This is a genomic window from Dietzia sp. IBK-p2-15D (assembly GCF_057773105.1).
Window position 1 is genome coordinate 1 of the sequence record NZ_JBYMTK010000014.1, and the last position, 93,072, is coordinate 93,072.

Here is a 93,072-nt window from a genome sequence, read left to right on the forward strand (position 1 = left end):
GGGTGTAGACCGGCCATCTTTCGCTGAGCGGGGTATCCACGATCCATGGACGCGAGATGTCTACCATGCGTTCTTCCTCCTCGTAAATGTGACCTACGCCTCAAAGTAAACTCTATAAGGCGACTATTTTGCAATAGATCATCGGCCGGAGTGTCCGTAGAGTCCGTTGAGGCCGGTTCGGACCACGGCCGCTGGCTCACTACTTGTGTAATTCACACGACTGGAGAACTCATGGCTGAGCGGTACCCGCACGTCTTCCGGCCGCTGGACATCGGGAAGCTCACCCTGGTGAATCGCATTGTCCGGACGGCGCACACCACCCACCAGCCGTTCGCCGGCGGCGAATCGAACCTCACGGATTACCACCTGGCACGAGCGCGGGGCGGTGTAGCGTTGTCTATCCTCGGAGCCTCGTCTGTACATCCGTCGGCGCCGATGGAGATCGCGTCACATCTCGACAGCGTGATTCCGCAGTACCACGCACTCATGTCGGCGTTGGAACCGTATCCGATGAAGGTGATGCAGCAACTCTGGCACGGCGGTTCAGCCGGGCGTCAGAATGCTCAAGGGGGACCACCCTGGGCTGCGAGCGCCATTCCGAATCCGATGCGGGGGACGACTCCGATCCCGATGACGCAGATGATGATCGACGAGATGGTGGCAGGGTTCGCCGCCGCGGCCGGTAGGGCGAAACGGGGTGGACTCCACGGTGTGGAGTTGCATGCCGGCCACAACTATCTGATCGCGCAGTTCCTGTCCCCATTGACGAATCGACGGTCCGACGACTACGGCGGGAGTGTGGAGAACCGGGTGCGCTTCCTGCGCGAGATCCTGACCGCGGTGAGGGCGGAAGTCGGTGACGACTTCGCCGTGGGCGTCCGCATCTCCGGGGACGAAGCGGTCCCCGGTGGAATGGATCCCGCGGCCGCCGGTGATGTGGCCCTGGCTGTCCAGGAGCACGTCGATTTCGTCGATGTCGCCTACGGCGGCTACTACCGTTTCGACCAGATGATGGCGACCGGGGACGGGGCGCCACTCGGATACGAACTGGAGTCGTCGACTGCGGTGACTCGTCGGCTTTCCGTTCCCACGATCGTGACCGGGCGGATCATGACGCTCGACCACGCGGACCGGATTCTGCGTGAGGGGGGTGCCGAGATGGTCAGCATGGTTCGTGCCCTCATCGCGGACCCCGACCTCATTGCCAAGAGCAGAGAAGGTCTGGAGGGGCAGGTCCGGCCGTGTATCGGCACGAACGAGGGGTGCGTGGCATCCCGACGCGGGGACTTCGGCTGCGTGGTGAACCCGGAGGCGGGGAGGGAAGGGGCGCCTGCGGCCGTGATCCGACCAGCGGATGAGGCACGTCGCATTCTCATCGGTGGCGGTGGGCCGGCAGGGCTCGAGACCGCTCGGATGGCCGCACTGCGCGGGCACTCGGTCACGCTGCTCGAGCTGACCGGTCGGTTGGGCGGTCAGGTCGCGATCGCGGCCAGCGCCCCCCATCGCGCGGACTTCGGAACCCACGTCCACTGGCTCGAGTCCGAGGTGCGCCGGCTCGGGGTGGACGTCCGGCTCAAGACGCCGTTGGAACCGGACATCGTCGCCGAACTGGCTCCCGACGACATCGTGGTGGCGACAGGGTCGTCGCCTCGCGGCGACGGCTTCTCGATGGCCAGGCCGCTCCGGGAGTTCTCTCCGGCCAAGCAGCGACTGTTGCGTACGTCATGGGAGGTGTTCGGCTTCGGTGGCAACCTGGGGCACCGCGCCTCCGTGGTCGTCGTCGACGACGTCGGTGACTTCGAAGCGGTCTCTGTGGTCGAAGCGTTGGTGGAAAGGGGCACCGACGTCACCCTGGTCTCTCGACAGGACACGTTCGGAGTGGCCGTGCCCGAACCCGTGTCCACCGTGCAGGCGGCGCGGGATCGTCTGGCCGGTCATCCACGTCTGACTCATCACGCCAACGCGGTACTCAGGGATGTGGACGCACGCGAATGCGAGATCGAGTTCCTCGGATCGGGGCGAACCCTTGCGATCGCCACCGACGCGGTGGTCGTGGTGAGCGTGAACCTTCCGAACTCCGACGTCACCGAGGTGGTGCGAGAAGACTTCGCCGGCGGTCTCCACGTCGTGGGCGATGCACTCGTCCCGGTGAGGCTTCGTGAAGCGATAGCGCAGGGCAGCAGCGTGGGGCGGACGCTGTAGGCGTGGTGCCCGCGATCGTCGGAATGCTGCCGTTGTCGACGCCGCACCTCTTTCTCGGTCACGTGACCCCGGAGCGCGCCGATACATTGACTTTAGATAGTTGATAATGCGATTATCTAGGTGCGACACATATCCCACATCGGCCCGCTGCCACCGGGTGTTGTGTACCCACCGGATCGAAGAGGACTGTCTCATGGTCACCAACTCCACGTCGTTGAGACTTCGCGTAGTCGAAGTCCGCGAGATCGCCGACCGCATCGTCGAGATCTCCTTGAGTGATCCCGACGGCGCCGATCTGCCGGATTGGGATCCGGGGGCGCACATCGACGTCCAGCTCCCCTCTGGACTCGCGCGGCAGTACTCGCTCTGCGGCGACACCACCGACCACACTCGCTACACCATCGCGGTCCTGAACGAAGAGAACGGGCGGGGCGGATCGAAGGAACTCCACGAGACTGCGGTCGAGGGGATCACGTTTGAACTCAAGCCTCCGAAAAACAACTTCGGACTCGCGGACGCCGAGCACTACCTCTTCATCGGCGGAGGGATCGGCATCACGCCGATGATTCCCATGATCGACGAGGTCCGTCGCCGTGGTGCGGACTGGCAACTTGTCTACGGGGGGCGGACCGAGTCCTCGATGGCGTACCGCGACCTGCTCGCCGCGCACGGTGACGCCGTCGATTTCTGGGTGGAGACCGCCCGCGGCTACCCCGATCTAGCGGCGATCATGGCGGCCGCGCCCGCGGGCGCCGAGGTGTACACCTGTGGGCCGGGGCCGATGATCGACGCTGTGGCCGCCGAGTTCACCCGGCACGACCATCTCGGTGGACTGCACTTCGAGCGCTTCGCTGCGAGCGGTCCACTGGACACCTCCGGGGCATCCTTCGAGGTAGAGCTTCGTGAGACCGGGGTCACCCTCACCGTCGACGCGGGCTCGACGATCCTCGCCGAGGTGAAGAAGATCCTCCCGGACCAGCCCTTCTCGTGCGAGGAGGGCTACTGCGGAGAGTGTGAGACCCGCGTTCTCGAGGGCATCCCCGATCACCGCGACGACTACCTGACCGAGAGCGAGCAGGAGGCCAACGACGTCATGATGATCTGCTGCAGTCGCTCCAAGGGCGAGCGGTTAGTGCTGGAGCTCTGAGCCCGAGCACATAGTACCCCCCCGGGGGTCGTGCAATTCGATGGCCGAGATCGTGCGACATCCGTGGCGACAACGGATGTAGGGCAGGCACCGCGTGATCCTTTGAGGAATCTCCTACGACTCACTCGAACCGGGCCTTCACGATCACCGCTCCTCTGGTCCCCCGCATGGCCGAATCCGTCGACGAGTAGGTCGCCGCGTTCCGTAACCGCCACCGTCGTGCGCCTGTAGTTCGACCGACGGCTGTAGTACCCCGACGGCCGCCCTTACCGGGTTCCCGGCAGCGTCTGACGCCAGATCCGGTCCGACAACTCAACAGAACGGCTCAACCGCCAACTCCGGCGACGCACCGGCGTCGTGGTCACCTTCCGCAGGCCGGGACGCCATCGGCCTGGAAGTCTTCAGCCGATGCCGCCTCACCCTGGCCACCAAGCCTGGCACCAGATCGACGACGAAGGTGACCACCGATCCACTGATGCAGGTTCCCGCTCCACCACTACCGGGGGGTGTGATCCCCGAACACAACCGGAGACGAGCGGGGATCTTCCCCGCCCGTCTCCGGTCGTGTGTCGAGCCGTCTAGTGGACAGTGACCGTTCCGGTGGTGCCGTCAACCGTGATCAACGTGCCGGACTTGATGCGCTTGGTGGCCTGTTCCACGGCGAGCACCGCCGGGATTCCGAGTTCCCGGCTGACGATCGCCGCGTGACTCAGCGGGGAACCCACGTTGACGACGACGCCCGAGCACGTGGTGAACAGCGGCATCCAACCCGGGTCCGTCTCCGGTGCGACGAGGATCTCGCCCGGCCCGAGTTCATCGGCGTCATCAGGGGACATGACGACCCGGGCGACTCCAGTGGCCGAACCGGGGCAGGCGCCCAGTCCGGAGAGCATGTCACCGGCGACGACGACAGGCAGTACCGGGGGATCGGTCCGCTTCTCCCAGCTCGACGGGCTCGGGACCTGTCCTGTGACGGCGATGAAGGGCGGCTCCAGCTGTTCCAGTTGTGCGGCCCATTCCTTACGCTCGGGGATGACCGATGCGACCGACGGGTCGTCGATGAATCGCACCACCTCGTCGAGGCGCAGCAGGGCGAGGTCCTCGTAGCTGTCAAGCAGCCCGCGCTCCTCGAAGCGTCGGCCGAGCTCGCGCAGCGGGAGCCGCACCTCGTGGAGCGCCTTGATGAAGTTGGTCTTGCTCAATTCGCGTGCAGGCATCCACACCGAGAGCGAGTTGACGGCCGCCTGGATTGTGCCCCAGGCCTCCGAGTCCTCTCCGAGTCGCCGGCGAAGGTCGTCGAGGAGAGCTTCGCGCTCGCGGACGACGCGCTCCCCCGTGGTTGCCGGGGACGCACCGTCGGACAGCTTCCGGTACTTGTTGATCATCGAGGTGACCATCTCCGGGTTCGACTCCCAGTCCGGGGGGAAGATGTCCCACTCTTGGGTCGAGCGCGAACCGTATTCGGAGATGAAGGCGTCGAACTTCTCGACGAACTCACCCGCGCTCGCGTCGTCGCTGGATCGGAGCCGGTCGACGGCGCCCTGGACACCCGCGTCGAACTCGGCGGTGACCGCCGCGGAGCCGGCCGCGTCCCGGCCGAGAATCCACAACGCCATGGCCGGTGCCGCAGAGGCGACTCCGCCCCACCCGCCCATCAGTCGGACGCTGAGGGTCGGATCTTCCAGCGACTTGACCGCCTCGTCGAGGAACCCGGTGACGATGGAGGACTCGTACATCATGAGCATGTGCCGGCGCAGAAGCTCCGCGACGTGCTCCTCATGGACCTTGTTCGAGTAGTCGACCAGCTCGTGGTCCGACATCGCCGAGTAGTCGGGCCGTGCCCGGCGCAGTGCGAGCACCGTCTTCGCATCCTCGTCCAGATCGGGTCGCGACGTGGTGCCGATGACACGAGCGATACTGGCGCCGATGCGTTCGACGTACTGCGGGGCGTCATCGCCCGGCCTGGGCTCGTAGGCGGGGGCTCCGCTACTGGGGCCGAGGTACGTGCGATCCATGAGCTCGGGGCTCGCACCGGGCATCCTGACGCCGAAGATCCGCTGGATCGACAGGTTCATGTAGATGTACCCGTGGATGATCCCGAGGATGTCGAGTGAGTCCGTGCTGAACTCGTGCTCGTCGAAGGCGCCGAAATCGATCAGTGCTTGACGCCAGGCGGTCTCCGAGCGCCATCCGCTGATGACCGTCTGCTGGAGGGGAGAGGCCACCATTCCGGCCACCTCGCCTGCATTGCCTCTGGTGTACACGGGGTAGTGCTCGCTGAGCGTGCTGTCCACGACCCACGGGCTGTTGATGTCGACCATGAGAGGTCACCGACTTTCGTTGATGGAGAGATGGGATGGGAGGAGGGGGATCGTGTGCCCGGCGTGGTCACACCGGGTGGGTGATCGAGCCCCTAGGTCCGGGTGAGTGCCCTGACTCGCGGAAGGACGGAGTCTGCGAGGAGTTCGAGGCTGCGCCACGAGAGCTCAGGCGGGAGTCCGCCCAGCAGGGGGTGGAGCCGGAGCTCGTAGTCGTCGTCGAGGGCGGCGATCCGGTCCACCGCTTCATCCGGACTGAGGATCCAGATGTTCGGATCCTCGCGGATCGAGTCGAGCCCCTCCTTTTCCTGCCAGTAGCCGTTGACCTTCATGTTCGATCGTTCACCCGCCCACGATGCGTACATGTTGCTGGCGTGGAGGACGTGGGGCGCGACGTCGTGCAATGCCTTCTCCGGGTCCTCGGCGACATAGACGAACGCCGGCCCGTGTCTCGGGAACGGTTCGGGCCGTGGCTGGCCCTCTTTGGCGCACTGCTCGATGTAGAAGTCGTAGAGCTCCTCGGTGGCGGGGCGGAACCCCAGTCCCATCCGGGCCGCCCGTCGGGCCGAGGGCTTGGCATTTCCACCGATGTAAAGTGTCGGCCCACCCGGGGTTCCGGGTACAGGGGTGACCCTGACACGAGTGCCGTTGTGCTCGAACTCCTCGCCGGTCCACGCGGTGCTGATGGTCTCGAGCTTCTCTTCGAACACCTTCCCGCGGTTCTCGAAGTCGACACCGAACATCTCGAACTCGTGGGGGCGGTATCCGATGCCTGCCGTCACGAGTACGCGGCCGGGCCCGGCGATGAGGTCGAGGACCGCCAGGTCCTCGGCCGCCCGGAGTGGGTCGTGCATCGTGATGCACAGGGCCGAGAAGTGGATCTCGATCTGCGTGGTCGCTCCGGCGATGGCGGCCGCGAGGATCATCGGCGACGGGCAGTAGTTGTCCTCGGCGCCGTGGTGTTCCGCCAGATAGACGGTATCGAATCCACGGTCATCAGCCCAGGAGCACTGCTCCACTGCCGCCTTGTACAGCTCACGCGGGGTAGGCGAACCCGGGCCGAGGTCCGGGGCGCGCATGTCGTAGCGCAGTCCGATCTTCATCAGTTCTCCTTAGATCCTGGGGTCGAGGACGATCTTCACGTCCTCGGTGAGCGGGTCGGCGAGGTCTGCGAGGCTGTCGGACAGCCCGTCCAGTGCGATCGTTCGCGTATGGAGGGCGGTCGGGTCGAGCCTGCCGTCGGCCATCAGCTGAAGGACCTCGACGATCTCCGACCGGGAGTAGCCCGCCGCCGAGATGACGGTGACCTCCTTGGCGAGCCACAGTCGGGGTGCGATGGTTGCAGTCGCGGCGTCACCGACCAACACGACCCGGCCGCCTTGGCGCACCGCGTCGACTGCCTGCTGGAGCATGTCCGGATCGCCGGTGCACTCGAAGACCACGTCGTGACCGGTGCCTCCGGCACCGGTTGTGGAGAGGACCGGTTGCGCCCCGAGCTTCTGGGCAGCGGCCCTACGCGGAGTGTTGCGGTCTACTACCGAGACGTGCCGGGCCCCGGCGACCTGCACGCACGCGAGGACGAGCAGGCCGATCGGGCCGGCGCCGAGGACGAGGACCTTCTCGCCCGGGTCGACAGCCCCGCGACGAACCGCGTGCCACGCCACAGCGGCCGGCTCGACCATCACCGCCGAGGTCTCCGCCACCGAGTCGGGAACGGGCAGAACACGATAGGCGGGTACCGTGAGCCACTGGGCGTACCCGCCATGTGGCTGCGCGGGGGAGACGTCGCGGCCCCTCGCAACTGCCATGACGAACGAACAGAACTCCGGGCGGTGTGCCGCACACGAAGCACAGTCACCGCAAGGATCGGGAACGGCCACCACCACACGCAGCCCCTCGGGAAAGCCTTCGACGCCCGAGCCGACCCGATCGATCCGACCGGTCCACTCGTGGCCGCACAGGGTGGGGCCGTGGCCGGTGCCCGTCACATACGCGCGCACCTCCGCAGCACATACCCCACACAGGTCGATCGCGACGGTCACCTCGCCCGGCCCGGGCATAGGCTCCACGAGATCGATCAGCTCGACCGTCGAGATCGCGGTCACCAGCGCGACACTCTGTCGGCGGTCAGCGTCGTCTGCCCCTCCGGCATTCCCGACTGTCATTCAACTCACCTCTCCTCGTCCGATTCGCTCGCGCCGGCCGGCCAGTCCACTCACGCGTGCTGATCACTGCCGCGTCAGAGCATGCTGTGCTGCCACCCGGCCGAAGAAGGAGCCTCCTCCGAGTATCATTCCGCTGCCGTATCCTTTGGCGGTCTGGATGATGCTGGCCGCGCAGGCCCCCGCCGCGTACAGGCCGGGGACGGGCTCACCACCGCCCCCGAGCACCCGGGCCTCCTCGTCGACCCTCAGGCCACCGAGCGAGTGGTAGTGGTACTTGACCGTGTCAGGGGAGAGGTCCAAGGCGGCGTAGGGCCCGTCGGCGAGCGGAACCAGCCAGTCGGGATGCTTGCCGAACTGCGGATCGCGGCCCGCAGCGGCGAACTCGTTATAGGTGGTCAGTGTCGACTGTAGGACGCCGTCCGGCATGTCCAGCGCGGCCTCCATCTCCTCGACGGTCTCCCAGCCGTCCACCACGGCGTAGCCGAACAGCTCGGCGAAATCCGGATAGGCGAAGATCTGTGAATCGACGATGAGGTAGGCCTTCCTGTCGGGCTGGTCGAATATGAATGCGGAGGTGCGGCCGTGGTAGCTGTCCTCGGCGACGAAGCGCACGCCGAGCTTGTTCACGATCACGCCGCGCACGAGTTCCCCCGGCGGATAGAGGCTGGCGGTCGCATGGATCGCGCCGGGCGATTCGGTGTCCGCGCCGATGCCCTGCGCCATCGTGATGCCGGCGCCGTCGCTGGAGTCCTCGCCGATGGGCACGCCGTTCTCGAGCAGGAACGGATAGTCACGGGCGACCATCTCCTCGCTCATCTGGAAGCCACCGGTCGCCAACACGACCCCCCTGCGGGTGGTCGCGGTGTGGTCCTCTCCGTGTCGGCGGAAGCGGGCTCCCGTCACGTGGCCGGTGGCGTCGGCCACAAGGTCCTGCACCCGTGCATCACCGACCACACGGACACCTTCTTCCTCGCAGCGGGCGAGGAGGACCTCCATCATCTTCGACCCGGCGTTGCCCGACGGCCCGTTGACGAGGTGCCCGCGATAAGTCGGTGCCGCGAACTCTCGGTACGGCCATACCTTTTCGTTACCACTGCTGTAGAGTCCGGGCCCCTGGGGAGGGCAAATGTGCTTCTCGGTGTAGAGCTCGCGAGAGAAGGGGACGCCCTGGGACTCGAGCCAGTCGAAGTGATCGGGGCTGCCGTCGCAGTAGCGTCGTAGCACCGCCTTGTTGGACACGCCGCAGATGGCGTCCATGAAGCGGTACATGTCCTCCGGGGAGTCCTCGACGCCCAGATCTCGCTGGAGGCGTGTGCCGCCGCCGAGGTAGATGACACCCTCGGTCAGCGCACTGGTCCCCCCGCCGGCGGTCGCCCGTTCGAGCACCAGCACGTCGGCACCCTTCGATCGAGCTTCCAGCGCCGCGCATGCACCTGTCATCCCCAGGCCGATGATCAACAGATCACAATCGAGGGACGTGTCGACGTTCGAAGTCATGGGCACTCTGCTTTCGTGTGATCCGGTGCGGTTCAGGCAGAGGCGATACACGTCGCTAGCCCGCCGCATCGCGTCCGAGCCGGCGCGAGGATGTGGTGGCGATCACAGTTTTGACCGCGAACTCAATAGTAGAGTATGCGATGATCTATGTCACGACTTAATTTGCGCATCGGCCATCGTCGCAGTTCGAGGCCCTCAAGGGGCGCGCGGTCGCACCGGGCCTGCGGGCCGGGTTGGGAAGACTCGCTAGACAGTGTGGCGTAGCTCACGCTAAAGTGATCTAGGCATCAGCAATTGAGGTCTAGATGATTACCGGTCATCGACGGCCCGAACGCGACCAGGAGGGCCGCCACTTGTCTACGACCGCCGATCCCGAACGGGACGTCCTCGCCAGCTTCGATCTCTTCGACGACGCGTGCTTCGCGAAAATGCCCGGGGCGATGAAGTACGCCCGCGAGAAGTGTCCGGTCGCCCACACGTCCGCCTACGGCGGCATGTACATGGTGACGACGTTCCCCCTGGCGAAGCAGGTCCTCTCGGATCCGGAGACCTTCTCGTCGAAGGAGTCCTCACCACTGCCGAGCCCGGTGCGCCTGCCACCTCTCGACGTCGACCCCCCGCTGCACGAGGACTTCCGTGCCTTCCTGCAGCCGTTCTTCACGCGCCCTCACCTCAAGCAGTACGAACCGGTACTCCGAGAGCTCGCCAGGGACGCGATTCAGACGTTCATCGACAAGGACGAGTTCGACTTCATCCAGGATTTCGCGATCCCGTACACCTCGGCGGCAGCGGCGAAGGTCATCTTCGACGAGGATGATCCGTCGAGGTTGGCGACCGCGGTCACCGCTGTGGAGCGCATCGTGCGGGAGAACAGTCCCGAGTCCTACCAAGGCCTCGCGATACTCGCTGCGGAGTATCTTGCCGAGCGGTCGACGGCGGGGTCCGCGGACGACATCATCGCCGCCGTGGCGAAAGCCACCGTGGAGGGCGGGCGTCCGCTGACGATGGAGGAGCAGGTCGGTGTGGTCACCGTCCTGTTCATCGGCGGCCTCGACACCACCCGCGGCGCCATCTCCAACATCACCGCCACGCTCGCACACGATCCGGCGCTCGAGGAGCGGCTGCGTGGGAGGAACTGGGTCCGAGAGGACCTGGACGAACTCCTGCGGTTCCAGTCGCCGGTCATCGCGCTACGCAGGCTGGTCACCCGGGACACGGTCCTCGGCGATCAGAAGCTCAAGTCGGGCGACATCGTCATGATCATGTTCGCCTCGGCGAACCATGACGACGAGCACTTCCCCCACGCGGAGGAACTCGACTTCGACCGCGGTGACTCCCGACATCTCGCGTTCGGTCACGGCGAGCACAACTGCCTGGGCGCAACGTTCGCGAGGCTGCAGATCGAGGTCGCGTTCGACGAACTGCTCAGCCGGATCACCAACATCCGCCCGGCCGGACCCGATGCTGGGCCGATCTACCAGGCGGGCGCGGTCCAGGCGCCGGTCAAGCTCCAGCTCACCTTCGATCGTCTCGAGCGATGACCGTGGGCGCTCTCGAATCACACCCGACAGAATTCTCAGAACCAGAGGAGATCAGATCGTGAACACTCGCGCCGGCAACATCATCCGCGGCACGCTCGGCCTAGCCACCGAGGAGGGGATCAAGGGCGAGCTCACCGACGCGAGCGTCGACGGCCAGTCCGATCCCTTCCACGAGGACATCGTCGTCCGCGAAGCCCTCGAGCTCCCCTACGGCGGGGAGTGGAAGGGTAAGGAAGGGTTGCGTGCCCTCATGAACAAGATCAATTCGCTCGCCACCCTCACCGTGTCCGACATCGACATCTTCGAGGTCGACGAGGAGAACGTCATCACCCGGCAGAAGGCCACCTTCTCGCGCGAAGGCGTGGAGAACTCACTGACCATCCCCATGGTCGAGGTCTACCGTCTGGACGACGGTCAGATCACCGAGATCGACGTCTACTACAAGGACACCAAGGCGATGGTCGACTTCCTCGCCTGAACTGCGCGCTGCCGCGCGGTCGTGACAGACGAACGGCACCGTCGGGGGATGGCCTGGCACCACCTCGCGGCCATCACCGTCCCCGAGATGAATCACGTCAGCGGTGCCGAGACAGTATTCCCACGTTGACACCATCCCCACGCTCAGAAAGCCGGGGAGTTAAGGAACATACGATGACGCCGAAGGTCTCCTGGCCCACCACCATCCCGGACGGAACAGGGCTCGACGAGCTGGTCGCCGTCGAGCCCGAAGCCCGCAAGTGCCCGTTCCCCATCTACGAGACGCTCCAGAAGGAGTACCCAATCGCGTGGAGTGGGGCGCTGAACGCGTGGGTGGTGACGAGGTACGACGAGGTGCTCGAGATCCTCAGGCAGCCTGAGCTGTTCTCCAGCCGGTTCAACAGCGGACCGGGGTCGGTGACCTCGCTCGCCGGACGAATCGTGGAGGACGAGAGCTATCCCGAGGAGACGCGCCGGCACGCCGCGCGCCGCCTCGGCCTCGCCGAATCACCAGTGCTCGTGAACTGCGACCCGCCCGAGCACAAGCGACAGCGGCGGCTCGTCACGGCGGCGTTCTCCCCGAAGAGCGTCGAGAAGATGGTCCCGACCATCACCAAGGTCGCCGAGCGTCTCGCCGATGAGGTCGTCGCCAAGGGGACGGTCGACTTCGTCCAGGAGTTCACCTTCCCGTTGCCGATGACCATCATCGCCTCGATCCTGGGAGTGCCCACCTCGCGAATGGAGGACTTCAAGCAATGGACCATAGCGTTCACCCAGGGTGTGGGCGCGTTCAACCTCACCCGCGAACAGATCATCAACCTCTTCCAGCGGGTCAACGACTTCTACGACTACTTCGACGAGCAGATCGACGACCGGATAGCCAACCCTGGTGATGACTTGCTGTCCGACCTCATCGTTTCGCGCATCGACGGCGATCGGCCTCTGACCCGTGATGAGCTGCTCCAGATGCTGGTCCAGTTCCTCGTCGCGGGCAACGAGACCACGACGAATCTCATGGGCACCTGCCTGTTGACCCTCACCGAGAGGCCCGAGCTCTTCGCCGAGATCAAGCACGACCGTAGCCTGATCCCGAACTTCATCGAGGAGATGCTGCGCCTCGAGGCCCCGACGCAAGGGATGTTCCGGACCGTCAACGAGGACTACACACTGGGCGGAGTCGAGATCACAGCGGGACAGATGGTCTACATGATCTACGCCGCCGCGAACCGGGACCCCGAGGTGTTCGCGTGTCCAGCCGAGATCTCCGATAAGAACGAGAAGAGCCGCCACCTGTCGTTCGGCCGCGGCGAGCACTTGTGCCTGGGCATGCACCTGGCACGGCGCGAGACCGTCATCGCTTTGGAGCTGCTGCTCGACCGCATCGACAAGATGGTCCCGCAGGGAGAGCTCTCCGACATCGATTATCACCCCAGCTTCATGCTGCGTGGAATCGCCTCGCTCCCGGTCGTTCTCACACCGGAATCCTGAGCGGCCGGACCCTGGTCCGGAAGTGCACCGCGTTCGTCCGAACGTAGCCGGCCCTCCTCGGCAGTGAGCCTGCCGGGGAGGGTCTCCGGCTCCCGCGCGACGATCGCGGCCCTGCTCAGGGGCGAACCGACGAGACCGATGTGCTCGATCCCGTCCGGTGCTCAACTGCGAGGTGTCGGGTTCTTTCGGGTGTCCGTGCGCAAGGGAACTCAGAGAAGGGCCCGCTTGAGTCGGGTCAAGCGCGTCCGGGAGCACAGCCGCCGACCGTCTTTCCGGGGTGGCTGGTCGACTCCTCGAAATCGATGACGAGATCCTCGGTGAAGATACTGGCGAAACAGACCCAGTCCTTCGTGTCCACGCATCGGCAGTACTTGGCCTTCAGAGCTCGGATCGTCTCGATCGACTCGAGTCGGTCGAGACGCTGTTCGACGCTGAAGTGTGCTGCAGAAACGAACGACTCCCTCAGTGGGTGACCAGATCGTGGTCGCGGAGATGGGTGCATTCGTTGACCGTCTGCACGGCCCACCGGCCGTCGCGGAAGCGGACTCGCGTGACCGAGGCGTGGGTGGCGAAGAAGAAGATGTCCTGCTGGATTCCTAGGATCGAGGCGAGAAAGGTGCTGATCGCTCCGCCGTGACTGACCACTGCGACTGTGCTACCCGGATGGGCCTCGGCGATCCCTGTCAGCACAGAGGTCAGCCGATCGCGGACCGCGGCGCTGTCCTCGCGTCCGCCCCCTCCTGCCTCGATCTCGCGTAGTTCGGGGCGGATCTCCACGGTCAGGGTCTCGCTCGAATGGCGCGAGAGGGCGCCAGCTGTCAACGATGCCCGGGTCAGGTGGCTCGAGTAGACCGCCGCGAGCGGTTCGGCGGCGAGATGTTTGCCGGTGAGATCGGCTTGGCGGGCACCGGTGTCGGAAAGGCGGGGGCCGGATGCTCCGCCCGCCGCCAGGTCCTCATCGCTGAAAGACTGCTGGGCGTGACGAACCAGAATGACCTCAGTCCACGGAGGGTCGAGGAGCATCTCCTGACGAAGGTTGGCTCGGGACTCGTGGAGCAGGTTGGTATCGAATTCCAGTCCTGCGGTTCCGGTCATATCCTGTCCCCTCCTGCGGTTCCCAGTTCGGTCTTCTCTCCGTCGGAGAGCGCCCGGAGCACACGATGGTGCTCGCCAGCGTAGATGTGCTCGCCTTCGATGAGTCCCTCGGAGTTGATCGGCCACAGCACCAGTGCACGGTGGCTGACCAGATAGCGACCGTCAGGATGGACCTCCTCACCTGACTCCGCCTGTGTGACAGCGAGTTCGCTTCCGGCGAAGGCGTAGTGGAAGTCGCCTTCGGTCACGACGGTCTCCTCGTCGACGACGACCCGGTGCAGCACGTAGTCAAGTCGGTTGCGTCCACTCCGGACCAGGGCCTGGTACCAGGCGAGGACCTCGTCATGGCCGTTCGGGCCGGTGCTGTCTGAGGCGCCCCAGATCGTGTAGGTCGGGTCCGGGACGAGTGTGGCCATGAGTGCCTCCATGTTGCCGGCGACTTCCTCGACCACGTGTCTGCCGACGACCTCGAGGTTTCGTCGGCGGATCGGATCCTGCTCGCTGGTGAGCCGGTCGAGTAGTGGCTGCCAACCCGGGGTGCTCATGCCCGCCCCACGGTGGTCGCCCGTCGGCTGGCGAATCGCCACCCGTCCTCGTCGCGTCGGTACCCGTCGCGGTAGTGGCCCCACTCGACCAGGCCGCCCGATCCGAGCATGTGAACGTAGGCCGTGCCCCGCGCGTGGTCGCGGTCGACGACGTCGATAACGTGCGTTCCCACGCTGTGGAACACCGGGCTAGGCCGATCCGAGCCGGAGCTCAGACGTGCGGCGTATCTCTCCAGGAACTCGAGGATCCGATCACAGCCGACGTACTGCTGGCGATCGCCGTGCTCGACGTACTCCAGCACGCCGTCGGTGCCGAAGAGCGCTGCCATCTCTCTCAGTCGCCCGGTGTCGCCATAGAGGTTGTATCGGGCGACGAGATCCCGTATGGATTCCCTGGCCAGCAGTACGTTCTGGTCCATTACTGCTCGCACCCTCAGCTGAGCCTGGCCGTGCCGCTGCTCAGGACCACTTTGTCGTCGCGGCCCCTGACCCGGAACCGGACGGTCCGGTCCCCCGACTGCCACACGTCGACGTGCAACGTGTCGCCCGGCCACACTGGCGAGGCGAAACGCGCCCCGATCGAGGCGATCCGGGTCGGGTCCCCGCCTGCCGCGTCGAGTACCGCGCGCCCGGCGAAACCGAAGGTGCATAGGCCGTGGAGGATCGGGGAGTCCATGCCGGCGCGTGCCGCGAACGACGGATCGGAGTGGAGCGGGTTGTAGTCCCCCGAGAGGCGATAGATCAGGGCCTGATTGTCGGCCACCGTGTATGACGTGGTCGTAGTGGGCGGCCCTGCCGGTTCCGGGGTGGTCGAGGACGGGCCGCGCTCGCCGCCCCAGCCGCCGGCACCCTTGATGAAGAGTGACGCTCGACTCCTCCACAGGGGTGTGCCGTCGGCGGTACGGCCCTCGGTCTCGGCCACGACGAGCGCGGCCTTCTCCTTGTCCCACATCTCCGCGATCCGCGTCGTGGCCACAGCCTCACCGTCAACCGGGAGTTCCCCGAGAAGGTGGATCTCCTGCTCGGCATGAAGCAGGCGGGTCCAGTCGATCTTGCCCGCCTGCTTGAGAACGCTGAAGTCGACGCCCAGGGTCACCGGCATCGTCGGCAACATCTGCTGGGGGACGTCTCGGGTGTTGTTGGTGGTAAAGGCCAAGTCCTCGGTGCCCGCGCCGACCCCGAGTGCATACAACATGCAGTCACGGGCGTTCCACGTGACACGGGTGGGTTCGGAGGTGGCGCCGATGGCGGCTGGATCCAGGGGCATGGGAATCCCTCTCCCGATAGTCGTGTACTAAACTATCTAAGACTCTAACACTTCAACTCGCCCCAGCGTGGGGCATTCCAACGTGAGAGCGGTGCCCGCCCCGTGGGGGATCGACGAGAGGCTCCGGTGACTACTACGTAGTGGCGTTCTCGCGCGCCGCCCGATCGGGGGTGGAGTCTCGCGTCGGGTCGGGATCGTGGGGTCCCGGCCCGTGATCGATCATCGGAAACCACTGTCCGGTGAGATCCATCGGCCCGAGGTAGGCGATATCCACATGACGGCGTGCGAAGCGCCACGCTCCCTCCTCGAACGTGAACGTATTGTGGTACACCCCTTTCAGCAGTACCGGCGGGCCCTCCATGGAGATGAGGTGCTCGACGAGGTAGAGGCGCGCCGCGGGCGTCTCGCCGTCGAGCGCGAAGGCGATATTGTGCGACTCCTGCCAGACGCGCTGGTATCTCGACATCGACTTCTGCCAACGGGCGACGATGGCTTCGCGACCGCGCGTCCTTTCGCCCATCATGTTCCATTCGCCCTCGCGGGCCCAGCAGCTGGCGTAACTGCTGGCGTCCTGACGCCACACCGCATCGCTGGAGCGTGCGATCAGATTCCGCAGTTGGAACTCGGTCTCGGCGGTCATGCCGTTCCTCTCGGTCGGGGCTTGGTGTGGTGCCGGACTCCGGGCAAGTCTGGGCGCGGGTCCGTCGCGGATCGATGCGCCGGTCACACTTCACCGTAGTTCAGGTGGGCGTGGACGGCCCCGCACGCAAATCATCTAGGTGTCACTTGTCGAAAGCTAGACTATATGGAGCGCTACCAGGCGCGCGCCTGGTCCGTCTTGTGGGCCGAGCGCCACAAGTACGAGGGAGACGATCATGTCCACATCCGAACTCGAGGAGCTTCGGGGGTTGACCCGGCGGCTCGCCGACGTCGAGGAGATCAAGAAGCTCAAGGCGCGCTACTTCCGCTATGTGGATCTGCACTGGTGGCCCGAGCTCCGGAGCCTTTTCGTCGAGGATGCGGTGTTCGAGATCGGCGAGTCGACGACCTCGCCCGGTTCGGTCGATGAATTCATCGCTGCCATCGAAGCGCACCTGGGCCGCGCGATGAGTGTCCATCACGGACACATGCCGGAGATCGACATCGTCGGCGACGGGCGTGCGCACGGCATCTGGGCGATGTACGACCGGGTCGAGCCGGGCGAGGGCAGTGGCTACCCATTCCTGACCGGGTTTGGCCACTACACGGAGGAGTACCGCAAGGTCGACGGCGAATGGCGCATCGCCCGGCTCCGACTGACCAGGCTCAAGCGCTCTGTCGACGGCGAGGTTGTCCTCGGCGGGGATGTCGATGGCCGGCGGGAGCTCTCCTGAGGTGCGCCCCGGAGCGATCTCGCAAGAAGCCTCGACTTGTCAATAGTCGTGCAATAGACTATCTATAAATCAAGGAATAGTCGGACAAACTCCGGGAGGGCTCATGCCTGACACGATCCCCGCGGTGGACTACCTGGCACTGACGCCGGAGCCCCACCTCATATCCAACGAGTGCGCTGCCTGTGGCGCGCTCTATTTCGATCGCCGCAACGCCTGTGCGAGGTGCTCCGCCACCGAGTTCCGGGTCAGGGAGCTCGCGACGGTGGGCGTGTTGACGGCCTACACGATCGTGCACCGCGCCGCCAAGGGCCTGGACGCGCCCTATACGTCCTGTGTGGTCGAGCTGGACGGAGGAGGGGTGGTCAAAGCCAACCTGCGCGGGGTCACCGATCCCGAGCTCATCACGCCAGGTCTCAAGGTCCGGCTTGTCACCTTCCCCGCGGGTCAGGACGACGACGAGACCACCGCAATCGCCTTCGGGTTCGAACCGATCGGAGACAACTGACATGGGCGCAGAAGACATCTGGATCATCGGCACCTCGATGACCAAGTTCGGTCGGTTCGCCGACCAGGACCTCCTCGACCTCGCGTCGACGGCCTCGCTCGATGCCCTTGCCGATGCGGGTCAGACGATGGCGAACATCGGACTTCTCGCGATGGGCAACGTCTATGAGGCGAACTCCCACAATGGGCAGAGGCTGCAGAAGCAGATCGGCCAGACCGGGATCCCGGTGTACAACGTGGTGAACGCGTGTGCCACCGGCGCGACCGCCGTCCGCGTCGCCATGATGGCGATCAAGGCCGGAGAGTGCGATACCGCACTCGCGGTGGGCGTGGAGAAGATGGGCAAGATGGGCATGCTCGGCGGCGCGGCCAAGGCCCGGGGCGAGAAGAAGATCTTCACGCCGAAGGGCCGCTACGGGTCAGTAGTCAAGACCGAGGGTCTGCTGGGGACCGGCATGATGCCCGGGGTGTTCGCCCAGGCTGGGACGGACTACGCCCTCAAGCACGGGGTCACCGCGGAACAGTTCGCCAAGGTCGCAGTCAAGAACCACGCGCATTCCGTCCTGAACCCCCTGGCGCAGTACCGCAAGGAGTTCACGCTCGATGAGGTCATGTCCGCCGAGGTGATCGCCTACCCCAACACGCTCCCCATGTGCTGCCCGACCGGAGACGGCGCGGCCGCGGTCGTCCTGGTCTCCGACTCCCGTCTGCGGACGCTCGATCCGGATGTGCGGAAGCGGGCCGTCAAGATCTCCGCGTCCGTCCTGACCTCCGACCCGTGGACCGAGGGCGGTCAGGTGCAGCCCGACGTCAACACTCTCACCCGGATGGCGGCGGACGCCGCGTACGAGCAGGCGGGTATCGGTCCGGATGACCTCGACCTGGTCGAGCTGCACGATTGTTTCGCCACTGCCGAACTACTGCACTACGACAACCTCCGTCTGTGTGAACCGGGCGGCGCTGGCGACTTCATCGATTCCGGCAAGCCGACACGTGACGGGAGCACGCCGGTCAACGTGTCGGGTGGCCTCCTTTCGAAGGGGCATCCGATCGGGGCGACCGGTATCGCAAACCTCTTCGAGGTCGCCACACACCTCCGCGGCGAGGCTGGCGACCGGCAGATCGAGGGCGCACGAGTCGGAATGACACACGTGATCGGCCTGGCGTCCGCATGCGCCGTTCATATTCTCGAAGCAGGGGCGACATCATGAGTGCTGGGCCGCTCGCGGGCCTCCGGGTCCTCGAGATGGCCGGCACCGCCCCGGCACCCTTCGCCTGCATGATGTTGGCGGATCAGGGAGCCGAGGTCCTCCGCATCGACCGTGCAGACAAGGTCAGGCCCGGCCGTAGCGCGCCGCTCGACCCCCTGGCGCGCGGCCGCCGTTCTGTTGCCGTCGACATCAAGACTCCGGAGGGCGTCGCCCTGGTCAAGCAGCTGGCGGCTCAGGCAGACGTCATCGTCGAAGGGTTCCGTCCGGGGGTGATGGAGCGATCCGGCCTGGGCCCGGATGACCTCCTGGCGGTGAACCCCCGGTTGATCTTCGGGCGGATGACGGGGTTCGGTCAGGAAGGCCCGCTCGCACCGCGAGCCGGCCACGACATCAACTACATCGCTGTGTCCGGCGCGCTCGAGCCGATGGGCCGACGCGGAGAGCGTCCGATGGTGCCGCTCAACGTCGTCGGCGACTTCGGAGGAGGTGGGATGCTGCTCGCCTTCGGAATCATGACGGCCCTGCACGAGAGGAACGTGTCGGGCCGGGGGCAGGTCGTCGACACCGCGATGGTCGACGGCGCCGCCCTGCTGACGGCGTTCGTGCACGGGCTCAACGCCGAGGGCAACTGGTCAGCGGAACGAGGCACGAACCTCCTCGACGGAGGCGCCCCCTTCTACGACACCTATGAGACGGCCGACGGAAAATTCATGGCCGTGGGCGCCCTGGAGACACGGTTCTACGTTCACCTGCTCGCGGGACTGGGACTCGACCCGGCCGATCTCCCCGACCGGATGGCACGGCGGACCTGGCCCCAGTTGCGGGAACGCTTCGAGGCCGCCTTCAAGGAGCGCACTCGTGACGAGTGGTCCGAAGTGTTCGCCGACCTCGACGCATGCGTGAGTCCGGTCCTCGCGCCGGCCGAGGTGGCAGCGTCCGCACACGCACGTGCCAGGGACGGGTTCATCGACGTAGGCGGCGTCTCGCAACCCGCTCCCGCCCCACGGTTCAGCCGCACTCCCGCGGTGACGCCGACCGCGCCTCGCTGCCCCGGAGAGGACACCGAGGAGGCACTTCTGGACTGGGGCGTCTCCGTGGCGGAGATCTGCAGGTTGCAACAGAGCGGAGTGATCGCGTCCTCCACCATGGAGGACCGAGTGGAGGAGCAGTCGGCGTGAGCAGTCAACTCCGAGTACCAGAGACCGTCGAGGAGTGCCGGGAGGCCTTCCGCCGCTGGATGGGGGACCATCGTGCAGAACTGGAGGAGTTCAGGGATCCGGGCACGGAGATCTCGGACATCTTCACCGGTCTGCGGCAGCTGCAGCGGATCATGTACGACGCCGGGTGGATCAGGCTCGGCTGGGACGAGGCCATCGGTGGCCTCGGCGGTCAACCCATCATGCGCAGCATCGTCAGTGAGGAACTGGCGTCGGCGGGTTACCCTCCCCCGTTCTCGTTCGCCACCCAGGAGGTGCTCGGGCCCGCGGTCGCCGAATTCGCGTCCAGGGAGCTCGCCTCCGAGATGATGCCGCGCCTCCTGCGCGGAGACGAGTCGTGGTGCCAGGGGTTCTCCGAACCCGGCGCGGGAAGCGACCTGGCGTCACTGCGCCTGCGCGCGACTCGGGACGGTGATGCGTGGGTGGTGTCAGGGGAGAAGGTCTGGACGAGCTGGGCACAATACGCTGACCGGTGCGTGCTGCTGGCCCGTACCGGTTCCCCCGATTCCGGACACAAGGGGATCACCGCGTTCTTCCTGGACATGGATACCCCCGGGATCGAGATCGCACCGCTGCGGAGCATGAACGGCGACGACGAGTTCTGTTCGCTGTACTTCGATAACGTCCGCATTCCCGAGAGCAGGGTCCTGGGTGAGGTCAACGGCGGCTGGGCTGTCGCGATGTATGTGCTCAGCGGCGAACGCGGGGCTGCCGCCTGGCAGCGACAGACCTGGCTGCGCTCCCGACTGGACGAACTCGCGGCTGACCCCGGCGACACGCCGGATGCGACGCTCGGGGAATCTCTCGAGCTCATCCACGCCATGCGGTTGCTGTCCCGGCGGACGGTCCGCACCCTCTCGGAGGGTGACTCGCCGGGTGTGTCGCCCTCGTTGGACAAGCTCGCCATGTCGACAGCCGAGAAGTTCCTCTTCGGTGCGGCGCTCAACGGAATGGGCAACCAGGTTCTCTTCGGAACCGACGCTGCCTCGCACGGCTGGCGCAACGACTATCTGTACAGCAGGGCCTCCTCGATCTACGGGGGAGCCGCAGAGATCCAGCGCAACATCATCGCCGAACGAATCCTCGGGTTGCCCCGTGGATGACGCCGCACCGCGCGTCGCAAGCTGAGGAGTGGGAATGGAAGCACACGAACTGGCCCAGGTGTCTGACAGTCTGCGGAAGGCGGTCCGGAGCGGAGGGGCCGCCGACGTCCGCCGTGCCGTCGAGGAGTTTGGCTGGCACGAACTCCTCGAGGAGGAAGCACAGGCTGCAGTGACGACGTTGTTCTCCCTGCAGGGGGAGCTCTTGCTCCCCGCGACCTTCCTCGACGACATCCTCAGGGCGATGTCCGGTCTGGGACTGTCCGAAGGGACGCGTGTGGTGCTCCCGGGACGAGGAAGCGCGGAGCCCGCCAGTAGATTGCTCGATGCCGAGGTAGACGTCGACGGCGTGGTCCAGGCAGGGTCGGGGCCGGTGCTCGTGCCCTGTTTCCGGGGGGATTCCGAGTGTGCTCTCGTCACGGTGGAGATGAATTCTCCCTCGGACGCCTCCGGCACCATCGACCCGGAATCCGGATGGGTCACCGTTGCCGGTAGGTACTCGGTCTCCGAACGGGTGGTCTCCGGCGATGAGGCGGTGGCGGCGTGGGCGCGGATGGCGGCCGCCGGGAAGCGTGCGCTCGCACATGAACTCGTCGCGATCGGGGGGGAGATGTTGCGGATGACCGTGGAGCACGTCACCTCCCGCGAGCAGTTCGGCCGGGCACTCGGGTCGTTTCAGGCGGTCAAGCACAAGCTGGCCGATGTCCGGCTGTGGCAGGAGGTGGCGCTTCTGTCTGCCGAGGCGTCCTGGGAGGACCAGAGCACGGAGAGCGCAGCCCTGGCCAAGGCGGCAGCCTGCCGGTTCACCGGAACGGCCCGAGAACACTGCCAGCAATTCCTGGGAGGAATGGGCTTCACGTGGGAACACTCGTTCCACACCTACCTGCGTCGCGCGCTGGTTCTGGAGACCCTGCTCGGGTCGGCGACCGCCCAGCACCGGCTGTTGGGGAACGCTCTGCGCGAGGGAACACTGTCGCGGGAGCTCGCGGGCCTCTGAGCGCCGTGAGGCTCCGGGCGGACGGCCGGTCCACCCGGAGTCGTTACTACGTGACCGTTGCCGAGCCCACACGACCACGGGCGAAGTCCACGGCCTCCGACCAGCTGGTCCGCTCGGCGAGGAGGCGGCGAAGTTTGTTCGTCTCGCCGGGTAGGCCGACCGTGAGCGCACCCCAGAGCGCATCTCCCTTGCGGTAGAGCGCGACGAAAGTGAAGCCTTTGGGGGCGCCGATGACCATGCTGTCATCACCGTCCGTGCGGCCCACCATCTGGATCTTGACGCCGTACCACTCGGACCAGAAATAGGGGATCGCAGAGTAGGGGACCGTATCCCGGGGACTGAGTACCGTGCGCGCCGCATGGGCGCCCTGCTCCGAGGCCGTGGTCCAGTGCTCCAACCGCGAGCGGATGCCCCACCGTGGGTCCACCCAACTGCAGACGTCACCGGCGGCGGCCACCTCGGGCCGGCCGATGGAGAGGTCCGGGGCACAGAGGAGGCCGTTGCCCAGGGGGAGTGCGGCGCCCAGCCATTCGATGTTGGGTTGCGCTCCGATGCCGACCACGATGAGGTCCGCGGTCAACTCTGAACCGTCGCCGAGCGCCAGGGTGGCCCCGTTTCCCGATTCGACGACACCGGCCACCCCGGTTTCCAGCCGGAGGTCGGTACCGTGCCGATCGTGGAGAGTGCCCAACAACGCGCCGACGGACGGGCCCACCGCATGGGACAGGGGGGCTGGAGCGGCCTCGAGAACGGTGACCGCGATACCGCGCGATCTGGCCGTCGACGCGATCTCGGCTCCGATGAAGCCGGCCCCGACAACCGCCACGGACCGCGCCTCGGATAGAGCAGCGCGCAGTCGGACAGCGTCGTGGTCGTCGCGCACCGTGTGCACTCTGGTCATGTGCTGTGTTCCCGGGAGGTGGCGAGCCCTGCTCCCGGTCGCGATCACCAGCGCGTCGAAGGCAAGGTCTCCGCTGTCGGTGGCCACTACGCGCGACTCGATGTCCAGGCCGGTGGCACTGACGCCGAGGTGCAAGGTCGTCTGCGGATCCTCGGTCAGGCGCGCGGCTGTCTTGAAGGGCGGCACCTCGGCGGGGGCCGTGGCGGACAGCACGGCCTTGGTCAGCTGGGGTCGGTCGTAGGGGAGCCGCGGCTCCCCTCCCACCAGGGCGATCTCGCCGTCGAAGCCTGACTTCCGCGCTGCTTCGACAGCCCTCAGGCCGGCAAGGGAGCCACCCACGACGACCAGGCGCCGTGGGTCAGTCACCGATCTCGATCGCCTCGGTCGGGCAGTCGTCTGCCGCCTGACGGACGGCCTGCTCGAGTTCGGGCGGAACGATGTCGATGAGAACCTTGGCCACGCCCTCGGGCGTGACCTCGAAGACGTCGGGAGCGGTCGCCTCACAGATGCCGCAGCCCTGACAGTCGGAGCTGATCGAAACTCGCACGGTTCCTCCTTGATGGTGTGCGTGACCGTAGCAGCAGAGCCACTAAATGTCCATAGCTAAATAGTCGCAGAATGGACCAAATGAAGCGTCGTGCCGACCTGTCGGCGACCCCGCCGATGCGCTATGGTCAAGTCGTAGACAATCGCGTTAACGACTAAATCGGATGCATCGGTTACCGGGGTGCATCGGCCATGGAGAGGTGCGACATGCGCGAGGCCTGGATCATCGACGGAACCCGCAGCCCACGAGGCAAGGGCAAGGCCACGGGAGGCCTGCACGGAGTGCACCCGCAGGAACTGCTCGGCGGTGTCCTCCGGGCGCTGGCGGAACGGAATCAGGTCGACCTCGCCCGGGTCGACGACGTCGTGATGGGCAACGGTGAACACGGCGGCGAGCACGCCAACGACATCGCCCGATCAGCGCTGCTGACCGCGGGATGGCCGGTGACGGTACCGGGACTCACCCTCAACCGCTTCTGCGGAGGCGGGCAGCAGGCGATCACGGTCGCGGCCATGGGCGTGCTCTCCGGGTGGCAGGACCTCGTGGTCGCGGGTGGTGTCGAATCGATGTCACGGCACTCCTACGGGATGCCGCTCGACGCCGGCAACCCCAGGCTTCGTGAGCGGTATCCCCTGGTTCCACAGGGCATCTCGGCGGATCTGATCGCCAGCCTCGAGGGTTTCGACCGCAGCGCGGTGGACTCCTTCGCGGTGCGGAGCCAGGAGAAGACGGCCGTGGCCGTAGCCGAGGGCCGTTTCGCCAGGTCGATCGTGCCCGTCGTCGGTGACGACGGCTCGGTCCTGCTCGACGAGGACGAGCACCCCCGAGCGGGGACCACCCTCGAGTCGCTGGCCACGCTGCCGCCGTCGTTCGAACGGTCCGGCGTCAAACCCCGCGAGGGCGGGATGTCCTACGACGACATGGCGCGGGCCACCTACCCCGATGTCGGGGCGATCGACCACGTCCACCATGCCGGGAACTCCTCCGGCGTCGTCGACGGAGCCGCCGCGGTGATGGTGGCCTCCAGCGACTTCGCCCGGGCCCGGGGGCTGACGCCGCGCGCACGCATCGTCTCCACGGCGACCGCGGGAGCCGAACCGGTCATCATGCTCACCGCGCCGGGGCCGGCTGCGGAGATCGCTCTGCGCAAGGCTGGGATGTCCGTGGGCGACGTCGACCTCTGGGAGATCAACGAAGCCTTCGCCGCGGTCCCGATGAAGGTGATGCGAGACCTCGACATCGAGGAGGACAGGGTGAACGTGAACGGCGGGGCGATCGCACTCGGGCATCCGATCGGCGCCACCGGTGCGATGCTGATCCAGACCGTCCTCGACGAACTCGAGCGTCGGGATCTCATCACCGGTCTGGTGACGATGTGCACCGGCGGCGGAATGGGCACCGCCACGATCATCGAGAGAATCTGAGGAGCGATCGGATGACCCACTACGAGAGCGTGCTCGTCGAGCGCACCGGCTTCGTCGCCGAGTTGCGCCTCAACCGCCCCGACATCCTCAACGCGTTCGACGACCAGCTGATCAACGAAATGCCCGAGGTGCTGATAGATCTCGCCCGGGACCCGGAGGTGCGTGCGGTCGTCCTCACCTCCACGGGGAGACATTTCTCGGCTGGGGGAGACATGGACACGATCGTGGCGGGTCACGAGAACCTCGACATTCTGATGCGCGGCGTGGACGACGGCCGCCGGCTGTTCCGCGCCTTCACCGACTTTCCCAAGCCGATCGTCGTCGCGGTCCAGGGCAGTTGCTTCGGCGTCGCGACGAGTCTGGTCCTCTCGGCGGACGCGGTGGTGACCACGCCGAACGCGACGCTGTCGGACCCGCACGTGCACGTCGGGCTCGTGGCCGGAGACGGTGGAGTGGTCGCATGGCCCCTCAGCGCCGGCCTGGCCAGGGCCAGGCGGCAGCTGCTCTGGGGCGAACCGATCAGCGGCGCGCAGGCGCACGAGTACGGCCTGGTCTCCGACCTGGCGGACGACGACGAATCCGCGCGCGCCACGGCCTTCGCGCTCGCCGAGAGGGTGGCGGCGTTGCCGCCGGTCGCCGTGCAGCTGACCAAGCGCAGCCTCAACCGGGTGGTCGCCTCCCGCACCCACGACGTCCTCGACACGAGCTTCTATCTGGAAGCACTGAGCAACAGGAGCGCCGACGCCCTCGAGGCGGTCACCGCGTTCCGCGAGAAGCGGGAGGGCCGATGGACCGGCGCGTGAACGAGAGACTGTGGGGGGACAGCGTCGTCGAGGGCGAGTACGCCGGGCACCCGGGGTTGCTCTACGACCCCTCTCCGGGATCGATCGTGGCGATGCTCGAGCACACCGGGCGATGGGCGGGGCGCGACTACCTCGTGCAGGGAGACCGGCGGATCCGCCATGACGAGTTCGTCCGGGCCCTACCCGCCGCCGCGAGGCTCCTGGCCGAACAGGGCGTGTTGCAGGGCGACCGCGTGATGCTGCTGTCGTACAACTCCCCCCACTTCGTCCTCGCGACCTGGGCGGCATGGTGGTTGGGTGCGGTTCCGGTCTACGCGAACCGCTGGTGGAGCGATCGCGAGCTCGATCACGGCCTGTCACTCACCGCGCCCGCGGTCGTGCTCACCGACGACGCCGACCTCGTGGCCACAGGCCGGGGTGTCGATATCGCGGTGCTCGCGCCCGCACTCGAGCAGGACGGCGGCCCCCCGCCGGCTCCGACCGCCGACCTCGACTCCGCGGCGCTGATCCTCTTCACCTCGGGCAGCTCCGGGGCTCCGAAAGCGGTAGAGCTCTCGCACCGGTCCGTCATCGTCAACCAACACAATCTCCTCGCCCGCTCACGGCGCCTTCCGCACCAATTGGAGGACGCCGCCCCGCAGCCGGTCACTCTCGTGGCAACGCCCCTGTTCCACATCGGGGGAGTGTCGAACATCCTCACCAACCTGATCATCGGTGGCCGACTGGTTCTCACGCCGGGTCGGTTCGATGCCGGCGGGATCCTCGAACTGATCCAGCGCGAGAAGGTGCAGAGCTGGGGCGGCGTGCCCACGATGGCGATCCGGGTCCTCGAACACCCGGAGTTCGACAGCTTCGACCTGTCATCGCTGCGCTCCTTCCCTCTGGGCGGTGCCCCGCTTCCGGCGACGCTGTTGGAGAGGATGAGCGAGAAACTGCCCCAGCTGACGAAGCGGGGGCTCGCCAACACCTGGGGGATGACGGAGTCCGGCGGATTCGTCACCGTCGCCGGCAACGCCGACCTGGAGCGCCACCCCGGCACGGTCGGACGTCCCTACCCGGTCGTCGAGCTGCGCATCAGCAGCCCGGATGAGAACGGGTCCGGGGAGATCCTCGTGCGATCCCCCACGGTCATGCGTGGCTACCTCGGGATGGACGACGGGACGGTCACCGACGACGGCTGGCTGCACACCGGCGACCTGGGTCACCTGAACGACGAGGGATATCTCTTCCTGGACGGCCGGAGCAAGGACATCGTCATCCGAGGGGGGGAGAACATCGCCGCAGCTCACGTCGAGAAGGCGCTGCTCGCCCACCCCGGCGTCGTGGAGGCCGCCGTCTTCGGCGTCCCGCACGAGGATCTCGGCGAGGAACTCGCTGCTGCGGTCGTGCACCGCACCGGTTCGCCGGTGTCCGAGACGGACCTGGTCGAGCACTGCCGGAACACTCTCGCGTACTTCGAGGTGCCCACACTCTGGGCCATCGACCATCAGCCCCTGCCCACTCTGGCGGGGGAGAAGATCAACAAGAAGGCCATCCGCGAGGGGTTCCTCGCCAGCCGTGAGGGAGTCTGAACGATGCATCTGAGTGCTGCCGACGAGTTCTTCACCCATCAGACCTCGCTACCCCATTCCATGGTCGCCACGAGCGATCCGTCGTGGCGTGAGCGGTACTGGGTGAGTTTCCAAGACGCGGGTACCGGCCACACGGTCCTGACGCTGGGCCTGGGGAAGTATCCCAACCAGGACGTGTTCGAGGCCTTCGTGGCCTTCTCGCACAAGGGCGAGCAGACCAACCTGCGCCTGTCGCGAACGCTCCTCCCGGATGCCACCATGGGTGTCGGTCCCCTGTCGGTCGAGATCGTCGAACCGCTCCGCGAGCTGCGGTTCCGACTTGGCGAGAACGAGTCGGGCATCACCTTCGACGTGACATTCGAGGCGACCATGGACCCGCTGCTCGAGGGGCGGTTCTTCCAGGTCAGTCGCGCGCGCACGACGTACGACGCCATCCGATACGTGCAGCACGGCCGGGGTCGGGGGACCATCACGACCGCCGAGGGCACCCTGGAACTGACCCCGGACACCTGGTGGGCCGAACGGGATCACTCCTGGGGGACCCGGCCGCTCCCACGGGCCGAGGGGCAGCCGCCCGGCAGCCGGCCCGAGTGGAAGATGCTGTTGTTCGCGCCGCTGCAGTTGCCGGATTTCGCTCTCCACGTCTACCTCCAGGAGTCCGCTCCGGGCCAGCCTGTGCATCTCAGCGCGGGGATGGTCGGGCCGGTCGGCTCCGACAAGGAGTTCCCCCCGATAGTCGGCGTCCAGCACGACCTGGTGTGGGACGAGAACGCCGCGGCTCCCACCCTGGTGGGAGGGACCCTCGTCCTCACCCTCCTCGGTGGTGAGCGGATCGAACTCGGGATCGAGGCGCTCCCGGGCCGCGCACATCTCCGAGGAGGTGGGTACGAGGGGTGGAACGGCTGGAAACAGGGGATGTGGCGTGGTGACGACACGAGCGAGACCGACACGTGGGACCTCGAGGACACATCGCAGTTCTATCGGTACGCCAAGGCCGGTAGCGACCACTTCGTCAAGGTCACCCACGGACAGGACATCGGGTACGGAGTCATCGAATACATGGTGCTGCCCGGGTACGGTCGGTACGACGAGGCGATCCCGCCGAGGCGAGCATGAGCCCTCTGCGCACGACGCTGCGGGAGTACATCGCGAAGCAGGTGCCGGACCGCTCGGGACTCGACGTCACAGAGCCGCGCCGACTCGGCGGAGGGAGCTCTCAGGAGAACTGGGCCTTCGACCTCGTGTGGGTCGGCCCTGACGGTTCACGCGAGAGTGCGCCGATGCTCCTGCGTCGGGAACCCGGGTCGGGCGTCGTCGACACCGAACGGGACACCGAATTCACCCTGATCCACACACTGGCGGGGACCGACGTGCCCGTCCCGGCCGTCTACTGGACCGACGACGGCGCGGTGTTCGGCCGGCCCGCGATGATCGTGGAGCGCCGGCGGGGCAGAGCGGATCGGGCAGTGCTGCGCGACAAGGACCCCCTGGGGCTGGGACCGGACTCCCGTCTCAGGCTGGCGGCGGGGATGGCTGACCTTCTCGCATCCGTGCACCGCGTGGACGTGGCGGACCTCGGCCTGGACTCGGTGCTCCCGGACCCCGGAGCCGACCCGGCGTGCGCCGAACTGGAGCGCTGGGTGGCGGAGCTCGACCGAGCCGAGCGGGAACCGCAGCCGGCGCTCCGGCTCACCGCGCGCTGGCTTCGGGACCACCTTCCCGCCCCGCCCGAGCGACTGTCTCTGGTGCACGGCGACTTCCGGCCGGCCAACGTCCTGGTCCACGACGGGGAGATCGAAGTACTCCTCGACTGGGAACTCGCCCATCTCGGTGATCCGGTCGACGACCTCGGCTGGTACACCTGCTCGGTCTACCGGGGCGAACATTTTCTCCCCGGGCAGTGGGACACCGGTGACTTCGTCGATCGCTATCGCTCGGCAACCGGTGTCGCCGAGGTGGACCCGGCCCGCCTCCACTTCTGGCAGGTGATGTCGACGTTCCGTCTGGCGGTGATGGCCCTGACCGGGATAGCCGCGTTCCTGGACGGCAAGACGGACCGGCCCGCCGGCCCCGCCGACCGGGTGGTCCGCCAGGCTCTGGCGGACACCCGGATGACCGGCACGACCCGAGACAGGACGGTGCCCTGATGAAACCGATCCCCTCCGATGTGATCGCCGGCGTGCGGCAGATCCTCAAGGAGACGATCGAGCCCGAACTCCAGTCCGAGCACGCGCGGTCCAGACTCCAGGAGATCAGGGCGGTCCTCGCCCAGGTCGACTGGGACGACGCGGCGTTCGTGTTGACCGAGCGGAACCGGGTGTTGTTCGATGCGCTCCAGCGGATCGCGCGCTGGCGGGAGGGAACTCCCGCCCGTGCCGCCCGGGTCCCGGAATTCGACCTGCCCGCGTGTTCGGACGGCCGGCTGTCCCAGCAGCAGCTGCACCACGAGGCACTGACCGCGGTCGCGGTCTCGCTGGTCGATCCGTTGTTCGACTGGGTGCATGCGAATCCCCACGACGAGTCGGGGATCGCGGTATGGGACGGGTTGGTCGACGCGGTCTGATCCTCGGAAGCGGACGGGATCAGAGGTGGCGCGAAGACCGGCCATGAAGTACTCTAGGATAAAATAGTCGTAAACTAGAGTAATTAGGAGGTGGCCATGTCGTCACGAGGCGCATCGCTGGACGAGTTCCTCGAGGGTGCTCGCCGATTCCTGGACCAACACTCCGTGACCGTCACGGACGCCCGGGGCGAGGACGACGGCGACCGGGATCGCATCGCACTCTTCTCCGGCTCGAGCGAGTCCGAGGTGCAGGCCGCCGTCGACTATCAGCGCGCGCTGTTCGATGCGGGCTACGGATGGATCAGCGGCCCGGAGTCGGACGGAGGTGGCGGTCATCCGGTCGCCTTCGAGAAGGCGTTCGCCACTCTCCAGCGCGGATACTCGATCCCGTCCAAGGCCCCGCTGTCCGTGAGTCTGGGGATGGTGGCCCCGACTCTGGCGCAGTTCGGCGGTCCGACCACCAAGAAGCGCTGGCTGGACGCACTGTGGCGCGCCGACGCGATCGGGTGCCAGCTGTTCAGCGAACCGGTCGCAGGATCGGACCTGGCCGCCGTGCAGACCAGGGCTGTCCGCGACGGTGACGAGTGGGTGATCAACGGGCAGAAGGTCTGGACCTCGGGAGCGCACTACTCCGATGTCGGAATCGCCATGACCCGTACCTCCGACGGACCGAGGCACCGCAACATCACCGTGTTCGCCATCGACATGCACGCGCCGGGGGTCGACGTCCGCCCACTGCGTCAGATGACCGGCGGCGCCGATTTCAACGAGGTCTTCCTCACCGACGTCCGGGTCCCGGACAGCGATCGACTGGGAGAGGTCGACGGTGGCTGGAAGGTCGCCATGGGCATGCTCATGCATGAGCGCGGCGCCATCGGCGGGTCCTCGTCGGGTGGCAGCGGCATCTTCAAGATGGATGAACTGGCCCGATGGCTGCGCGACATCGACCGGGCCGATGACCCGGCTGTCGCCCAGGCCTTCGCGAAGGTCTACTGCGGGGTCAGTGCTGCCAAGGCCATGCGCGCCCGCGCAGACGCGAACCTCAAGCACAACGGGGTTCCCGGGCCGGAGATGTCGCTGGGCAAGCTCGCGCTGACCGCCAATCTGACCAGGCTCAGCGGCCTGGTCCGGCTCGCCCTGGGGCCCCGGATCCTCGCGGACACCGGTGCTGAGCGGACCTACGCCTGGTCGGAGTTCGTGCTGGGCGTTCCCGGCATGCGCATCGGTGGCGGGACCGACGAGATCCACCGCAACACGATCGCCGAGCGTGTGCTCGGCCTCCCCAAGGAGCCCTCGGCGCGAGCCGTGGGATCCCACACCAACGCAGAGAAGGAAGCCTGATGGGACACCTCGAAGGAAAGACTGTCATCGTTACCGGCGCCGGTCGCGGCATCGGTCGGGAGCACGCACTCCTGTTCGCCCGAGAGGGTGCGAACGTCGTCGTCAACGACCTGGGTGGAGCCGAGGACGGCAGTGGGGCCGCGGCCGGCCCCGCCGAGCAGGTGGCCCAGGAGATCCGTGACGCCGGTGGTAACGCGGTCGCCAACGGCGACGACGTAGCCGACGAGAAGGGTTCGGAGAGGATCGTCGCACAGGCGATCGAGACGTACGGCGACCTGCACGGGCTGGTCAACAACGCCGGGATCCTCCGCGACCGGGTCCTGGTGAACATCTCGCCAGAGGACTGGGACCTCGTCGTCAACGTCAACCTGCGTGGCACCTTCCTCATGACCAAGGCGGCGGGAAACTACTGGCGCGCGCAGAGCAAGGCCGGACACGAGGTCTCCGGATCCGTGGTCAACACATCGAGCGAGTCCGGTGTATTCGGCAACCCGGGCCAGGCCAACTACGCCGCGGCCAAGGCCGGCATCGCCTCGCTCACCCAGGTCTCATCGAAGGAGCTGCAGCGCTACGGCGTCCGCGCCAACGCGATCCTGCCGCAGGCTCGGACGCGTCTCACGGAGGGTGCGTTCGGCGATGCACTCGCGGCGAAGGAAGGGCAGTTCGACCGGTGGGATCCCGCGAACGTCTCGCCCTTCGTCGCCTACCTCGTCTCGTCCCTGTCGGACCTGACCGGCGAGGTCTTCCTGGTCGGCGGCTCCCGGGTCCAGCGCGTCAAGCCCTGGGAGAAGGACCCCGAGTGGAAACTCCTGACCGACGGTCGCTGGAGCCTGGACGCGCTCGACAAGGCGGTCACGGACGCAGGATCGCCGTCCGGCGGGAACACCTGGACCGCCAACCCGAGCGGCGGCACCAAGTGACCGCCGTCGAGCAGGACCGCGACTCCGGAGCGTTAATGCCCGAGGCGGTGATCGATGACGAGATGATCGCGTCGATGCAGGCCAAGGCCGGTGTTGACCTGCGCATCGACCACTCGGTGAACAACGAGGAGGCGACACGCATCGCGGTGACCAAGTTCGCCGGCGGTATCGGGGACATCAACCCGCTGTGGACCGACGCCGCCAGGGGGACCGCCTCCGACTTCGGGGGCCCCGTTGCACCTCCGTCGTTCGTGATCGGTTGCTTCTCCGGCATCCAGTTTGGCTGGCCGGGTCTGGGAGCCTTCCACAACGCCACCCAGGCGCGGTTCTTCACGCCGGTCTACTGGGGTGACAAGATCACCGCGACCTGTAGATACGAGGGCTTCACCGGACCCAAACCCAGCAACTTCGCAGGCCAGACGGTGACCGACCACTTCCTCAACACGTACACCAACCAGCACGGCGACGTGGTCGCCGAGATCAACTGGCAGGTGATGAACTTCGAGCGGGCCTCCGCCCGGGGTCGCACCAAGGACAAGCGCGAGACCAAGAAGGACGAACTCGTCTTGCCCCACCCGTGGACCATCGAGGAGATCGAGGAGGTCGAGGCCCGGGTCCTGGCCGAGAAACCCCGGGGCGGAGAGCCCCGCTACTGGGAGGACGTCCGGGTGGGTGACGCCGTCGACCACCTCACCAAGGGGCCCATCGGTCTGACGGACGAGGTGGCGTTCATCGCCGGCGGCGGTACGCCGATCCCCCGGCTCAAGGCCCACGCGGCGTCGTTGGCGGACTACGCGGACCACCCTGCGTGGACCTTCCGGGATCCGGTCCTCGGTTCCTCCGAGCCGATCTATGCGGTGCACTACAACCAGGCCGCCGCGAACGCGATGGGTGTGGCGTTCCAATACGACGTCGGCTTCCAGCGCCAGTGCTGGCAGACCCAGGTGCTCACCCACTGGATGGGCGACGACGGGTGGATCGTCGACTGCGACGCCCAGTACCGGGGTTTCGTATACCTCTCCGACGTCGTCGAACTCGGGGGGGAGGTCCTGGAGAAGATCGTCCTGGACTCCGGAGAACACGCCGTCAAGGTCAGGACCTACGCCCGCAACCAGCGCGGTGGCGACGTGATGCCCGGCCACGCCACCATCGCGCTCCCGACCAAGTCGGGGGTTTCGCCGGCCGCCGCCAGGGCCCGGTCATGACGGCCACCTCGACGGAGGACCGCGCCGCGCTCGCGGAAGCGGTGCGGTCCGCAGCCGCCAGGTCCGACGTGAGGCACTTCCTCTCGGACGACGACGGCCCGACCACCGACACGTCCCTGTGGACGGCTCTCGTCGAACAGATCGGGATCACCGGGTTGCTGGTCCCGGAAGATCTCGGCGGCGCCGGCGCCGGGGTCTCGGAGGCGGTCACCGTTCTCGGGGAACTGGCCGCGCAGCTCTCGCCGGTGCCGGCGCTGGCCAGTCTCGGCATGGCCGGTGCCGTGCTCTCGGCAGCAGGAGAAGGGGAGACGGCCGACGAACTGCGGGGTCGTCTGGCCGATGGCACTCCGGCGACCGTCGCGTGGCCGAATCCGGGCACCTGTGATCTGAGTCCGGTTCTGCGGGTCGAGGACGGGCGCGTGCACGGAGATGCCTCGTTCGTCCTGGACGGGATGGTTGCCGAGGTGATCCTCGCTCCGGCCCGAGGTCCCGAAGGAGTGGTGCTGGTGGCGGTGGACGCGGGCGGCGAGGGCGTACGCCGGTCACCGATGTCCGCGATGGACCTGACCCGGGGGCTCACCTCGGTCGTGTTCGACGGAGCTCCGGCGACGGTCCTCACACGTCCGGCGGAGGTGGCGCACTCCCTCGAGTCAGGATTCGACATCGCGCTCACCTGTCTCGCTGCGGAACAGGTGGCGATCGCGTCCCGGTGCCACGCGGACGCGGTCGCGTGGGCTCGTGAGCGCGTCCAGTTCGACCGGGTGATCGGTTCCTTCCAAGCGATCAAGCACACGCTGGTCGACCTTCTCCAGGATCTGGAGCTGGCCAGGTCGTCTCTCGACGTGGCGGTAGCCGCATCGGATGCGTATCTCGATGCCCCGGATGTGGAGAGTGCCAGGGCCTTGCGTGTGGCCGCGAGCGCGGCCAAGGCCATGTGTGGCGACGCGGCTACCCGGCTCACCGACGAGACCCTCCACGTGTTCGGCGGTATCGGATTCACCTGGGAACACGACGCCCATCTCTACTTCCGTCGTGCCCGCACACTCGAGTTGCTGCTCGGCTCTCCCGACGAACACCGCGCGCGGCTCTCCGCGACGCTGGGGGTGGGGTCATGAGCGGCGAACCAACTGTGCTTGTGGATAACGTCGACGGGGTCGTCACTTTGACGCTCAACCGCCCGGACCGCAAGAACGGCCTTAACAAGGCCATGCTCGACGAGGCCGTCCGGGCACTGGAGCAGATCTGGGACGACCCTGCCAGCCGGGTGGTTGTCCTCACCGGTGCTGGTGACGCTTTCTGCTCGGGCATGGATCTCTCCGAGCCGATCCTCCCGGACGAACTCACGTTCATGCGCCGCGCCGGCCACCTGTGTTCCCTGATCCACGACCTCCCCCTGCCGGTGGTCTCGCGCGTGCAGGGGGGCGCGGTCGGGTTCGGGGCGAACCTCGCGCTGTGTGCCGATCTGGTCGTGGCCGGCGAGTCGGCCGTGTTCGGTGAGATCTTCGCCGACCGCGGTCTCAGCGTGGATGGAGGCGGTTCGTGGACCCTGCCGCGCCTGGTCGGCCTGGGCAGGGCCAAGGAGATCCTCTTCCTGGCCGGGCGACTGTCCGGTCGGGAGGCCGGTGACCTGGGGTTGGTCAACAAGTGCGTTGCCGACGACGACCTGGATGATGTCGTGGCGGACTGGGCGGGGCGACTTGCGGACGGGCCCAGGCGTGCGCTCTCGGTGATCAAATCCCAGCTGAACCAGTCCTTCGAGTCGTCGTTCGCCACGTCCGTCGAGTCGGAGGCGATGGGACAGGCCCTGGCGTTCCGCTCGAAGGAGTCGAGGGAGGGCGTGAAGGCGTTCTTCGAGAAACGCGACCCGGATTTTCGATCCTGCTGAGCGATGGAAGGCAACCGTGCTACCCGAGATCATCGAAGAGTTCTTGGTCGGAGTAGAGGCGCTCGACGCCGCTCGTGTGGCACGCTGCTTCACCGAGGACGGGACCTATCACTTCCTGGTGCCCCAGCCGCCGGTTCAGGGACGCGCGGCCATCGAGGCGGCCTTCTCGCGCGTGCTCGGCGAGGTGAGCAGGATCAGATGGGACGTGGTCACCACCGGAGTGTCCGAGAACCGTGTCTACCTCGAACGCATCGACCGCTTCTGGTACGGCGAGCACGAGGCCGCGATGCAGTGCCTCGGGGTGGTGGAACTGCGCGGGGAGCACATCGAATCGGTCCGCGACTACGCGGATCATGAGACCTGGACCCGCTTGAAGACGCAGGCCCTCGGCGGAAACCCCTGAGGTCGCCGGCGATGTGGAGGGGTAACCCAGCATTCGGGATCTCACTGTTGCGGGCCAGGCCGGACGCGTGGCCCGAGATCGTGCAGGCTGCGGAGGAGCTCGGTTTCGAATCGGTCTGGATCTCCGATCACCTGGTCATGCCGCTTGCCCTGGATCGGGATTCGTATCCGGACGGCGAGCTGCCCATCGATCCGGCCACACCGATGTACGACGTCATGGTGCGTCTGGCCGACTTCGCCGCGGTGACGACGACCCTCCGGTTGGGCACCTACGTCTATCAGGCCGCCCTGCGACCCCCGCTGGTCGTGGCGAGAGCGCTGGCGACGCTGGACATCGTTTCCGGTGGTCGCGTCGAGTGGGGGGTCGGCACCGGCTGGTCTCGTGCCGAGTGGGACGCGGCCGGTGTCCCGTGGGATCGTCGGGGAGTGAGGCTGGACGAGACCCTCGACGTCGTTCGCGGCCTCTTCACCCAGCCGTCGTTCGCCCACAGCGGCGAGTTCTATGAGTTCCCGGAGGTGGCGTTCGAACCCAAGCCGGCCCAGCGGCCGGGCCCGCCGGTACTCATCGGCGGTGAGTCGGGAGCCGCGCTGCGCAGAGCGGTCGCCCGGGGCGACGGATGGATCGGGATGCACCATTCCCCGGAGTCCGCGCGGGAGCCGCTGACCCGATTGGCGGCGGAGCGCGAGCGGGTGGACCGCACGCGGCCACTGGGCACCACAGTTGCCGCCCACCCCGGAGAGGTGGACGTTGACGGGTGGCGCCGGAGCGGTGTCGATCGGGTGATCGTCGCTCCCTGGCGCACCACCAGGGACGCTGTGGACGGAATGCGGCGGTTCTCCGAGCGCCATTTCAGGCAGAAGTGAACGAGCCCGCTCGGCTTCTGTTGATCGTGGACCACATCGAATTGAGGAGATCGAGATGAACGACAAGCGATTCGGAGTCGGAGTGGTCGGGTTGGACCCGGGGCGGAGCTGGGGCGCGATCGCGCACGTTCCCGCCCTGCGGGCGCTTTCAGACCGATTCGACCTGCTGGGCGTGGCCAACTCGAGTCTGCAGAGCTCGCGAAAAGCCGCTGAGGCGATGGATATTCCGCGTGCGTATGCAAGCTATGACGAGATGCTGGCTGATCCGGATATCGATGTCGTGAGTGTCACCGTTAAGATCCCCGCGCACTTCGACCTGGTTCGCGGCGCGATCGACGCGGGCAAGAACGTCTATTGCGAATGGGCGCTGGGAAAGAACCTGGCGGAGACGCGTCAGCTCGCCGAACTGGCGACGGAGAGGGGAGTTGTCGGGGTGATCGGCACCCAGGCCCTCTACGCTCCGGAGGTCGAGCACGCGCGTCGTCTGATCAACGAAGGCTTCATCGGTGAGGTCCTCTCCTCCACCCTCGTGGGAAGCGGGGGTTCCTGGGGCCGTGAGATGAGTCAGGCCAACGCCTACACGGCCGACGTGGCGAACGGAGCGACCCTTCTGACCATTCCGTTCGGACACACGATCGCCGCGGTGCAGTCCGTGCTCGGTGACATCACGGAGGTGTCAGCGCTCCTGGAGAATCGCCGCCGGTCGACGCGGGTGACGGAATCGCAGCAGGAGATACCGATGACGGCCCCCGACCAGCTCCTGCTGAACGGGCGTGTCGGAAGCGGGGCGTGTCTCGCGGTGCACTATCGCGGGGGGCAGTCGCGGGGGACCGATCTCCTGTGGGAGATCAACGGCACTGAAGGGGATCTCCAGATCACGGGTCCGACGGGACACCTGCAGTTGGCGTCGCTCACGTTGAGGGGGGCGAACGGGGCCCAGAAGGAGCTTGAGGTGATCGATGTTCCACGAGCCCCGATCACGGGGCCTGAGGCCTCGCTGCGGAGTGAGAATGTCGCGCAGGTCTATTCGCGTCTGGCCGACGATCTCAGAGACGGAACGCGATCCGCTCCGACATTCGACGACGGCGTGAGGCTGCATTCCCTACTCGCGGCCATCGAGAAGTCGGCGGCCACTGGAACCCGAGTTCAGGTCGACACGATCTGAGTGTCGACCTGAACTGCAGTCACGCGCCCCGCTGTGCCATGTCGCCGCTGCGGGGCATGATCGGGATGTGCGCCCACCCTGCGTCGCCGTCGACGGTGATCCGTGCGAGCTGCTCCCGGTGACCCGGGGCGATCGTCTCGCCGTCGGCGATCACCTGGGTGACGTCGGGCAGGTCGTACACGTCGTATTCCGTCACCGAACCCCGTCGGGCGCCGAACCCGAGGCCGTCGCGGAACCCGCGGTTGTATCCGCCGCCCTTGCTCGCCCAGGGCCGCGCGGTGTGGGGATCGGCGACCACGTGGACCGTCGTGCCGTCGCCCAGTGCCAGGTCGAACTCAGCGTGGGACCAGGCCTGTGTTCCGTCGACGTAGGAGATGTCGCTGGTCAGGTCGACGATCGTGGCCTCGCGGCCGTCGTGCCAGTGAAGGCGGCCATCGAGGTAGCGAGGGGTCCCGTCGGCGTACTCGCGGCTGTGGAAGAGTCCGTAGCCCTTCTCCGTGGAGAAGCTGCACCAGATGGTGAAGCTCGGGGATCGCCGGAACATCTCCCGTGGCTCGAGGCCACCCACGTCGACACGGGTTCCCCAGGAATGGTCGCGGTCGCCCCACCAGTCGTTCACCTCGATTCTGGCGCCGTTGATCTCCAGCCACCCGTTCCACCGGCCGACCTGGTCGTACCTCTGTTGCTCTTGGATGACTCGAGTGCCGGACATCTCGCGGTGCTTGGCCTCGAGGTGGGGTAGTGCCTCGGTGGTGAACTCGAGTTCCGCGGTGATCGGGCCCTCCGTACTGCGGAGTGCGAGCCGACGGAAGGGGGTGTGCACGGTGACGCCGTACCCGCGCAGCTGCGCGCTGTGGGGCTGGGTGTCGAGGCCGTCGTCGAGGGGAGCGGCCACGCGCAGGTTGTACTGCTTGTCTCCGACGAGGACGTTGAGGAAGGCGTCCCGGGTGCCCATGTTGGGGTAGCGGCCGGTACCGGAGAAGAAGGCGTATTCGCCGTCCGGGGACAGGCCACTGAACCAGTAGCGGTCGAAGAACCTGTGGTCGCTGGTCCCGGTGACGGCGAAAGGCTCGGGGATCTGGTGGTGGAGGGTTTCGTCCAATGAGGTCAGCATGTGTCAGTCCTTGGTGTCGTCGCCCACGCGGAGGGCCGCGCGCGCCAGGAATCGGGGGGTCAGGAGCAACCCGGCCACGGCGTCCGCCAACTGGCTCGGGTCCGCCAAGAACTTGTCCCGTACCCGGTACGACGAGACCGCCCGCCAGAGGTCCTGCCAGACCGTGAAGTAGTGCACGTCCCCAGTCGACGGCGGTGGCCCGCCGGCCTCCAGGTAGCCGGAGAGGAAAGTCTCCCATCCGCCGACCTGGTCTAGACTCGGCTTGAGGTAGGCGAGATCTTCCGCCGGGTTGCCGAGGTGGGCGCGCTCCCAGTCGAGCAGACCCGAGAGCCGGCCGTCCGCGAACAGGATGTTGTGTAGTCCGAAGTCGCCGTGGACCAGAACCTGGGACTCCGAATCGGTCGGAACGTGCTGCTCGAGCCAGTCGAGCACGAATGTAAAGATCGGCCGGAAGGCGTCGTCTCCCCGTGCCCAGATCGCCTCGACGACATCTCGTCGCTCACCGACCGCGGCCAGGTGGTCCTGACGAGTGCGAAGTGGCGGGAGGGGGGCGGCCCCGACCGACGCGACGTCGAGCGAATGCAGATGCCCCATCGTCACGCCGAGGTCACGGACAGCGGCGTCCGTCGGGCGTTCGGTCCATCCCCACACGTTTCCGAGCAGGCGACCCGGGAGGCCGGTGGCCGCGAAGGCCGGGGTCCCCAGACAGTCGTCGAGGTACCAGAGTGGACGCGGCGCCGGAACGTCTGCGGACGCCACGACGGAGACGATATCGTACTCGAGTCGCAGCCCGTCGGCCCGGCGGCCCGGAGAGACCTTGCGGATCACCACGTCCGTCTCGTGGTGGCCCTCGTCGACCACCGTGGCCCGAATCGTCTCCTTGGAGAATCCCCCGGAGATCCGCCGAAGATCCCTGACTCCGTCCACGCGCAGTTCAGGAGCGCCGCGCCGGAAAGCGGCGATCAGGTCCTCCTCCGACAGGCTCGGCGGGGAGGCCGACTCGAAGGACGCGCTGTCGTCCCCGTCCAGCACGTCGAGTGACCCGGTCTCATCAACTGCGCCGTGGGTCGCCTGTGGGCCCAGTTCGAGTGTGACCAGGCTCCCGACGTCGGTGGGCGAGAAGTCGCGGCGACGGTCAGCCAGAGCGTCGTCGAGCGTGGCACGTTCCACGAGGAGCTCCGCCACCCGTAGGAGGTTTCTCGCCGCAGCCGCCGGTTCTTCTTCCGTGCGCAACAGGGTGAACTCGTTGCCGATGATCGCGACTACTCGCGTCGCGACGAACTGGCGTGCCATTGTGCGCCTCCACTGCTCGGGAACGAGACCGTCGTTGTCGACGGTAACGCGAAACGGTCAGATAGTCGAGTGGTAAACTATTCATGTAGAGAGTTCATTGCTATGCTCGGTCGGGCTCGACCACGGAAAGGGGCAGCTCGTGATTCTCACGTTGATGCGACACGGTGAACCCGCCCGTCCCGGCTCCGGGAGTGAGAGCTTCGATCCGCCGCTGAGTGCAGCCGGTCGGGAGTCCCTCTCCGGTTCGCGTGCGCTCCTCGATGCCGACGGTTACGACGCGGTGTGGACATCGCCCATGGCTCGTGCGCGGCAGACCGCTGAGATCGTCGCGCCGGGGGCGGACCTCGTGATGGACGACGGCCTCGCGGAGTTCGACCGCGGCAGCAGGTATCTGCACTGGGAAGACGGCCGGGAGGCATACGCCCGCTACCTCGACGGCGATCTCAGTGCGTGGGGGACGACCCTCGATGAGTTCCGGCGACGTATCGGATCCGTGGTGGAGCGGATGCGGGTCTCGGCCGGTGGCGGGCGGATCGTGGCCGTCACCCACGGTGGAGTGATCAACAACTTCTTCGCCGTGCTGGTGGGTTCGCCGAAGGTGGCCCTGCTGCAACCGGAATACGGCTCGGTGAATCGGTTCCTGTACCGCGAGGGCGAGGGGTGGACGCCCCTCGAGTTGAATGCGACGGCCGGCCGCCATTAAGTTGGTCTTGCAATAGTTCAGTTATAGAGTAAATTCAGTCAAAGTACGCACTGCTCGAGCTGGGAGGACACTGACGTGGAACTGGCACTGGTACGGCACGCTGAGCCCTCCAGGTCGGCGACCGCGGCCGAACGCCAGGACCCCGGGCTCAGCGCCGTCGGCATCCGACAGGCGGAGGCGGTCGCACGAAGACTGGCGTGTGAGGAGTGGGACGCGCTCTACAGTTCGCCGCAGCGGAGAGCGATGGAGACCGCCACAGTCATCGGTGCTGCCGTCGGATGTAACCCCACCAGCGACGACGGACTCGCCGAGTTCGATTTCGGGAAGCCCTACGTTCACATCGAGGACCTACTCGAGCCCGGGAACAGTCAGATGGAGGCTTTTCGGCGCGAGGACTTCTCCGCGTACGGGACAGACGCCGACACCATTCGGCGCACCGCGGTGACCACGCTGGAGGCGATCATCGCCGAGCATCGGGGACAACGCGTCGTGGTGGTGAGCCATGGAGCGGTCATCAACGCCTTCATCGGCTCCTTCATCCACGCCGACAGGCTCGTCTTCCACCACCCGGACTACACCGGGGTCTCGATCGTGAGGGCCAGCAGTAGCGGTCACCGGGAGCTCGCCCGACTCAATGACTCGACCCATCTGCGCCTGCCCGTGGCGGCGCTGACCAGCAAGGAGCTGACATGAGCAAGCCCGACTTTGACGTGATCGTCATCGGATCCGGCCTGGGGGGACTCTCCGCAGCTCTCACTGCCTCGGAGAATGGTTGCGAGAACATTCTGGTCGTCGAGTCGGAGAGCGTCCTCGGAGGCTCGACGCGGCTGTGCGGTGGTGTCGTCATGGGCAGCCGCAGCAGACTCGCCCGTGCGGCCGGGATCGAGGACGCCGAGGACGACATGTTCAAGGAATACATGGCGATCAACGTCTGGGATGTCTCGACGGGGCCGGTCGAGCGGTGGGCCGCGCGCAGCGGTGAGACCATCGACTGGCTCGAGGGCCACGGTGTCCCGTTCTACGACCGGCTCATCTTCAGTGGCGACGACAGGCGTCCCCGTGGCCACTGCGTCGACGGCGGCGGGCAGGCGATCATCGACGCGCTCGTCCCCAGATGTCGGGCGGCCGGAATCGAGTTCGCACTCGGCAACCGGGTCGACGAGTTGGTCCGTGAGGACGGGCGGGTCACCGGGGTCAAGGCGGGTGGCGAGGTGCTCACGGCCGATGCGGTGATCGTGGCGACCGGCGGATTCGGCGCGTCCCCCGAGTACATGGCCGAGCACTATCCCATCGCCTGGGTGCCCGGGGAGACCTTCTACATCGGTGCCGACGGTGCCCGCGGGGATCACCTCCGGTTCGCGGACCAGGTCGGCGCACAGGTGACGGGCGAGAACCGCGGACTACGCATGCTCAATCCCGGGGTGGACACGTTGCATGAGGCGTTCCTGCCCGGCTGGGTCGTCCTCGTGGACGGCGAGGGACAGCGATTCTGCGACGAGACGTCGCCGTACGGGATCCTGGACAGCCTGCTCAAGGCTCGCGACAACGTGGCGTACGTCGTCTTCGATGACGCGGCGCTCCGCCCGCCGTCCGAGCTCGCCGAGAGGTACGGCGACGCCTACAAGCAGATTTGGCCCAATCACGCCAAGTTCAAGCCCAAGCACTACAACGCGGACGTCATCGAGCAGTACAAGAACCATGATCGCGTGCACATCGCCGACTCGCTGGAGGAGTTGGCCGACTCGGCCGGCGTCCCGCGCGACGACTTCGTCGGGTCGATCATCAGGTACAACTCGTTGGTCGAGGCGGGGAGTGATTCCGACTTCTCCAAGCCCGACAGGTTCCTCAACCCCATCTCGACCGCACCGTTCTATGCGGTCGAGGTGCGCCCGACCGCGGTCGCGCACACGGGCTACGGACTGCGGATCGACGACCACGCGCGCGTGGTCGGCGTGGACGGCCGCCTGGTGGAAGGGCTCTACGCCGCGGGGGAGTGCACGGGTGGGATCACCGGCCCGACGTATTCGGGATCCGGCAGCTCGCTGGCCAGCGCGGCCGGATTCGGCCGTATCGCCGGTGAGGCTGCCGCCTCGGCGATCGTCGCGGAGAGGGTCTGATCCGCATGTTGTTCGAGCCGAAGACCCAGCCCGGTAACCGAGACGATCTGCTCCAGCTGGTCTACGACCGGCAACAGGTGATCGAGGTGCTGCACCGCTATGCCCGGGGCATCGACCGGTGTGATGCAGAGCTGCTCAAGTCGGTCTACCACCATGACGCCACCGATGCCCACGGTTCCTTCGACGGTGACGCACATCAGTTCGTCGACTTCATGATTCCCCGACTCAAGGCCCAGACCAGCTACGGCATCCACCACGTCACCAACGAGTTGGTCGAGATCGACGGCGACAGGGCGATAGCGGAGTCCTGTATGTTCGGCTACCACCGGGTGCCGGGCGGTCGAAAGTCCGTCGAGGCCTTCTTCGGCGCCGACTACGCAGACCGGGTGGAGGCGGACGGCAAGCTCGAGGCCGAGCAGGAGTACTTCACTGGCGGTCGCTACCTCGACAAGCTGACCCGGCGCGACGGGATCTGGCGGATCTGGCGGCGGAAGATCACGGTTGAGTGGAACTCGTGCCAGCCGTCCACGATGCTGCTCACAGGGGGGCGCGCCAACTATGACATCCCGGGCGCACGGGACCTGACCGATCCCAGCTATTCACTGGCCTTTGGGAACTTCGACGAATGAGTGGGAGCCGGACATGACAGAACCAGAACCGTCGCGCGAAGCGCTCAAGCGGATGTATCACCTCATGCTGACCACGGCCATGGCGGATCAGAAGTCGGTGGCCGAGACCAAGGCCCGTCGTCTGGCCGCGGCGTTCTACCCGGTGCGCGGGATGGAGGCGGTGTGCGCGGCGATGGGCGAGGTGCTCGAGCCGACGGACCGCATGATCTCCACCTACCGCAACCTGGGAGACGCGCTCGCCAAGGGAGTGCCACTCCGGAACATCATGGCCGAGCTCTACGGTCGCACCACTGGAACGTCACGCGGCAAGGGCGGAACCATGCACCTCCAGGACCAGTCCGTGGGGTTCACGGCGACGACCGGTGTGGTCGGTTCCGGGATGCCGATCGCGGCCGGGCTGGCGATGGCGGCCCAGATGGACGGAAAGGGTTCTGCGACCATCACCACGTTCGGAGACGGTGCGACATCGATCGGGTCTTTCCATGAGTCGATGAACTTCGCGGCGTTGTGGAAGCTTCCCCTCGTCTTCGTCTGCCAGAACAACCAGTGGGGCGAGCACACGCCCGTCGCCAAGTACACAGCAGCCGGCGACTTCTCCGCCAGGGCGGCGTCCTACGGGATGCCTTCCGAGAAGATCGACGGATTCGACCCACTCGCCAGCCTGGCAGCCCTCCAGCGGGCCGTGGACAGGGCTCGCCGCGACGAGGGGCCGACCTTCCTCGAGTTCGTGCACTACCGCCTCACAGGGCACACCGGTACCGCCGACTTCAGCTACGTGCCGGAGGATGAACTCGCAGAGGCGATGAAGCGTGATCCCGCACCCACGTTCCGTCGGTGGTTGCTCGACAACGACAAGTTCGCGGAGAACGAATTGATCGAGATCGAAACCGAGGTCGAGGCGTATGTCGAGGATGCTTTCGCCTACGCCGAGTCCGGACCGATGCCCGACCCTGAGGAGCTGTATACGGACGTGTTCGCCGACCCCAGCTTCGTGAGGAGACTGAGCGATGTCTGAGAGTCGCATGACGATGGCGAAGGCCATCAACTCGGCGTTTCACTGCGCCATGGAAGAGGACGACAAGGTCGTACTCCTCGGAGAGGACGTGGAGGAGCCGATCGGCGGTGTGTTCAAGACGAGTGTGGGACTGTCCACACGGTTCGGCACACAGCGGGTTCGTTCCACCCCGATAGCGGAGAACGGCTTTGCGGGCGCCGCTGTCGGCCTGGCATTGGGCGGGTACCGCCCGGTGGCGGAGATCATGTTCTTCGACTTCATCACCCTCACCCTTGATCAGGTGCTCAACCACGCCGCGAAGCTGCGATACATGTCGGGTGGCGCCACGCCTGCGCCGATAACGGTCACGACGACTATCGGCACGTCGCACTATGGCGCTCAGCACGCCCAGTCGCTCGAAGCCTGGTTCATGCACACACCTGGCATCAACGTGGTCTTCCCGTCCAACCCCGCCGATGCAAAAGGGCTGCTCCAGTCGTGCCTGCAGTCACCGGACCCGTGCCTGTTCATCCAGCACGCCAAACTACTCTTCGCCGACAGGGAGATGGTGGAGGAGGGCTCCTACACCGTGCCCCTGGGCAAGGCCTCGACAGTGCGCGCGGGTGAGGACATCACCATCGTCACGTACGGCGGGATGGTCCCCCTGGTTCTCGAGGCGGCGGAAGAGCTCGCGGGCTCCGGGATCGAGGCCGAGGTGATCGATCTCCGGAGCCTGGTGCCGCTCGACTTCGAGACCATCTACGACTCGGTCGAACGAACGCGACGCTGCGTCGTCGTCCATGAAGCAACCGAGTTTCTCGGTCCGGGCGCCGAGATCAGTGCGCGAATCCATCAGGATCTGTTCGGTGAGCTCTTGGCCCCGGTCGGCCGCGTCGGCGCAGCGTTCACTCCGGTCCCCTTCTCGTCAGGTCTGAACGGCTACCCGACGGTCGAGCGCGTGGTCAAGAAGGTGCGGGAGCTGTGGTGAACGGATTCACTTCTCGGATCGAATCCGATGAAATGGAGGACGGGAGGCTTCGTAGCGTCCCGAACTTCCGGGATGTGGCGGGCCCCGGATACACGACCCCCGACGGTCCGATGCGACGGGGAGTGCTCTTCCGCTCGAGCAAGTTCCAGACCTCTCCGGAGGACCTGGATCGCATCTCCTCCCTGGGAATCGAAACCATTCACGATCTCCGGAGCCAGAAGGAATATGAGCGCGCCCCGGATAGTGAGATCGCAGGGGCGATCTGGCGGCATGCGTGGGTTCCGGGGCTCAGCGCGGACGACATGACGGTGATCGAGACGGCGAACGACCTTCGTGAGGCGATGATCAACCACTACCGGGGCTTCGTGACAAACTCGACCAAGCGGGAAGGTTTCACCACCCTGCTCATCGGTATCGCAGAGTATCCGGGACCTCAGCTCTTCCACTGTGCCGAAGGGAAGGATCGCACTGGGTGGGCCGCGATGCTGATCCAGCGTCTGGCGGGCGTCGGTGATGCGGACGTGGAGGCGGACTTCCTGCTCACCAACGACCGGATGGACCCGAGGAGCCTGAACGCCGCGCGGGCCTTTTTCGGCGACAAACCCGATGATTTCCTAATGCCGGCAATGGTCGCCGATCTCGCCTATCTTGAGGCCGGGATAGAGCAGATGGAAGCCGATTACGGTGACCTGATCACCTATCTCCGGAATGGTCTCGGCCTCGACGACGAGCATTTGTCATCCCTCCGCGACCGGTTCCGGGCATGATCCACGTATAAGAACGTTCGATTGGGGCTGGACGTGAGACAGCGTTCGCTGCGGGATTGACGACGATGAACCGCCCTTGTCGCCCGGATCGGCTGGATCGACTCAACACCCTGAGCCGGCAGTCGGTTCGCGACCCGGTGGGTTGATGGACGAGATCGAGTTGCGGCCGGACGCGAGGATGGTCGTGTCCAGGGGGGCGCGTACTTCGCCGGTGCCGGGGGCTTCGGCCCTAGTGGTCGGCGGTTCGGCGGGGGTCAGCGCGGTCGCCAGACCGGGCTGGCGGCGTACGCGGCAGTCAATGCCTGGCAGCACGGGATGCTCCGCCCACTGGCTCGGGACCTGGCCGGTGTCGACATCCAGGTCAACGCAGTCGCACCCGGGGGCGTGGATACGGGGGTCTACGACGAGGACGGCCCATTCGAGGAGCTTCACCGAATGGTCGGAAAGGCGGCGATCTATCCTCGCCGAATGGGGACGAGGGCGGACTTCGCTTCACTCACGCTCGAACTCCTCCGGAACGACTATCTCAATGCGACGACCGCCGAACTCGAGGCCGCGAATGGACTACAGAGCGTTCGGCTCGCTTCAACGGCATATGCCAAGTTCAGGCAGAACCTCCCTGCGGGCGTCAGGGTGTAGGTCTTCTCGCCTCGGAGCAGCCCGCGCCCCGCCATCTCGCGGAGTCGCTCGGCCGCCAATTCTACTGGGATCGCGGTAGCCGCGGCCGCGACCCTGACCGAGACCTCGCCCCTGAGGTGGGCAGTTTGAAGGATGATTGTCTGGAACATGGCGTCTACTCCTGCCGCTCGCGAAATCGTAGTGCCGAACGCTACGGCCAGACTACAGGTTAATGAGACGTGCGTCACATTTACTCGACAAGATTCGGTCGCCGTCGACGGGCGGACGACCAGAATGCGCCCGGCGATTGGCGTGTACCTCCCACCGTCTGGAGGCCGAGAGTGGCAACATGGTGGCCCGTCGAACGATCAGTGGAAATTGGGCGGCAGCCATACTGAGACGGTGGGATAGCGACGTATCGTTCTCCAAGTTTGCGAATAAGTTCTCGATCGAGTCCGGGGGGTGGTGATTGTGAGCCGAGATGCCTTTTTCGCACTCGGTGCGAAGGATGTGTACTTGCCCACTGCATTCGCTCAGAGCGTGTGGTCAGAAAGCATGTTGAGCGGCCCCGCCGTCGTCGTGGCCGCGGCCCGCACGCTCGAGCACGAATTCGGTGCCGAGGAGTTCCACCCCGCCCGCCTCACCGTGGACCTGTTCGCTCCGGTACGCAATGAACCACTGGTCGTGCGGACCGAGGAGATCCGCAGCGGCAACCGCATCCGCGTGGCCGACGCCCGCCTGCTCCAGGGCGGCAAGATCGTCGCCCGTGCCACGCTCGTCCAGCTGCGCCGCGGTGAGCAGCCGCCGGGCAGAGTGTGGCAGTCCGGGCGGGCGCTCGCGGCACCGGCCGGCGCGGATCCCGGGGAGTCCGGGCCGGGGACCACCGTGTTCTTCGGCAGCGGCGAGCCCGGCCCCTCGTGGGACCGCGACATGGGTGCGCATCAGAACGACCAGCGCAAGCGCTTCTGGATCCATCCGTTGGACGTGGTGGTGGGGGAGTCGGCGTCCCCGTTCCAGCGGGCCGTCATCGTGTCCGAGTCCACGAGTCTCATGACGCACTGGGGGGACGAGGGGATCGGCTTCATCAACGCCGACCTCACCGTGGCACTGGCCCGGCTGCCGAGGTCGGGGGACATCGGGATCGAGGCCGACGAGCACGTCAGCTCGGACGGCGTCGCCGTGGGCACGGCCTCGCTGTTCGACCATGACGGGATGTTCGGCACCGGCACCGTGGTGGCGGTGTCCAACGCGGGGCGACAGATCGACTTCACCCGACGTCGGGCGGACGGCAACGACCGCCCCGGTTCCGACGAGGCGACCCGCGTATGACCGCCCGGCTCGGCCGGACCAGGATGCTCGACGCGCTCGAGGCGCAGGTCGGGCTGGTGCGGTTCGCGCTGGCCGGGGACGGGCTCGGGGCCGGCGTGGACGTCACCGCCCCGGTGGGTTCGTGCCCGGGGTGGACCGTGCACGACCTGGTGGTCCACCTGGGCACGGTCAACTGGTGGGGCGGCGCCACGGTCCGCGAGGCCACGCCCGACTCGCGGACCCGGGGGATGAGCCCGGTCAAGCACTCCGCGCCGCCGGCGACCGAGGGGTCCGCCGCGCTCGTCGACTGGTACTCGGGCCTCGCCGCCGAGATGCTCAGGACCTTCACCGACACGGCCCCCGACGCGCCCGCCTGGACCTTCTCCGGCCCGGGCCGCGCCGACTTCTGGCCGCGGCGCCAGCTCCACGAGACCCTCGTCCACCGGTGGGATCTCGAGAACGCCCTGCACGGTGCCGCCGCCACCACGCCTGTGCCGGAGGACGTCGCCGTGGACACGGTCGACGAGTTCTGCACGGTCATGCGTCCGCACATGGCCGCCCACGTGCCGCCGCTCATGGTGACGATCCGGCTGCGCGCCCTACCCCACGGCCCGGAGGGGGCGGCCGCGGGAGGCCTCGCCACGGGCGCCGAGCCGGTGGGGGCGGGGTCCCTCGGTGCGTTGGAGTGGGAGCTGCTCGCAACGGACGGTGCGGGCCCCGATTCCACGGGCGTGGTCGAGGTGGCGGGGCCGCCGGAGGCCCTCGCGCTGCTGCTGTGGGGACGCGTCGGTGCCGACGCCGCAGGCCTGGAGGTCACCGGCGACTGCGACGGCCTCGACGCCGCCCTGAAGGCCGGACTGTCCACGTGAGCGGACCGACGCAGTGAGGTTGCCCGCCGCGGTGGCGTTGGTCGCGGTCGGTGGCGCCGTCGGGACCTACGCGCGGGTCGCGGTGTCGCTGGTGGTCCCCGATCCGGCGCTCGTGGCGACCCTGGTCGTGAACCTGGTGGGCGCGTTCGCGCTCGGGTACCTGGCGACCCGGCTCGCCGACGGTGCTGACCGGGATGGTGCACGCCCCGGCTGGGAACGACGACGAGGTGCGCGACTGCTGCTCGGGACCGGCTTCTGCGGGGGATTCACCACGTACTCCCTCATCGCCCAGCAGGCCGCGATGCTCATGCAGCGGGGCGATGTCCCCGTCGCCGTCCTCTATGCCGCCACCACGCTGGCGCTCGGCGCGGTGGCGACGATGCTCGGGATCGTCCTGGCGTCCCGGGGGCGTCAGGACCGGGCGCGGGCGTCCACGTGAGCATCACGCTGGTACCCATGGCGTGGGATGACGTCGTGCTGGCCGGGTGGCTCGCGCTGGGCGGAGGCGGCGGCGCGGCACTGCGGTATGTGGCGGACGTGGCGGTGTCCTCGCGCTGGCGGCGCCCGTTCCCACTGGCGACGTTCCTCATCAACGTGTCGGGTTCACTGGCCCTCGGCCTGCTCGTGGGCTGGTTCCACGCGGGCTCCGCAGGGCCCGGCTGGTCGTTGGCGGCCCCCGTGATCGGTACCGGTCTCCTCGGCGGGTACACGACGTTCTCCACCGCGAGCTACGACACGCTCCGCCTCGGCGGCGAGGGGCGGGTCGTCATGGCGCTGGCCTACGCGGTGGGCACGATGTCCGTCACGATCGCCGCCGCCGCGCTGGGCTTGTGGCTGGGCGCGCGGTGGGCCACGGTGTAGTGATGGGCACGGTGGGGTGATGGGGCATCGGATGTTCGTCGCGGTCGTGCCGCCCGACGAGGTTCGCGAGGAAATGGAGCGGTTCCTCGAGCCGCGGCCGGGCCTGACGTGGACGAAACCCGCCCAGTGGCACCTCACCCTGACGTTCTGTCCCGACGTCGACGACTGGCGCCTCGACGAGCTGACCGAGCGGCTGGCGGCGGTCGCCCGGAAGCGCGAGCCGTTCATGCTCCGGCTGGCGGGCGCGGGGGCGTTCCCCTCCGTCGAGCGGGCCAGGGTGTTGTGGGCGGGGGTCGATCAGCCCGAGGAGCGGCCACTGAACGCACTGGCGGCGGGGGTCCGCTCGGCCGCCAATGCGGCGGGCTGCGCCCCGGACGGCGCCCGGTTCCGTCCGCACCTCACGCTCGCCCGGCTCGGCGGCCGCGACGATGCGACCGCCTGGCTGCGGGTGCTCGACACCTTCTCGAGCAGCGAGTGGGAGGTCTCCGAGATCGCACTCGTCGACTCGTTCCTCGGCGAGGGGCCCCGCGGTCGGGCCCGCCACGAGGTCGTGGCCCGGTTTCCGCTGGGTGTGGGCGAGCGACGCTGGTGGGACCCGTCCGGGGGCTGAATCGGGCGGGCCGGTCAGAGCCCTGAGCACTGGCCTTCGCGGGCGCCGGCGACCTGGTTGCCGCCACCTGTTGGGGCCTGGGCATTGGCCTCACACTCGAGATCCCCGCCGATCGTGTTGCCCTCGAACCGCTGCGGGCCGGAGTTGCGCTCCGACTCCAGGCTGTCGCCGATGCGGACGTTCTCCACGATCGCCTCGCCGCCGGAGTCCAGCTCGATCGAGCCGGACACCTCGCCGCCGGAGATCAGGACGACGGGGTGTCCCTCGGCCTCGATGTCCTCGGTGACGCGGACGTTCGTCGTCTCGAGTCGGCCGCCATCGAGGACGTCGATGTCGCCGGTGACGGTGAGGTCGGACAGCACGCACGTCTGGCCGTCACGGACGGTGACGTCGCCGGTGACGTCCTGCCCGGAGATCTCGGTGTCGCAGTTCGCGCGGTCGACGTCGGTCGCCCCGTCCCGGCGATCCCCGGCGGGCTGCCGGGACGTGTCGGTCGTGGCCTCGGTCGCTGCCTCGGCCGGGGCGGTCACGGTCGCCGTGACGGTCTGGTTTGCCGCGGCCGGTTCGTCATCGGATCCGGAGGAGCAGCCGGCGGCGACGAGCAGGGCGGCCACCGGGAGGGCGAGGAGGGCCCGACGTCGTGCGGAGGGGGTGGGGGCGTGGAGGGACATAGAGGGCAACCTTTTCGCTCGGGGCGCCGGGGCCTGACACAGGCTCCGGCCCAGTGGGTTGGACTCCACGGTAGGTGCGGGACATGAGGCCTGGATGAAGAGCAGAGGAAGGCCTTGTCATCTACGGGGCGGTGGGGATCGTCTCACCCGGCCTTCCGTGGGCTCGGGCGGGCGGGGCGACGGCTACCGTATGGCGCGTGGAACTCATCGGGACCGTCGATCCGGCTCACCCTCTCGTCGTCGTCGCACTGGAGCAGGAGGCGCGGCACTTCGTCACCGACTTCCCCGTACTCGTCACGGGGGTCGGCAAGGTGCGTGCGGCCGTGGCCGTCGCGCACGCGCTCGGCGGCGGGGTGCGACCCCGCGAACTGGTCAACGTGGGCACCGCCGGTGGGCTGCACCCGGGGATGGAGGGCACGCACGAGATCGTGACCGTGTTCCAGCACGACTTCGACGACCCCGCCCTGCACGCCGTCACCGGCCGGCACGACGGGCCGCCGCTGGCACTGTCCGCCGTGCGCGCGGTGACCCCCGAGCACGCCGCGGCGCCGTCGGGGCCCGGGGGGACGGCCGCACCCGTCCTCGCGACCGGCGACAGTTTCGTTGCCGGCGGTCCGGTGCGGGACCGCCTGGCCGGGATCGCCGACCTGGTGGACATGGAGGGGTACGCGGTGGCCGCGGCGGGCGCGATGCTGGGCGTCCCCACGCGGCTGGTCAAGCACGTCTCGGACTCCGCCGACGACTCCGCGGGCACCACGTGGGTCGAGGGCGTCGACGCCTGCGCGCGGATCCTGGCGCAGTGGGTGGGTACCCGGTTGGGGTGAGTGATCGAACCCTTGTGCTATCCCTTCGGCGCGGGTACTGTCGAATGTAGGTTCGATGCCGGTGGCGGAGGGAGGTGGGATGGTGACGACGACGAGTGCGCTGTTCGCAGTACCCGAGCCCCTCGGCATGGTCGACATGGAGGCCGTCAGCGAGGCTGCCCGTGCCGCGACGCTGGCGCAGAACCGTGCCGGGTCCACGCGGCTGGAGGCGGCACATGTCCTGGTCGAACAGTTCGCCCGGGCCGAACAGGCGCAGTCGGAGGAGGCCGACGAGGCCGGCGCCGGTTCGCGCCGACCCGCGTACGCCCGGCTGGATCCGGAGGCCCGGGCCCGCGATCACCTCGTGGCGGCGTGTCAGCTCACGTGTTGGCACGCTGCGCGGTTGGTGACGGCCGGGACGCAGATCCACCGGCGACTGCCCCGTTTGCGATCCACGGTCGACCGAGGGCTGCTGCCAGAGCAGTTGGCGGTCGATATCGCATGTCGCCTGGCGGAGGTGCCGGACGCGATCGTGTCGGTCGTGGAGGACGAGGTGGTCGCGCGCTTCACGGACGATCTCGACGGTGGCGACCGGCCCACCCGCAACGCGGTGGACTCGGCGATCGATGACGCCGTGGAGCGGCACGACCCGGCTGCCGCGCAGGACGCCGCCGCCGCGGCGGCCGCCACCCGCTCGGTCCGATTCCGCGGTGACCGGAACGGGATGGCCACGATGTGGGCCAAGCTCACCGCCGCCGATGCCGAACTCCTCCGGCGTCGCATCGAGACCGACGCGTCGGCCGCCTCGGCGGACGGACTGGACGGTTCCCTGGATCAGCTCCGCGCCGACGCCCTCGCCGCGCTCGCCGTCTATCCGCCTGCTGGTGGCCCGTCCGCGACCAGCCCCGGCGCCGGCTCCGGCTCCGGCCCGGCCCCTGCGTCCGAGCACGACGGCATCGAGCTCGGCGACGTCAGGCTCGGGGCGGACCTACCCAGGCCCACACTGGGCAACGCCGCGCGGGCCGGTCAGCCGATCCGCATCAGCGTGATCGCCTCCGCGGCCCGGGGCCTGCCCAACCGTGTCGAATTCGTCCACGGCACCTACAGCAGCGTCGAATGGCTCTGTACGGAACTGCTCGAGGGCGACGACGCGAGCGTGCGGTTCGAGCTCATCGACCCTGCCCCCGGCGTGCTCGACTCCCCGGAACACGCCCTGCGCTACGTGATCACCCCGGCGATGGCCGAGCGCATCCGCATGCGCGACGGCACCTGCCGACATCCGGGGTGCTCGGTTCCCGCCGAGGCCTGTGACGTGGACCATGTGATCGCGTTCAACACGAAGGACCCTGAACTCGGCGGGCCGACCACCGAGTGGAACCTCGTCTGCCTGTGTCGGAAACACCACCGAGAGAAGACGTTCGGGACCAACGCCTACCGGTCCGGGCCGTTGGGTGAACTCGTCATCATCACCGACACCGGACACGAACACCGCACCAGACCCAAGGGCCCCTTGGCCCGTGCCCGTGACGCCATCTGGGAACGCGAGTGGAACGCCTTCGCCGACCGCATCGTCGCCGACGACGGCACACTCATCAATCCGCCGGGCCACACCCGGCACGGACCCCGCACACGGCCGGCCTGACCGACTCAGCAGTCGCCGACGCCCACCCATTCGGAGACGCCGTCGGTGAAGCGCTGCCGCTTCCAGATGGGAACGCCGTGCTTGAGACGCTCGATGAGCTCGGAACACGCAGCGAACGCCTCGGCCCTGTGCGGCGCCACGGCGACCACGACCACCGCGACCTCGCCCACCGGCAGCACGCCCACGCGGTGGACGGCGGAGATACGGACGGTACGCCCGGAATCGGCCGGCGAGGTGTGCTCGACCGCGACCTCGTCGCAGAGCCGGGCGAGCGTGTCGCGGGCCGTCGGGTGGGCCGAATACTCGATGTCGTGGACCTCGCGGCCCCCGTCGTGGTCGCGCACGACGCCGGAGAACGTCACCATCGCCCCGTCGGCGCTGGTCCAGACGGCCTTCTCGACCTCGCGCGGATCGATCCCCCGGTCGGTGATGTCCACCAGCGGACTGGAGACGCTCATCGGTGTCCTCCTCCGTGGGCGTGGACGTCGAGCAGGTGCTCGAGCAGGTCGTCGAGGACCGCCAACCCGTCGCGGACCCCGCCCGTCGAGCCCGGCAGGTTCGCCACCAGGGTACGTCCGGCGAAGCCCGCGAGCCCGCGGCTCATCGCCGCCGTCGGCGTGGCCGCCAGGCCGCGGGCCCGCATCGCCTCGGCGACGCCCGGCAGCTCCAGCTCCAGGTGCGGCGCGGTGGCCTCCGGCGTGCGGTCGTCGGGGGCGACCCCCGTGCCGCCGGTGGTGAATAGGACCGCAGGGGAGCGGCGGACGTGCTCGGTGACGGCCGTGGCGATGTCGGCGTCGGCCACCACGTGCACCTCGACCGGCGAGAAACCGCGCTCGAGGAGCCATCCCTCGATGGCGGGGCCGGTGGTGTCCTCGCGGTGGCCGTGCGCGGCGGCGGTGGACGAGACGACGACGACACCACTTCGGCCGGAATCGAGCGCGGCGGGCCCGGTGTTCGCGCGCGCCACCTCGTCGTCGTCGTTCCCGGTCGCCTCCTCGGATTCTCGCGTCCAGTCACCGCGTTTGCCGCCCGTCTTGGCGGCGAGGCGGACCCCGTCCATGGTGGCGAGCGGGTCGACGGCCTTGACCATGTCGTGCAGCGTCAGTCCGGCCACCGAGACGGCGGTCAGGGCTTCCATCTCGACACCCGTCCTGCCCGTCGTCTTGGCGGTGGCCTGCACGTGGATCTCGCCGGCCTCGTCGTCGAGGTCGAAGCTCACCTTGACCGAGTTCAGCGGGATCTGGTGGCACAGCGGGATGAGCTCGGAGGTCTTCTTGGCCGCGCCGATCCCGGCCAGGCGGGCGGTGGCCAGGACGTCGGCCTTGCCCAGCGAGTCTCCTGCGACCATGGTCACGACGTCGGGGCGGGTGCGGAAGACCCCCTCGGCCGTGGCGGTCCGGGTGGTGACGGCCTTGTCGCCGACGTCGACCATGCGCACGCGGCCCTCGGCGTCGAGGTGGGTGAGCTGCGGCTCGGGTGGTGAGCCCTGTCCGGTCGGCGCGTCAGTCATGCCGTTCACGGTAGTCGGCCGGGTGCGGCGGGCTCCGGGGGTGCGGCGAGGCGGGGCGTCACGGGGTGCGGGTTTAATCGCGGACATGGCGATGCTCTTCGAACCGATCCGTATCCGCGACCTCGAGATCCGGAACCGGGCGTGGCTCTCGCCGATGTGTCAGTACTCGTGCGAGGACCGTGACGGGGTGCCCACGCCGTGGCATCTCGTGCACCTGGGCGCGCGGGCGCAGGGCGGGTTCGGCCTGATCCTCGCGGAGGCCTCGGCGGTGGTGCCGGAGGGGCGGATCAGTCCCGAGGACGCCGGCCTGTGGAACGACACGCAGCGCGACGCGTGGGCTCCTATCGTGGACTTCGTGCACTCCCAGGGGGCGGCGATCGGCATCCAGCTGGCGCACGCCGGACGCAAGGCGTCGGCGTACCGGGCGTGGCCCGGATACCCGGTCGGCTCACTTCCGCCCGAGGAGGGTGCGTGGACGACGGTCGCGCCCTCGGCGATCGGGTTCGGCGACATGGCGAGACCGGAGGCGCTGGACGCCGACGGGATCCGCGCGGTGGTGACCGCGTTCGCCGACGCCGCCCGCCGAGCCGACCACGCCGGGTTCGACGTCGTGGAGATCCACGCCGCCCACGGGTACCTCATCCACGAGTTCCTCTCGCCGCTGTCCAACGAGCGGGACGACTCCTACGGCGGTTCGCGCGACAACCGGGCCCGGCTGCTGCTGGAGATCTGCGACGCGGTGCGGCAGGTGTGGCCGGAGGGTAAGCCACTGTTCGTCCGGATCTCGGCGACGGATTGGGTGCCCGGCGGCTGGACCCCGGAGGATTCGCGCTGGTTGGCAGGCCGGCTCGCCGAGCACGGGGTCGACCTGGTGGACGTCTCCTCGGCCGCCAACACCCCCGACCGGCCGCCGGTCGAACTGGAGCAGGGCTACCAGGTGCCGCTGACCGAGGAGGTGCGCGCGTCGGGTGCAGTCCTGGCGGGCGCCGTGGGGCTCATCAGTGACCCGGAGTACGCCGAACAGCTGCTGGTCGACGAGCGCGCTGACGTGGTGTTCCTCGGGCGCGCCGCACTGCGCGAGCCCGCCTGGCCACAGCGCGCGGCTGCCGAACTCGGCCTGGACTGGCGGCGGGCCCCGTACCCGCCGCAGTACACGCGCGGGAAGTGGTGACGGCCGACTAGAGATCCAGCTCGACGTCCGAGCAGGCCAGCGCGGTGCAGACGGTGACGCGCTCCTGCGCGACGGCGCCGGGTGCACGGTCGGCGGCCTCCGCGCGGATGGTGCCGCTGAGCTTGGGCGTCACACACGCTTTGCACAGCCCGCGCTGGCAGCCGGTGGGCACGGCGATCCCGGCGCGGCCGGCCGCCTCGAGCAGGGTGGTGGCACCGTCGATCTCCACCGCCGTGCCGGTGCGGCGGAAACGGACGGTGTAGCGACTGCCGTCGTCGTCGGGCCGGTCCAGTTCGGGCGCGGTGAACGATTCGGCGTGGAACCGCCCGGCCGGCTGGCCCAGGTCACGCAGCCACCCGCGCGTCAGGTCGATGAGCGCGGCCGGGGCACACACGTAGGTCTCGCGATCGGCGGCGTCGGGGACCACGCGCTGCAGGAGCTCTGGGCCGAGTCGGCAGGTGGAGAGGTCCTCGCGCGCGGACGGTGCATCGGTGAACAGGTGCAGGGTGATGCCGGAGTCGCGGGCGAGCTCGCGGAGTTCGGACTCGAAGATGATCGAGCGGTCGTCGCGGTTGACGTACAGCAGCGTCGCGTCGGGGCGGGTACCGGTGGCTCCGTCGGGCTGGCCGCGGCGCGCGTCGCGGGCGATGCGGCGCAACAGACTGATGATCGGGGTGATCCCCACCCCGCCGGCGATGTGCAGGGATTTCGCACCCGGCGAGGGCGTCGGGAAGTCGCCCGAGGACTGCGGCACGCCGACCAGTGTCACGTGGTCGCCCGCGCGCAACGAGTCGTTGAGCCGGGTGGACACCCGCCCGCCCTCGACGCGCTTGACGCAGATCTCCATGGCGCCCCCGGCATCCGCCTCCGCGTCCGAACTGTCGCGGACCAGGCTGTACTGGCGGACCGACTCCTCGCCGCCCTGACCATCGCCGGCGCGATCGCCTCCGCCGGCGACCCGGAGCGACACGTACGCTCCGGCATCCCACCCGATGTCCTCCCAGCCGCGCGGGCGGGCCAACCGCACCGACACGGCCTGGCCGTCGGCGACGGGCGTCGCGGACAGGACCCTGACCGGCACGTTGTGGAAGCGCGGCTTGTCCAGGTACGGCGACTCGGGCAGGGGCCTGTAGGACAGCCCGGCGCGCACGCGGCGTACGAGTGAGGCGGGGTCGCGCAACAGTGTCGAGGGGCGGCCGAACTCGCGCTCGCCGAACGGGACCGACAGCCCGGTGAGCGTCTTGGCGATCAGCGGCACCGTCTCGAGTAGCGGCGTCTCGTGGTACGGCAGTCCGTACTTCGCGGCGATCGCCCGGACCTCCGGGGCGATCCTGCGCTGCATCGAAGGTGGCAGATCGGGGAAGAGGTGGTGCTCGACGTGGGTGTCGAGGCCGCCGTAGAAGATCCGCAGGTCGGGGCGATCGGCGAACGGCACCTCCTCCTCCAGGACCCGCGCGAGGGCGTCGTCCATCTGCGTGCTGGGCAGGAAGTTGCGGGTCGCCCGGATCTGCCGCTCGTAGTACTGGTCGGCGGTCTCGTCGGGGCCGGGGTCGGTGAACAGCTCCAGCTCGCCGGCGTGGTGCTCGATGAACACCAGGAACAGCACCGCCATGTAACCGGTGACGCCGCCGAGGTAGTTGGCCAGCAGGGTGGGCAGCGGCTTCCACCCCGAGCGGAACGGCTCGTCGACGAAGCGACGTCGGAGGTCGCGTCCGGCGATCCGGGCGGGCGAGCGCAGGGTGTAGGCGCTGAAGAACGGGTCGCCGGAAACCTTGCGGGCGATGTTGGCCAGGAAGAACGGAGCCGCTGCCGGGGCCGCGGCCGCCAGCGCCGAGATGAGCGCCACCTGACCGAGGTGGTGGCCGTACCAGTCCTGTCCGGCGCTGCCGCGGAAGATGCTGTAGCCGAGGTCGTGGTCCTTGCCGACGATGTTCGTATTGGGGTGGTGGCCCACGTGATGCATCGTCTTCCAGTGGTCGACGTCCACGTTGAAGTCCCACTCGTAACGGTCGGAGTGATAGTCGCCGTTGCCGGGCAGGTGGTCGTAGCTGCCGTGGACGATGTTGTGCCCGAGCTCGGAGAACTGCATGAGCCGGTACATCATCTCCAGCGCCGTGGCCCGCCGGATCGCCCGCGGCCCGCCCTCGCGCAGCAACTCGCGGCGACGGGCGTCGATCGCCCGGCCGTAGGCGGTGACGTTGCGGATGTGCGCCAGGTCGTCCTCGCCGACGGCGGCCTTGGCCCGCGCGTACAGCGCCCGGATCTCGTCGGCGAGGCCGGTGGGGCCGGCTGACTGGGCGGTTCCTGCGCGTGCGGCGAGAGTCATGACTGTGACGCTAGCCACCCGACGCGGGCGCGGAAAGGTCGCAAACGGGCGCAGAGTTGGCATTTTCGGACATCCGCCGCCCGGTGTTGCTACGGTCGGCCGATGGACTCCTCGCCGGTATGGGCGGTGCCGCGGGGCACCGAGGGCGTCCGCATCATGGTGGAGGGCGGGCTGGCCCACGGGATGACGACGACGGAGTGCCTGGCCGGCACGGGCCTCGATCCCGGCGACCTCCACGACGAGACCGCGCAGATCTGGGCGCACCAGGAGTTCACGGTGATCCGCACCCTGCTCGCGCGCCTCGGAGACCGGCCCGGGCTGGGGGCGGGCGTCGGTGCCCACTCCACCATCGGACGGACCGGCGTCATCGGCTTCATGATGCTCGCGGGCCCCACCGTGCGGGCGGCGATCGATCGCGCGATCCCCTATCTCGCCTTGTCCCCGACCCACGTGCAGTTCTCTCTCGAGGTGGACGGCCCGGACGGCGGGGCGGTCCTGGTCGCCGCCGACGACCAGATCCCCGCCGACGTGCGCACCTTCGTCGTGGAGCGGGACCTGGCAGGGTTGGCCGCGGCGTTCCGCGGTGCCCGGATCGACCTGGGGCCGGTCTCGCTCGAGACGACCCTCGGCCCGGAGAGCGCGGCGATGGTCGGGCACGCGTGGGGCCTGGCGCCGGACACAGTCACGCCGCACGCCGCGCGCAACCGGCTGACCGTCTCGCGACAGGCCCTCGAGGCCGAGCTGCCGCAGGGCGACGAGAACACGGCGCGAGTGTTCGAGCGGCAGTGCCGCGAGCTCCTCGCCGACAGGCTCGCGCGGGTCGGCGTGGCCGGCCAGGTGCGCAGCCGGCTCCGGCACGAGCGCGGGACCTGGCCGTCGATGGCGGACGTGGCGGCGGAACTGCACGTCGATGTCCGCACCCTGCGACGCCACCTCGGAGCGGAAGGGACCTCGTATCGGACGCTGGTCGACGAGGTGCGGCATCAGCGGGCGCTCGAGCTGCTGGTGCACGACGTCCCGGTGGCCGAGGTGGCCGCCGAGCTGGGCTACTCCGAGACCGCGACCTTCTCCCGCAGTTTCCGCCGGTGGGAGGGTGTACAGCCGAGTCGCCGACGGGGGAGGTCGTCGTGACCGGGGAGGTCGGAGCGGCGTATTCGAGCCGCGCACAGGAGTACATCGACCACCTCGGTTCTATCGCGTCGGTCCACCCCTCGGACCTCGAGCTGGTCGCGCGCTGGGCGGATCAGCTCGACGGGCCGCTGATCGATGCAGGCTGCGGCCCGGGGCACTGGACGGGCCACCTGGCGGCCCGGGGCGTCGACGTGCGCGGAGTCGACCAGGTACCGGAGTTCGTGAGTCACGCCCGCCGAGCTCATCCCGGGTGTCGATTCGAGGTGGGTGACCTCGACGCGCTACCCCGGTCGCCCGGCGAGGTCGCGGGGATTCTCGCCTGGTACTCGCTCATCCACCACGAACCGGCCACCGTGCGACCGACGCTGTTGCGGATGGCGCGGTGTCTGCGCCCCGGCGGCGGACTACTGCTCGGGTTCTTCCACGGTGCGGAGGTCGAACGGTTCGATCACGCCGTGGCCGGGGCCTACCGCTGGTCGGTTGAGGCCCTGTCGGAGGAGTTGCGGATGGCAGACTTCGAGGTGATCGAGACCTACACGCGGACCGGGCCGGGAGCTCGACCTCACGGCGCGATCGTCGCCCGCCTGATGTCCGCCCACGACGGGAGAGCCGAGTGACCCTGTTCGAGACCCTGAAAGACCGCTGCCGTCCAGAGTGGGAGGCCTATACCGAACACGAGTTCGTCACCGAGCTCGGGCAGGGCACCCTGCCGCTCGCGGTGTTCCAGGACTACCTGGTGCAGGACTTCCACTTCCTGGTGCAATTCGCCCGCGCCAACGCGCTCGCCGCCTACAAGAGCCGCACCCTCGCCGACATCACCGCCGCCCACCGGGCGACCGGCGCGATCCTCGCGGAGACCGAACTGCACCTGCGGCTCACCGACCGCTGGGGAATCCCGCGTGCCGAACTCGAGGCCGCCGCCGAGAAGCAGGCGACCGTCGCCTACACCCGGTACGTGCTGGACTCCGGCATGGCGGGGGGCCTGCTCGACCTGCATGTGGCGCTGGCCCCGTGCACGATCGGCTACGCCGAGATCGGCGCGCACCTGGTGCCCCGGCTCGCCGAGCACGACGGCGAGCACCCGTACGGCGAATGGATCTCCGAGTACTCGGGCGCGGAGTTCACCGCCGCCGCCCGCGCCGCGATCGAGCAGCTCGACGTGCTGTCCGAGGGCGGACTCACCGACCGCCGCCTCGACGAGCTCACCGAGGTGTTCCGCACGGCCACCCGGCTGGAGATCGACTTCTGGCAGCAAGCGCTCGACAGCACAGGATGAGGCGCGGGCGTGACCGGGCGCGATCGGTCGCGGACTCTGTGGGACGTGGGTACGCTCAGTCGTTCCTGAAAAATTACGGTGAAAGGACGACTACATGATCATTCTTGGCGCAATTCTCTTGATCCTCGGATTCCTCTTGGACATCCCCATCCTCTGGACGATCGGTCTCGTGCTCATCGCGATCGGCGTCATCCTCGTCATCCTCGGTGCGGCAGGCCGCGCGGTCGGTGGACGTAAACACTGGTTCTGACACGCCGGGTCACATCTGACCCGGGGTGAGCACGAGCGTCCGGCGCACATCCCGCTAGTAGCGGGTGCGTCGGACGCTCGTCATTTACCCGTCTGCTGAGCCGGGTCAGGACGCGGCGGAGTGTTCCTTCGCCTTGAACCAGGTCGACACGTCGTCGGCCGCCCGTCGCACCGTGCCCCCGTCCGCACCGGCGGCGAGGTCGTTGAAACTGTCGCTCACGCCGTGGAGGCCGGCCGGCTCGTGGGCCCCGGGCGTCCCGAATCCCATGCGCCAATCGGGGAAGCTGCGGTCGACGGTCGTCTCGGTGAGGATCACGCGGAGGTGGTGGTGCCGCTCATCGGCGATGATGTCGTCCAGGAGGGCATCGATCTCGGCCGGTGGGCCCTCGAGGAACTGGATGAAGCAGTCGTCCCGGAAGAGCAGGATGCCGGTGATCCCCACGCGACGATTGCGGTGCCTGGCAGTGCGCAGGATCGACTCGAAGTCCTCGGGCACCATCTGCCTGGTCGGCGTACTCGTGTACACGAGGTACTTGAGAAGGCCCTCGTCCGGCACCGCGGTCTGCACCTCGGTCGACTCGGCGTCGGAACGCATCGGGACCCCCGTTCTCGCCTGCGGCGAAGTACGACGTGCGCAGGCTGGTCAACGCACCTTCCCCCGGACTGTACGGCGTGCCCCTACAGCGGCAGGACGTCGACCTCGGCGCCGGACTCCAGTGAGGTGACGTCGGCGGGGATCTCGATCAACACGTCGGCACGGGCCATCGAGGCGACGAGGTGCGACCCCGGGCCGGAGACCGGATCGGCTGTGGGCAGAGGCCCGTCGGTCGGGTCGGCGGGGTCGGCCGGAGTGCCGTCCGCGGCCAGCGCCGCCCGCAGGTACTGCACCCTGCCGGCGGGAGAGGTGACGTCGCGGGACAGGCGGGCGCGGACGGGGCGGATCGGCGCGCGGCCGACGGCCTCGAGGATGACCGGCCGCAGGAGCACGACGAACGACACCATCGCGCTCACGGGGTTGCCCGGCAGGCACACCACGGGAGTGCCACGCCAGCTCGAGAGCCCCTGCGGGCCGCCGGGCTGCATGGCGATCGGGGCGAAACGGGCGCCCTCCCGGTCGGCGAGCACCTGGCGCACGACCTCGGCGTCGCCCATCGACACCGCGCCGACGGTCACCACGAGGTCGGCGTCCCCGGCGGCCGCGTCGAGAGTCGAGGTGAACGCCGCGCGGTCATCGCCGCTGATGAGCGTCGTGGTGACCTCGCAGCCGCACGCCTTGAGCGCGGCGGCCAGGGTGATCGAGTTGGACTCCCAGATCTGCCCGGGCGCGAGCGGCCGCCCCGGCGCCACCAGCTCGGAGCCGGTGGCCACCACCCCGACCCGCGGCCGCGGCCGCACGTCGAGTCCCGACTCCCCGAGCGAGGCCGCCGCCGCCAGGTGCCGCGCCTGCAGCCGCACCCCGGCGTCGATCACCACGTCGCCGGCCCGGACGTCGTCCCCCGGGCGACGGATGAACTCGCCCCGCGACCGCGGCGCATGCACCAGGACGACAGTGGGGTCGGTCTCGCTCACGGTCGTGTCCTCGATGGGCACCACACAATCGGCACCCCGGGGGACGGGCGCTCCGGTCATGATCTTGCAGGCCTCGTCGTCGTCGACATCGGGTCCCGGCCCGTCACCGGCGTGCACCGCCCCGACCACCGTCAGCCGCGCCGGCGAGTCGGGTCCCGCCCCGGCCACGTCAGCGGAGCGCACCGCGTACCCGTCCATCTGCGAGTTGACGAACAGCGGCAGGTCGACCGACGCCCGCAACGCCGCCGAGAGCACCGAGTCCGCGCACGCCGCGAGCGGCAGGTGCGTACTGCGGGCGGCCCGCTCGAGGACCGGCTCCAGGTGCGCACGCAGGAGCTCGCGGTACTCGGCGGGGGACGGGCGGCTCGGCCTGTCGGGCAGGGAGGTCATGTCACCACCGTAACCGCGTTGTACTGTGCCTACGGTCCGCGCGAGTGCGGCCGGACGCAGCGAGAGTGGGGAAGAAGTGGGTCTCTGGTCGGTACACGGCGACGGCAAGAACATCAGACCCGGCGAGGTGGTCGCCCCCATGGAGCGGCTGAGCTGGCCGCGGACCATCGGGATCGGCGCCCAGCACGTGGTGTCGATGTTCGGCGCGACATTCGTCTTCCCCATCATCATGGGGCTCAACCCGCAGCTGGCGATCCTCTTCTCCGGCGTGTGCACCCTCCTGTTCCTCGCGGTGGTCAAGGGGCAGGTCCCCAGCTACCTCGGCACCTCGGTGGCATTCGTCGGCGCGGTCGCCGCCATCCGCGCGCAGGGCGGCACCAGCGCCGAGGTGACCGGCGCCATGCTCGTCGCCGGCGCGACGCTGCTGGTGGTGGGCCTGATCGTGCACGTCGTGGGCGGCCGCGTGGTCACCGCGATCCTGCCGCCCGTGGTGACCGGCGCCGTGGTGATGCTGCTCGGCTTCAACCTGGCGCCGGTGGTGGCGGAGACGTACTGGCCGCAGGACCAGTGGGTCGCACTGGCGGTGATGATCGTGCTGATCGGAATGACCGTGGGGCTCAAGGGCTTCGCCGGGCGGATCGCGATCTTCCTGTCCCTGGTCTTCGGCTACGTCCTGTCCTGGGTGCTCGACCTGGTCACCGGGCCCGAGAGCCCGCGCGTGGACTGGTCGGGAGTGTGGGACGCGCCGTGGATCGGGCTGCCGCCGATGACCGACGAGGCCGCCGGCGTGGTGGGTATCCACGCGCCCGACTTCTCGCTGGCGTTCGTACTGCTTGTGGTGCCGGGCGTCATCGCGCTCATCGCCGAGAACGCCGGGCACGTCAAGGCGATCGGCGAGATCACCCGCACCGAGACCGACGGCCTGATGGGCCGGGCCCTCGCCGCGGACGGCGCGGGAACCGTGCTGGCGACCTCGTTCGGTGGATCGGCGACGACGACGTACGCCGAGAACATCGGCGTGATGGCCGCGACCAAGGTGTACTCGACGGCCGCCTACGTGGTGGCCGCGCTGACCGCGATCGTGCTGGGGTGTTCCCCCAAGCTGGGGGCCGTGATCTCCGCGACCCCGGGCGGCGTGCTCGGCGGCATCACGGTGGTGCTCTACGGCATGATCGGCCTGCTCGGCGCCAAGATCTGGAAGGAGAACCGGGTCGACTTCGGCAACCCGCTCAACCTGGTGCCGGTGGCGGCGGGTGTGGTGATCGCGGTCGGCGACACGACCCTGCTCATCACCGACGACTTCCAGCTCGGCGGCATCGCGCTGGGCACCCTCGTGGTGGTCCTGGGTTACCACCTGGGACGGGCGATCGCGCCACAGCTGCGCGACCAGGCCGAGCGCGACGAGATCCACGAGCTCACGCTGCTGGGGCCGAACCCGGACGTCCCCGCCCCGGACGTCCCCACCCCACAGGGGCGCGCCGCGAACGGGGACACAGCGGATAGGTGACCGGACGGGGGGTCGCGCGCCGCCTGACGGTGCCCCCTACACTCGGAGACACGCGACCGCGGAGGGAGGTGGGCGCCGTGACGGAACCGGACACCCGCAGCCCCTCCACGCGCCCCGCCACCCCGCTGCTCGTCGACTCCTTCGGCCGCGTCGCCCGCGACCTCCGCGTCTCGCTGACCGAGAAGTGCTCGCTGCGCTGCACCTACTGCATGCCCGAGGAAGGGCTGCCGCCCATCCCGGACGCCGCGCGGATGACCGCTGACGAGGTGATCCGGCTGGTCGCCCTGGCGCACCGCGAGCTGGGCGTGCACGAGGTCCGCTTCACCGGGGGCGAACCCCTCATGCGGGCCGACCTCGAGCGCATCATCGCCGGCACGCGGGCCGAGTGCCCCGACCTGCCGATCGCGATGACCTCCAACGGCGTGGGGCTCGAACACCGGGTCGGCGCGCTGGTCGAGGCCGGTCTGGACCGGATCAACATCTCCCTGGACACCGTCAACCGCCTCGAGTTCGCCCAACTCACCCGCCGGGACCGGCTGCCGTCCGTCCTGCGGGGCGTCCGGGCCGCGGTCGAGGCCGGCCTGGACCCGGTGAAGGTCAACGCGGTGCCCCTGCGGGCGACCCTGCCCGGAGCGCCCGACCTGCTGGAGTGGGCCCTGGCGGAGGGCGTGCAACTGCGCTTCATCGAGGAGATGCCGCTCGACGCCGACAACACGTGGTCGCGCGCCGAGATGGTGACCGCGCAGGACGTACTGGACTCCCTCGGCACCCGCTTCGACCTCGTTCCCGCCGGGCGCGAGGACCCGTCTGCGCCGGCCGAGATGTGGCGGGTCGCCGGACGCACCGTGGGAGATGCTCCCGCGACGGTCGGGGTGATCGCGACCGTCACCCGCAACTTCTGCGCCGCCTGCGACCGGACCCGCCTCACCGCCGAGGGGACCGTGCGGTCGTGCCTGTTCAGCGACGACGAGACGGACGTCCTCGGGGTGCTGAGGTCGGGCGCGCCCGACCACGAGATCGCCGAGGTCTGGCGCGGCGCGATGTGGGGCAAGCAGGCGGGACACGGCATCGGCGGCACCGCCTTCCACAGGCCGCGACGGTCGATGGGCGCCATAGGTGGTTGACGTGTCAGTGCCGGAGGATAGGGTTGACGTCGTGAGCAGGACACCGAGAGTGATCACCGTGGGGTACTACGCGGCCGCCGAGGACGCCGCGGGTACCGCCCGCGAACGGCTGCACACACAGGCCACGACCGTCGGGGAGTTGGCGCGGGAGGTCTGCGAGCGACACGGTGAGCCGCTGGCCAGCATCGTGACGGTGTCGTCGTTCCTCGTGGGTGAGGAGACGACCCGCGACCCCCACGCCTCTATCGACGGCGTCTCCGAGGTGGACGTGCTGCCTCCCTTCGCCGGAGGCTGATCGGTGAACCGGGGCCGGGCTGTCAGCGCGTTCGCTCTCGTCCTGGCGTGCTCGGGAACCGTCGCGTGCGCCGAGCCGGAGCCCGACTCCCGCGTCATGACCCTCGGGGTCGCCGCCTCGCCGTCCCTGTCCGAGGCGTTCACCGAGATGATCGACGTCTTCGAGGACGAGCACCCCGGGGTCCGGGTGAGCCTGGAACTGGGCCGCTCCGACACGATCGCCGAGGGGATACCCGCCCGCGACGACATCAACGTGTTCGCCTCCGCGGACGAGGGCTCCATGCGGTGGCTCGTCGATACGGGAGTGGCGGTCGAACCGGTGGTGTTCGCGCGCAACCACGTCGTCGTCGCGGTCCCGTCCGGAAACCCGCGCCAGGTCACCGGCCTCCGCGACCTGGAACGGCCCGACCTGCGGGTGGGGCTGTGCGAGCTGGACGTCCCCTGCGGTCGCGCGGCGGAGTCGCTGTTGGCCGTGGCGGGCGTGGCCACCCCGCCGGGGGTCCCCCGTGATCCGAGTTCGCGCGCGCTCGCGGCCCGCCTGGCGGACCATGAACTCGACGTGGGCATCGTCTACCGCACCGATGTCGCCGCGTCCCACGGCTGGGTGGCGCTGGCCGAGGTCGACCAGCGCGACAGGGAGCTGGCGCAGGACGCCGGCACGACGCGGTACACGGTGGCCAGGATCCCGGGTGCCGAGGACGGCCCCGACGCCGAGGCCGAGCGCGCGGCCGCGAGCGAGTTCCTCGAGTTGGTGACGTCGGACCGCGGCCGTCGCGCCCTCGAGATCGCCGGGCTGGCCCCGCTGCCGCAGTAGGCGTCTGCGCGGTCGGGGGGCGGACCTAGACTCGGCGGTATGGACACCGCGGCGCCCCGGACCCCGTCCCGGCGGAAGGGGTCGTGGCACCGCCGGGCGACCCGGCCCGTGCAGCTGTGGATGATCGCCCTCGTGCTGCTGGGTGTGGTCCACCGGTGGGTGCCCGCCGCGACGTGGACGATCATCCACGTCTTCACCCTCGGCCTGCTCACCAACTCGATCCTCGTGTGGGGCCAGCACTTCACCGAGACCCTGCTGCACCGGCGACCCCCGGAGGCGTCACGCGCGCTCCAGGTGCGCAGGATCATGCTGCTCAACGCCGGGATCGTGGTCCTGGTCGTGGGCATGATCGGGTCGTGGCCGATCCCGATCGTCACCGGCGCCACGGTCGTGGGCGGCGCGGTGGCCTGGTACGTCGTGGACCTGGTCGGTCAGCTGCGGGCGGCGGCACCGACCCGGTTCCGGCCGATCGTCCGGTACTACGCCGTGGCGGCCGCGTTCCTGCCCGCCGGGGCGGTGGCCGGTGCCTTCATGGGGGTCGGCGTCCCGGGGGAGTGGGCCGTCCGCCTGCACGCGTTCCACCTCGCGGTCAACGTCCTGGGGTTCGTCGGGATCACCGTCCTGACCACCCTGGTGACCTTCTGGGCGACGGTACTGCGCACCCCCATGGCCGCCGGCCAGGACGCGGCGGCGGTCCGGTCCCTGGGGGTGATGTCGGTCGCGGTGGTGGTGGCCGCGGCGGGCTCGCTCGCGGGCGTGACGCCGGTGACCGCCACGGCACTGGGCGTGTACCTGCTGGCCGTGCTGTGGCACCTGGTCCACCTCGTCCGCACCGCGCGCACGGCGCCGCCGCGGGAGTTCGCCTCGATGAGTATCGCGTGTGGGCTGGTGTGGTTGCCGGTGTCGTTGGGGTGGGCGACGTGGCTCGTCGCGACCGGCCGGATCGGCGAACTGGGACAGGTGACGACCCCGCTGCTCGCCGGTGCGGCCGCCCAGATCCTCTTCGGGGCGATGAGCTTCCTCATGCCCACCGTGATGCGGGGTGGTCCGGCGGCGGTGCGGGCGGGGATGGTGGAGATGAACCGCCTGGTCGCCTTCCGCCTCGTCCTGGTCAACGCCGGCCTGGTTGTCTTCCTCGTGCCCGGTGGGACCAGTTGGACCCGGGTCGTCGGCTCCACGCTGGCGTTCGGAGGGTTCGCGCTGTTCCTGCCGGTGATGATCCGCGCCGTCCGCGCGCAGTTGGCCGTCATCCGGGGCGCGGCCGCGGCCCGCGAGGCCGGCGAGAAGCCCGCCCGCGTCACCCCGGGCACGTCCCGGCCGGAGATCGCGCCCGGCCGTCGGCGGAATCTGGTCGGCGCGCTGTCCGCCGCGCTGGTGGTGGTCCTCGCCACGGGGGCCGCGCTCGCCGCCGACCCGTCCTCGCCACTCCGCCGCACCGGTCAGGCCGCGTCGGTCACCCCGACCGGGAGCACGACGACCGTGGAGGTCACGGCGGTGGGGATGAGGTTCGAACCGAACACGGTGACGGTCCCCGCCGGCGACCGGCTGGTGATCGAACTGACGAACGACGACGACACGACGGTGCACGACCTGTACCTGACCAACGGGGCCGGCTCGGGCAGGATCGACCCGGGCGGAACCGCCACGGTGGACGCCGGCGTGGTCGGGCGTTCCCTCGAGGGATGGTGCACGATCGCCGGGCACAGAGCGATGGGCATGACCTTCCAGGTCCGGGTCGAGGGCGGTGATCCCGCCGCCGGGGACGACGCCCATGGTGGGGCCGGGGGCGCCGCGGGCATCGCCCCCGCCGAGGCGATCGATGTGCTGGCCCCGCCCTCCGACGAGTTCGTGACCCGCGACCCGGCCCTCGCGCCCGCCCCGACGGGCCGCGAACACCGGATCACCCTCACGGTCGAGGAGACCACCGACGAACTCGCGCCCGGGGTGGTGCGGCCCGTGTGGACCTACAACGGCGGGCTGCCGGCCCCGACCCTCCGCGGCACGGTGGGTGACACGTTCATCGTCACCCTCCGCAACGAGGGGAGCATCGGACACTCGATCGATTTCCACGCCGGCGACGTCGGTCCCGACGAGGTGATGCGGACGATCCCGCCGGGCGAGGAGCTGGAGTACCGGTTCACCGTGACTCGGGCCGGCGCCTGGCTCTACCACTGTGCGACCGCGCCCATGAGCGGCCACGTCGCCGCGGGGATGTTCGGCGCGCTCATCGTGGACCCGCCGGGCCTGACCGAGGTGGACCGCGAGTACGCCCTGGTCCAGTCCGAGTCGTACCTCGGTGCCGAGGACGAGCCGTTCGACTCCGGCAAGATCGCGGCCGGGCAGCCCGACCTGGTGATGTTCAACGGGCACGCGACCCAGTACCGGCGGGACCCGCTGACCGCCCGGGTCGGCGAGACCGTGCGCGTGTGGGTGGTGGCGGCCGGACCGAGTGACGGGACGAGCTTCCACGTGGTGGGCTCACAGTTCGACACCGTGTACAAGGAGGGCGCCTACCTGCTGCGGGACGGGCGGGACGCCTTCGGCAGTGGGAACGGGGGCGCACAGGCGCTCGACCTGGCCCCGTCGCAGGGCGGGTTCGTGGAGATGACCTTCGTCGAGCCCGGGCGCTACACGTTCGTGGACCACTCGTTCGCCGACGCCGAGAAGGGCGCGGCGGGCTTCCTCGACGTCACGGAGTAGACGCCGCGGAGTAGGCGCCCCGGCCGGCGGTCCCGCGGGGGTGGGTGACGCATCACGGAATAGGCGAGCGGGTGGGCCGGTTGATATAGATGACACATCACGCAACCGCGATGCCGAGAGCAAGGAGGGCACCATGCCCGTCTACGTCCAGAACCCCGATCCCCGCAGCCTGGCCGAGCGCCCGGCCGACGACCTGCTCGCGGCCGACACGCGCATGGGTGCGGTCGAACTCCTGGTCCGGGACCTGGACTCGATGATCGCGTTCTACGCCGACGGCGTGGCCCTGGACGTGCTCGAGCAGGCCGGCGAGACCGCCGTGCTCGGCCGGGCGGGTCGACCGATCGTGCGGATGCGCCGCATGCCCGAGCTGCCGCCGCGCGGGCAGGGGCAGGCCGGACTGTTCCACACCGCGGTGCTGTTCGACGACGAGCCGTCGCTGGCCGCGGCCGTCGCCTCGGTCGCCCGGCATGCGCCGAGATCCTTCACCGGCAGCGCCGATCACCTCTACAGTCAGGCGTTCTACTTCGACGACCCCGAGGGCAACGGTGTCGAGCTGTACACCGACCGGCCCCGCGACACCTGGGCCACCGAGCCCCACGGGTTGCTGAAGGTGGCCACCAACCCGCTGGACCCCAACGCCTTCCTGCGCACGCACCTCACCCCGCCGGTCGCGGGTTCGTCGATCGGGGCGTCCGCGACGCTGGGACACGTCCACCTCCAGGTCGGCGACATCGGGACGGCCCGCGACTTCTACGTCGACGCCCTCGGCTTCGAGGTGATGAGCGACGTCGGCTCCGCACTGTTCATCGCCGCCGGCGGGTACCACCATCACATCGCGGTCAACACCTGGGGCACGGCCGGCGCCGGCCCGCGCGCGGCGGCCCTGGGCCTGGGCCTGGTGAACATCGAGCTGCCCACCGCGGACGATGTCGACGCACTGCGGGAGCGACTGGCCGACCACCGGATCGAGACACGTCACGACGGCGCGGTCCTGCGATTCGACGACCCGTGGGGGACCGTCATCGAGGTCGGGGTCGAGCGGGCCTGACCCCGGTCCCCCGGCGTGGTCAGACCCAGTCGACGGACAGCGGGGAACGACGTCCCCACCCGACGGTCTGCAACAGTGGTTCGTCCAGCTCCAGGGCAGGGTGCCCGAGGCACAGGTAGGCCAGAGGGCGTGCGCCCGGCGGAAGCCGCACGCTGTCGGAGAGATGGCCGGGTTCCACGAGACTCACCCATCCCATACCGAGGCCTTCCGCCGTCACCGCCAGCCACAACAGGGTGATCGCGGCGACCACGCTGTACTCGGTCGCCGCCGGGACGCTGGTGGTCCCGAGGATCGGACCCGGCGGCGGCACATGGCTGACCACCAGGCCCACGGGCGCCTGGAGGATGCCCTCCAGGCGGAGCGAGTCGTACAGTTCGCGGCGTTCGCCGCCGAACCGTTCGGCCTCGGCGGCGCGGACCGCGCGGAAGCCGGAGTGGATGGATTCCCGTACGGCGCGGTCCTCGACCACCGTGACGTGCCACGGCTGGCTCAGTCCGACACTCGGCGCGACCGCGAAGACCTCGAGCAGTCGCTCGATGGTCTCCCGCGCGACCGGTGTCGGGTGGAAGTGACGATGGTCGCGGCGGGTCGACAGGATGCGCCACAGGGCGTCGCCGTCACTTCTCATATCCGTACTCCTCGGACTCCACTCTCGGCCGGTCGCGGTAGGGGCCCACCGACTCTAGACTGGCGCCCCCGGACATGGAGGTACACGATGGCATTCCTACGCAATGCACTGAGGAGCGGGATCGCGCTCAAGGCCGTACAGGTGGTCAAGCGCGAGGCCTCGAAGCCCGAGAACCAGCGCAAGGCCCGCGAGTTCGCGGAGAAGATGCGCAACCGCCGGCGCTGACGGTTCGACCCGTCCCGCCCCTGACGGCGGGGCGGGTTCGGCACCGCCACTCCGGCCCGTCATGTCGGGACCCGCGTGACCCGCGGGAGTCTGGATCGGATCATGCCGACGAGCGCGATGAGCCAGGCCGCGACCGCGACCCACATCCACGTCTCGCCGATCCAGGCGACGATCGGCAGGTCGTCGGCCCGCCCGAGGTACATCCCCGCGACGGCGTACATGCCGAGTGGGAAGACGATCGACCACCAGGTGGGTTCGAATCGGAACGGCACCCTCTTGATCCCGTGACGCCACACCCCCACCGCCACCAGGGCCGGGATGAGCCAGGTGGCGAAGCACCAGAACACCACGACCAGGCCCGCGACGAGTCCTCGCACGGCGTCGACCATCGGGGCGCTGGCCATCTCCACGATCCGTGCGCCGGCGACGACGGTGATCGCCACCGCCCCCATCGAGACCCAGTACGGGGGATCGAGCTCCCGCGGATCCAGCGGGTAGAGCATGAGCCGGAGCGAGACGAACACCGCGCACGCCACGTAGAGGACGACGCCGACCGACCAGGACGCCACGGCCACGATCGCGAGGGCGTCGCGGGCCGACTCGAAGTGGGGCTCCAGGGTCGCCGCGGCGACGGCCACCGACTGGCTGGCGACGACCCAGATGAACCAGGTGCCGTTGGCCTCCGCGACCACGGGGCGCTCGTCGCGGGACAGGACCGCGATCCAGGGGACCGTGTAGCCGAGCACGATCCAGACGGCCGCGCCGACGCAGAGGAGCGCCACGGACGCCACGAGCAGGTGCCGCCCCGCGAGCGCCACCGCGAGAACGTTCGTCCCCGCGACGAACGTGAAGAAGAGGAACGCGGTGCGGGAGTCATGCAGGTCGGCGACGACCTCGGCGCGGAAGGCGATCAGCCGCCACAGGGTGAGGAGCACGAGGATCCCGTACTCGATCGCGGTGAGCACGATCAGGATCACGGACACCGTCTCCCAGCCCCGCTGCCCGGCTCCCACGGCGACGATCCCCGTCGCCATGACCATGGCGAAGTACCCCGGAGACAGTCGCGCGGGCGTCGGGAGGCTGCGTGACCGGGTCACCTCAGTGACGTGGTACGCGGCTCGATCCGGACCGGGCCCGCCCGGCGCCGATCTCGCGGCTCACGTCGCCGACGTCCTCGCGCATCCAGCCCCGGCGGTACGGGCGGTTGCCGAACTGGCCTGCCGGACGCGACCGGTACACGACGTAGGGACGCCACAGGTAGCCGATCGGCGCGGAGAACACGTGGACCAGGCGGGTGAACGGCCAGATGGCGAACAGCAGGAACGCCACGATCGCGTGCAGCTTGAACGACATGGGCGCGGACAGCATCAGTGCCGGATCGGGCTGGAACCAGAAGATGCCTCGGAACCACACCGACAGCTCCTCGCGGTAGTCGTAGTGGCTGAGGATGTTGCCGACGATGGTGTTGGCCATGCCCAGGAAGATCGTCGCGGCCAGGAAGACGTACATGACCTTGTCGTTGACGGTCGTGGCGGAGAAGACCGGCCCGACCGTGCGGCGACGGTAGATGAGGATCACGAGTCCGACCACGGTGCAGAAGCCGGCGATCGCCCCGGTGATCACCGCGATCCAGTGGTAGGCGTCGTTGCTGATGCCCACGGCCTCGGTCCACGACTTCGGGATGACCAGGCCGATGATGTGGCCGCCGACCACGAAGAGGATGCCGAAGTGGAACAGGGGGCTGCCCCAGCGGAGCAGGCGCGACTCGTAGAGCTGACTGGAACGGGTGGTCCACCCGAACTTGTCGTAGCGGTACCGCCACCAGTGGCCCACGACGAAGATCGCCAGGCACACGTACGGCAGGATCACCCAGAGGAAGATGTCCGGGATCGTCACCTCGGCTGCAGTCGTTCCGATCATGGCCGGGCCCCGCTTTCCAGGTAGGACGAGGAGGTGAACGCCTCCAGGCCGACTTCCTCGTCGGGAGGCCCCTGGGCGACGAGTCTGCTGACGGCGTCGCGGTCGTGCCCGCCGATAGCCGGGAGGGTGGCCGAGACGGTCTCCAGCGCGCCGGTCCAGGGCGAGCCGCGGTCAGCCAACGAGATCCGCAGCAACTCGAGACCGGCGCGGTGCTGGACGAGCAGCGCACGGCAGCCGTCGAGATCGCACTGCGCACCGAACTCGAGGACCACGCCGAGGTGGTCGGGGAGCTCCCCGGCCCCGAGTTCGGCACCGGCCGCCTTGTACGTCTCGATGAAGTCGACGAGTGCGGTGCCGCGCTTGCGGGTGTCCCCGTACCGGTAGTAGGTCAGGTAGAGGCAGCAGCGGCGCCGCATGTCGAACGTCTCGACGTACTCCGACTGCAGCTCGTCGAGGGGGGTCGACTCCAGATGGTCGACCAGACCCAGCAGTGGCCGCGCGACGGCGCCCCGCTCTTCGGCCAGTTCGCGGACGAGCGGGAGCCGGTCGATCAGCTCGGCGGTCGGGTAGTCGATCAGCAGTGAGACGGCCTGGTAGAGCGCGGGGTCGCCGGGCGCGCCGCGGCCCACCGCCGGCCCGCTGCCGGGGCCCACCGCCCGACGCACCCGCGCGAACAGGTCGCTCCCGAAGTCGGTTCCGGCCAGGAATTGTGCACCCATCGCGTCAGTCCTTGCTTCCGGGGAACAGGCCGCCCGTGCCGAGACCGTCCCAGTTGAGGAGGTTGACCCTCCTCGACTTGTCGCCCGGGGAGGCGATGGTGTCCGAGGTCTGCCGCTGTTTGAGGGCGTGGAAGCTCTCGACGGCGATCGGCAGGGCCTGGTCACCCGAGCCCTCGCCGAACGGCCCGGACTCGCCCATCATCCCGGGCCCGCCCTCGTAGTCCAGGCTGCACTCGGTGGCCAGTTCCTCCAGCGAGTGGGCCTGTTCCTGGTGGGCGGTGGGGATCACGTAGCGCTCGTCGTAGTGGGCCAGGGCCAGGAGTCGGTACATGTCGTAGACGTCCTCCTCGGTCATCCCGACGGCGTCGCAGATCTCCGCGCGGGGTTCGCGACCGAGGTTGATGTCACGCATGTAGGTGCGCATCGCGGCCAGCCGGTTGAGCACCACCTGGATGGCGTCCACGTCACCCGCGGTGAACAGCTCCGCGAGGTACTCCATGGGAATGCGCATGGTGTCGATGGCGCCGAAGAGGGTGTCGGCGTCCTCGCCGTCACCACCGTCCGCGGCGACCCGGTCGACGATGGGCGACAGCGGCGGGACGTACCAGACCATCGGCATGGTGCGGTACTCCGGATGCAGCGGCAGGGCCACCTCGAACCGGGAGATGAGCTGCCAGATCGGCGACCGCTGGGCGCCCTCGACCCAGTCGTCCGGGATGCCGGCCTCGCGGGCCGCGGCGACCACCTCGGGATCGTTCGGGTCGAGGAAACACGAGCGCTGCGCGGCGAGCAGCTTGTGCTCGTCCGGCTCGGAGGCCGCCTCGAGCACCCTGTCGGCGTCGTAGAGGATGAGTCCGATGTACCGCAGGCGTCCCACGCACGTCTCCGAGCACACGGTGGGGATGCCCACCTCGACGCGGGGGAAGCAGAACGTACATTTCTCGGCCTTGCCCGTGCGGTGGTTGAAGTACACCTTCTTGTACGGGCAGCCGGTCACGCACTGGCGCCAGCCGCGGCAGCGGTCCTGGTCCACCAGGACGATGCCGTCCTCGACCCGCTTGTACATCGCGCCCGACGGGCACGAGGACACGCACGACGGGTTGAGGCAGTGCTCGCAGATGCGCGGCAGGTAGAACATGAAGGTCTCGGAGAACTCCGCCTTGATCTCCTCGCTCACCTTGGCCAGGATCGGGTCGTCCTTCAGGTGGGTGGGGGAACCGCCCAGGTCGTCGTCCCAGTTGGCGGACCACGAGATCTTCATCGGCTTGCCGCTGATGAGCGAGTACGGCCGGGCTACCGGCGTGTGCTCCTGCAGGGGCGAGGACACGAGCGTGTCGTAGTCGTACGTCCACGGCTCGTAGTAGTCGTCGATCGACGGCATCGTGGGGCTGGAGAAGATCTGGAGCAGCTTCTTCATCCGCCCGCCGGCCTTGAGCCTGAGCTGGCCGTTCTTGCCGAGTTCCCAGCCGCCCTTCCACCGCTCCTGGTCCTCGTACGTCCGGGGATACCCCTGCCCGGGTCGGGTCTCGACGTTGTTCCACCACATGTACTCGGTGCCGGACCGGTTGGTCCACGCCTGCTTGCAGGTCACCGAGCAGGTGTGGCAGCCGATGCACTTGTCCAGGTTCATCACCATGGACATCTGGGCCATGACGCGCATCAGTACTGCACCTCCTGGGAGCGACGGCGGATGACCGTCACCTCGTCACGTTGGTTTCCGGTGGGGCCGATGTAGTTGAACGCGTAACTGAAGTGCGCGTACCCGCCGATGAGATGGCTCGGTTTGATCAGGATGCGGGTTGCCGAGTTGTGGATACCGCCGCGCTTGCCCGACGCCTCCGCGATCGGCACGTCGACCACGCGGTCCTGCGCGTGGTGCATGTAGACCGTTCCGGCCGGCATGCGGTGGGAGACGATGGCGCGGGCGACGACGACGCCGTTGCGGTTGACCGCCTCGATCCAGTCGTTGTCCACGACGCCGATGAGCTCGGCGTCCTCCTTGCTGATCCAGATGGTCGGCCCGCCGCGGGACAGGCTGAGCATGAGGAGGTTGTCCTGGTACTCCGAGTGGATCGACCACTTGTTGTGCGGGGTGAGGTAGCGGACGGTCAGCGCCGCGCCGCCGGACCCGTCATCCGAGCCGAGGACGGGCTCGCCGTAGAGCTGGTGCATGTTGAGCGGCGGCCGGTACACCGGCAGTTGCTCGCCCATCTCGGCCATCCAGTCGTGGTCCATGAAGAACTGCATCCGCCCGGTGAGCGTGTGCCACGGCTTGAGCCGCTCGACGTTGATGACGAACGCGCTGTACCGCCGGCCGCCGTGCTCGGACCCCGACCACTCGGGGGACGTGATGACCGGCTGGGGCCGGGACTGGGTGTCCGCGAAGGTGATGCGCTTGCCCTCCTCGCCCCGCGACAGGTCCGCCAGCTCGCGGCCGGTCCGGGCCTCGAGCTGCTCGAACCCCTGCGTCGCCAGCCGTCCGTTGGTCGTCCCGGACAGGGTGAGGATCGCCTCGCACATCCGGATGTCGGTGTCGAGCCGCGGTCGACCCTTCCCGACGCCCTTGCGGGTCTCGCCGTTGGCCTTGAGCAGGACCCCGATCTCCTTGTCGGGTTTGAGCATGAGTCCCTTGACGGGCATGCCGACCTTCTCCGCGAGCGGGCCGAGCGACCCGAACTTCTCCCCGAGTAGGCGGTAGTCGCGCTCGACCGCAGTGATCTTGGGGAAGTTCTTCCCCGGGACGGGCTCACACGAGCCGTCCTTCCAGTCCGAGACCGTGCCGCCCGGGTTGGCGAGCGCGTCCGGGGTGTCGTGCCCCAGGGGCGTCGCCACCACATCGGTCCGGATGTCGAGGTGACCGTGGCTGAGCTCGGAGACCTTCTCGGCGAGGAGGCGGAACGTCTCGAAGTCCGTCTTGGTCTCCCACGGCGGGTTGATGGCGGCGTTGAACGAGTGCACGAAGGGGTGCATGTCCGTCGACGACAGGTCGTGCTTCTCGTACCAGGTGGCCGCGGGGAACACCAGGTCGGAGAACAGGGTCGTGGACGTCATCCGGAAGTCGAGCGTGGTGAGCAGGTCCAACTTGCCGTCCTCGGCGTCCTCCCGCCACACCATGTCCCGCCCGCGGTGGCCCTCCGGCGCCTGGTCGGCGCGCAGTGACGAGTCGGTGCCCAGCAGGTGCTGGAGGAAGTACTCGTCACCCTTGGCCGACGACCCGAGCAGGTTGGAGCGCCACACGGTGAGCACCTTGGGCGCGTTGCCGGGGCCGTCCGGGTCCTCGGCCGCGAACCGCAGTGACCCGTCCTTGATCCGGCCCACCACGTGATCGGCCGCCGGCACCCCGGCGTCGGCGGCCTCCGCGCCCAGGTCCAGCGGGTTGGCGTCGAAGGTCGGGTAGGACGGCATCCAGCCCAGCCGGGCCGACATCGCGACGAGGTCCGGGGTGCTCAGGCCGGCGAAGCGATTCTCGCCGGTGGCGGCGGTCAGGACGTCGGCCCCGTAGGAGTCGTACTTCCACTGCCCGGTGTGCAGGTAGAAGAAGGCGGTGGCGATCATCTGCCGGGGCGGGCGTGACCAGTCCAGGCCCATTCCCACCTGCTGGAACCCGGTCAGCGGCCGGACCTTCTCCTGCCCGACGTAGTGGGCCCAGCCGCCACCGTTGACACCCTGCGTCCCGGTGAGGATGGTCAGCGCCAGGAAGGCCCGGTAGATGACGTCGGAGTGGAACCAGTGATTGGTGCCGGCGCCCATGAGGATCATGGACCGGCCGCCGGACTCGAGGGCGTTGCGGGCGAACTCGCGACCGATCCGTTCGGCCTGGGCGGCCGGCACGCCGGTGTGCTGCTCCTGCCATGCCGGGGTGTAGGGCTCGAGGTCGTCGTAACCGCTCGGCCAGCTGCCCGGCAGGCCCTGGCGGGCCACGCCGAACTGCGCCATCATCAGGTCCAGGACGGTGGTGACGCGCAGGTCCTCGCCGTCGTCACCCCTCACCGTCCGGTAGGGCACCCCGCGGGTGATGGTCCCGGCGTCGCCACGCACGGTGTCGAAGCGCGGCAGGACGATCTCGGCGGTGCCCTCCAGGGTGTCGAGCAGGCTCAACGCGGGGTCGATGTCACCCAGGTCGAGGTTCCAGTTCCCGGCGCCCTGCTCGCCGAACCGGTCGCCCAGGGTGCCGTTCGGCACCACCGGGCGCCCGGTCACGGCGTCCATGAGGACGGTCTTGTTCGCGGCGTTCTCACCCGGGGCCGCTTCGAGCACGCCGTCGGCGAGCATGTCCGCCGTGACGAACTTGTGCGGGACCACCGACCCGTCCCCGCGCGTGCGCAGGGTGATGAGGAACGGCAGATCCGTGTACTTCTTGGCGTACGACTCGAACTCCGGCGTGGACCGGCGGGCGTAGAACTCGGTGAGGACGACGTGCACCATCGCCATCGCGAGGGCGCCGTCGGTGCCGGGGTGCGGGTGCATCCACTCGTCGGCGAACTTGGTGTTGTCCGCGTAGTCGGGGGAGACCACCACCACCTTCTGGCCCCGGTAGCGGGCCTCGGTCATGAAGTGGGCGTCCGGGGTGCGGGTGACGGGGACGTTGGAGCCCCACATGATGAGGTAGGACGAGTTGAACCAGTCCGCGGACTCGGGGACGTCGGTCTGGTCGCCGAACACCTGCGGTGAGGCCACGGGCAGGTCCGCGTACCAGTCGTAGAACGACAGCATGGAGCCGCCGAACAACTCGATGAAGCGGGAGCCGGCGCCGAACGAGGCCATGGACATCGCCGGGATGGGCGAGAACCCGGCGACCCGGTCCGGGCCGGAGGTTGTGGCCGTGTAGACGTGGGCGGCGGCGGCGATCTCCATCGCGTCCTCCCACCGGCAGCGCACCAGTCCGCCGTGGCCGCGGGCCCGCTTGTAGTAGGCGGTCTTCTCGTGGTCCTCGACGATCGAGGCCCACGCGTCCACCGGGTCGGAGTGCTCCGCGCGGGCCGCGCGCCACAGCTCCATCAACCGGCCACGGATGTAGGGGTAGCGCACGCGGGTGGGGGAGTAGGTGTACCAGGAGAAGGCGGCGCCGCGCGGGCAGCCGCGCGGCTCGTAGCCGGGCATGTCGTCGCCGATGTCCGGGTAGTCGGTCTGCTGCGACTCCCAGGTGATGATTCCCTCCTTGACGTACACCTTCCACGAGCACGAGCCCGTGCAGTTGACGCCGTGCGTGGAGCGGACCACCTTGTCGTGACTCCAGCGGTCGCGGTAGAACACGTCCGACTCCCGCCCGCCGGAGTGCGTGACGGTCCGCAGGTCGTCGGACGCCTGCCCGCGGCGGAAGAACCGGCCGGCCCGCAGCAGGGCATCGGAGGCGGGGCCGTCCATTCGAGCGGACCCGGTGCCGCGGCCCTCCGGCGTCGGCGAGGCGGGGCGGGGGGAGTCGATGCTGGTCATGCCGGGGTCCTTTCCGTGGCGGCGGGCTCACTGCGACGGGTACGGAGGAACCACAGCCAGGTGAGGGCGGCGGTGGCGATCGAGAGGACGAAGAGCAGGAGCAGCCCGACGCGGTAGTTGCCGTGGGCGGTCCAGAAGTAGCCGAGCAACAGCGGCGGGACGAAGCCGCCGAGACCGCCGACGGCACCGACGATGCCGGTGACCGACCCGACCGCGGTGGGCTCGACCAGTTCGGCCACCAGGGCGAACACCGCGCCGGAGGCGGTGCCCAGAGACGCGGCCATGAACAGGAAGACCGCCGTCCCGACGGGGTAGAAGGTGCCGGCATCCGCGCTGACGAGCGGCATGCGCTCCGTCGCGGCGGCGGCCATCAACCCGGTGACGGTGTAGCTCACGATGAGCACCCAGGCGCCGGGGAACCTGTCGGCCAGCGCGCCGCCGAGGGGTCGGCAGGCCACCGCGATCACCACGAACACGGCGGTCCGCAGGGCCGCGTCCTCCGTCTCCAACTCGTAGAAGTTGTGCAGGTACGTGGGCAGATAGACGGAGAACGCCACGAACCCGCCGAAGCCCATCGCGTAGAGCCAGGCCAGTTTGAGGGTGACGGGACGGGCGAGGGTCCTGGCCGCCTTGACCACCCAGTTTCCCTGGGCGGGCGTCCAGGTCGGCGAGTTCTTCAGGAGCATCCGGGCGACGACCGCGTACACGGCCAGCAGGATCGCGACCAGGACGAACGGCGCCTGGTCGCCGAACGCCTCGCGGAGCCGCAGGGTCGTGAACGCGGCGATGGCCGTGCCGCCCATGCCGGCGCCGAAGATGCCGATCGCCGTGCCGCGCCGGTTCGGCGGGAACCAGGAGTTGACGGTGGGGACGCCGACGGCGAACGAGGTGCCGCCGATGCCCAGGAAGAAACCGCCGATGAGCAGGACGGTCAGGCTGTTGTCGACGAACCCGACGAACAGCGTGGGGAGGATCGTCAGCGCGGCGATCAGCGGGAACATCGTGCGGCCGCCGAGGCGGTCGGTGAGCGCACCGACGGGGATCCGGCCGAGTGACCCGACCACGACCGGCAACGCCACGACGAGCGATTGTTGGAACGACGTCAGTCCCAACTGGTCCTTGTATGTCGCGCCCAGCGGTCCCATCAGGGCCCAGGCCCAGAAGGTGAGAAGGAATCCCGAGAAGCACAGGGCCAGTGCGAGGTTCGCTTTCCCCGGGTCGGGGACGACAGGGGGCCCCGCATCGCGGGTCGCGGAATCTGGTGCTGAGGACACCATGGGTCCTTTCGCGTCGGCTCTCGCTGCGTCGGATCTGTGTTTTGTCTCGCTGCGCCGGGCCAGTTCGAGGGGGAACCGCCCGGACCCCGAGTGTCTGCCAGATCGCGGCGAGCGTCCGCGAGTTCGTCCACACGCCCACGAGTTGTTATAGGTCAAATACACTCCGCGACGCGCCTTTCGGGGCTGCGCGTGGGCCCGGACGGAGGCCATCCGGGCCCACGCCGGCGGGACTACACCAGCCAGTCGTTCGGGGCGAACAGCTCCGCGTGGAGCCGCTCGGCGGGCACGCCGGCCTCGAGGAACTGCGGGCGCAGTGACTGGAGGAACCCGGTCGACCCGCAGAGGAAGACGTGCGCCCCCTCGGGGAGTTCGACGGTCGCCAGGTCCATGAATCCCCGGTGGACCGCGCCCGGGCCGGCGACGGTGTCCGCCCCCTGCTCGTACCAGGTGTGGACCTCGGCGTCGGCGAGCAGCGAGGACTCGCCCGCGACCTCCTCGGCGAGGACGTGGTCGGCCGGCGAGCGGTCGGCGTGCAGGACGAGCACGCGACGGGTGTCCTCCGTCGCCGACAGGTGGGCGACCATCCCGAGCATCGGGGTGATGCCGATCCCGGCCGAGCAGAGGACCACGGGCGCGGCGTCCTGGTCCCGGCCGATCCCGGCGGCGTCCAGGACGAGGTCGCCGAACGGGAGGGTGACCTGGATCGTGGTGCCGACCTCGGCGTGGGCGTGCAGCCAGCCCGAGACCTCGCCGGCGGGGCAGCCGAGCCCGCCCCGGACCTCGGCGTCGACCCGGCGGACGCCGATGCGCCACGTGCCGTCGCCCGGTGCCGTCGACAGGGAGTACTGACGCAGCTGGCGCGCGCCGTCGGGCAGGACCACGCCGACGGAGGTGTACTGGCCCGGACGGAAGTCGGGCAGCGGCTCGCCGTCCGGACCACCGAGGGTGATCACGGTGACCGAGTCCGTCACGTCCTCCCGGGAGATCACGGTGGCGGTGCGGAAGACGTCCCCCGGTTCCACCTGCGCCTCGGCGTAGAGGGCCTTCTCGAAGTCCACCAGGACGGCGGCCATGATCCAGTAGACCTCGTCCCACGCCGCCGCGACCTCCGGGGTGATCGCCTCGCCCAGGACCTCCACGATCGCGCCGAAGAGGTAGTCGTGGACCACCTGGTACTGGTCGGGGGTGATGCCGAGGCTCGCGTGCTTGTGCCCGATCCGGGAGAGCATGTCGACCGGGCTCCGGCCGTCCACCAGCAGGGTGGCGAAGGTCGCGATCGACGCCGCGAGCGCGCGCTGTTGGGCGCCCAGCTTCTGGTTGCCGCGGTTGAAGGTGTCGCGGAGGAGCTCGGGGTTGTCGGCGAACATCGTCCGGTAGAAGACGGGCGTGATCTCGTCGATGTGGGCGCCGATGACCGGCAGGGTCGCGCGGATGACGGTGGCGTGTTCCTCGGACAGCTCGCGGGGGTGCGCGAGGATCGACTCCAGGGTGGTGAGCGACGTGGTCATGGGGGATCTCCTTCTCGGGGCGTGACGGGGTGGCCCGGGCACCGTGGGGGCCGGACTGCGGGGTGGGGGTGATGCGGGGTGGGGGGTGATGCGGGTGGTCAGGACCCCGGGCCGGGGTCCGGCCGTGGGGCGGTGGCGAGGCTGAGGGACACCTGCCGGGTGGGTGCCCGGACGATGCCCTCGACGGTGAGGGGGTCGAGGGCGGTGAAGAACGCCTCGCGAGCGTCGACGAGGGCTCGTCGCAGACCGCAGTTGCCCGCGAGCGGGCAGGGCGTCGGACCCTCGCACTGGACGACCTCGCCGGGGCCCTCCAGTTCGCGCAGCAATGACCCGACCGACTCGTGTCGGCCCGCCTCGGTGATGACGAGCCCCCCGCCCCGGCCGCGCCGGGACTCGGCGAGGCCCAGGTCGACGAGCCGGGAGACGATCTTGGCCACGTGGGAGGTCGAGGCGTTCACCGACTCCGCGATCGCCGCGGCGGTCATGCGGTCGCCGCGCTCATCGGCGACGGCGAGGCGCATGAGAGCGCGGAGCGCGAGATCGGAGGACCGGGACAGCTGCACAACGCCGAGCGTGCCATATTGCGAGCTGGCCGGGCGCATTTGATGCCGGTGATCTCAAATACCTTCTGAACTGGTCATTTGGGGCCGCCCTCCGACCTGCGGGAACGCCCCGCCGCGGGCCGGTCAGATCCAGTCGATGATCTCCACGAGGTCGTCGGCCCCGGCGTCGGCGTCGGGGCCCCCGCCCTCGGGCACCACGGCCAGGGCGGGCGCGCCCGCCAGATCCGCCAGGTGCGCGGTGCGCACGCGGCCGGCCAGGTGCCAGCCGCCGGCGCCGTCCGGTCGGGCGGGCAGGATCCGCGAGCGGCCCGGGGTGGCCAGGTCGGCCAGTCCGTGGACGCGCCCCAGCATCGGTGTGCGCTGGCGTCCGGTGAGGGCGTCGACCAGCGCCCGGCCCGTGGTCGCCGCCGCGGACACCGCCGCCAGCGGATTACCCGGTAGCCCCAGCAGGATGCGCCCGTCGGCGAGGACGGCCACGAGTTGCGACCCTCCCGGGCGGACACGGACCCCGTCGAGGACGATCCGCGCGCCCGCGCGCGCCAGGGCCGGGCGCAGCAGATCGGCCACGCCGCGGCCGGTGGCGCCCACCAGCACCACCACGTCGCCGGCCGCCGCGTCCGCGGACCCGGGGCCGCCGCCGAGCAGCGCGTCGACCGCGTCCGGGGTGTCCGCGCAGTGACCGGGCGGGCCGACGCCGGCGAACCCCGCCCGCGCCAGGACCCCGCCGAGCAGCGGGCCGACCGTGTCGCGGATCCGGCCCGGCGGAAGCGGCGCGGGCGTGTCGGCGGGCAGGACCTCGTCACCGGTCGTGACCACCGCCGCGCGTACAGGCCCCCGGACCCGAGCGGCCGTCACCCCCGCGGACAGGGCCGCGGAGGCCAGCGCCGCGTCGAGCACCGCCCCCGCCGGGGCCAGTTCGTGACCGACCGGCCAGTCCTCGCCGACGGGGCGGAGGTCGTTCACCCCGTCGCCCCCCGGCAGTGCGGTGACCACCGGGGGGCCGGTGCGGGCCGGGGTCACCGTCACCAGTTCGTGCCGCAGCACGCGATCGCAGCCGGCGGGGGCCAGGGCGCCGGTCGCGATGGGCGCCGCCGTGCCGGGGGTCAGCGTCGCCGACGAGCCGTCCCCGGCGCGGCGGGCGGCGCCGGTCAGTCGCCACGGGCCGGGCCCGGCCAGCGCGTAACCGTCCATCGCCGACACCGGCCCCCGCGGCATCGGGTCCGCGGCGACCAGCGGTGAGGCGAGTACCGCGCCGACGGCTGCCAGGGGCGGGCGCACGTCCGCCGGCAGCGGGGTGAGCCCGGCGCGCAGGACCGCCCCCACCTGTGGGAGCGCGACCGGTCCGTGTCCGGCCAGGTCGGCCCACGTGTCCACGTCGCGCGCGGGGTCGCCGACGGGGACGCGGACGACCTCCTCGTCGTCGTACAGGGCCCGTACCGGTCGCCCGCCCACGCCGCCGTCGGCCTCCAGGGCGGCCAGGCGCGCGGCGAGGGCGCGGCGGTCCCACGCGGCGAGGAGGTACTGGTCGTGCCCGGCGACGTCGACGGCGAGTGCCGCGCCGGGGGCGTGGGTGGTGGCGGCGGGCCGGAGCGCGGCGAGGAGGGCGCGGAGGGTGGCGGCGTCGAGGTCCGGCAGGTCACAGGCGACGACGACGACGAGGTCGACCGACGGCGGGAGCGCCCGCAGTCCCGCGGCGATCCCGGCGACGGGTCCCGAGTGGGGCGGATCCTCGCGGGTGTCGCCCCCGGGGCCCACGGTGCGGACGGGGCCCGCCACCGCCCGGGCGGCGCCGAGCACCGACTCGACCATCGGCCGACCCGCCACCGCCAGTCGCGCCTTGTCGACCCCGCCGAGGCGACTCGCGCGACCCCCGGTGAGGACGATCGCGCCGACAGTGCTCGTGGGGTCGCTGCCGCTGCCGCTGCCCGTCATCCGGCGTCCCCGGCCAGGCGGCCGCGCAGGAAGTCGTCGACGAGCCGTTCCACGTCCCGCCCGGTGTACGGGCGCAGGCCGATCATGCGGGCCAGGACGACGGGGCCGGCCAGCTGCGCCACGGCCAGATCGCGGTCGCCGGGGATGAGGGCCCCGGACTCCTCCGCATCGGAGAGCACGGCGTGCAGGGGCTCGGTGTAGGACTCGACCACGCTGCGGCGGAGCCTGCCCACCTCGTCGTCGTCACCGGCGTCGCGGCCCATCGCCAGCCACCCCAACATCGACTGCTGGAGCGGCGCGTCCTGGATGAGCTGCGTCATCGAGGCGGCCAGGTGCACGAGCTGCTCCCGGACGGGCAGGTCGGCCGGAGGGCGTGTCGGGGTGGGCAACAGCCGCCGGAACGCTGCGGCGATGAGCGAGTCGGTAGACGGGAAGTTGCGGTACAGGGTGGTGCGGGCGACCCCCGACAGCCGGGTCACCGCGTCGACGGTCACCGCCGCCGCGCCGCCGGACAGCAGCAGCGATGACGCCGCGTCGAGCAACTTGCCCTGCGAGCGGGCGCGCCGCGGATCCGGGGTCGACATGGCCTCCATTGTGGCCTGTCCGGTGCGCTAGGGTGGGCGCACCATGCGATACCGACGGTATCGTTTCCGTGGAGCGGGGGCAGATGTGTTGGAGATGAGTGCGGGTCGGCGGCGGTGGCTGCTGGTCGTCAACCTCGTGGCCGTGTCCCTGGTGGTGGCCACGATGTCCGCCCTGTACACGTCCCTGCCGGACATCGCCGTGGACATCGGGGCCACCCAGGCCGAGCTGACGTGGATCGTCGACTCCTACACGCTGGCGCTGGCGGCACTCGTCCTCACCGCCGGTGCGCTGGGGGACCGCTTCGGCCGCCGGGCCACGCTCATCGTGGGCCTGGCGCTGTTCACGGTCTCCTCGGCGCTGCCCCTGTGGCTGGACTCGCCGCTGTGGGTGATCATGCTCCGTGCGGTGGCCGGAGTCGGCGCCGCCTTCGTCATGCCCTCCACGTTGTCCCTGCTCACGGCGAGCTTCCCGTCGGATCGTCGGGGCGCGGCCGTGGGCATGTGGGCCGGCTTCGCCGGGGTCGGCGGCATCATCGGCCTGCTGGGCTCCGGGCTCATGCTCAAGGTGTGGACCTGGAAGGCGATCTTCGGCGTGTACGCCGTCATCGGCCTGGTCGTCCTGGTCGCCGCCTTCACCATCGGCGAGTCCGTGGCCTCCCGCGTCGGTAGGCCCGACGTGTTCGGGGCGGTCTTCTCCGCCCTCGCCGTGGGCGGGGTGGTGTTCGGGCTCATCGAGGGCGCGCACACCAGCTACTCCGAGCCGTTGGTCATCGTGGCGCTCGTCGTGGCGGCGGCGAGCGTCGTGGCCTTCGTCCTGGTCGAGCTGCGCGTCGCGGACCCCCTGCTCGACGTGCGCTACTTCCGCCGACGAGGGTTCACCACCGGCTCGGTGTCGGTGGCGCTGCAGTTCCTCACCATCTTCGGGTTCTTCCTGCTCATCGTGCAGTTCCTCCAGCTGGTCAAGGACTACGACGCCCTGTTCGCCTCGCTGGCACTGGCTCCGATGGTCGTGCCGGTCATGGTCTTCTCGCTGCTGTCCCCGCGCCTCACCGCGGCCGTGGGGCTGCGGGCGGTGTCCGTGGTGGGCGTGGGGGCCATCGCGGCCGGGATGGTCTTCCTCTCCCGACTGTCCGTGCACTCCGGGTACTGGGACATCCTCTGGCCCATGCTGGTCGCGAGTATCGGGCTCGGCTTGTCGACCGCGCCTGCCACGTCGGCGATCGTCTCGGACATCCCGTCCGACGAGCAGGGCGTGGCCGCCGCCGTCAACGACGCGATGCGTGAGGTCGGCGCCGCGATCGGCATCGCGCTGTCGGGCAGCATCCTGGCCGGGCGCTACGCCGCGGGGATCGTCGACGTCCTGCCCGGCGTCCCCGAGGCCGGCCGGCAGGCGGTCGAGAGTTCGTTCGCCGGCGCCCGCGAATTCGGGGCCGCGGCCGGGCCGGCGGGGCAGGCCGTCGTTGACGCGGCCGCCGGGATCTTCGCCGACGGCATCTCGTCGGCGCTCTTCGCCCTGGGGATGGTGGCCGCGGGCGCGGCGGTCCTGCTGCTGTTCGTCGCGCCCGGTCGCGGGTACGTCGCGCTCGGGGACGCCGACACCGACACCGACACCGGCACGTCCGGCGACCCCGACCCCGGCGCCGATCCCGCCCCGGTCGGCGCGGCCGGTGGAACGAGTGGCTACCCGGTGGCCGGGTCGCAGGAGGTCAGGAGGCGTCCGGCCCGGTGACCACGGGCCGTCCGCTCGCGGCCCAGGCCTTGGTCCCTCCGTCGACGCTGACGGCGGGGATGCCCCGGGCCTCCAGCGTCCGGCAGGCGGACTTGCTGCGATTGCCGGACGCGCAGATCACGAAGACGGTGGTCCCCTCCGGCGCGATGTCCGGGGCGGAGGCGACATCGCCCAGGGGGATCAGGCGCGCGCCCGGGACGTGGCCCGCGACGTACTCGTGGGATTCGCGGACGTCGATGAGCGGGGCGCCCTGCTGGTGGTGGGAGGCGAACGTGTCTATGACTGTCGTGGAAACCATGCCCGAAATATACCCCAGGGGGTATCAAGCCCGCCAGGGGTGCGATGGAGTCAGTCGCGGATACGCTCGGGGTGGGAGTAGACGGTGGCGCGGTCGACCCGGCTGAAGGCGGCCAGGGTCACCCCGGTCTCGGCGGCGAGGTCCACCGCCAGCGACGACGGCGCGCTCACCGCGGACAGGAGCGGGATCCCCGCCATCGACGCCTTCTGCACGAGTTCGAACGAGGCCCGGCCGGAGACCTGCAGGATGGTCCCGCGCAGCGGCAATCGCCCCTCGCGCAACGCCCAGCCGACCACCTTGTCCACGGCGTTGTGCCGTCCCACGTCCTCACGCAGGCACAGCAGTTCGCCGGTGGGAGTGAACAACCCCGCCGCGTGGACGCCCCCCGTCTTGTCGAAGACCCGCTGGTGTTCGCGGAGCCGGTCGGGCAGGGACAGCAGGACCGCGGGATCGATGAGCGGCTCCGCCGGCTCGGCCGGGAAGTGGGTCGAGCGCCGGACCTCGTCGATCGAGTCCACGCCGCACACGCCGCAGGCGCTGCTCATGGTGGACGCCCGCGCGGAGCGGGGCTCCGGGATGTCCGGTGACAGGGTCACGGTGAGGGTGTTGTAGTCCTGTTCGGTCCGTCCGCTGACGGTGGTGCAGTAGCAGATCTCGGGCAGGTGCTCGCGGTTCCAGACGGCCCCCTCGGAGACCAGGTGCCCCGCCGCGAGGTCCATGTCGTCGCCCGGCGTCCGCATGGTCACGACGAACGGCTGGCCGCCGACCCTGATCTCGAGTGGTTCCTCGACGGCGAGCGTCGCCACCTCTCGCCTGACGTCACCCGCGGCGAGGATCCTGCGCGCCGGGTGACGAGTCGTCCGCCGTCCCATAGTCGCGCAGCCTAGCGCCGTCCGGGCCGGTGCGTAGGAGCAGGAGGGCGGCGAGCCCCACCGCGGCCAACCAGGTCAGCGGGTAGGCGTTGGTGATCACGGTGTAGATGACCGGCGGGATGTCGCCGCCGAGCATGAACAGGCCCATCGCCACCCAGCGGTCGTCCGGGAAGTTCGGGTCGGGGAAGCTCTGCACCCAGTTCGCGGTGGCCGCCCAGAGCAGCGCCGGCAGCAGCCAGAGATACCAGCGCCGGGCGGCGATCGCGTAGTGCACGGTCAGCACGAGTAGCGGGACGAACCACACCCAGTGGTGGCCCCAGGAGAACGGCGAGACCATGGTCATCGTCAGTCCGGCCAACGTCAGGGCGAGGAGCTGGTGCCCGGCGCGATGGGCCAGCGCGGCGACGCCCAGGCCGACGGCCGCCACCACCGCGGCCCCGAGCAGCCACGCCCAGGTGGGCGCCATCTCCGTGCCGGCGAGACGGGCCATGGCACCCCGCAGGGACTGGTTGGCCAACATGGCGTCGTGCCCGATCCGCTGGGACTCGAACAGGGTCCCCGACCAGTAGCCCGCGGCGTCGCGGGGGATCAGCACGAAGCCGAGGGCGACGGTGCCGCCGAACGCCGCCCCGGAGACGACGGCCATCCGCCAGCGTCCGGTGAGGACCCAGTGCGCCCAGAAGAACGCCGGGGTGAGTTTGATGCCCGCGGCCAGGCCCGAACCGATCCCCGCCCACCGGCGGCCCGACCTCCAGGCGAGGTGGTCGGCCAACACCGCCACCAGCAGCACGATGTTGATCTGGCCCAACCACACGGTGGTCCGCACCGGTTCGGTGGACAGGGCGATCAGCGCGAGACACAGCGAGACCTGGGCGGTGACCCGGTCCGGGCGGTAGTCCAGCGCACGGAGGCACATCCGGACCGCGAGGTAGAGCAGGACGAGGGTCAGCGCGAGCCACGCCGCCTCCATCAGCCGCGGGGTCACCAGGTCCAGAGGGGCGAACAGCAGCGCCGAGAACGGCGGGTAGGTGAACGGCATCTCCGGGTAGAAGCGCCCGGAGTCGTCACCCGAGAGCAGTCCGTCGTACAACGGGATCGAGTTCAGGACGGCGCTGCCGCCCCAGCGGTAGACGTTGACGTCGAGGAAGTTCCCGGTGATGCCCCACCACGGGGTCCGCTCGTCGGGCACCCGCAGCACCATGACCACCGAGGCGAGGGCCAGCAGCGCCAGCGGGGCGCGCAGCCAGTAGGTAGTCGGAAGCGTCCGCACAGCCGCAGAGCCTAGTCCGTCCGGCGCGCGGCGGCTCGGGGCCGGCTCGGCGTCAACGAGAAGACCGTTCCGCACGCCGTCACTCGGACGATGCGTGCGGAACGGTCTTCTCGAGGGGATCCGGCTCAGATGTAGATGGCCGGGTCGATGTAGAACTGCGCGTCGCGCAGTTCCTCCTTGGTGGACCTTGCCGGCCGTGCCTCGCCCGGGATGCCCACGACGATCGAGTCGGCGGGGGCGCTCTTGACGACGACGGCGTTGGCGCCGACCGAGGAGTCGTCACCGATCTCGACGGGTCCCAGGATCTTCGCGCCGGCGCCCACGGTCACGCGGTCGCCGAGCGTGGGATGGCGCTTGGTCTGCTTGAGCGAGACCCCGCCGAGGGTGACGCTGTGGTAGAGCATGCAGTCGTCGCCGATGTCCGCGGTCTCACCGATGACGACGCCCATCCCGTGGTCGATGAAGAAGCGTCGGCCGATGGTGGCGCCGGGATGGATCTCGATCCCCGTGAGGAATCGGGAGAACTGGGACAGGACGCGTCCGGCGGTGCGACCGAACCCGCCCGCGTTCCACATGCGGTGGGACAGACGGTGGATCCAGATCGCGTGCAGGCCGGAGTAGACGACCGCGTTCTCGACGTCACCGCGGGCGGCCGGGTCGTGGGCGCGCGCCGCGGCGAGGTCCTCGCGCAGAGTGCGCCAGAACCCCACCGGGCGGTCGGAGGTTCCCGACATCAGTCGCGGTAGTCCTCGAACAGCATCGTGGAGACGTAGCGCTCGCCGTAGTCGCACACGATGACGACGATGGTCTTGCCCGCGTTCTCGGGACGCTTGGCGATCTCGAGCGCGGCCCAGACGTTGGCGCCGGAGGAGATGCCGGCGAGGATGCCCTCCTCCTTGCCGAGACGCTTGGCGATCTCCAGCGAGTCCTCGAGGGTCACGTCGACGACCTCGTCGTAGATCTCACGGTCCAGGATCTCGGGCACGAAGTTGGCGCCCAGGCCCTGGATCTTGTGCGGACCGGCCTTGCCCTCGGTCAGCAGCGGGGAGTCCTTGGGCTCCACGGCCACGATCTGGATGTCGGACTTCTGCTCGCGCAGGTAGCCGCCGGCGCCGGAGATGGTGCCGCCGGTGCCGATGCCGGCCACGAAGACGTCGACCTCACCGGCCGTGTCCTCCCAGACCTCCGGGCCGGTGGTGCGGCGATGGACGTCCGGGTTCGCGGGGTTGGCGAACTGCCGGGCCAGGACCGCGTTCTCGCGGGTCGCCGCGACCTCCTCGGCCTTGGCGACCGCGCCCTTCATCCCCTCGGAGCCGGGGGTGAGGATGAGCTCGGCGCCGTAGGCGCGCATGACGGCACGGCGCTCGACCGACATGGTGTCGGGCATGACGATGACGGCCTTGAATCCGCGGGCCGCGGCGACCATGGACAGCGCGATACCGGTGTTGCCCGAGGTGCCCTCGACGATGGTGCCGCCCGGCTTGAGGCCGCCCGACGCCACCGCGTCGTCGATGATGGCCGCGCCGATGCGGTCCTTGACGCTGGCGGCCGGGTTCGCGGACTCGAGCTTGGCCAGGACGGTGGCCTGCAGTCCCTCGGTCAGGGAGTTGAGGCGGACCAGCGGGGTCTTGCCGATGGTCTCGCTGATGTCGGAGTAGATCTGCGCCATGTGGGGGTTCCGTTCTGAAGAATGAACAGGTCTGTCTATCCGTGAGTGTACGTGATCGGACGACATGGCACGAGGATGCGATCAGGGAATGGTCCCCTGATTGCCACGGGCGCCCGACGGGCCGATAATCGACTGCGCTCCATTTTCGTCGTCGTCCGAAAGGTCGCATCCCGCATGCGCGAGATCACCGTCCCCGCCCAGCGAACCTTCGCACGTTCCGACCTCATCCCGGTGGTGGCGCGAGGGCGCGCCGCCACGACGCCACGGGAGGTCCCGTTCGAGCATCACGTCGACGGCCGGTGGCGATCCGTCTCCAACGCCGAACTCGTCGAACGCGTGGACAGGATCGCGGCCGGACTCATCGCGGCCGGCGTCGAGCCCGGGGACCGGGTGGCGCTCATGGCCGGAACCCGCCTCGAATGGGTGCTGGTCGACCTCGCGGTCTGGACCGCCGGAGCCATCACCGTGCCGATCTACCCGTCGTCCTCGGCGGGGCAGCTCGAGTGGATCCTCGCCGACTCCGCTGCGAAGGTCCTCGTGGCCGAGAACGACGACCACGTCGTCGTCGTCGGAGATACCGAGGTCCCCGACACCTGCACCCGGATCCTCTACCTCGACGACGACGCCCTCGAGACCCTCGAGGCCGACGGCGAGGCCGTCGAGGCCGAGACCCTCGACGCCGCGGTGGCCACTCTCGAACCCGACACCCCCGCCTCGATCATCTACACCTCCGGCACCACCGGACGGCCGAAGGGCTGCGTGATCACCCACCGCAACCTCCTGTCGGAGTGTCACGCGCTGCTCGACCACCCCATCGGGTCGATGGCGCAGCAGGGCAAGAAGGTCCTGATGTTCCTGCCCCTGGCCCACGTGCTCGCCCGCGCCGTGACCTACACCGTCTACCTGGGTGACGCGACCGTCGGCTTCTGGGACGACACGTCCACCATCCTCCCGCGCTTCGCCGATTTCCGGCCGCACATGATCCTCGGGGTCCCACGCGTCTTCGAGAAGGTACGCGACGGGATCGCCACGAAGGCCGCCGCCAAGGGCGCGGTGCAGAGGGGCATCTTCGAGCGCGCCGAGACTGCCGCCATCGAGGACAGCCGGCTGCGCGGCAACGACGGGCTGGACGACGCCCGCCGACCCTCGCTCCTGCACGCCGCCCGGTACAAGGCGCTCGACCTGCTCGTCTACAAAGCCATACGCGAGGCGCTCGGCGGCCGGTGCGAGTACGCCATCTCCGGCGGCGGCGCCCTGCCCGACCGTATCTCGCACTTCTTCCGCGGAGCCGGCGTGCCCGTCTACGAGGGCTACGGTCTCACCGAGAGCACCGCCGCCGCCACCGTGAACGGCCCCGGCTGCCAGCGCATCGGCACCGTCGGGCGACCCGTGGCCGGGACGAGCGTCCGGATCGCCGACAGCGGAGAGGTGGAACTGGCCGGCGAGCTGATCTTCGACCGCTACTGGAACAACGAGGAGGCCACCGCCGAGGCCATCCGCGACGGCTGGTTCGCCACCGGTGACCTCGGTTCGCTCGACCAGGACGGCTACCTGACGATCACCGGTCGCGCCAAGGAGATCATCGTCACCGCCGGCGGCAAGAACGTCTCGCCG

General features: G+C 69.0%; 90 protein-coding genes and 1 pseudogene. 55 read left to right on the top strand and 36 right to left on the bottom strand.

Going from position 1 to position 93,072, the window contains the following annotated elements; genetic code table 11:
• Positions 1–231: 231 nt before the first annotated feature.
• The 3 genes and pseudogenes from AC3DEV_RS15290 to AC3DEV_RS15300 form a co-directional block, all read left to right on the top strand.
• Complete coding sequence (locus AC3DEV_RS15290; protein ID WP_488372701.1) at positions 232–2,202, top strand: oxidoreductase; 1,971 nt, start codon at positions 232–234, stop codon at positions 2,200–2,202.
• A 193-nt stretch (positions 2,203–2,395) separates the two neighbouring features.
• Positions 2,396–3,349: a PDR/VanB family oxidoreductase gene (locus tag AC3DEV_RS15295; protein ID WP_488372625.1), complete on the top strand. Its 954-nt coding sequence runs from the start codon at positions 2,396–2,398 to the stop codon at positions 3,347–3,349.
• A 291-nt stretch (positions 3,350–3,640) separates the two neighbouring features.
• Positions 3,641–3,839, top strand: a pseudogene (locus AC3DEV_RS15300) (IS256 family transposase); the annotation flags it as partial.
• 88 nt (positions 3,840–3,927) lie between these two features.
• Here AC3DEV_RS15300 and AC3DEV_RS15305 read toward each other — a convergent pair.
• The 4 genes from AC3DEV_RS15305 to AC3DEV_RS15320 form a co-directional block, all read right to left on the bottom strand.
• Positions 3,928–5,670 (bottom strand): PEP-utilizing enzyme, encoded by a 1,743-nt coding sequence (locus AC3DEV_RS15305; protein ID WP_488372626.1) that lies wholly within the window; start codon positions 5,668–5,670, stop codon positions 3,928–3,930.
• Between the two features lie 92 nt (positions 5,671–5,762).
• Complete coding sequence (locus tag AC3DEV_RS15310; RefSeq protein ID WP_488372627.1) at positions 5,763–6,770, bottom strand: LLM class flavin-dependent oxidoreductase; 1,008 nt, start codon at positions 6,768–6,770, stop codon at positions 5,763–5,765.
• A gap of 9 nt (positions 6,771–6,779) precedes the next feature.
• Entirely contained in the window at positions 6,780–7,832 is a 1,053-nt protein-coding gene (locus AC3DEV_RS15315; RefSeq protein WP_488372628.1) for a zinc-dependent alcohol dehydrogenase, read from the bottom strand.
• A 63-nt stretch (positions 7,833–7,895) separates the two neighbouring features.
• A complete protein-coding gene (locus AC3DEV_RS15320) occupies positions 7,896–9,329 on the bottom strand; it encodes an FAD-dependent oxidoreductase (protein WP_488372629.1) in 1,434 nt (477 codons plus the stop codon).
• 353 nt (positions 9,330–9,682) lie between these two features.
• Between AC3DEV_RS15320 and AC3DEV_RS15325 the strand changes: the two genes are divergently transcribed.
• The 3 genes from AC3DEV_RS15325 (at position 9,683) to AC3DEV_RS15335 (ending at position 12,835) form a co-directional block, all read left to right on the top strand.
• Positions 9,683–10,870, top strand: a complete 1,188-nt coding sequence (locus AC3DEV_RS15325; protein WP_488372630.1) for a cytochrome P450 — start codon at positions 9,683–9,685, stop codon at positions 10,868–10,870.
• A 58-nt stretch (positions 10,871–10,928) separates the two neighbouring features.
• Positions 10,929–11,348, top strand: a complete 420-nt coding sequence (locus AC3DEV_RS15330) for a nuclear transport factor 2 family protein (RefSeq protein ID WP_488372631.1) — start codon at positions 10,929–10,931, stop codon at positions 11,346–11,348.
• Positions 11,349–11,521: 173 nt separating this feature from the next.
• A complete protein-coding gene (locus AC3DEV_RS15335; RefSeq protein ID WP_488372632.1) occupies positions 11,522–12,835 on the top strand; it encodes a cytochrome P450 in 1,314 nt (437 codons plus the stop codon).
• A gap of 235 nt (positions 12,836–13,070) precedes the next feature.
• On the opposite strand, the gene AC3DEV_RS15340 is transcribed toward AC3DEV_RS15335, so the two are convergent.
• The 6 genes from AC3DEV_RS15340 to AC3DEV_RS15365 all read right to left on the bottom strand — a co-directional run bounded on the left by AC3DEV_RS15340 (position 13,071) and on the right by AC3DEV_RS15365 (position 16,382).
• On the bottom strand, positions 13,071–13,337 hold the full coding sequence (locus AC3DEV_RS15340) for a nuclear transport factor 2 family protein (RefSeq protein ID WP_488372633.1): 267 nt from the start codon (positions 13,335–13,337) through the stop codon (positions 13,071–13,073).
• Positions 13,298–13,930 carry a histidine phosphatase family protein gene (locus tag AC3DEV_RS15345; protein WP_488372634.1) on the bottom strand — a complete coding sequence of 211 codons (633 nt, stop codon included), beginning with the start codon at positions 13,928–13,930 and terminating at the stop codon, positions 13,298–13,300. The genes AC3DEV_RS15340 and AC3DEV_RS15345 overlap by 40 nt, the downstream gene beginning before the upstream one ends.
• A complete protein-coding gene (locus AC3DEV_RS15350) occupies positions 13,927–14,475 on the bottom strand; it encodes a nuclear transport factor 2 family protein (RefSeq protein WP_488372635.1) in 549 nt (182 codons plus the stop codon). The genes AC3DEV_RS15345 and AC3DEV_RS15350 overlap by 4 nt, the downstream gene beginning before the upstream one ends.
• Positions 14,472–14,894, bottom strand: coding sequence for a nuclear transport factor 2 family protein (locus tag AC3DEV_RS15355; protein ID WP_488372636.1), 423 nt, complete (start codon positions 14,892–14,894; stop codon positions 14,472–14,474). The genes AC3DEV_RS15350 and AC3DEV_RS15355 overlap by 4 nt, the downstream gene beginning before the upstream one ends.
• A gap of 14 nt (positions 14,895–14,908) precedes the next feature.
• Positions 14,909–15,742 carry a MaoC/PaaZ C-terminal domain-containing protein gene (locus AC3DEV_RS15360; protein ID WP_488372637.1) on the bottom strand — a complete coding sequence of 278 codons (834 nt, stop codon included), beginning with the start codon at positions 15,740–15,742 and terminating at the stop codon, positions 14,909–14,911.
• A gap of 133 nt (positions 15,743–15,875) precedes the next feature.
• Entirely contained in the window at positions 15,876–16,382 is a 507-nt protein-coding gene (locus AC3DEV_RS15365) for a YybH family protein (protein ID WP_488372638.1), read from the bottom strand.
• Between the two features lie 235 nt (positions 16,383–16,617).
• On the opposite strand from AC3DEV_RS15365, the gene AC3DEV_RS15370 reads away from it, so the two are divergent.
• The 6 genes from AC3DEV_RS15370 (at position 16,618) to AC3DEV_RS15395 (ending at position 22,144) form a co-directional block, all read left to right on the top strand.
• Entirely contained in the window at positions 16,618–17,115 is a 498-nt protein-coding gene (locus tag AC3DEV_RS15370) for a nuclear transport factor 2 family protein (RefSeq protein WP_488372639.1), read from the top strand.
• Positions 17,116–17,218: 103 nt separating this feature from the next.
• Positions 17,219–17,620 carry a Zn-ribbon domain-containing OB-fold protein gene (locus AC3DEV_RS15375; RefSeq protein WP_488372640.1) on the top strand — a complete coding sequence of 134 codons (402 nt, stop codon included), beginning with the start codon at positions 17,219–17,221 and terminating at the stop codon, positions 17,618–17,620.
• 1 nt (position 17,621) lies between these two features.
• Complete coding sequence (locus tag AC3DEV_RS15380; protein WP_488372641.1) at positions 17,622–18,830, top strand: thiolase family protein; 1,209 nt, start codon at positions 17,622–17,624, stop codon at positions 18,828–18,830.
• On the top strand, positions 18,827–20,008 hold the full coding sequence (locus AC3DEV_RS15385; protein ID WP_488372642.1) for a CaiB/BaiF CoA transferase family protein: 1,182 nt from the start codon (positions 18,827–18,829) through the stop codon (positions 20,006–20,008). The genes AC3DEV_RS15380 and AC3DEV_RS15385 overlap by 4 nt, the downstream gene beginning before the upstream one ends.
• A complete protein-coding gene (locus tag AC3DEV_RS15390; RefSeq protein ID WP_488372643.1) occupies positions 20,005–21,150 on the top strand; it encodes an acyl-CoA dehydrogenase family protein in 1,146 nt (381 codons plus the stop codon). The genes AC3DEV_RS15385 and AC3DEV_RS15390 overlap by 4 nt, the downstream gene beginning before the upstream one ends.
• A gap of 34 nt (positions 21,151–21,184) precedes the next feature.
• Positions 21,185–22,144, top strand: a complete 960-nt coding sequence (locus AC3DEV_RS15395) for an acyl-CoA dehydrogenase family protein (protein WP_488372644.1) — start codon at positions 21,185–21,187, stop codon at positions 22,142–22,144.
• Between the two features lie 46 nt (positions 22,145–22,190).
• Here AC3DEV_RS15395 and AC3DEV_RS15400 read toward each other — a convergent pair whose 3' ends face one another.
• Both AC3DEV_RS15400 and AC3DEV_RS15405 read right to left on the bottom strand, forming a co-directional pair.
• Positions 22,191–23,411 (bottom strand): NAD(P)/FAD-dependent oxidoreductase, encoded by a 1,221-nt coding sequence (locus AC3DEV_RS15400; protein ID WP_488372646.1) that lies wholly within the window; start codon positions 23,409–23,411, stop codon positions 22,191–22,193.
• Positions 23,404–23,592, bottom strand: coding sequence for a ferredoxin (locus AC3DEV_RS15405; RefSeq protein WP_488372647.1), 189 nt, complete (start codon positions 23,590–23,592; stop codon positions 23,404–23,406). The genes AC3DEV_RS15400 and AC3DEV_RS15405 overlap by 8 nt, the downstream gene beginning before the upstream one ends.
• A 206-nt stretch (positions 23,593–23,798) precedes the next feature.
• Between AC3DEV_RS15405 and AC3DEV_RS15410 the strand changes: the two genes are divergently transcribed.
• From AC3DEV_RS15410 to AC3DEV_RS15475, 14 genes are all read left to right on the top strand, one after another.
• The gene (locus tag AC3DEV_RS15410) at positions 23,799–25,016 is read left to right on the top strand and encodes an acetyl-CoA C-acetyltransferase (RefSeq protein WP_488372648.1); all 1,218 of its coding nucleotides are present in this window, start codon (positions 23,799–23,801) and stop codon (positions 25,014–25,016) included.
• 11 nt (positions 25,017–25,027) lie between these two features.
• The gene (locus AC3DEV_RS15415) at positions 25,028–25,819 is read left to right on the top strand and encodes an enoyl-CoA hydratase/isomerase family protein (protein ID WP_488372649.1); all 792 of its coding nucleotides are present in this window, start codon (positions 25,028–25,030) and stop codon (positions 25,817–25,819) included.
• Positions 25,816–27,390 (top strand): class I adenylate-forming enzyme family protein, encoded by a 1,575-nt coding sequence (locus tag AC3DEV_RS15420; protein WP_488372650.1) that lies wholly within the window; start codon positions 25,816–25,818, stop codon positions 27,388–27,390. Before AC3DEV_RS15415 ends, AC3DEV_RS15420 begins: the two co-directional genes overlap by 4 nt.
• A gap of 3 nt (positions 27,391–27,393) precedes the next feature.
• Complete coding sequence (locus AC3DEV_RS15425) at positions 27,394–28,506, top strand: Rv3169 family protein (protein ID WP_488372651.1); 1,113 nt, start codon at positions 27,394–27,396, stop codon at positions 28,504–28,506.
• Positions 28,503–29,537 carry a phosphotransferase family protein gene (locus AC3DEV_RS15430; protein ID WP_488372652.1) on the top strand — a complete coding sequence of 345 codons (1,035 nt, stop codon included), beginning with the start codon at positions 28,503–28,505 and terminating at the stop codon, positions 29,535–29,537. The genes AC3DEV_RS15425 and AC3DEV_RS15430 overlap by 4 nt, the downstream gene beginning before the upstream one ends.
• Positions 29,537–29,953 (top strand): hypothetical protein, encoded by a 417-nt coding sequence (locus tag AC3DEV_RS15435; RefSeq protein WP_488372653.1) that lies wholly within the window; start codon positions 29,537–29,539, stop codon positions 29,951–29,953. Before AC3DEV_RS15430 ends, AC3DEV_RS15435 begins: the two co-directional genes overlap by 1 nt.
• Positions 29,954–30,049: 96 nt before the next feature.
• A complete protein-coding gene (locus AC3DEV_RS15440; RefSeq protein ID WP_488372654.1) occupies positions 30,050–31,294 on the top strand; it encodes an acyl-CoA dehydrogenase family protein in 1,245 nt (414 codons plus the stop codon).
• Positions 31,294–32,214: an SDR family oxidoreductase gene (locus AC3DEV_RS15445; RefSeq protein WP_488372655.1), complete on the top strand. Its 921-nt coding sequence runs from the start codon at positions 31,294–31,296 to the stop codon at positions 32,212–32,214. Before AC3DEV_RS15440 ends, AC3DEV_RS15445 begins: the two co-directional genes overlap by 1 nt.
• Positions 32,211–33,419: an FAS1-like dehydratase domain-containing protein gene (locus AC3DEV_RS15450; RefSeq protein WP_488372656.1), complete on the top strand. Its 1,209-nt coding sequence runs from the start codon at positions 32,211–32,213 to the stop codon at positions 33,417–33,419. The genes AC3DEV_RS15445 and AC3DEV_RS15450 overlap by 4 nt, the downstream gene beginning before the upstream one ends.
• Positions 33,416–34,534, top strand: a complete 1,119-nt coding sequence (locus AC3DEV_RS15455; RefSeq protein ID WP_488372657.1) for an acyl-CoA dehydrogenase family protein — start codon at positions 33,416–33,418, stop codon at positions 34,532–34,534. The genes AC3DEV_RS15450 and AC3DEV_RS15455 overlap by 4 nt, the downstream gene beginning before the upstream one ends.
• Positions 34,531–35,304, top strand: coding sequence for an enoyl-CoA hydratase/isomerase family protein (locus AC3DEV_RS15460; protein ID WP_488372658.1), 774 nt, complete (start codon positions 34,531–34,533; stop codon positions 35,302–35,304). Before AC3DEV_RS15455 ends, AC3DEV_RS15460 begins: the two co-directional genes overlap by 4 nt.
• Positions 35,305–35,320: 16 nt before the next feature.
• Positions 35,321–35,707 (top strand): nuclear transport factor 2 family protein, encoded by a 387-nt coding sequence (locus AC3DEV_RS15465; protein WP_488372659.1) that lies wholly within the window; start codon positions 35,321–35,323, stop codon positions 35,705–35,707.
• An 11-nt stretch (positions 35,708–35,718) separates the two neighbouring features.
• Positions 35,719–36,570: a TIGR03619 family F420-dependent LLM class oxidoreductase gene (locus tag AC3DEV_RS15470; RefSeq protein ID WP_488372660.1), complete on the top strand. Its 852-nt coding sequence runs from the start codon at positions 35,719–35,721 to the stop codon at positions 36,568–36,570.
• Positions 36,571–36,625: 55 nt separating this feature from the next.
• Positions 36,626–37,735 (top strand): Gfo/Idh/MocA family protein, encoded by a 1,110-nt coding sequence (locus tag AC3DEV_RS15475; protein ID WP_488372661.1) that lies wholly within the window; start codon positions 36,626–36,628, stop codon positions 37,733–37,735.
• A gap of 19 nt (positions 37,736–37,754) precedes the next feature.
• On the opposite strand, the gene AC3DEV_RS15480 is transcribed toward AC3DEV_RS15475, so the two are convergent.
• Together AC3DEV_RS15480 and AC3DEV_RS15485 are read right to left on the bottom strand one after the other, a co-directional pair.
• The gene (locus AC3DEV_RS15480) at positions 37,755–38,849 is read right to left on the bottom strand and encodes an Rv3169 family protein (protein WP_488372662.1); all 1,095 of its coding nucleotides are present in this window, start codon (positions 38,847–38,849) and stop codon (positions 37,755–37,757) included.
• A gap of 3 nt (positions 38,850–38,852) precedes the next feature.
• Positions 38,853–40,142 carry a phosphotransferase family protein gene (locus AC3DEV_RS15485; RefSeq protein WP_488372663.1) on the bottom strand — a complete coding sequence of 430 codons (1,290 nt, stop codon included), beginning with the start codon at positions 40,140–40,142 and terminating at the stop codon, positions 38,853–38,855.
• Between the two features lie 139 nt (positions 40,143–40,281).
• Here AC3DEV_RS15485 and AC3DEV_RS15490 point away from each other — a divergent pair, with 139 nt between their 5' ends.
• The 13 genes from AC3DEV_RS15490 to thpR all read left to right on the top strand — a co-directional run bounded on the left by AC3DEV_RS15490 (position 40,282) and on the right by thpR (position 50,606).
• Positions 40,282–40,845 (top strand): histidine phosphatase family protein, encoded by a 564-nt coding sequence (locus AC3DEV_RS15490; protein ID WP_488372664.1) that lies wholly within the window; start codon positions 40,282–40,284, stop codon positions 40,843–40,845.
• A 75-nt stretch (positions 40,846–40,920) separates the two neighbouring features.
• Positions 40,921–41,538, top strand: coding sequence for a histidine phosphatase family protein (locus AC3DEV_RS15495; protein ID WP_488372665.1), 618 nt, complete (start codon positions 40,921–40,923; stop codon positions 41,536–41,538).
• Positions 41,535–42,962 (top strand): FAD-dependent oxidoreductase, encoded by a 1,428-nt coding sequence (locus tag AC3DEV_RS15500; protein ID WP_488372666.1) that lies wholly within the window; start codon positions 41,535–41,537, stop codon positions 42,960–42,962. Before AC3DEV_RS15495 ends, AC3DEV_RS15500 begins: the two co-directional genes overlap by 4 nt.
• 5 nt (positions 42,963–42,967) lie before the next feature.
• Complete coding sequence (locus tag AC3DEV_RS15505; protein ID WP_488372668.1) at positions 42,968–43,591, top strand: nuclear transport factor 2 family protein; 624 nt, start codon at positions 42,968–42,970, stop codon at positions 43,589–43,591.
• A 13-nt stretch (positions 43,592–43,604) separates the two neighbouring features.
• Positions 43,605–44,606: a thiamine pyrophosphate-dependent dehydrogenase E1 component subunit alpha gene (locus AC3DEV_RS15510; RefSeq protein ID WP_488372669.1), complete on the top strand. Its 1,002-nt coding sequence runs from the start codon at positions 43,605–43,607 to the stop codon at positions 44,604–44,606.
• Positions 44,599–45,573 (top strand): alpha-ketoacid dehydrogenase subunit beta, encoded by a 975-nt coding sequence (locus AC3DEV_RS15515; RefSeq protein ID WP_488372670.1) that lies wholly within the window; start codon positions 44,599–44,601, stop codon positions 45,571–45,573. The genes AC3DEV_RS15510 and AC3DEV_RS15515 overlap by 8 nt, the downstream gene beginning before the upstream one ends.
• On the top strand, positions 45,567–46,340 hold the full coding sequence (locus tag AC3DEV_RS15520) for a tyrosine-protein phosphatase (protein WP_488372671.1): 774 nt from the start codon (positions 45,567–45,569) through the stop codon (positions 46,338–46,340). Before AC3DEV_RS15515 ends, AC3DEV_RS15520 begins: the two co-directional genes overlap by 7 nt.
• 276 nt (positions 46,341–46,616) lie before the next feature.
• Entirely contained in the window at positions 46,617–46,979 is a 363-nt protein-coding gene (locus AC3DEV_RS15525; RefSeq protein WP_488372702.1) for an SDR family oxidoreductase, read from the top strand.
• A gap of 534 nt (positions 46,980–47,513) precedes the next feature.
• Positions 47,514–48,287, top strand: coding sequence for a thioesterase family protein (locus tag AC3DEV_RS15530; protein WP_488372672.1), 774 nt, complete (start codon positions 47,514–47,516; stop codon positions 48,285–48,287).
• Positions 48,284–49,135, top strand: coding sequence for a maleylpyruvate isomerase N-terminal domain-containing protein (locus tag AC3DEV_RS15535; RefSeq protein ID WP_488372673.1), 852 nt, complete (start codon positions 48,284–48,286; stop codon positions 49,133–49,135). Before AC3DEV_RS15530 ends, AC3DEV_RS15535 begins: the two co-directional genes overlap by 4 nt.
• A gap of 13 nt (positions 49,136–49,148) precedes the next feature.
• Positions 49,149–49,574, top strand: a complete 426-nt coding sequence (locus tag AC3DEV_RS15540; protein WP_488372674.1) for a fluoride efflux transporter FluC — start codon at positions 49,149–49,151, stop codon at positions 49,572–49,574.
• Complete coding sequence (locus AC3DEV_RS15545) at positions 49,571–49,996, top strand: fluoride efflux transporter FluC (RefSeq protein WP_488372675.1); 426 nt, start codon at positions 49,571–49,573, stop codon at positions 49,994–49,996. The genes AC3DEV_RS15540 and AC3DEV_RS15545 overlap by 4 nt, the downstream gene beginning before the upstream one ends.
• Positions 49,997–50,015: 19 nt before the next feature.
• Positions 50,016–50,606 (top strand): RNA 2',3'-cyclic phosphodiesterase, encoded by a 591-nt coding sequence (gene thpR / locus AC3DEV_RS15550; protein WP_488372676.1) that lies wholly within the window; start codon positions 50,016–50,018, stop codon positions 50,604–50,606.
• Between the two features lie 14 nt (positions 50,607–50,620).
• Here the strand turns inward: thpR and AC3DEV_RS15555 are convergent, their stop codons facing one another.
• Positions 50,621–51,277, bottom strand: a complete 657-nt coding sequence (locus tag AC3DEV_RS15555; RefSeq protein WP_488372677.1) for a hypothetical protein — start codon at positions 51,275–51,277, stop codon at positions 50,621–50,623.
• A 197-nt stretch (positions 51,278–51,474) separates the two neighbouring features.
• Here AC3DEV_RS15555 and AC3DEV_RS15560 point away from each other — a divergent pair, with 197 nt between their 5' ends.
• Together AC3DEV_RS15560 and AC3DEV_RS15565 are read left to right on the top strand one after the other, a co-directional pair.
• Positions 51,475–52,101, top strand: coding sequence for a nucleosidase (locus AC3DEV_RS15560; RefSeq protein ID WP_488372678.1), 627 nt, complete (start codon positions 51,475–51,477; stop codon positions 52,099–52,101).
• Between the two features lie 79 nt (positions 52,102–52,180).
• Positions 52,181–53,722, top strand: coding sequence for an HNH endonuclease signature motif containing protein (locus tag AC3DEV_RS15565; RefSeq protein WP_488372679.1), 1,542 nt, complete (start codon positions 52,181–52,183; stop codon positions 53,720–53,722).
• Positions 53,723–53,727: 5 nt separating this feature from the next.
• Here AC3DEV_RS15565 and AC3DEV_RS15570 read toward each other — a convergent pair whose 3' ends face one another.
• Both AC3DEV_RS15570 and moaCB read right to left on the bottom strand, forming a co-directional pair.
• A complete protein-coding gene (locus AC3DEV_RS15570) occupies positions 53,728–54,180 on the bottom strand; it encodes a molybdenum cofactor biosynthesis protein MoaE (RefSeq protein ID WP_488372680.1) in 453 nt (150 codons plus the stop codon).
• Complete coding sequence (gene moaCB / locus AC3DEV_RS15575; RefSeq protein ID WP_488372681.1) at positions 54,177–55,232, bottom strand: bifunctional molybdenum cofactor biosynthesis protein MoaC/MoaB; 1,056 nt, start codon at positions 55,230–55,232, stop codon at positions 54,177–54,179. Before moaCB ends, AC3DEV_RS15570 begins: the two co-directional genes overlap by 4 nt.
• An 85-nt stretch (positions 55,233–55,317) precedes the next feature.
• On the opposite strand from moaCB, the gene AC3DEV_RS15580 reads away from it, so the two are divergent.
• On the top strand, positions 55,318–56,403 hold the full coding sequence (locus AC3DEV_RS15580; protein WP_488372682.1) for an NADH:flavin oxidoreductase/NADH oxidase: 1,086 nt from the start codon (positions 55,318–55,320) through the stop codon (positions 56,401–56,403).
• 7 nt (positions 56,404–56,410) lie between these two features.
• Here AC3DEV_RS15580 and AC3DEV_RS15585 read toward each other — a convergent pair whose 3' ends face one another.
• Complete coding sequence (locus tag AC3DEV_RS15585; RefSeq protein ID WP_488372683.1) at positions 56,411–58,729, bottom strand: fatty acid desaturase; 2,319 nt, start codon at positions 58,727–58,729, stop codon at positions 56,411–56,413.
• Positions 58,730–58,831: 102 nt separating this feature from the next.
• Between AC3DEV_RS15585 and AC3DEV_RS15590 the strand changes: the two genes are divergently transcribed.
• The 4 genes from AC3DEV_RS15590 to AC3DEV_RS15605 all read left to right on the top strand — a co-directional run bounded on the left by AC3DEV_RS15590 (position 58,832) and on the right by AC3DEV_RS15605 (position 61,386).
• The gene (locus AC3DEV_RS15590; protein ID WP_488372684.1) at positions 58,832–59,860 is read left to right on the top strand and encodes an AraC family transcriptional regulator; all 1,029 of its coding nucleotides are present in this window, start codon (positions 58,832–58,834) and stop codon (positions 59,858–59,860) included.
• On the top strand, positions 59,857–60,477 hold the full coding sequence (locus AC3DEV_RS15595) for a class I SAM-dependent methyltransferase (protein ID WP_119193026.1): 621 nt from the start codon (positions 59,857–59,859) through the stop codon (positions 60,475–60,477). The genes AC3DEV_RS15590 and AC3DEV_RS15595 overlap by 4 nt, the downstream gene beginning before the upstream one ends.
• A complete protein-coding gene (locus AC3DEV_RS15600; protein ID WP_488372685.1) occupies positions 60,474–61,136 on the top strand; it encodes a TenA family protein in 663 nt (220 codons plus the stop codon). Before AC3DEV_RS15595 ends, AC3DEV_RS15600 begins: the two co-directional genes overlap by 4 nt.
• Positions 61,137–61,230: 94 nt before the next feature.
• Positions 61,231–61,386, top strand: coding sequence for a DUF6131 family protein (locus AC3DEV_RS15605; RefSeq protein ID WP_096906278.1), 156 nt, complete (start codon positions 61,231–61,233; stop codon positions 61,384–61,386).
• Between the two features lie 105 nt (positions 61,387–61,491).
• Here AC3DEV_RS15605 and AC3DEV_RS15610 read toward each other — a convergent pair whose 3' ends face one another.
• Together AC3DEV_RS15610 and AC3DEV_RS15615 are read right to left on the bottom strand one after the other, a co-directional pair.
• Entirely contained in the window at positions 61,492–61,980 is a 489-nt protein-coding gene (locus AC3DEV_RS15610; protein ID WP_488372686.1) for a BLUF domain-containing protein, read from the bottom strand.
• A gap of 83 nt (positions 61,981–62,063) precedes the next feature.
• Positions 62,064–63,344 (bottom strand): molybdopterin molybdotransferase MoeA, encoded by a 1,281-nt coding sequence (locus AC3DEV_RS15615; protein ID WP_488372687.1) that lies wholly within the window; start codon positions 63,342–63,344, stop codon positions 62,064–62,066.
• Positions 63,345–63,420: 76 nt separating this feature from the next.
• On the opposite strand from AC3DEV_RS15615, the gene AC3DEV_RS15620 reads away from it, so the two are divergent.
• The 6 genes from AC3DEV_RS15620 to AC3DEV_RS15645 all read left to right on the top strand — a co-directional run bounded on the left by AC3DEV_RS15620 (position 63,421) and on the right by AC3DEV_RS15645 (position 70,831).
• On the top strand, positions 63,421–64,851 hold the full coding sequence (locus tag AC3DEV_RS15620; RefSeq protein ID WP_488372688.1) for a uracil-xanthine permease family protein: 1,431 nt from the start codon (positions 63,421–63,423) through the stop codon (positions 64,849–64,851).
• 68 nt (positions 64,852–64,919) lie between these two features.
• On the top strand, positions 64,920–65,975 hold the full coding sequence (moaA, locus tag AC3DEV_RS15625; RefSeq protein WP_374220856.1) for a GTP 3',8-cyclase MoaA: 1,056 nt from the start codon (positions 64,920–64,922) through the stop codon (positions 65,973–65,975).
• 31 nt (positions 65,976–66,006) lie between these two features.
• A complete protein-coding gene (locus tag AC3DEV_RS15630; protein WP_227022118.1) occupies positions 66,007–66,270 on the top strand; it encodes a MoaD/ThiS family protein in 264 nt (87 codons plus the stop codon).
• A gap of 3 nt (positions 66,271–66,273) precedes the next feature.
• Positions 66,274–67,083, top strand: coding sequence for a molybdate ABC transporter substrate-binding protein (locus tag AC3DEV_RS15635; RefSeq protein ID WP_488372689.1), 810 nt, complete (start codon positions 66,274–66,276; stop codon positions 67,081–67,083).
• A 39-nt stretch (positions 67,084–67,122) separates the two neighbouring features.
• Positions 67,123–69,783, top strand: coding sequence for a multicopper oxidase domain-containing protein (locus tag AC3DEV_RS15640; RefSeq protein ID WP_488372690.1), 2,661 nt, complete (start codon positions 67,123–67,125; stop codon positions 69,781–69,783).
• 133 nt (positions 69,784–69,916) lie between these two features.
• On the top strand, positions 69,917–70,831 hold the full coding sequence (locus AC3DEV_RS15645; RefSeq protein ID WP_488372691.1) for a VOC family protein: 915 nt from the start codon (positions 69,917–69,919) through the stop codon (positions 70,829–70,831).
• Positions 70,832–70,850: 19 nt separating this feature from the next.
• Here the strand turns inward: AC3DEV_RS15645 and bluB are convergent, their stop codons facing one another.
• Positions 70,851–71,459: a 5,6-dimethylbenzimidazole synthase gene (gene bluB / locus AC3DEV_RS15650; protein ID WP_488372692.1), complete on the bottom strand. Its 609-nt coding sequence runs from the start codon at positions 71,457–71,459 to the stop codon at positions 70,851–70,853.
• Between the two features lie 87 nt (positions 71,460–71,546).
• Between bluB and AC3DEV_RS15655 the strand changes: the two genes are divergently transcribed.
• Positions 71,547–71,684, top strand: coding sequence for a hypothetical protein (locus AC3DEV_RS15655; RefSeq protein WP_167457859.1), 138 nt, complete (start codon positions 71,547–71,549; stop codon positions 71,682–71,684).
• Between the two features lie 59 nt (positions 71,685–71,743).
• Here AC3DEV_RS15655 and AC3DEV_RS15660 read toward each other — a convergent pair whose 3' ends face one another.
• The 10 genes from AC3DEV_RS15660 to AC3DEV_RS15705 form a co-directional block, all read right to left on the bottom strand.
• Positions 71,744–72,724, bottom strand: coding sequence for a tellurite resistance/C4-dicarboxylate transporter family protein (locus AC3DEV_RS15660; RefSeq protein ID WP_488372703.1), 981 nt, complete (start codon positions 72,722–72,724; stop codon positions 71,744–71,746).
• Positions 72,725–72,782: 58 nt separating this feature from the next.
• A complete protein-coding gene (narI, locus tag AC3DEV_RS15665; protein ID WP_119193031.1) occupies positions 72,783–73,604 on the bottom strand; it encodes a respiratory nitrate reductase subunit gamma in 822 nt (273 codons plus the stop codon).
• A complete protein-coding gene (gene narJ / locus AC3DEV_RS15670; RefSeq protein WP_488372693.1) occupies positions 73,601–74,323 on the bottom strand; it encodes a nitrate reductase molybdenum cofactor assembly chaperone in 723 nt (240 codons plus the stop codon). The genes narI and narJ overlap by 4 nt, the downstream gene beginning before the upstream one ends.
• Before the next feature lie 4 nt (positions 74,324–74,327).
• Positions 74,328–75,983, bottom strand: coding sequence for a nitrate reductase subunit beta (gene narH / locus AC3DEV_RS15675; protein WP_069390164.1), 1,656 nt, complete (start codon positions 75,981–75,983; stop codon positions 74,328–74,330).
• Positions 75,983–79,756, bottom strand: a complete 3,774-nt coding sequence (locus tag AC3DEV_RS15680; RefSeq protein WP_488372694.1) for a nitrate reductase subunit alpha — start codon at positions 79,754–79,756, stop codon at positions 75,983–75,985. Before AC3DEV_RS15680 ends, narH begins: the two co-directional genes overlap by 1 nt.
• Entirely contained in the window at positions 79,753–81,030 is a 1,278-nt protein-coding gene (locus AC3DEV_RS15685) for an MFS transporter (RefSeq protein ID WP_208636649.1), read from the bottom strand. The genes AC3DEV_RS15680 and AC3DEV_RS15685 overlap by 4 nt, the downstream gene beginning before the upstream one ends.
• Positions 81,031–81,263: 233 nt before the next feature.
• Positions 81,264–82,541 (bottom strand): globin domain-containing protein, encoded by a 1,278-nt coding sequence (locus AC3DEV_RS15690; protein ID WP_271799086.1) that lies wholly within the window; start codon positions 82,539–82,541, stop codon positions 81,264–81,266.
• Between the two features lie 98 nt (positions 82,542–82,639).
• Positions 82,640–83,104, bottom strand: coding sequence for an RrF2 family transcriptional regulator (locus AC3DEV_RS15695; protein WP_067715137.1), 465 nt, complete (start codon positions 83,102–83,104; stop codon positions 82,640–82,642).
• 123 nt (positions 83,105–83,227) lie between these two features.
• Positions 83,228–85,036, bottom strand: coding sequence for an NTP transferase domain-containing protein (locus AC3DEV_RS15700; RefSeq protein WP_488372695.1), 1,809 nt, complete (start codon positions 85,034–85,036; stop codon positions 83,228–83,230).
• Positions 85,033–85,620 carry a TetR/AcrR family transcriptional regulator gene (locus AC3DEV_RS15705; RefSeq protein ID WP_182635173.1) on the bottom strand — a complete coding sequence of 196 codons (588 nt, stop codon included), beginning with the start codon at positions 85,618–85,620 and terminating at the stop codon, positions 85,033–85,035. The genes AC3DEV_RS15700 and AC3DEV_RS15705 overlap by 4 nt, the downstream gene beginning before the upstream one ends.
• Before the next feature lie 94 nt (positions 85,621–85,714).
• Here AC3DEV_RS15705 and AC3DEV_RS15710 point away from each other — a divergent pair, with 94 nt between their 5' ends.
• A complete protein-coding gene (locus AC3DEV_RS15710) occupies positions 85,715–87,349 on the top strand; it encodes an MFS transporter (protein WP_488372696.1) in 1,635 nt (544 codons plus the stop codon).
• Here AC3DEV_RS15710 and AC3DEV_RS15715 read toward each other — a convergent pair.
• The 5 genes from AC3DEV_RS15715 to cysK form a co-directional block, all read right to left on the bottom strand.
• Positions 87,327–87,647 carry a rhodanese-like domain-containing protein gene (locus AC3DEV_RS15715; RefSeq protein WP_256821314.1) on the bottom strand — a complete coding sequence of 107 codons (321 nt, stop codon included), beginning with the start codon at positions 87,645–87,647 and terminating at the stop codon, positions 87,327–87,329. The genes AC3DEV_RS15710 and AC3DEV_RS15715 overlap by 23 nt on opposite strands.
• 50 nt (positions 87,648–87,697) lie before the next feature.
• Positions 87,698–88,519 carry a formate dehydrogenase accessory sulfurtransferase FdhD gene (gene fdhD / locus AC3DEV_RS15720; protein ID WP_206474449.1) on the bottom strand — a complete coding sequence of 274 codons (822 nt, stop codon included), beginning with the start codon at positions 88,517–88,519 and terminating at the stop codon, positions 87,698–87,700.
• Complete coding sequence (locus AC3DEV_RS15725; RefSeq protein WP_488372697.1) at positions 88,467–89,789, bottom strand: glycosyltransferase 87 family protein; 1,323 nt, start codon at positions 89,787–89,789, stop codon at positions 88,467–88,469. The genes fdhD and AC3DEV_RS15725 overlap by 53 nt, the downstream gene beginning before the upstream one ends.
• 125 nt (positions 89,790–89,914) lie before the next feature.
• The gene (gene epsC, locus AC3DEV_RS15730; protein WP_488372698.1) at positions 89,915–90,523 is read right to left on the bottom strand and encodes a serine O-acetyltransferase EpsC; all 609 of its coding nucleotides are present in this window, start codon (positions 90,521–90,523) and stop codon (positions 89,915–89,917) included.
• Complete coding sequence (cysK, locus tag AC3DEV_RS15735) at positions 90,523–91,458, bottom strand: cysteine synthase A (protein WP_488372699.1); 936 nt, start codon at positions 91,456–91,458, stop codon at positions 90,523–90,525. The genes epsC and cysK overlap by 1 nt, the downstream gene beginning before the upstream one ends.
• A 174-nt stretch (positions 91,459–91,632) precedes the next feature.
• On the opposite strand from cysK, the gene AC3DEV_RS15740 reads away from it, so the two are divergent.
• A partial coding sequence (locus tag AC3DEV_RS15740) for an AMP-dependent synthetase/ligase (RefSeq protein WP_488372700.1) occupies positions 91,633–93,072 on the top strand: 1,440 nt, incomplete at its 3' end.

Bases quoted from the DNA above. Each gene is read 5' to 3' on its own strand.
- AC3DEV_RS15290 (WP_488372701.1), top strand. From the start codon at position 232: ATGGCTGAGCGGTACCCGCACGTCTTCCGGCCGCTGGACATCGGGAAG.
- AC3DEV_RS15295 (WP_488372625.1), top strand. From the start codon at position 2,396: ATGGTCACCAACTCCACGTCGTTGAGACTTCGCGTAGTCGAAGTCCGC.
- AC3DEV_RS15305 (WP_488372626.1), bottom strand. From the start codon at position 5,670: ATGGTCGACATCAACAGCCCGTGGGTCGTGGACAGCACGCTCAGCGAG.
- AC3DEV_RS15310 (WP_488372627.1), bottom strand. From the start codon at position 6,770: ATGAAGATCGGACTGCGCTACGACATGCGCGCCCCGGACCTCGGCCCG.
- AC3DEV_RS15315 (WP_488372628.1), bottom strand. From the start codon at position 7,832: ATGACAGTCGGGAATGCCGGAGGGGCAGACGACGCTGACCGCCGACAG.
- AC3DEV_RS15320 (WP_488372629.1), bottom strand. From the start codon at position 9,329: ATGACTTCGAACGTCGACACGTCCCTCGATTGTGATCTGTTGATCATC.
- AC3DEV_RS15335 (WP_488372632.1), top strand. From the start codon at position 11,522: ATGACGCCGAAGGTCTCCTGGCCCACCACCATCCCGGACGGAACAGGG.
- AC3DEV_RS15340 (WP_488372633.1), bottom strand. From the start codon at position 13,337: ATGCACCCATCTCCGCGACCACGATCTGGTCACCCACTGAGGGAGTCG.
- AC3DEV_RS15345 (WP_488372634.1), bottom strand. From the start codon at position 13,930: ATGACCGGAACCGCAGGACTGGAATTCGATACCAACCTGCTCCACGAG.
- AC3DEV_RS15350 (WP_488372635.1), bottom strand. From the start codon at position 14,475: ATGAGCACCCCGGGTTGGCAGCCACTACTCGACCGGCTCACCAGCGAG.
- AC3DEV_RS15355 (WP_488372636.1), bottom strand. From the start codon at position 14,894: ATGGACCAGAACGTACTGCTGGCCAGGGAATCCATACGGGATCTCGTC.
- AC3DEV_RS15360 (WP_488372637.1), bottom strand. From the start codon at position 15,742: ATGCCCCTGGATCCAGCCGCCATCGGCGCCACCTCCGAACCCACCCGT.
- AC3DEV_RS15365 (WP_488372638.1), bottom strand. From the start codon at position 16,382: ATGACCGCCGAGACCGAGTTCCAACTGCGGAATCTGATCGCACGCTCC.
- AC3DEV_RS15370 (WP_488372639.1), top strand. From the start codon at position 16,618: ATGTCCACATCCGAACTCGAGGAGCTTCGGGGGTTGACCCGGCGGCTC.
- AC3DEV_RS15375 (WP_488372640.1), top strand. From the start codon at position 17,219: ATGCCTGACACGATCCCCGCGGTGGACTACCTGGCACTGACGCCGGAG.
- AC3DEV_RS15380 (WP_488372641.1), top strand. From the start codon at position 17,622: ATGGGCGCAGAAGACATCTGGATCATCGGCACCTCGATGACCAAGTTC.
- AC3DEV_RS15385 (WP_488372642.1), top strand. From the start codon at position 18,827: ATGAGTGCTGGGCCGCTCGCGGGCCTCCGGGTCCTCGAGATGGCCGGC.
- AC3DEV_RS15395 (WP_488372644.1), top strand. From the start codon at position 21,185: ATGGAAGCACACGAACTGGCCCAGGTGTCTGACAGTCTGCGGAAGGCG.
- AC3DEV_RS15410 (WP_488372648.1), top strand. From the start codon at position 23,799: ATGCGCGAGGCCTGGATCATCGACGGAACCCGCAGCCCACGAGGCAAG.
- AC3DEV_RS15415 (WP_488372649.1), top strand. From the start codon at position 25,028: ATGACCCACTACGAGAGCGTGCTCGTCGAGCGCACCGGCTTCGTCGCC.
- AC3DEV_RS15425 (WP_488372651.1), top strand. From the start codon at position 27,394: ATGCATCTGAGTGCTGCCGACGAGTTCTTCACCCATCAGACCTCGCTA.
- AC3DEV_RS15430 (WP_488372652.1), top strand. From the start codon at position 28,503: ATGAGCCCTCTGCGCACGACGCTGCGGGAGTACATCGCGAAGCAGGTG.
- AC3DEV_RS15435 (WP_488372653.1), top strand. From the start codon at position 29,537: ATGAAACCGATCCCCTCCGATGTGATCGCCGGCGTGCGGCAGATCCTC.
- AC3DEV_RS15440 (WP_488372654.1), top strand. From the start codon at position 30,050: ATGTCGTCACGAGGCGCATCGCTGGACGAGTTCCTCGAGGGTGCTCGC.
- AC3DEV_RS15445 (WP_488372655.1), top strand. From the start codon at position 31,294: ATGGGACACCTCGAAGGAAAGACTGTCATCGTTACCGGCGCCGGTCGC.
- AC3DEV_RS15455 (WP_488372657.1), top strand. From the start codon at position 33,416: ATGACGGCCACCTCGACGGAGGACCGCGCCGCGCTCGCGGAAGCGGTG.
- AC3DEV_RS15460 (WP_488372658.1), top strand. From the start codon at position 34,531: ATGAGCGGCGAACCAACTGTGCTTGTGGATAACGTCGACGGGGTCGTC.
- AC3DEV_RS15470 (WP_488372660.1), top strand. From the start codon at position 35,719: ATGTGGAGGGGTAACCCAGCATTCGGGATCTCACTGTTGCGGGCCAGG.
- AC3DEV_RS15475 (WP_488372661.1), top strand. From the start codon at position 36,626: ATGAACGACAAGCGATTCGGAGTCGGAGTGGTCGGGTTGGACCCGGGG.
- AC3DEV_RS15480 (WP_488372662.1), bottom strand. From the start codon at position 38,849: ATGCTGACCTCATTGGACGAAACCCTCCACCACCAGATCCCCGAGCCT.
- AC3DEV_RS15485 (WP_488372663.1), bottom strand. From the start codon at position 40,142: ATGGCACGCCAGTTCGTCGCGACGCGAGTAGTCGCGATCATCGGCAAC.
- AC3DEV_RS15500 (WP_488372666.1), top strand. From the start codon at position 41,535: ATGAGCAAGCCCGACTTTGACGTGATCGTCATCGGATCCGGCCTGGGG.
- AC3DEV_RS15505 (WP_488372668.1), top strand. From the start codon at position 42,968: ATGTTGTTCGAGCCGAAGACCCAGCCCGGTAACCGAGACGATCTGCTC.
- AC3DEV_RS15510 (WP_488372669.1), top strand. From the start codon at position 43,605: ATGACAGAACCAGAACCGTCGCGCGAAGCGCTCAAGCGGATGTATCAC.
- AC3DEV_RS15515 (WP_488372670.1), top strand. From the start codon at position 44,599: ATGTCTGAGAGTCGCATGACGATGGCGAAGGCCATCAACTCGGCGTTT.
- AC3DEV_RS15530 (WP_488372672.1), top strand. From the start codon at position 47,514: ATGTTGAGCGGCCCCGCCGTCGTCGTGGCCGCGGCCCGCACGCTCGAG.
- AC3DEV_RS15535 (WP_488372673.1), top strand. From the start codon at position 48,284: ATGACCGCCCGGCTCGGCCGGACCAGGATGCTCGACGCGCTCGAGGCG.
- thpR (WP_488372676.1), top strand. From the start codon at position 50,016: ATGGGGCATCGGATGTTCGTCGCGGTCGTGCCGCCCGACGAGGTTCGC.
- AC3DEV_RS15555 (WP_488372677.1), bottom strand. From the start codon at position 51,277: ATGTCCCTCCACGCCCCCACCCCCTCCGCACGACGTCGGGCCCTCCTC.
- AC3DEV_RS15565 (WP_488372679.1), top strand. From the start codon at position 52,181: ATGGTGACGACGACGAGTGCGCTGTTCGCAGTACCCGAGCCCCTCGGC.
- AC3DEV_RS15570 (WP_488372680.1), bottom strand. From the start codon at position 54,180: ATGAGCGTCTCCAGTCCGCTGGTGGACATCACCGACCGGGGGATCGAT.
- moaCB (WP_488372681.1), bottom strand. From the start codon at position 55,232: ATGACTGACGCGCCGACCGGACAGGGCTCACCACCCGAGCCGCAGCTC.
- AC3DEV_RS15580 (WP_488372682.1), top strand. From the start codon at position 55,318: ATGGCGATGCTCTTCGAACCGATCCGTATCCGCGACCTCGAGATCCGG.
- AC3DEV_RS15585 (WP_488372683.1), bottom strand. From the start codon at position 58,729: ATGACTCTCGCCGCACGCGCAGGAACCGCCCAGTCAGCCGGCCCCACC.
- AC3DEV_RS15590 (WP_488372684.1), top strand. From the start codon at position 58,832: ATGGACTCCTCGCCGGTATGGGCGGTGCCGCGGGGCACCGAGGGCGTC.
- AC3DEV_RS15605 (WP_096906278.1), top strand. From the start codon at position 61,231: ATGATCATTCTTGGCGCAATTCTCTTGATCCTCGGATTCCTCTTGGAC.
- AC3DEV_RS15610 (WP_488372686.1), bottom strand. From the start codon at position 61,980: ATGCGTTCCGACGCCGAGTCGACCGAGGTGCAGACCGCGGTGCCGGAC.
- AC3DEV_RS15615 (WP_488372687.1), bottom strand. From the start codon at position 63,344: ATGACCTCCCTGCCCGACAGGCCGAGCCGCCCGTCCCCCGCCGAGTAC.
- AC3DEV_RS15640 (WP_488372690.1), top strand. From the start codon at position 67,123: ATGGACACCGCGGCGCCCCGGACCCCGTCCCGGCGGAAGGGGTCGTGG.
- AC3DEV_RS15645 (WP_488372691.1), top strand. From the start codon at position 69,917: ATGCCCGTCTACGTCCAGAACCCCGATCCCCGCAGCCTGGCCGAGCGC.
- bluB (WP_488372692.1), bottom strand. From the start codon at position 71,459: ATGAGAAGTGACGGCGACGCCCTGTGGCGCATCCTGTCGACCCGCCGC.
- AC3DEV_RS15655 (WP_167457859.1), top strand. From the start codon at position 71,547: ATGGCATTCCTACGCAATGCACTGAGGAGCGGGATCGCGCTCAAGGCC.
- AC3DEV_RS15660 (WP_488372703.1), bottom strand. From the start codon at position 72,724: ATGGTCATGGCGACGGGGATCGTCGCCGTGGGAGCCGGGCAGCGGGGC.
- narI (WP_119193031.1), bottom strand. From the start codon at position 73,604: ATGATCGGAACGACTGCAGCCGAGGTGACGATCCCGGACATCTTCCTC.
- narJ (WP_488372693.1), bottom strand. From the start codon at position 74,323: ATGGGTGCACAATTCCTGGCCGGAACCGACTTCGGGAGCGACCTGTTC.
- narH (WP_069390164.1), bottom strand. From the start codon at position 75,983: ATGCGCGTCATGGCCCAGATGTCCATGGTGATGAACCTGGACAAGTGC.
- AC3DEV_RS15680 (WP_488372694.1), bottom strand. From the start codon at position 79,756: ATGACCAGCATCGACTCCCCCCGCCCCGCCTCGCCGACGCCGGAGGGC.
- AC3DEV_RS15690 (WP_271799086.1), bottom strand. From the start codon at position 82,541: ATGACCACGTCGCTCACCACCCTGGAGTCGATCCTCGCGCACCCCCGC.
- AC3DEV_RS15700 (WP_488372695.1), bottom strand. From the start codon at position 85,036: ATGACGGGCAGCGGCAGCGGCAGCGACCCCACGAGCACTGTCGGCGCG.
- AC3DEV_RS15705 (WP_182635173.1), bottom strand. From the start codon at position 85,620: ATGTCGACCCCGGATCCGCGGCGCGCCCGCTCGCAGGGCAAGTTGCTC.
- AC3DEV_RS15710 (WP_488372696.1), top strand. From the start codon at position 85,715: ATGAGTGCGGGTCGGCGGCGGTGGCTGCTGGTCGTCAACCTCGTGGCC.
- AC3DEV_RS15715 (WP_256821314.1), bottom strand. From the start codon at position 87,647: ATGGTTTCCACGACAGTCATAGACACGTTCGCCTCCCACCACCAGCAG.
- fdhD (WP_206474449.1), bottom strand. From the start codon at position 88,519: ATGGGACGGCGGACGACTCGTCACCCGGCGCGCAGGATCCTCGCCGCG.
- epsC (WP_488372698.1), bottom strand. From the start codon at position 90,523: ATGTCGGGAACCTCCGACCGCCCGGTGGGGTTCTGGCGCACTCTGCGC.
- cysK (WP_488372699.1), bottom strand. From the start codon at position 91,458: ATGGCGCAGATCTACTCCGACATCAGCGAGACCATCGGCAAGACCCCG.